This window comes from Streptomyces sp. NPDC052042, from assembly GCF_044548345.1.
Classification (GTDB): Bacteria; Actinomycetota; Actinomycetes; order Streptomycetales; family Streptomycetaceae; genus Streptomyces.
The window spans coordinates 1-115,343 of sequence record NZ_JBIUBU010000003.1 but is presented as its reverse complement, the minus strand read 5'-3'; the positions used below and the strand labels follow the sequence as shown (position 1 = coordinate 115,343).

At 71.8% G+C, this 115,343-nt stretch carries 92 protein-coding genes, 1 tRNA gene and 2 pseudogenes; 37 read left to right on the top strand and 58 right to left on the bottom strand.

What is annotated here, in order from left to right:
• Positions 1-168 precede the first annotated feature (168 nt).
• On the bottom strand, positions 169-561 hold the full coding sequence (locus tag ACIHCL_RS07945) for an SCO5389 family protein (protein ID WP_399858269.1): 393 nt from the start codon (positions 559-561) through the stop codon (positions 169-171).
• A gap of 292 nt (positions 562-853) precedes the next feature.
• Between ACIHCL_RS07945 and nucS the strand changes: the two genes are divergently transcribed.
• Complete coding sequence (gene nucS, locus ACIHCL_RS07940; RefSeq protein ID WP_399858268.1) at positions 854-1,525, top strand: endonuclease NucS; 672 nt, start codon at positions 854-856, stop codon at positions 1,523-1,525.
• 186 nt (positions 1,526-1,711) lie between these two features.
• Here nucS and ACIHCL_RS07935 read toward each other — a convergent pair whose 3' ends face one another.
• The 4 genes from ACIHCL_RS07935 to ACIHCL_RS07920 form a co-directional block, all read right to left on the bottom strand.
• The gene (locus ACIHCL_RS07935) at positions 1,712-4,339 is read right to left on the bottom strand and encodes an ATP-binding protein (RefSeq protein WP_399858265.1); all 2,628 of its coding nucleotides are present in this window, start codon (positions 4,337-4,339) and stop codon (positions 1,712-1,714) included.
• A gap of 348 nt (positions 4,340-4,687) precedes the next feature.
• Entirely contained in the window at positions 4,688-5,011 is a 324-nt protein-coding gene (locus ACIHCL_RS07930; protein WP_399858262.1) for an STAS domain-containing protein, read from the bottom strand.
• Between the two features lie 229 nt (positions 5,012-5,240).
• Entirely contained in the window at positions 5,241-6,089 is an 849-nt protein-coding gene (locus tag ACIHCL_RS07925; protein WP_399858260.1) for a 3-hydroxyacyl-CoA dehydrogenase family protein, read from the bottom strand.
• A 151-nt stretch (positions 6,090-6,240) separates the two neighbouring features.
• Positions 6,241-6,402: a hypothetical protein gene (locus ACIHCL_RS07920; protein ID WP_399858257.1), complete on the bottom strand. Its 162-nt coding sequence runs from the start codon at positions 6,400-6,402 to the stop codon at positions 6,241-6,243.
• 229 nt (positions 6,403-6,631) lie between these two features.
• Between ACIHCL_RS07920 and ACIHCL_RS07915 the strand changes: the two genes are divergently transcribed.
• Positions 6,632-7,204: a cob(I)yrinic acid a,c-diamide adenosyltransferase gene (locus tag ACIHCL_RS07915; protein ID WP_399858253.1), complete on the top strand. Its 573-nt coding sequence runs from the start codon at positions 6,632-6,634 to the stop codon at positions 7,202-7,204.
• A gap of 114 nt (positions 7,205-7,318) precedes the next feature.
• Here ACIHCL_RS07915 and ACIHCL_RS07910 read toward each other — a convergent pair whose 3' ends face one another.
• Positions 7,319-7,900, bottom strand: coding sequence for a hypothetical protein (locus tag ACIHCL_RS07910; RefSeq protein WP_399858252.1), 582 nt, complete (start codon positions 7,898-7,900; stop codon positions 7,319-7,321).
• Positions 7,901-8,049: 149 nt separating this feature from the next.
• Here ACIHCL_RS07910 and ACIHCL_RS07905 point away from each other — a divergent pair, with 149 nt between their 5' ends.
• From ACIHCL_RS07905 to ACIHCL_RS07895, 3 genes are all read left to right on the top strand, one after another.
• A complete protein-coding gene (locus ACIHCL_RS07905; RefSeq protein ID WP_399858948.1) occupies positions 8,050-9,246 on the top strand; it encodes a sensor histidine kinase in 1,197 nt (398 codons plus the stop codon).
• Positions 9,243-9,893: a response regulator gene (locus tag ACIHCL_RS07900; RefSeq protein ID WP_399858249.1), complete on the top strand. Its 651-nt coding sequence runs from the start codon at positions 9,243-9,245 to the stop codon at positions 9,891-9,893. The genes ACIHCL_RS07905 and ACIHCL_RS07900 overlap by 4 nt, the downstream gene beginning before the upstream one ends.
• A gap of 172 nt (positions 9,894-10,065) precedes the next feature.
• Positions 10,066-11,940, top strand: a complete 1,875-nt coding sequence (locus ACIHCL_RS07895; protein ID WP_399858247.1) for a glycosyl hydrolase family 18 protein — start codon at positions 10,066-10,068, stop codon at positions 11,938-11,940.
• Between the two features lie 475 nt (positions 11,941-12,415).
• Here ACIHCL_RS07895 and ACIHCL_RS07890 read toward each other — a convergent pair whose 3' ends face one another.
• From ACIHCL_RS07890 to ACIHCL_RS07770, 25 genes are all read right to left on the bottom strand, one after another.
• Positions 12,416-12,862 carry a DUF2550 domain-containing protein gene (locus tag ACIHCL_RS07890; RefSeq protein ID WP_399858946.1) on the bottom strand — a complete coding sequence of 149 codons (447 nt, stop codon included), beginning with the start codon at positions 12,860-12,862 and terminating at the stop codon, positions 12,416-12,418.
• Positions 12,863-13,002: 140 nt separating this feature from the next.
• The gene (locus ACIHCL_RS07885) at positions 13,003-13,377 is read right to left on the bottom strand and encodes a F0F1 ATP synthase subunit epsilon (protein ID WP_399858246.1); all 375 of its coding nucleotides are present in this window, start codon (positions 13,375-13,377) and stop codon (positions 13,003-13,005) included.
• A gap of 110 nt (positions 13,378-13,487) precedes the next feature.
• Positions 13,488-14,927, bottom strand: coding sequence for a F0F1 ATP synthase subunit beta (gene atpD / locus ACIHCL_RS07880; protein WP_399858243.1), 1,440 nt, complete (start codon positions 14,925-14,927; stop codon positions 13,488-13,490).
• Positions 14,927-15,844, bottom strand: a complete 918-nt coding sequence (locus ACIHCL_RS07875) for a F0F1 ATP synthase subunit gamma (protein ID WP_399858241.1) — start codon at positions 15,842-15,844, stop codon at positions 14,927-14,929. The genes atpD and ACIHCL_RS07875 overlap by 1 nt, the downstream gene beginning before the upstream one ends.
• Before the next feature lie 20 nt (positions 15,845-15,864).
• Entirely contained in the window at positions 15,865-17,460 is a 1,596-nt protein-coding gene (gene atpA / locus ACIHCL_RS07870; protein ID WP_399858239.1) for a F0F1 ATP synthase subunit alpha, read from the bottom strand.
• 138 nt (positions 17,461-17,598) lie between these two features.
• Positions 17,599-18,414, bottom strand: coding sequence for a F0F1 ATP synthase subunit delta (locus ACIHCL_RS07865; protein ID WP_399858237.1), 816 nt, complete (start codon positions 18,412-18,414; stop codon positions 17,599-17,601).
• Positions 18,411-18,959, bottom strand: coding sequence for a F0F1 ATP synthase subunit B (locus ACIHCL_RS07860; RefSeq protein ID WP_399858943.1), 549 nt, complete (start codon positions 18,957-18,959; stop codon positions 18,411-18,413). Before ACIHCL_RS07860 ends, ACIHCL_RS07865 begins: the two co-directional genes overlap by 4 nt.
• 46 nt (positions 18,960-19,005) lie before the next feature.
• Positions 19,006-19,239 carry an ATP synthase F0 subunit C gene (gene atpE / locus ACIHCL_RS07855; RefSeq protein ID WP_399858234.1) on the bottom strand — a complete coding sequence of 78 codons (234 nt, stop codon included), beginning with the start codon at positions 19,237-19,239 and terminating at the stop codon, positions 19,006-19,008.
• An 86-nt stretch (positions 19,240-19,325) separates the two neighbouring features.
• Positions 19,326-20,153, bottom strand: coding sequence for a F0F1 ATP synthase subunit A (gene atpB, locus ACIHCL_RS07850; protein WP_399858941.1), 828 nt, complete (start codon positions 20,151-20,153; stop codon positions 19,326-19,328).
• Between the two features lie 252 nt (positions 20,154-20,405).
• Positions 20,406-20,804 carry a hypothetical protein gene (locus ACIHCL_RS07845; protein ID WP_399858233.1) on the bottom strand — a complete coding sequence of 133 codons (399 nt, stop codon included), beginning with the start codon at positions 20,802-20,804 and terminating at the stop codon, positions 20,406-20,408.
• A 278-nt stretch (positions 20,805-21,082) separates the two neighbouring features.
• Complete coding sequence (locus ACIHCL_RS07840) at positions 21,083-22,471, bottom strand: MraY family glycosyltransferase (protein ID WP_399858230.1); 1,389 nt, start codon at positions 22,469-22,471, stop codon at positions 21,083-21,085.
• A 151-nt stretch (positions 22,472-22,622) separates the two neighbouring features.
• Positions 22,623-23,960, bottom strand: coding sequence for a serine hydroxymethyltransferase (gene glyA, locus ACIHCL_RS07835; RefSeq protein ID WP_399858227.1), 1,338 nt, complete (start codon positions 23,958-23,960; stop codon positions 22,623-22,625).
• Between the two features lie 433 nt (positions 23,961-24,393).
• Positions 24,394-25,035: a protein-tyrosine-phosphatase gene (locus ACIHCL_RS07830; RefSeq protein ID WP_399858224.1), complete on the bottom strand. Its 642-nt coding sequence runs from the start codon at positions 25,033-25,035 to the stop codon at positions 24,394-24,396.
• Complete coding sequence (locus tag ACIHCL_RS07825) at positions 25,032-25,679, bottom strand: L-threonylcarbamoyladenylate synthase (protein WP_399858221.1); 648 nt, start codon at positions 25,677-25,679, stop codon at positions 25,032-25,034. The genes ACIHCL_RS07830 and ACIHCL_RS07825 overlap by 4 nt, the downstream gene beginning before the upstream one ends.
• A 97-nt stretch (positions 25,680-25,776) precedes the next feature.
• Positions 25,777-26,622, bottom strand: a complete 846-nt coding sequence (gene prmC / locus ACIHCL_RS07820; RefSeq protein ID WP_399858219.1) for a peptide chain release factor N(5)-glutamine methyltransferase — start codon at positions 26,620-26,622, stop codon at positions 25,777-25,779.
• Between the two features lie 78 nt (positions 26,623-26,700).
• Positions 26,701-27,777, bottom strand: a complete 1,077-nt coding sequence (prfA, locus tag ACIHCL_RS07815; protein ID WP_399858217.1) for a peptide chain release factor 1 — start codon at positions 27,775-27,777, stop codon at positions 26,701-26,703.
• 150 nt (positions 27,778-27,927) lie between these two features.
• Positions 27,928-28,152 carry a 50S ribosomal protein L31 gene (rpmE, locus tag ACIHCL_RS07810; RefSeq protein ID WP_399858214.1) on the bottom strand — a complete coding sequence of 75 codons (225 nt, stop codon included), beginning with the start codon at positions 28,150-28,152 and terminating at the stop codon, positions 27,928-27,930.
• Positions 28,153-28,543: 391 nt separating this feature from the next.
• On the bottom strand, positions 28,544-29,647 hold the full coding sequence (locus ACIHCL_RS07805) for an LCP family protein (RefSeq protein ID WP_399858212.1): 1,104 nt from the start codon (positions 29,645-29,647) through the stop codon (positions 28,544-28,546).
• 568 nt (positions 29,648-30,215) lie between these two features.
• Entirely contained in the window at positions 30,216-32,204 is a 1,989-nt protein-coding gene (rho, locus tag ACIHCL_RS07800) for a transcription termination factor Rho (protein WP_399858209.1), read from the bottom strand.
• Between the two features lie 414 nt (positions 32,205-32,618).
• Positions 32,619-33,536 (bottom strand): homoserine kinase, encoded by a 918-nt coding sequence (gene thrB / locus ACIHCL_RS07795; RefSeq protein WP_399858206.1) that lies wholly within the window; start codon positions 33,534-33,536, stop codon positions 32,619-32,621.
• Positions 33,537-34,178: 642 nt separating this feature from the next.
• A complete protein-coding gene (gene thrC / locus ACIHCL_RS07790; RefSeq protein ID WP_399858203.1) occupies positions 34,179-35,255 on the bottom strand; it encodes a threonine synthase in 1,077 nt (358 codons plus the stop codon).
• A gap of 6 nt (positions 35,256-35,261) precedes the next feature.
• Entirely contained in the window at positions 35,262-36,593 is a 1,332-nt protein-coding gene (locus tag ACIHCL_RS07785; protein ID WP_399858201.1) for a homoserine dehydrogenase, read from the bottom strand.
• A 96-nt stretch (positions 36,594-36,689) separates the two neighbouring features.
• A complete protein-coding gene (lysA, locus tag ACIHCL_RS07780; RefSeq protein WP_399858199.1) occupies positions 36,690-38,081 on the bottom strand; it encodes a diaminopimelate decarboxylase in 1,392 nt (463 codons plus the stop codon).
• 27 nt (positions 38,082-38,108) lie between these two features.
• A complete protein-coding gene (gene nrtL / locus ACIHCL_RS07775) occupies positions 38,109-39,155 on the bottom strand; it encodes an ArgS-related anticodon-binding protein NrtL (protein WP_399858197.1) in 1,047 nt (348 codons plus the stop codon).
• Between the two features lie 54 nt (positions 39,156-39,209).
• Complete coding sequence (locus tag ACIHCL_RS07770) at positions 39,210-39,692, bottom strand: response regulator (RefSeq protein ID WP_399858194.1); 483 nt, start codon at positions 39,690-39,692, stop codon at positions 39,210-39,212.
• 168 nt (positions 39,693-39,860) lie between these two features.
• Here ACIHCL_RS07770 and ACIHCL_RS07765 point away from each other — a divergent pair.
• Positions 39,861-39,932, top strand: a tRNA-Arg gene (locus ACIHCL_RS07765).
• Between the two features lie 234 nt (positions 39,933-40,166).
• On the opposite strand, the gene ACIHCL_RS07760 is transcribed toward ACIHCL_RS07765, so the two are convergent.
• The 3 genes from ACIHCL_RS07760 to ACIHCL_RS07750 form a co-directional block, all read right to left on the bottom strand.
• The gene (locus tag ACIHCL_RS07760) at positions 40,167-41,834 is read right to left on the bottom strand and encodes an SWIM zinc finger domain-containing protein (RefSeq protein WP_399858192.1); all 1,668 of its coding nucleotides are present in this window, start codon (positions 41,832-41,834) and stop codon (positions 40,167-40,169) included.
• A 182-nt stretch (positions 41,835-42,016) separates the two neighbouring features.
• Positions 42,017-42,394, bottom strand: coding sequence for a hypothetical protein (locus ACIHCL_RS07755; protein ID WP_399858190.1), 378 nt, complete (start codon positions 42,392-42,394; stop codon positions 42,017-42,019).
• 271 nt (positions 42,395-42,665) lie between these two features.
• The gene (locus ACIHCL_RS07750; RefSeq protein WP_399858188.1) at positions 42,666-43,781 is read right to left on the bottom strand and encodes a Ku protein; all 1,116 of its coding nucleotides are present in this window, start codon (positions 43,779-43,781) and stop codon (positions 42,666-42,668) included.
• Between the two features lie 166 nt (positions 43,782-43,947).
• Here ACIHCL_RS07750 and ligD point away from each other — a divergent pair, with 166 nt between their 5' ends.
• The 9 genes from ligD (at position 43,948) to ACIHCL_RS07705 (ending at position 55,506) form a co-directional block, all read left to right on the top strand.
• Positions 43,948-44,865, top strand: a complete 918-nt coding sequence (gene ligD / locus ACIHCL_RS07745; protein ID WP_399858185.1) for a non-homologous end-joining DNA ligase — start codon at positions 43,948-43,950, stop codon at positions 44,863-44,865.
• A 351-nt stretch (positions 44,866-45,216) separates the two neighbouring features.
• Complete coding sequence (locus ACIHCL_RS07740) at positions 45,217-45,744, top strand: hypothetical protein (protein WP_399858183.1); 528 nt, start codon at positions 45,217-45,219, stop codon at positions 45,742-45,744.
• Between the two features lie 185 nt (positions 45,745-45,929).
• Positions 45,930-48,128 (top strand): PBS lyase, encoded by a 2,199-nt coding sequence (locus ACIHCL_RS07735; protein WP_399858181.1) that lies wholly within the window; start codon positions 45,930-45,932, stop codon positions 48,126-48,128.
• Positions 48,125-48,496, top strand: coding sequence for a zinc-ribbon domain-containing protein (locus ACIHCL_RS07730; protein ID WP_399858179.1), 372 nt, complete (start codon positions 48,125-48,127; stop codon positions 48,494-48,496). Before ACIHCL_RS07735 ends, ACIHCL_RS07730 begins: the two co-directional genes overlap by 4 nt.
• Positions 48,497-48,840: 344 nt before the next feature.
• A complete protein-coding gene (locus ACIHCL_RS07725; protein WP_399858176.1) occupies positions 48,841-49,638 on the top strand; it encodes a hypothetical protein in 798 nt (265 codons plus the stop codon).
• Positions 49,635-51,164, top strand: a complete 1,530-nt coding sequence (locus tag ACIHCL_RS07720) for an ATP-binding protein (RefSeq protein ID WP_399858173.1) — start codon at positions 49,635-49,637, stop codon at positions 51,162-51,164. The genes ACIHCL_RS07725 and ACIHCL_RS07720 overlap by 4 nt, the downstream gene beginning before the upstream one ends.
• A gap of 277 nt (positions 51,165-51,441) precedes the next feature.
• Entirely contained in the window at positions 51,442-52,842 is a 1,401-nt protein-coding gene (locus ACIHCL_RS07715; protein WP_399858170.1) for an FtsW/RodA/SpoVE family cell cycle protein, read from the top strand.
• Positions 52,839-54,305 (top strand): peptidoglycan D,D-transpeptidase FtsI family protein, encoded by a 1,467-nt coding sequence (locus tag ACIHCL_RS07710; RefSeq protein WP_399858167.1) that lies wholly within the window; start codon positions 52,839-52,841, stop codon positions 54,303-54,305. The genes ACIHCL_RS07715 and ACIHCL_RS07710 overlap by 4 nt, the downstream gene beginning before the upstream one ends.
• Before the next feature lie 85 nt (positions 54,306-54,390).
• Positions 54,391-55,506, top strand: coding sequence for an amidase (locus ACIHCL_RS07705; RefSeq protein WP_399858938.1), 1,116 nt, complete (start codon positions 54,391-54,393; stop codon positions 55,504-55,506).
• A gap of 88 nt (positions 55,507-55,594) precedes the next feature.
• Here ACIHCL_RS07705 and ACIHCL_RS07700 read toward each other — a convergent pair whose 3' ends face one another.
• The gene (locus tag ACIHCL_RS07700) at positions 55,595-56,713 is read right to left on the bottom strand and encodes a ferritin-like domain-containing protein (RefSeq protein WP_399858165.1); all 1,119 of its coding nucleotides are present in this window, start codon (positions 56,711-56,713) and stop codon (positions 55,595-55,597) included.
• A 347-nt stretch (positions 56,714-57,060) separates the two neighbouring features.
• Here ACIHCL_RS07700 and ACIHCL_RS07695 point away from each other — a divergent pair, with 347 nt between their 5' ends.
• The 5 genes from ACIHCL_RS07695 to ACIHCL_RS07675 all read left to right on the top strand — a co-directional run bounded on the left by ACIHCL_RS07695 (position 57,061) and on the right by ACIHCL_RS07675 (position 63,443).
• On the top strand, positions 57,061-57,996 hold the full coding sequence (locus ACIHCL_RS07695; protein WP_399858163.1) for a diiron oxygenase: 936 nt from the start codon (positions 57,061-57,063) through the stop codon (positions 57,994-57,996).
• Between the two features lie 74 nt (positions 57,997-58,070).
• A complete protein-coding gene (locus ACIHCL_RS07690) occupies positions 58,071-58,823 on the top strand; it encodes a TetR/AcrR family transcriptional regulator (protein WP_399858160.1) in 753 nt (250 codons plus the stop codon).
• 166 nt (positions 58,824-58,989) lie between these two features.
• The gene (locus ACIHCL_RS07685; RefSeq protein ID WP_399858157.1) at positions 58,990-59,256 is read left to right on the top strand and encodes a hypothetical protein; all 267 of its coding nucleotides are present in this window, start codon (positions 58,990-58,992) and stop codon (positions 59,254-59,256) included.
• Positions 59,257-59,337: 81 nt separating this feature from the next.
• On the top strand, positions 59,338-62,022 hold the full coding sequence (locus tag ACIHCL_RS07680) for a PQQ-binding-like beta-propeller repeat protein (protein ID WP_399858154.1): 2,685 nt from the start codon (positions 59,338-59,340) through the stop codon (positions 62,020-62,022).
• Between the two features lie 170 nt (positions 62,023-62,192).
• Entirely contained in the window at positions 62,193-63,443 is a 1,251-nt protein-coding gene (locus ACIHCL_RS07675) for a C40 family peptidase (protein ID WP_399858151.1), read from the top strand.
• Positions 63,444-63,553: 110 nt separating this feature from the next.
• On the opposite strand, the gene ACIHCL_RS07670 is transcribed toward ACIHCL_RS07675, so the two are convergent.
• The 5 genes from ACIHCL_RS07670 to ACIHCL_RS07650 form a co-directional block, all read right to left on the bottom strand.
• On the bottom strand, positions 63,554-64,801 hold the full coding sequence (locus ACIHCL_RS07670) for a styrene monooxygenase/indole monooxygenase family protein (protein ID WP_399858149.1): 1,248 nt from the start codon (positions 64,799-64,801) through the stop codon (positions 63,554-63,556).
• A gap of 66 nt (positions 64,802-64,867) precedes the next feature.
• The gene (locus ACIHCL_RS07665) at positions 64,868-65,515 is read right to left on the bottom strand and encodes a GTP-binding protein (RefSeq protein ID WP_399858146.1); all 648 of its coding nucleotides are present in this window, start codon (positions 65,513-65,515) and stop codon (positions 64,868-64,870) included.
• On the bottom strand, positions 65,496-65,906 hold the full coding sequence (locus ACIHCL_RS07660) for a DUF742 domain-containing protein (protein WP_399858143.1): 411 nt from the start codon (positions 65,904-65,906) through the stop codon (positions 65,496-65,498). Before ACIHCL_RS07660 ends, ACIHCL_RS07665 begins: the two co-directional genes overlap by 20 nt.
• Complete coding sequence (locus ACIHCL_RS07655; protein ID WP_399858141.1) at positions 65,903-66,382, bottom strand: roadblock/LC7 domain-containing protein; 480 nt, start codon at positions 66,380-66,382, stop codon at positions 65,903-65,905. The genes ACIHCL_RS07660 and ACIHCL_RS07655 overlap by 4 nt, the downstream gene beginning before the upstream one ends.
• Positions 66,379-69,501, bottom strand: a complete 3,123-nt coding sequence (locus ACIHCL_RS07650) for a nitrate- and nitrite sensing domain-containing protein (RefSeq protein ID WP_399858138.1) — start codon at positions 69,499-69,501, stop codon at positions 66,379-66,381. Before ACIHCL_RS07650 ends, ACIHCL_RS07655 begins: the two co-directional genes overlap by 4 nt.
• Before the next feature lie 365 nt (positions 69,502-69,866).
• Here ACIHCL_RS07650 and ACIHCL_RS07645 point away from each other — a divergent pair, with 365 nt between their 5' ends.
• On the top strand, positions 69,867-70,652 hold the full coding sequence (locus ACIHCL_RS07645) for a hypothetical protein (protein ID WP_399858135.1): 786 nt from the start codon (positions 69,867-69,869) through the stop codon (positions 70,650-70,652).
• 347 nt (positions 70,653-70,999) lie between these two features.
• On the opposite strand, the gene ACIHCL_RS07640 is transcribed toward ACIHCL_RS07645, so the two are convergent.
• A complete protein-coding gene (locus ACIHCL_RS07640; RefSeq protein ID WP_399858132.1) occupies positions 71,000-71,497 on the bottom strand; it encodes a MarR family winged helix-turn-helix transcriptional regulator in 498 nt (165 codons plus the stop codon).
• A 221-nt stretch (positions 71,498-71,718) separates the two neighbouring features.
• Between ACIHCL_RS07640 and ACIHCL_RS07635 the strand changes: the two genes are divergently transcribed.
• Both ACIHCL_RS07635 and ACIHCL_RS07630 read left to right on the top strand, forming a co-directional pair.
• Positions 71,719-72,567, top strand: coding sequence for a lysozyme (locus tag ACIHCL_RS07635; RefSeq protein WP_399858129.1), 849 nt, complete (start codon positions 71,719-71,721; stop codon positions 72,565-72,567).
• 287 nt (positions 72,568-72,854) lie between these two features.
• Positions 72,855-73,619, top strand: coding sequence for a polysaccharide deacetylase family protein (locus ACIHCL_RS07630; protein ID WP_399858127.1), 765 nt, complete (start codon positions 72,855-72,857; stop codon positions 73,617-73,619).
• A 336-nt stretch (positions 73,620-73,955) separates the two neighbouring features.
• Here ACIHCL_RS07630 and lon read toward each other — a convergent pair whose 3' ends face one another.
• Positions 73,956-76,415, bottom strand: coding sequence for an endopeptidase La (gene lon / locus ACIHCL_RS07625; protein ID WP_399858124.1), 2,460 nt, complete (start codon positions 76,413-76,415; stop codon positions 73,956-73,958).
• Positions 76,416-76,695: 280 nt separating this feature from the next.
• Between lon and ACIHCL_RS07620 the strand changes: the two genes are divergently transcribed.
• The 5 genes from ACIHCL_RS07620 (at position 76,696) to ACIHCL_RS07600 (ending at position 83,964) form a co-directional block, all read left to right on the top strand.
• Positions 76,696-76,887: a hypothetical protein gene (locus ACIHCL_RS07620; RefSeq protein WP_399858121.1), complete on the top strand. Its 192-nt coding sequence runs from the start codon at positions 76,696-76,698 to the stop codon at positions 76,885-76,887.
• A gap of 295 nt (positions 76,888-77,182) precedes the next feature.
• Complete coding sequence (locus ACIHCL_RS07615) at positions 77,183-77,875, top strand: spermidine synthase (protein ID WP_399858119.1); 693 nt, start codon at positions 77,183-77,185, stop codon at positions 77,873-77,875.
• A 218-nt stretch (positions 77,876-78,093) separates the two neighbouring features.
• Positions 78,094-78,831 (top strand): response regulator transcription factor, encoded by a 738-nt coding sequence (locus ACIHCL_RS07610; RefSeq protein ID WP_399858117.1) that lies wholly within the window; start codon positions 78,094-78,096, stop codon positions 78,829-78,831.
• Positions 78,828-79,922: a sensor histidine kinase gene (locus ACIHCL_RS07605; protein WP_399858115.1), complete on the top strand. Its 1,095-nt coding sequence runs from the start codon at positions 78,828-78,830 to the stop codon at positions 79,920-79,922. Before ACIHCL_RS07610 ends, ACIHCL_RS07605 begins: the two co-directional genes overlap by 4 nt.
• A 262-nt stretch (positions 79,923-80,184) precedes the next feature.
• Positions 80,185-83,964, top strand: coding sequence for a multifunctional oxoglutarate decarboxylase/oxoglutarate dehydrogenase thiamine pyrophosphate-binding subunit/dihydrolipoyllysine-residue succinyltransferase subunit (locus tag ACIHCL_RS07600; protein WP_399858112.1), 3,780 nt, complete (start codon positions 80,185-80,187; stop codon positions 83,962-83,964).
• A 143-nt stretch (positions 83,965-84,107) separates the two neighbouring features.
• On the opposite strand, the gene fxsT is transcribed toward ACIHCL_RS07600, so the two are convergent.
• The 8 genes from fxsT to ACIHCL_RS07560 form a co-directional block, all read right to left on the bottom strand.
• Positions 84,108-87,101 carry an FxSxx-COOH system tetratricopeptide repeat protein gene (gene fxsT / locus ACIHCL_RS07595; RefSeq protein WP_399858110.1) on the bottom strand — a complete coding sequence of 998 codons (2,994 nt, stop codon included), beginning with the start codon at positions 87,099-87,101 and terminating at the stop codon, positions 84,108-84,110.
• Positions 87,102-87,169: 68 nt separating this feature from the next.
• Complete coding sequence (locus tag ACIHCL_RS07590; RefSeq protein WP_399858107.1) at positions 87,170-88,585, bottom strand: aKG-HExxH-type peptide beta-hydroxylase; 1,416 nt, start codon at positions 88,583-88,585, stop codon at positions 87,170-87,172.
• Positions 88,582-89,826 carry an FxsB family cyclophane-forming radical SAM/SPASM peptide maturase gene (locus ACIHCL_RS07585; RefSeq protein ID WP_399858105.1) on the bottom strand — a complete coding sequence of 415 codons (1,245 nt, stop codon included), beginning with the start codon at positions 89,824-89,826 and terminating at the stop codon, positions 88,582-88,584. The genes ACIHCL_RS07590 and ACIHCL_RS07585 overlap by 4 nt, the downstream gene beginning before the upstream one ends.
• A 186-nt stretch (positions 89,827-90,012) precedes the next feature.
• Positions 90,013-90,294: an FxSxx-COOH cyclophane-containing RiPP peptide gene (gene fxsA / locus ACIHCL_RS07580; protein WP_399858103.1), complete on the bottom strand. Its 282-nt coding sequence runs from the start codon at positions 90,292-90,294 to the stop codon at positions 90,013-90,015.
• A gap of 394 nt (positions 90,295-90,688) precedes the next feature.
• On the bottom strand, positions 90,689-94,252 hold the full coding sequence (locus ACIHCL_RS07575) for an SAV_2336 N-terminal domain-related protein (protein ID WP_399858100.1): 3,564 nt from the start codon (positions 94,250-94,252) through the stop codon (positions 90,689-90,691).
• A 5-nt stretch (positions 94,253-94,257) separates the two neighbouring features.
• Positions 94,258-95,298: an AAA family ATPase gene (locus ACIHCL_RS07570; RefSeq protein ID WP_399858097.1), complete on the bottom strand. Its 1,041-nt coding sequence runs from the start codon at positions 95,296-95,298 to the stop codon at positions 94,258-94,260.
• A 170-nt stretch (positions 95,299-95,468) separates the two neighbouring features.
• Positions 95,469-97,616 (bottom strand): trypsin-like peptidase domain-containing protein, encoded by a 2,148-nt coding sequence (locus tag ACIHCL_RS07565; protein ID WP_399858937.1) that lies wholly within the window; start codon positions 97,614-97,616, stop codon positions 95,469-95,471.
• Positions 97,617-97,684: 68 nt separating this feature from the next.
• Positions 97,685-98,626, bottom strand: coding sequence for a CU044_2847 family protein (locus tag ACIHCL_RS07560; protein ID WP_399858094.1), 942 nt, complete (start codon positions 98,624-98,626; stop codon positions 97,685-97,687).
• Positions 98,627-98,811: 185 nt separating this feature from the next.
• Here ACIHCL_RS07560 and ACIHCL_RS07555 point away from each other — a divergent pair, with 185 nt between their 5' ends.
• From ACIHCL_RS07555 to ACIHCL_RS07545, 3 genes are all read left to right on the top strand, one after another.
• Complete coding sequence (locus tag ACIHCL_RS07555) at positions 98,812-98,991, top strand: DUF6104 family protein (protein WP_153482227.1); 180 nt, start codon at positions 98,812-98,814, stop codon at positions 98,989-98,991.
• Positions 98,992-100,227: 1,236 nt separating this feature from the next.
• Positions 100,228-101,148, top strand: coding sequence for a DUF4097 family beta strand repeat-containing protein (locus ACIHCL_RS07550; RefSeq protein ID WP_399858091.1), 921 nt, complete (start codon positions 100,228-100,230; stop codon positions 101,146-101,148).
• Position 101,149: 1 nt separating this feature from the next.
• Complete coding sequence (locus ACIHCL_RS07545; RefSeq protein WP_399858089.1) at positions 101,150-102,136, top strand: helix-turn-helix transcriptional regulator; 987 nt, start codon at positions 101,150-101,152, stop codon at positions 102,134-102,136.
• Positions 102,137-102,245: 109 nt separating this feature from the next.
• Here the strand turns inward: ACIHCL_RS07545 and ACIHCL_RS07540 are convergent, their stop codons facing one another.
• The 3 genes from ACIHCL_RS07540 to ACIHCL_RS07530 form a co-directional block, all read right to left on the bottom strand.
• Complete coding sequence (locus ACIHCL_RS07540; protein WP_399858934.1) at positions 102,246-103,619, bottom strand: cellulase family glycosylhydrolase; 1,374 nt, start codon at positions 103,617-103,619, stop codon at positions 102,246-102,248.
• A 163-nt stretch (positions 103,620-103,782) separates the two neighbouring features.
• Positions 103,783-104,748, bottom strand: coding sequence for a zinc-binding dehydrogenase (locus ACIHCL_RS07535; RefSeq protein ID WP_399858087.1), 966 nt, complete (start codon positions 104,746-104,748; stop codon positions 103,783-103,785).
• A 535-nt stretch (positions 104,749-105,283) separates the two neighbouring features.
• Positions 105,284-106,510, bottom strand: coding sequence for an NADP-dependent malic enzyme (locus ACIHCL_RS07530; protein WP_399858084.1), 1,227 nt, complete (start codon positions 106,508-106,510; stop codon positions 105,284-105,286).
• Between the two features lie 527 nt (positions 106,511-107,037).
• Between ACIHCL_RS07530 and ACIHCL_RS07525 the strand changes: the two genes are divergently transcribed.
• Genes ACIHCL_RS07525 through ACIHCL_RS07515 form a run of 3 tightly spaced genes read left to right on the top strand, consistent with a single transcriptional unit; the run spans position 107,038 to position 109,742 of the window.
• Entirely contained in the window at positions 107,038-108,000 is a 963-nt protein-coding gene (locus ACIHCL_RS07525; RefSeq protein WP_399858082.1) for an ABC transporter substrate-binding protein, read from the top strand.
• A 27-nt stretch (positions 108,001-108,027) separates the two neighbouring features.
• A complete protein-coding gene (locus tag ACIHCL_RS07520) occupies positions 108,028-108,978 on the top strand; it encodes an amino acid ABC transporter permease (RefSeq protein ID WP_399858080.1) in 951 nt (316 codons plus the stop codon).
• Entirely contained in the window at positions 108,975-109,742 is a 768-nt protein-coding gene (locus ACIHCL_RS07515; RefSeq protein WP_399858078.1) for an amino acid ABC transporter ATP-binding protein, read from the top strand. Before ACIHCL_RS07520 ends, ACIHCL_RS07515 begins: the two co-directional genes overlap by 4 nt.
• A gap of 191 nt (positions 109,743-109,933) precedes the next feature.
• Here ACIHCL_RS07515 and ACIHCL_RS07510 read toward each other — a convergent pair whose 3' ends face one another.
• Positions 109,934-110,707: a class I SAM-dependent methyltransferase gene (locus tag ACIHCL_RS07510; protein WP_399858075.1), complete on the bottom strand. Its 774-nt coding sequence runs from the start codon at positions 110,705-110,707 to the stop codon at positions 109,934-109,936.
• 74 nt (positions 110,708-110,781) lie between these two features.
• Here ACIHCL_RS07510 and ACIHCL_RS07505 point away from each other — a divergent pair, with 74 nt between their 5' ends.
• The gene (locus ACIHCL_RS07505; RefSeq protein ID WP_399858073.1) at positions 110,782-111,411 is read left to right on the top strand and encodes a CGNR zinc finger domain-containing protein; all 630 of its coding nucleotides are present in this window, start codon (positions 110,782-110,784) and stop codon (positions 111,409-111,411) included.
• On the opposite strand, the gene sodX is transcribed toward ACIHCL_RS07505, so the two are convergent.
• Positions 111,315-111,773 (bottom strand): nickel-type superoxide dismutase maturation protease, encoded by a 459-nt coding sequence (gene sodX, locus ACIHCL_RS07500; protein WP_399858072.1) that lies wholly within the window; start codon positions 111,771-111,773, stop codon positions 111,315-111,317. The two genes, ACIHCL_RS07505 and sodX, sit on opposite strands and share 97 nt — an antisense overlap.
• A 189-nt stretch (positions 111,774-111,962) precedes the next feature.
• Between sodX and sodN the strand changes: the two genes are divergently transcribed.
• On the top strand, positions 111,963-112,358 hold the full coding sequence (gene sodN, locus ACIHCL_RS07495) for a superoxide dismutase, Ni (protein WP_399858069.1): 396 nt from the start codon (positions 111,963-111,965) through the stop codon (positions 112,356-112,358).
• A 529-nt stretch (positions 112,359-112,887) separates the two neighbouring features.
• On the opposite strand, the gene ACIHCL_RS07490 is transcribed toward sodN, so the two are convergent.
• On the bottom strand, positions 112,888-113,958 hold the full coding sequence (locus ACIHCL_RS07490; protein ID WP_399858066.1) for a helix-turn-helix domain-containing protein: 1,071 nt from the start codon (positions 113,956-113,958) through the stop codon (positions 112,888-112,890).
• 112 nt (positions 113,959-114,070) lie between these two features.
• Here ACIHCL_RS07490 and ACIHCL_RS07485 point away from each other — a divergent pair, with 112 nt between their 5' ends.
• Positions 114,071-114,280 (top strand): hypothetical protein, encoded by a 210-nt coding sequence (locus ACIHCL_RS07485; protein ID WP_399859000.1) that lies wholly within the window; start codon positions 114,071-114,073, stop codon positions 114,278-114,280.
• Positions 114,281-114,535: 255 nt separating this feature from the next.
• Here ACIHCL_RS07485 and ACIHCL_RS07480 read toward each other — a convergent pair.
• Both ACIHCL_RS07480 and ACIHCL_RS07475 read right to left on the bottom strand, forming a co-directional pair.
• Positions 114,536-115,028, bottom strand: a pseudogene (locus ACIHCL_RS07480) (class I SAM-dependent methyltransferase); the annotation flags it as partial.
• Between the two features lie 118 nt (positions 115,029-115,146).
• Positions 115,147-115,343, bottom strand: a pseudogene (locus tag ACIHCL_RS07475) (IS630 family transposase); the annotation flags it as partial.

Genomic DNA, 115,343 nt, shown 5'->3' with positions numbered 1-115,343 from the left:
GCCGCCACTCCCGCCCGAACGGCAAGGTGCTGCCGTTCCGTGCCCGCGCCCTCAGGGGTACGGGCCGTCGCCCCGGTTCCGGCCACGCCTCCGGGGCCGGAACGGCGACGCGTGCTCAGGGCCTGCCCGACGGCTCATGGCCGGACAGGCCCTGCCGCCGAACGGGCTTCAGCAGTCCCGCAGTTCTGGCGACTGATTGAGCAACTGGCCCCTCACCGAGGTGAAGCGGGCCAGCCGCTCGTCGACCGAGGCGTCCAACGGGAACACCGCGACGCGGTGGCAGTTCTGGAATGCCAGCCGCACACCGAAGTGCCGTTCCAGAGCTCCGCGTATCGCATCACTCGCGAGCGCACGCAGCAGCTGACCACGGGCCTGCTCGTCCGGCGGGGGCGTCTGATTGTCGGCGAACTCCCCGCCGTCGGCCTCCAACCGGGCCGCCAACGAGCTGATCATCTCCCACGCGTAGGGCAGGGAGGTCCGGACGCAGTCGACGAAGTCCGCTTCATCGACCTCGCCCCGCTCGGCCTGTTCCAACAGCGCCGGTGAGACGTCGAGCGACATGGGTTCTCCTCTCGCGGCCCCGACGCCGGGCCGGGGCCTTACGGGCAGGGCAGGGAGGAACGCGACGCAGCGTGCACACACGGCGACCTCCTGCTAACACGGTAAGGGTGAGGTCCTGGCCGCACCAGGAGATTGGGAACACAACCGGCCAACAACGAAGGGGAGCAAAGAGGGGCAAGCCCGAAAGGGACCGGTCTGGTCATGTCCGCTCCAGTCGCGGGCGGACGGGTGCGCACGGGGCGGACGGGGGAGAATCGCGCGGGGCACCCGTCGTCGAGTAGCGTTGCCGACCATGCGTCTCGTCATCGCCCGCTGTTCCGTGGACTACGCCGGCCGGCTCACCGCCCACCTGCCCTCCGCCCCCCGTCTGATCCTCGTCAAGGCGGACGGGAGCGTGTCGATCCACGCGGACGACCGGGCGTACAAACCCCTCAACTGGATGTCGCCGCCCTGCACCCTGAAGGAAGGCACCCACGACGCCCCGGACGTCTGGACCGTGGTGAACAAAGCGGGCGAGAAACTGATCATCACGATGGAGGAGGTCCTCCACGACTCGTCCCACGAGCTGGGCGTCGACCCGGGCCTCATCAAGGACGGCGTCGAGGCGCACCTCCAGGAACTGCTCGCCGACCGGATCGAGACCCTCGGCGAGGGCTACACCCTGATCCGCCGCGAGTACTTCACCGCCATCGGCCCCGTCGACATCCTCTGCCGGGACGCCGACGGCGGGACCGTGGCCGTGGAGTTGAAGCGGCGCGGCGACATCGACGGAGTGGAGCAGCTGACCCGCTACCTGGAGCTGCTCAACCGCGACCCCCACCTCGCCCCGGTGAAGGGCGTCTTCGCGGCGCAGGAGATCAAGCCGCAGGCCCGGGTGCTGGCGACGGACCGCGGGATCGACTGCGTGGTCCTCGACTACGACGCGCTGCGCGGCATCGAGGACGACAAGCTGCGCTTGTTCTGACCCGCTTCCTCCCAGGCTCCCCCGCCGCCCCTCGACGCCGGACGCGGCTCGCGCGTCCGGCGTCGAGGCGTTTGCCGGCATCAGCGCTCAGGGCTTCGGCGCTTCCCGGCGCCCGGCGCCGGTTGCGGGTGCTTCCAGGCGTCCGGTGCCGGGGGTGACGCGCTTCCCGGCGCCCGCCGTCGCGGCTCAGACCACCGGTGACGCCCCGTCCGCGTCCTCGGACGACGGGGAGAGGGAGGGAGAGGTCGCTCCGCTCGCCGAGTCGGTGGTGCCCTCCGGCGGGGACGGCGAGGGCGGTTCCGTGGCCGGTTCGGTCGGCTCCGGGGGGTTGTCCTCCGTCTCGCTCGGGCTCGGGCTCGCCGGCGCCGTCGGCGTGGACGGCTTCGTGGGGACGGTGGGGCCGGTCGGGGTGCCCGGCGAGGAGCCGCCATCGGCCGGGGTGCCCGGCGCGGAGCTGCCGCTGGGCTCCATGGCGTCCGGGGACGGCGTCTCGCTCGCGCTCGGTTCGAGGCCGCTGTCGGACGGGCCGGGCGGCACCACGCCCTCCTCCGACATGTCGTCCCCGTACGGGGATCCGTCCGCCGGTCCGTCGTCCGACGCCCCGTTCTCACCGTCGTCCTGGCCCGGGGACTCCTCGGAGGTGATGCGGGGATCGCCCGGTTTCCCACCGTCGCCGGACGTCATGCCCAGCACCACGACCGTGCCGAGCGCGGCGGCGAGGAGCACGCCCGCCCCCGCCGCGACGAGGTTGCGCCGGGCGCCTCCCAGCAGGGCGAGGCGCCCCTTCCGTGCTCCCGGCGCGGTGGCGGGGGCGCTCTGCGGGAAGATCACCTCGGTGGCGGCCGTGTCGGACGGCCGCGCGGGCTTCTGCAGGGCCGCGGTCGCCGGCCCGGTGGGCAGCGGAGCCGTGTCGTCGTTCCGCGGGCCCGCCACCGGGCGGGCCACCGGCACGGGACCGCCGGGGACGGGGTTCTGGGGCGTCGGCCCACCGGGCACGGGAGCGCCGGGCGGCAGGGCGCCGGGGACAGGCCCCCCGGGCAGGGGCATGCCGACCCGGTCCGCGGCCAGGGCGAGTGCGCGCCTCCCGACCACCATGCCCGGCTTGTCGGCGAGCGCCCCGCGCATGCCGATCGACGTCTCCAGCTCCGTCCTGGCCCGCTCCGGATTCCCGGAGCAGAGCGCCAGCACACCCAACTCATGGTGGAAGTACGCCTCTTCGGCGACCTCACCGGCGATCCTGGCCGCCTCCTGACCGATCCGCAGGGCCTTCTCCCAGGCCCCCCAGTGCAGTCCCGCCGCGAAGGCCGGGGCCGCGCTGCGGGCCAGCAGCACGGCCGCGCTGATCCCTCCGGCCTCCTCGCCGGGGACGAGCCGTGCCATGGCGGCGATGACGGCGTCGGCCTCGGCGGCCGTCCGGGCCGGGGTGACCGAGGGGTGCCCGGCCCACCAGGCATAGTGCTGGGCCGCGCCGCGGGCCCGCTCGGCGCTGTCGTCGCCGTATCCGGCGGCCTCCAGCTGGGCGACCGCCCCCGCGGCCAGCCGGTAGCGGGAACCGGCCGGGGAGAGCAGCCCGCAGCCGGCCAGTTCGCCGAGCGCGGCGTCCGCGTGGGTGTCCCCGACCAGAGCCGGAAGGTGCGCCTGGTGTGGTATCTCGCCGCCGAGCGCGACCGCGAACCGCAGCGTGTGGCGGGCGGGTTCGCTGAGCCGTGAGGCGAGCAGCGCGGCGGGCGCCGCGGCCTCGCCGAGGCCGGGCAGCGGTATGTGGACGCCGTCGACGGCCTCGTCGTGCCCGAAGGGCGACCGCACGGACGGGCGGTCCACGCCGTCGTGCGGGGCGGGCACGTCGTGGGTCTCGGGGTCGGCGCGCATCCGGTCGCGTCGGCGCAGCAGGGCGGCCGCCTGGACGAAGCGCAGCGGCAGCCCCTCCGACTCGAACCAGAGGTCTCCCGCCCAGTTCTTCTCCTCGTCGGTGAGCGGGCGTTCGACGAGCCGCTCCAGCAGTTCGGTCGAGGAGCCCCGGCCGAGGCCGGGGAGGAAGACCTCTTCGAGGTACGAGTCCGCGGTGGGAGCGACGACGTCCGGGGTCGTCGCGAAGACGAAGGCGCACTCCGGTGTGGCGTCGAGCAGTTCTTCCAGGGCGGCCCCGCCGAACTCCAGGTCGTCGAGGACGACGACGGCGCCGATGCCCCGGACGTGGTCGAGGAGCACGGCGCGGTCCGGCCGGTGCAGCGGCGCCTTGTACACGGCCTCGAAGAGCGCGTACAGCAGGTCGGTCGCGGTCCTCTTGTGGCCGGAGAGCCGTACGACGCCGTCCGGAGCGACCTCGGCGCAGTCGGCGGCGACGGCGTTCAGCAGGGTGGTGCGGCCGGAGCCGGCCGGCCCGGTCAGCCGCACGGAACGACCGCGGGTCAGCAGCCGTACCAGCCGCTCGCGCTCCTCCGTGCGCTCCAGCAGGGGTGGTTGCGGGGCGGGCGGCCCCGGCGGCACGGGGGGCGCGGCGGCACGCTCGCGGTCGGCGCGGTCGGCCGCGGTGCGCCGCACCGGCGCCACGGGCCGCTCCCCCGGCGGGCACAGCTCGACCTCGCTGCCGTCGACGGGGTTGACGGTGAGGAGGTAGTCACCCGATATGAGCCGGACGACACGGGCCGGGTGCGGCGTCTGCTGACCGGCGTCCGGGGAGGCGGGAGCCCGGCCGCCGGCCCGGTGCGGGGCGCCCGGCGGCGGAGCGGAGGAGGACTGCCGTCCGTCGGCCGCCTCGCCGGGTCCGCCGCCGTCCCGGCCGTACTCCTCCGGCCCCTGGTGTGTCGGGTCCATCGCCAAAGCCCCCAGACGCGTCGCGCACGGTTGTCCCTCCCGGCCTCGTACGCCCTGCTGTGGCCTCCGGTCCGGAGTCCGCCCGGTGGGTTCCGTCAATCGGCGGACGGGCCGACCCTAGACCGTAGCGAGGTGTCCACGCACAGCCGGGGGTCCGGTCCGTCCGATGCGCACGCTCTCGTACGGAATGTGATGTTCCTGTGCACCGCATGGCCGCATCCGGACGCTTCGGGGCCCGGGGGCGGATACGCCCGGACGGGGCGGGGCTGTCGCCCGATGTCCGCGTACGAGCCGAACGGGCCGCTTCGGAGCGGGCCCGGCCCCCCGTACGCACGGTCCGGGCCGGTGCTATACGCGCGGCAGGGTGTCCGCGGCGATTCCACCCTCGATCGCCAGGATGCGGTGCAGCCGGGTCGCGACGAGCAGACGCTGCATCTGCGGCGGCACACCCCGCAGCACCAGCCGCCGGCCGGCCCGCCCGGCCCGTCGGTGGGCGCCCATGATGACGCCGAGCCCGGTGGCGTCCCAGGAGTCCAGCTCGGTCAGGTCGAGCACCAGGTCGCCGACTCCGTCGTCGAGGGCCGAGTGCAGGGCCGTACGGGCGTCCGCCGCGCTTCGGACGTCGAGGCGGCCCCCGACGACCAGTTCGACGTGATCGCCCCTGATGTGCATATGCGCTCCCGGTGCATCTCCGTTGTGGGTTTCGTCTGTCTGTTCTGTCTCTCACACAACTGACTGCGCCGGAGACAGGGAAGTTGCCGTCTGTAAGCGAACCAATGCCGATTTCACTCCGTGGGGTGACCGCGGTGCGACGCGGCCCCGGACGGGCCCGGATGTGCCGGCATGCGTCCCGGTCCCGCGGGCCCGGCCGACGGCGGACCGGGCCCGCAGGACGAGAGGATCAGTACGTGTAGAAGCCCTGCCCGCTCTTGCGGCCGATGTCACCGGCGTCCACCATCCGGCGCATCAGCTCCGGTGCGGCGAACTTCTCGTCCTGCGACTCGGTGTAGATGTTGTTCGTCGCGTGCAGAAGGATGTCGACGCCGGTCAGGTCGGCCGTGGCGAGCGGGCCCATGGCATGCCCGAAACCCAGCTTGCAGGCGATGTCGATGTCTTCGGCCGACGCGACGCCGGACTCGTACAGCTTGGCGGCCTCGACGATGAGCGCCGAGATCAGCCGGGTGGTGACGAAGCCGGCCACGTCCCGGTTGACGACGATGCAGGTCTTGCCGACCGACTCGGCGAACTCCCGTGCGGTGGCGAGGGTTTCGTCACTGGTCTTGTAGCCGCGGACGAGTTCGCACAGCTGCATCATCGGGACCGGGGAGAAGAAGTGCACACCGACGACGCGCTCGGGGCGCTCCGTCACGGCCGCGATCTTGGTGATCGGGATGGCGGACGTGTTGGAGGCGAGGACCGCGTCCTCCCGGACGATCTTGTCGAGGGACCGGAAGATCTCGTGCTTGATGTCGAGCTTCTCGAACACGGCCTCCACGACGATGTCCGCGTCGGCGACCGCGTCGAGATCGGTGGTCGGGGTGATGCGGGCGAGCGCGGCCTCGGCGTCCGCCGCCTCCAGCTTCCCCTTGGAGACGAACTTGTCGTACGAGGCCTTGATACCGTCCCGTCCGCGGGTCAGGGCCTCGTCGGTGACATCGCGCAGCACGACGTCCCAGCCCGCCTGGGCGGAGACCTGCGCGATGCCGGATCCCATGAGTCCGGCTCCGATGACGGCGAGCTTCCTGGCCACGTCTGCACCCCTCGGTTCGTGTTCGCCTCTGCGGCGGGTCCCCGCGCGTGATCCCTGCGCGGCCCGGTCATAACGGTTGTTCACATTGCTCTCCGGCGGAGAGTAGTACCCGTGAGAGGTCCTGTGGCCATGAAGAGATGCGCGTCACGTCTCACATGACGGACATCACACCGCCACCCGTCATCCGGCGGCGCTCGGGGCGCAGTTGACGGCCCGCGCGCTCCTCGTGCTCCGAGCCCTCCGCGCGTCCTGGTCCGCGCACTCCGCCCCGGTCCTCGACGAGCAGCGCCCCTCCGTTGTGGCGCAAAACCACCCGTCGCGGACGGTGCGCCCCGCCGGACCCGGCCCGAGGGCTGCCCCGTGATCCGCGGTGGACCGGCGGGCGCGGCGTCGGACGGGGCGCACCGCGAGGCGGAGGGACGCCCGCGGACCGGATGTACGCGGCGTGCCGATGTGCACGGGCGTCCGGGCGATGCGGCGAGGCGCCGCGGCGGTCGCCGTCGGCCCACCCGGGACGGCGGGGCAGCCCTTAGGCTGGCCGCATGGTCAACCTGACACGTATCTACACCCGCACCGGCGATCAGGGCACCACCCACCTCGGTGACATGTCCCGGACGTCCAAGACCGATCTGCGCATCGCCGCGTACGCCGACACGAACGAGGCCAACGCCGTCATCGGCACGGCGATCGCGCTCGGCCGGCTGCCCGAGGACGTCGTGAAGGTCCTCGTCCGCGTGCAGAACGACCTGTTCGACGTGGGCGCGGACCTGTCGACCCCGGTCGTCGAGAACCCGAAGCACCCGCCGCTGCGGGTGGAGCAGAGCTACGTGGACAAGCTGGAGGCGGACTGCGACCGCTTCCTGGAATCGCTGGAGAAGCTGCGCAGCTTCATCCTGCCCGGCGGTACGGCGGGGGCGGCGCTCCTGCACCAGGCGTGCACGGTGGTCCGACGCGCGGAGCGCTCCACCTGGGCGGCGCTGGAGGTGCACGGCGAGACGATGAACGCGCTGACGGCGACGTATCTCAACCGGCTCTCGGACCTGCTGTTCATCCTCGCGAGGACGGCGAACAAGGAGGTCGGGGACGTGCTGTGGGTGCCGGGCGGGGAGCGGTAGCCGCTCCGGCCCGCGCGGCCGCCGGACGGCGGTGCGGTGGCCGACGCCCTGCGCGGGCCGGCCGTGGGTCCTTGCGCGCCGTACGGGCACGGTCGTCGCGCCCGTACGGCCGGTTCACGGCTTCTCGGCCGGCTCGCGCTCCGCCGCCGGTCCCCGTGTCCCGGCCGGCTCCTGCTTCGGGAAGAGCGTGTAGCTCCCCGCGATGACGACGTTGATCCCGATCACGAACAGCATCCTCTGCTGCCACTGCTGGAGCGTCGAGGCATCGCCGTCCCCGCCCACGTACCAGATCGCCGCCTGGAGCAGCGCCATCGCCGTCACCGCGGCGACCGTCCAGCGCGCGGCGACCTTCCACTCGTGCACCGCGCGCGCCATGCCGTACTTCGGTGGCCGCACCGGCGGCGGTCCGCCGGCGAAGCGGTGGGCGACCCGGGCGTCGACCCAGCGGATCGTGGAGTGGCCGAGCCCCACCGTGAAGCCGATGTAGACCGCGGCCACCCCGTGCCGCAACCCCGGCTCCGCCCCGTTCTTCAGGTCGATCGCCGCCACCACCAGCAGCACGACCTCCAGCAGCGGCTCGCACAGCAGCACGGCCGCACCCAGGCGCGGCTTCTTCGCCAGGTACCGCAGCGCCAGTCCGGCGGCCAGCAGCACCCAGAAGCCGACCTCGCAGAGCACGATCAACGTGACGATCACCACGTCTCCTTCCCGTCCAACCCAGCTTCCCGGACGCGCCGCCCGGACGCCTCGTCGCCGGTGACGAACCTCGGCTGCATCCTTCGATGTACGCGCACATCACCCGCGGCACCGAGGCCCGCGGCCGGGCGGACGTGTTGGATGGGAGCGTGCTCTCCTTCCTCCGCCCGCACCGCCACGACGTACTCATCGCGGTCATCGGCCTGCTCGGCGGTCTGCTCCTGTGGGCGCTGGGGCTGCACACGCAGAGCGGCCGGGACCTCGTCGCCCCCTGGGTCTGTCTGCTGCCGCTCGCGGTCGTCTCGGCGCTCGAACTCGTCCGCAGGACGGCTCCGCAGACGGGGCTGGTCGTCGGCACGCTCGCGCTGGTCGCGGACCAGTTCACGATCGGGAACCTGGCGACCGTCGTGATGTTCACCGATCTCATGTACGCGGCGGTGCTGTACGGGACGCCGTCCGCCGCCCGCCGCATCCCGGTGACCACGTTCCTGATCACGGTCGCGGTCACGATCGGTTTCCTGGCATGGTTCCGCAACTCGCAGGCCCTGCTCATCGGGATCATCACCGGTGTGGTCTCGTTCGGGCCCGCGATCACCGGGGTCAGCGTCCGCAACCACCGCGACGCGGCCGAGGCGGCCCGGCTGCGGGCCGAACAGACCACGCTGCTGGCCGAGATGGACCGCGCCCAGGCGGTGATCGCGGAACGCGCCCGGATGGCCCGCGAGTTGCACGACCTGGTGGCGAACCACCTGTCGGCGATCGCGATCCACTCCACCGCCGCGCTCTCCCTCGACAACCCGGCCACCTCGCGCGAGGTGCTGGGGGTGATCCGCGAGAACAGCGTCGAGGGACTCGCCGAGATGCGCCGGCTGATCGGGCTGCTGCGCACCGGGGACGCGGACGCGGAGCCGAGCGCCTCGCCGACCCTGGACTCGCTGGACGCTCTGGTCGAGCAGGCCCGTACGAACGCCGGGGCGAGCGGACTGACCTGCACCTTCGAGGACACGCGCGAGGAGCGGGGACCGGTGCCCGCACCCGTCGAGCTGGCCACCTACCGGATCGTCCAGGAATCGCTGACGAACGCGCTCAAGCACGCGGCTCCCGGCCCGGTCTCGGTGCGGCTCGGGCGGGCCGGGTCGTCGCTCACGGTGGAGGTCGCCAGCGTGCTCGGAAGACGTTCCGGGCCGCGCGCACCGGGATCGGGGGCCGGCCTGGTGGGGATGCGGGAGCGGGTGGCCCTGCTGGGCGGCACGATCGAGGCGGGGCCGGTGAACGACCGTGCCGGGACGAGGATGTGGCGGGTGCGGGCCGAACTGCCCGCGACGGAAGGGAACGTGAGGGCATGACCATCCGGGTCGTGATCGCCGAGGACCAGTCGGCCGTGCGTGCGGGGCTGGCGCTCATCCTGCGCAGTGCGCCGGACATCGAGGTCGTCGGCGAGGCGGGGGACGGTGAGGAGGCGGTGCGGCTGGCCCGCGAGCTTCGGCCGGATCTGGTGCTGATGGATGTTCAGATGCCGCGTCTGGACGGGGTTTCGGCGACACGACAGGTGACGGCCGAGGGACTCGCGGACGTGCTGGTGCTGACGACGTTCGACCTGGACGAGTACGTCTTCGGCGCGCTGCGGGCGGGAGCGGCGGGTTTCCTGCTGAAGAACGCCGAGGCGCGCGAACTGCTCGAAGCGGTACGGGCGGTGGCGCGCGGCGAGGGACTGATCGCCCCGGCGGTCACCCGCCGCCTGATCGCGGAGTTCGCCGGTACGCGCCCCGCGCGGACGGCGGACGCCCCCGATCCGGCGGTGCTCGACTCCCTGACCCGGCGGGAGCGGGAGGTGCTGGGCTGCCTCGGCGAGGGGCTCTCGAATGCGGAGATCGCGGTGCGGCTCTCGATGGCCGAGGCGACGGTGAAGACACACGTCAGCAGGGTGCTGGGCAAGCTGGGGCTGCGCAGCCGACTGCAGGCCGCCGTGCTGGCACAGGAGTTGGGCGTGTGAGCCCGACACGCGATCTTTGGTCCAGACCTCTTGACGATTGGTCCAGACCTTCCTAATCTCACCGCACAGCACACTGCGGTGAGTGCGCCATGACAAGGCGTGCTCTGGGCGGCGCAGGGATTGCAGTCCACGGACCACCCCCGATTGTCCGGACCTCACCCGAGGAGCACCGTTGAGCACTGAGACCCCCCAACGCCGGACCCGATTCAGACTCGGGTCCGGCAGAGCCACCAAGTCCAGAGCGGTCGCGGGCGTAACCGCGCTGCTCCTTCCGCTCGCCGCCATGGTGGGCCTGGCCTCCCCCGCCGAGGCCGCCACCTCGGCGACCGCCACGTACCTCAAGAAGTCCGACTGGGGCGGCGGCTTCGAGGGCCAGTGGACGGTGAAGAACACCGGCACCACCGCCCTGTCCTCCTGGACCATCGAGTGGGACTACCCCTCGGGCACCGCGGTCGGCTCCGCCTGGGACGCCACCGTCACCGGCTCCAACAACCACTGGACCGCCAAGAACCTCAGCTGGAACGGCACGATCGCCCCGGGCGCCAGCGTCTCCTTCGGCTTCAACGGCACCGGCTCCGGTGCCCCCAGCGGCTGCAAGCTGAATGGCAACCCCTGCGACGGCGGCAGCGTCCCCGGCGACAACGCCCCCTCCGCGCCCGGCACCCCCACCGCCAGCAACATCACCGACACCTCGGTCAAGCTGAGCTGGGCCCCCGCGACCGACGACAAGGGCATCAAGAACTACGACGTGCTGCGCGACGGCGCGGTCGTCGCCACGGTCACCGGGACCACCCACACCGACACCGGCCTGACCAAGGGCACCGACTACTCGTACACCGTGCGGGCCCGCGACACCGCAGACCAGACCGGTCCGGTCAGCGGCTCGGTGAACGTCCGCACCACCGGTGGCGGCGGCGAGACCCCCGGCCCCAGTGACAAGATCAACCTCGGCTACTTCACCAACTGGGGCGTCTACCAGCGCAACTACCACGTCAAGAACCTGGTCACCTCCGGTTCCGCCGAGAAGATCACGCACATCAACTACGCCTTCGGCAACGTCCAGGGCGGCAAGTGCACGATCGGTGACTCCTACGCCGACTACGAGAAGGCGTACACCGCCCAGGAGTCGGTCGACGGCGTCGCGGACACCTGGGACCAGGACCTGCGCGGCAACTTCAACCAGCTGCGCAAGCTGAAGGCGAAGTACCCGCACATCAAGATCCTGTGGTCGTTCGGCGGCTGGACCTGGTCCGGCGGCTTCGGTGAGGCCTCGAAGAACCCGGCCGCGTTCGCCGAGTCCTGCTACAACCTGGTGGAGAACCCCCGCTGGGCCGATGTCTTCGACGGCATCGACATCGACTGGGAGTACCCCAACGCCTGCGGTCTGACCTGTGACACCAGCGGCCCGAACGCGCTGAAGGCCCTCTCCTCCGCGCTCCGCGCCAAGTTCGGCAGCAAGAACCTGGTCACGGCCGCCATCACGGCCGACGCCTCCGACGGTGGAAAGATCGACCTCACCGACTACGCGGGCGCCGCCCAGTCCATGGACTGGTACAACGTGATGACGTACGACTTCTTCGGCGCCTTCACGGCGAAGGGCCCGACGGCCCCGCACTCCCCGCTGACCTCGTACGACGGCATCCCGCAGGCCGGCTTCAACTCCGCCGACGCCATCGCCAAGCTGAAGGCCAAGGGCGTCCCCGCGTCCAAGCTGCTGCTCGGCATCGGCTTCTACGGCCGCGGCTGGACCGGCGTCACCCAGTCCGCCCCCGGCGGCAGCGCCACCGGCGCGGCCCCCGGCTCGTACGAGGCGGGCATGGAGGACTACAAGATCCTCAAGACCAGCTGCCCCGTCACCGGGACGATCGCCGGCACGGCGTACGCCCACTGCGGCAACAACTGGTGGAGCTACGACACCCCGTCCACCATCGCCGGGAAGATGAACTGGGCGAAGAACCAGAACCTCGGAGGCGCGTTCTTCTGGGAGTTCAGCGGCGACACGGCCAACGGTGAGCTGGTCAGCGCGATCAGCAACGGCCTGAAGTAACCCCCTCGCACGGCGCCGACCGGACGCCGTGCGACTCTCCGGAAGCCACCGGGGAGACAGGACCGCCCCCTGTCTCCCCGGTTTTCGCGTCTCCGCGTCCGCCGGCCCGCTCTCTCCGGGGGCGAGCCGCCTCGACACCGCCGCCCGGCCGGGCGGGAGATCCGCTCGGCGCGGCCCCGCCTCAGGCGGCTGCCGGCCGGCCCTCGGTACGGCCGCCGAACGCCTGGCCGGGCTCTCCGCGGCGGAGGTCCCCGCTCCGGGAAGACACCGGCCCCGGCCCTTGTCGGCCGGGGGTCTTCCCTCCGGAGCGGACCGGTCGGCCGCGCACGCGTAACGGAGCACCGAAAACACACGGTCACGGGCGCCCCCTTCGCGAAGGGGGCGCCCGTTCACCTCACTTCTGGTCCGGGGCGGGATCGGGTCCCCGGCGCCGCGCTCCCCGCTCCCCGCTCCCCGGGCGAACGGCGGCCAAGCACTAGGCCACGTTGACGCGCTGGCCGGGCGGAGCCGCCTCCAGCCAGGCCAGAAAGCCGGTCAGCGCGTCCTCGCTCATGGCCAGCTCCAGGCGCGTCCCCCGGTGGAGACAGCCGAGCACCACGGCATCGGACAGGAGCGCCAGCTCCTCCTCGCCCTCCGGCATCCGACGGGCGATCACCTCGATCGAGGCACGCTCCAGGATCCGCCGCGGACGGGGCGCGTACGAGAAGACGCGGAACCAGTCGACCTGATCACCGCTGTACCGGGCGACCCCGTACACCCAGCCCTTGCCCGAGGCGTCCGGCTCCTCCGGCACATTCCACCGCAGACTGCAGTCGAAGGTGCCGCCGGAGCGCTGGATCAGCCTGCGGCGCAGACCGAAGACGAAGAGTCCCACCAGGACCAGGACGATGACGGTCCCGCCCACCCACAGCGCGAGGAACATCTCCACCGACCTCCTCGCGTCGTCGAGTAACGGATACACCAGAACTACACAGGCATCTGCATCGCCTCAGCCGCGGCACGGTCCGGAGGGGTCTCCAGGCCGTGCCGCGGCTGAGGGTAAAACTACGTTGTCGCGGTGCGCTAGCGCACCGCCACCGCGCGCAGTCGTACTTCGGCGCGCCGCTCGGCGGAGGCATCCGTAGCCGCCTTCGCGCGCTCCAGCGCACGCTCGGCGCGCTGGGCGTCGATCTCGTCCGCCAGCTCCGCGATCTCCGCGAGCAGCGACAGCTTGTCGTCCGCGAACGAGATGAAACCGCCGTGCACAGCGGCGATCACCGTTCCGCCGTCGCTCGTACGGATCGTCACCGGGCCCGATTCCAGCACACCCAGAAGCGGCTGGTGACCGGGCATGACGCCGATGTCGCCGGACGTGGTGCGCGCGACGACCAAAGTGGCCTCGCCGGACCATACATTCCGGTCCGCTGCGACCAGCTCGACGTGCAGCTCAGCAGCCAAGGGTGGCTCCTCGGGTCACCACCCGACCGCGCCGGCCGGGTGTTGGGTCAATTCTACGGGGCGTGGTGAGGGGGGCGGGACGCACCCGCCCCCCTCGATGAACCGTCGGTTCAGGAAACGCCGAGCTTCTTGGCGTTGGCCTTGAGGTCCTCCAGGCCACCGCACATGAAGAACGCCTGCTCCGGGAAGTGGTCGAACTCACCGTCGCAGATCGCGTTGAACGCGGCGATCGACTCCTCGAGCGGGACGTCCGAACCGTCCACGCCGGTGAACTGCTTCGCCGCGTGGGTGTTCTGGGACAGGAAGCGCTCGACGCGGCGAGCACGCTGGACAACGAGCTTGTCCTCTTCGCTCAGCTCGTCGATACCGAGGATCGCGATGATGTCCTGGAGGTCCTTGTACTTCTGCAGGATCCCCTTGACGCGCATGGCGGCGTTGTAGTGGTCCTGCGCGATGTAGCGCGGGTCCAGGATCCGGGACGTGGAGTCCAGCGGGTCCACGGCCGGGTAGATGCCCTTCTCGGAGATCGGACGGGACAGAACCGTCGTCGCGTCGAGGTGGGCGAAGGTGGTCGCCGGCGCCGGGTCGGTGAGGTCGTCGGCGGGGACGTAGATCGCCTGCATCGAGGTGATCGAGTGACCACGGGTCGAGGTGATGCGCTCCTGGAGGAGACCCATCTCGTCGGCCAGGTTCGGCTGGTAGCCCACCGCGGAGGGCATACGGCCGAGCAGGGTCGACACCTCGGAACCGGCCTGGGTGAAGCGGAAGATGTTGTCGATGAAGAACAGCACGTCCTGCTTCTGCACATCGCGGAAGTACTCCGCCATGGTCAGACCGGCGAGGGCCACGCGCAGACGGGTGCCCGGGGGCTCGTCCATCTGGCCGAAGACCAGGGCGGTCTTGTCCAGAACGCCGGCCTCCTCCATCTCGACCATGAGGTCGTTGCCCTCACGGGTGCGCTCACCGACACCCGCGAAGACCGACACACCCTCGTGCAGCTTCGCCACACGCATGATCATTTCCTGGATCAGAACGGTCTTGCCGACACCGGCACCACCGAACAGACCGATCTTTCCACCCTTGACGTACGGGGTGAGGAGGTCGACGACCTTCAGGCCGGTCTCGAACATCTCGGTCTTGGACTCGAGCTGGTCGAAGGCCGGGGCCTTGCGGTGGATCGCCCAGCGCTCGGCGCTCGCGACCGTGGACGGGTCCTCGTTCAGGACCTCGCCCAGGGTGTTGAACACCTTGCCCTGGGTGACGTCGCCGACCGGGACCGTGATGGAGGCGCCCGTGTCGGTCACCGGGGCCTGGCGGACCAGACCGTCGGTGGGCTGCATGGAGATGGTGCGGACCATGCCGTCACCGAGGTGCTGTGCGACCTCGAGGGTCAGCGTCTTGGTGCCGTCGCCGGACGGGTCCGGCACATCGACGTGCAGCGCGTTGTAGATCTCCGGCATCGCGTCGACGGGGAACTCCACGTCGACGACCGGGCCGATGACCCGGGCGACGCGGCCCGTGGCGGCGGCCGTCTCAACAGTGGTCGTCATTACTTGTCACTCCCCGCGGTCGCGTCGGCCAAGGCTGCGGAGCCACCGACGATCTCGCTGATTTCCTGGGTGATTTCGGCCTGGCGGGCCGCGTTGGCAAGTCGGGTGAGGTTGGTGATGAGCTCACCCGCGTTGTCGGTCGCCGACTTCATCGCGCGCCTCGTGGCGGCGTGCTTCGAGGCCGAGGACTGGAGCAACGCGTTGTAGATCCGGCTCTCGACGTAGCGCGGCAGAAGGGCGTCCAGCACTTCCTCCGCCGACGGCTCGAAGTCGTACAGCGGACGGATCGCGCGCGTCTCGCCGGCCTCCTTCGCGATCTCGTCGAGGCTGAGGGGCAGCAGCCGGGCCTCGACCGCCGTCTGCGTCATCATCGAGACGAACTCGGTGTAGACGATGTGGAGTTCGTCCACACCGCCCTCGGCCGTGTCCTTCTCGATCGCCTGGATCAGCGGCTCGCCGATCGCCTTCGCGTCCGCGTACGTCGGCTCGTCCGTGAAGCCGGTCCATGTTTCGACCAGCTGGCGCTCACGGAAGTTGAAATGCGCGACGCCGCGGCGGCCGACGACGTAGACGTCGACCTCCTTGCCCTCGCCCTCCAGCTTCCGAATGAGCCGCTCCGCCCACTTGATGGCGTTGGAGTTGAAGGCGCCGGCCAGACCGCGGTCGCTCGTCAGGAGCAGGACCGCGGCACGGGTCGGGTTCTCCGCCTCGGTGGTGAGTGCGTGCTTGTCGCTGGCACCCACCGCCACCGCGGTCACCGCGCGGGTGAGTTCGGTGGCGTACGGCGTCGACGCGCGCACCTTGCGCTGCGCCTTGACGACGCGCGAGGCGGCGATCATCTCCATCGCCTTGGTGATCTTCTTCGTCGCGGTGACGGATTTGATGCGACGCTTGTAGACCCGGAGCTGCGCTCCCATGAGTCAGGTCCCTTCCGTCGTCACTTCGAGACGTTGACGGCGGAGACGTCCTCGCCGAGCAGCTTGCCGTCAGAGGTCTCGAACTGCTTCTTGAACTCCGCGATGGCGTCACCGACGGCCTGCAGCGTGTCGTCCGACATCTTGCCGCCCTCACGGATGGAGGCCAGGAGGCCCGAGTGGTTCTGGCGGAGGTACGCCAGCATCTCGGTCTCGAAGCGACGGATGTCGACGACCGGGACGTCGTCCATCTTGCCGCTGGTGCCGGCCCAGATGGAGACGACCTGGTTCTCCGTGGCCATCGGCTGGTACTGCGGCTGCTTCAGCAGCTCGACCATGCGCTGACCACGCTCCAGCTGAGCCTTCGACGCGGCGTCCAGGTCGGAACCGAAGGCGGCGAACGCCTCCAGCTCACGGAACTGGGCGAGGTCCACGCGGAGGCGGCCGGAGATCTGCCTCATCGCCTTGTGCTGGGCGGAGCCACCGACACGGGAGACGGAGATACCGACGTTCAGGGCCGGGCGCTGACCGGCGTTGAACAGGTCGGACTCCAGGAAGCACTGGCCGTCGGTGATGGAGATGACGTTGGTCGGAATGAACGCCGAGACGTCGTTGGCCTTGGTCTCGACGATCGGCAGACCGGTCATCGAGCCGGCACCCAGCTCGTCCGAGAGCTTGGCACAGCGCTCGAGCAGGCGGGAGTGCAGGTAGAAGACGTCACCCGGGTAGGCCTCACGGCCCGGCGGGCGGCGCAGCAGCAGCGACACGGCACGGTAGGCGTCAGCCTGCTTCGACAGGTCGTCGAAGATGATCAGGACGTGCTTGCCCTGGTACATCCAGTGCTGGCCGATGGCCGAACCGGTGTACGGGGCGAGGTACTTGAAGCCGGCCGGGTCGGACGCCGGGGCGGCGACGATCGTCGTGTACTCCAGTGCGCCGGCCTCTTCGAGGGCCGCGCGCACGGACGCGATGGTGGAGCCCTTCTGACCGACGGCGACGTAGATGCAGCGGACCTGCTTGTTGACGTCGCCCGAGCGCCAGTTGTCGCGCTGGTTGATGATCGTGTCGACGGCCAGGGCGGTCTTGCCGGTCTGGCGGTCACCAATGATCAGCTGACGCTGACCACGGCCGACCGGGGTCATGGCGTCAACGGCCTTGTATCCGGTCTCCATCGGCTCGTGCACCGACTTGCGCTGCATGACACCGGGCGCCTGCAGCTCAAGGGCACGGCGGCCTTCGGTCGCGATCTCGCCAAGGCCGTCGATCGGGTTGCCGAGGGGATCGACGACGCGGCCGAGGAAGCCCTCGCCGACGCCGACGGAGAGCACCTCGCCGGTGCGCTGCACCGTCTGGCCCTCCTCGATCCCGTCGAACTCGCCGAGGACGATCGCACCGATCTCCCGCTCCTCAAGGTTGAGGGCGAGGCCGAGGGTGCCGTCCTCGAACTTCAGCAGCTCGTTCGCCATGGCCGAGGGAAGTCCCTCGACCTTGGCGATGCCGTCGCCGGCAACGCTGACCGTACCGACCTCCTCGCGCGAGGCCGCGTCCGGCTTGTACGACTGGACGAAGTTCTCCAGTGCGTCCCGGATCTCCTCCGGCCGGATCGTGAGCTCCGCCATCTGGGTTCCCTGCTCTCCTTGTTGGGCCCGAAGTTTCTTAAGGGGGTCTGGGGGCCGACCCCCAGGAATCTTCTGCAGTTTCTGCACGGCCCAACCGGGCCGCTGGTCTTGCTCTACTTCTCTTGCCGCGTCGGCTCGTCAGCCACCCATGCGACGGTTCGCCTCGGCGAGGCGCTCCGCGATGGTGCCGTCGATGATCTCGTCACCGACCCGCACCGCGATCCCGCCGAGGACCTCGGGGTCCACGTCGAGATTCAGATGCATGGGCCGACCGTAGATCTTCGCCAGTACCGCACCGAGTCGCTGCTTCTGCTGGTCGCTCAGCGGCACCGCCGAGGTGACTACGGCGACCATGCGGTTGCGGCGCTCCGCGGCCAGCTTGGACAGGGACTCGAGTCCCGCTTCCAGGCTACGTCCGCGCGGCTGGATGACGAGGCGCGTGACCAGACGCTCGGTCGTCGGCCGGGTCCTGCCACCGAGCAGGCTGCGCAGCAGCTGGCTCTTGGCGGTGTCGGACGCGGACCGGTCGGTGAGCGCGGCACGCAGGTCCTTGTCGGAGGAGACGATCCGGCCGAACCGGAACAGCTCGTCCTCGACGTCATCGAGGTTCCCGGCCCGCTGGGCAGCGGTGAGATCCGCGATGTCCGCCAGCTCCTCGACGGAGTCGACCAGGTCGCGCGACTGCGACCAGCGCGAGCGGACCATGCCGGAGACCAGGTCGACGGTCTCGCCGCCCACCTGACCGCTCAGCAGTCGTCCGGCCAGCTCGGCCTTGGCCTCGCCGGCCTGCGACGGGTCGGTGAGGACCCGTCGCAGTGAGACCTCGCGCTGGAGCAGCGCCGTGACGGCGGCCAACTCGTCGGCGAGCTTCCCCGCGTCGACCGAGGTGCTGTCGGTCAGCGAGTCGAGGCGCTCACGCGCGGCAGCCAGTGCCTCGCGGCTCGCTCCGTTCATCGGACGGCCTCGGCCTTCGCATCGGCCTTGGCTTCGAGCTCGTCGAGGAAGCGGTCGACGGTGCCGCTCTGCCGGGCGTGGTCCTCAAGGGACTCCCCGACGAGCTTGCCGGCCAGTTCGACGGCGAGCGTGCCCACGTCCTGGCGCAGCGCGGTGGCCGCGGCCTTGCGGTCGGCCTCGATCTGGGCGTGACCGGCAGCGATGATCTCCTCACGCTGCCGCTGACCTTCCGCCTTCATCTCCTGGATGATGGCGGTGCCCTGCTCCTGCGCCTCCTGGCGCAGCCGGGCGGCCTCGTGACGGGCCTCGGCGAGCTGGGCCTTGTACTGCTCCAGTACGCTCTCGGCCTCGATCTTGGCCGCGTCGGCCTTCTCCATGCCGCCTTCGATGGCCTCGCGGCGCTCTTCCAGAACCTGGTTGATGTTCGGGAGGAGCTTCTTGGCCAGGACGAAGAAGACGATGCCAAAGCAGAGCAGGCCGATGACGAGTTCCGGCCAGACCGGGAAAAGCGGATTCTGCGGTGCCTCGGCTGCCATGAACATCATGGTCATGGTGGACCTTTCATCGGGTGCTTACGGCGTGGTGCGTCACTTAGAGGATGAACGGAACGACGAAGCCGATGAGGGCGAGCGCCTCGACAACCGCGAAGCCGAGCAGCATGTTCTGACGGATGAGGCCGGCGGCCTCGGGCTGGCGGGCGATGGCCTGCACACCGTTACCGAAGATGATGCCGATACCGATACCCGGGCCGATCGCGGCAAGGCCGTAACCGATGGTGCCGACGTTACCGTTGACGGCCGCGAGGGTTTCGAGAGCAGCAGACATGTCCGTGGTTCCTTATCTTGGTGGGCCGGTGGTCACTGGGTCCACCGGACGACTGGGGTGGGGCCGGCCGTGGGACGGCCAGGCTCTCAGTGCGCCTCTTCGAGCGCCTGGGAGAGGTACGTGGCGGTCAGCACCGTGAAGACGTATGCCTGAAGTGCCTGGATGAACATCTCGAACACCGTGAGCACCAGCGTCATCAGGAACGAGGCCCCTGCGTAGACGGTGCCCAGGAAGGTGCCCAGCATGTACCAGGTCGCGGTCGTGAAGATCAGGATCAGGATGTGACCGGCGAACATGTTGGCGAAGAGTCGGACGGCGAGCGTGAACGGCCGCACCAACACATTCGAGATGAACTCGAGCGGTGTCAGCACGACGTAGATCGGCTTGGGCAGACCGCTCGGCACGCACAGGTTCCGGATGCCACCGACCAGACCGTGGTTCTTGAAGGTCACGGTCATGTACGTGACCCAGACGATTCCGGCGAGCGCGATCGGATAGGCGATGACCGAGCTCACCGGGAACTGCGCCACCGGGATGATCGCCCAGAGGTTCAGCATCCAGACGAAGAAGAAGAGCGACACCAGCAGGGGGGCGAACGCCTCCCCCTTCTTGCCGATCACTTCGCGGAGGATGCCTCGGTGCACGAAGTCGTAAAGAGCCTCGGCGACCATCTGGAGCTTCCCGGGCACGACCTTCGGCTTGGCGAAGCCGGCCCAGAGGAAGCCGAGGATGGCGATGGACCCGATGACCGCCAGCAGCATCGGCTTGTTGACCTCGACCGACCCGACGGTGAAGAGCGGTTCGAAGATGAACGACCACGTGCTGGGGGCGGGGAAGCCGCATCCCTTGAAGAGATGGCAGTCAGTCTCGAAGGCGAGCAACTGGTCACCACTCACCGCGGGCTCCTTCGGTATGACGCATGGTTACGGCTACCTCGATATCTGCGTGGCGCGGGGCCACGTAGCGGTACGGGAATGTGTTTCCGGGGATACCGGAGCAAGATGGTCGCCGGACGCCTCCGGCGCAGGCACCGAACGGACGGACCTCTGCCCCGCTCGGCTCTCGGCTCATCAGCCAACCGACTCTCGCCGAGGGACGATAGCAGCCCGCAGCGAAGCCTTTTATGCCGCCCCTACCCGAGAGCTCGACGCCGTCACGTCCGAGCCTCATCCGCGGGGCTCCGGTTCGCCGGTGGCGGGCACCACATAGGGGGTACGGGATCGCACGTGCGTCCAAACCTGGCCGACGAGCCAGGCCAACACACAGGCCACCACCGCGATCCCGAAGGCGCGGCCGTTCATGAACGTGGCGTCCCTGAAACCCCGCAACAGCAGCACGAGCACCAGGATCTGGGTCATGTAGACCAGCAGCCCGGCGCCGAGGAACAGCTCGGGCCAACGCCTCCCCACCCGTTCGAGCAGAGCCAGGCCGATCCCGAAGAAAGCCACCGCCACCACGGTGCCCAATGCGCCGCCGAGCGCACCCTGGCCGCCGGCGACGATTCCGGCGATCAGTGTGGCCACAGCACCGGTCGCGGCCGTCACGCCGAGAACGGTGAGCAGCATTCGAGGGGCTTGGGAAGGCATGCTGGCGACTCCGCAGGGGTCATATGGGGTGTCGTCATGGACGAAACGTGAGCCCGGTCCGAGTCGATGCCTCGGGCCGTTGGACCGTGGTACTCAAGTCCTTCAACTCCGCCACCGGGCCTAGTGAACGGTATCACAAACTATTTGATGAGGTCTTTACCAAGATCTGTGCTTACTCTCACATGTGAGAGTGAATGTGCGCATGGGAGCAGAGCAACTCTACTTCTGACCTGATATTGCCCGTGATGACCGAATCGTCAGCGGGCGGTATCGGCCGCATCTCTGTCCGAAAGACGCGAACGAGCGCCGATGGCGGTCGCCCCGTTGACGCCGGACACTCCCACGGCCACCGTACCGGACCGCTCCTCCGACTCCGTAGCCTCCTGCCCCATCTTCCCTTCGGCAAGCGGCTGTTGAGCGTTCCAGGCCTCCACCGGAGACCCTTCCGGTACCCGCGTGCCGCGAGCGCGGCGGCGGTAGCGGGGCGGCAGGAAGCGCTCCGCCCAGTACGGCGCCCTGGGCATGAACCGCGGCATCAGCAGCAGCACCAGTCCCAGCGCGCTCAGTCCCATGATCACCAACACGATCCACAGGGACGTCGAATGCACGGAATAGCCGATCGCCCCGAACGCGATCAGGGCCGACCAGAAATACATGATCAGCACGGACCTGCTGTGCGAATGGCCGATCTCCAGCAACCGGTGATGCAGATGCCCGCGGTCCGCGGCGAACGGTGACTGCCCGTTCCAGGTGCGCCGCACGATCGCCAGCACCAGGTCCGCCGTCGGGATCGCGATGATGGTCAGCGGCAGCAGCAGCGGGATGAAGACCGGCAGCATCGCGTGCGTGGCCTCGCGCTCGCTGCCCGCGAAGAGCTTCATCGTGTCCGGATCGACCAGGCCGGTGACGGAGATCGTCCCGGCCGCCAGCACGAGACCGATCAGCATCGACCCCGAGTCGCCCATGAAGATCCGGGCCGGGTGCATGTTGTGCGGCAGGAAGCCCAGGCACATGCCCATCAGGATCGCCGTGAACAGCGTCGCCGGGGCCGCCGCCTCGATCATGTGCCCGTACCAGAGCCGGTACGTGTACAGGAAGAACGCGGCCGAGGCGATGCACACCATGCCCGCCGCGAGCCCGTCCAGGCCGTCGACGAAGTTGACCGCGTTGATGGTGACGACGACCAGGGCGACCGTGAGGAGCGTGCCCTGCCACTGGGTGAGCGCGACCGTGCCGATGCCGGGGATGGGCAGCCACAGGATCGTCAGGCCCTGGAGCACCATCACGGCGGCGGCGATCATCTGCCCGCCGAGCTTGATCAGCGCGTCGATCTCGAACTTGTCGTCCAGGACGCCGATCAGCCAGATCAGCGCGGCCCCGGAGAGCAGCGCCCGCGGCTCGTCGGAGTACTTGAAGACCCAGTCGAGGTTGTGCAGATGCGCCGCGACGATCAGACCCGCGCACAGCCCGCCGAACATGGCGATGCCGCCGAGCCGCGGTGTCGGCTCCCGGTGCACGTCGCGCGCGCGGATCGCGGGCATCGCCCCGGCCGCGATCGCGAACTTGCGCACCGGACCGGTCAGCAGATAGGTCACCGCAGCCGTGACGCAGAGCGTCAGCAGGTAATCACGCACGGGCTGCCCCACAGATTTCGCCGGCCATCTCAGCCCACACCATAGACCTTCCGGAGGAAGCGCCTCCTGGTCGAGGACACCGCGGGCTCATGACCGAAGACACCGTGGAAGGGCCCGGCGGTTCCACGTTCCGGCCCCGTCGGTGGGCCCGGTCCGGCACCGCTCAGGACGGATCGGCCGTGCCCCGGCCCGGACCGGCGCCGGGCGCCCCGGGCGCCCCGGGCGGGTACGGCGGATGCGCGCGGGCCAGTTCCCGGACCTCCGCACGCGTCCGGCCCGCCTCGGCATCCCCGCGCACCGCCGCCCCGAACAGCGCCGCCAGCCGGACCATGTCCGCGTCGTCCAGACCCTGCGTGGTCACCGCCGCCGTGCCGAGCCGGATGCCGCGGGCGTCCCCGTACGGGAGCGCGCAGACGTCCAGCACCAGGCCCACGGCCGCCAGCCGGTCCCGGGCGGCCCGCCCGTCGACACCCAGCGGGGCCGGGTCCGCGACGATCAGATGGGTGTCCGTGCCCCCCGTGGTGATCTCGAAGCCCTCCGCCTCCAGCCCGGCGGCCAGCGCCCGGGCGTGCTCGACCACCCCGCGGGCGTACGCGGCGAACGCCGGGGCGGACGCCTCCCCGAACGCGACGGCCTTCGCCGCGATCGTGTGCATCTGCGCACCGCCCTGGGTGAACGGGAACACCGCCCGGTCGATCCGCTCGGCCAGCTCCGCGCCGCACAGGATCATCCCGCCGCGCGGGCCGCGCAGCACCTTGTGCGTGGTGGCACAGACCACGTCGGCGTACGGGACCGGGCTCGGCGCCGCTCCCCCGGCGATCAGCCCCATCGGGTGCGCGGCGTCGGCGATGAGGTACGCGCCCACCTCGTCGGCGATGTCCCGGAACAGCGCGTAGTCCGGATGCCGGGGGTAGGCGATCGAGCCGCTGACGATCGCCTTCGGCCGGTGGGCGTGGGCCAGGGCGCGCACCTGCGCGTAGTCGATCAGGCCGCTCTCGGGGTCCACCCCGTACCCGACGAACTCGAACCAGCGGCCGGAGAAGTTGGCCGGCGAGCCGTGTGTGAGGTGGCCGCCGTACGGGAGCCCCATCGCCAGGACCGTGTCGCCGGGGCGCAGCAGGGCGGCGTACGCGGCCAGGACGGCGGAGGAGCCGGAGTGCGGCTGGACATTGGCGTGGTCGGCGCCGAAGAGGGCGGTGGCCCGGTGGCGGGCGAGGCGTTCGGCGGCGTCGGCGTTCTCGCAGCCGCCGTGGTAGCGGGCGTCGGGGTAGCCCTCGGCGTACTTGTTGGCGAGCGGGGAGCCGAGGGCCGCGAGGACCGCGGGCGAGGTGAAGTTCTCGGCGGCGATCAGCTGCAGGCTGCTCGACTGCCGTTCCAGCTCCGCGAGCAGCACGTCGGCGATCTCCGGGTCCTCCCGGAGCAGGGCGTCGAAGTCCTGGGGCAGAACCGCGCCGGCGGTGGAGGGGGGCGAGGGCTGGGCGGCGGGAGTGGTGACCGGCATCTGCGGCTCCGGGCCTGGAGTGGGTGCGCTGACGTCAGCTCCAATGTAGGCCCGGGGCGGGCCCGCTGCCCGTTGTGCGGCCCCGTCCCGCACCGGTGCGGCCCGCCCGGCGTCCGACCCCGCGCACGGCCGCGAGAGCGGCTTACAGCCGGCCGGCCGAACGCGCCCCGGCGCTCCGGTCGGCGCACGGCCCACGGCCCGTGGCCCATGCCGCACACCGGCCCGTGCCGCACGCTCGTTGCGGCGCCCGGCCGGGGTTCCCGCCCGTGCCGGCTCGTACGGGCGCTCCGGGCCGACGCCCTCCCGGGTGGTCCTGTGTGTGGTCCGGCCGGTCGCCCCGGCCGGCACCCGCCGGTAGGCCGGTCGGCACACGGCCGGCACGGAGGCGTTCCGCTCAGTGCACGCGGTGGCCGCGTGCACCGGGTCACTGCGGTCAGTGCATGGCCGGTACGCCGGTCAGCGCGGTGACGACCGGGTCCAGGGCCTGGTTGATCTCGTCGCCGATGGAACGGAAGAACGTGATCGGGGCGCCGTACGGGTCGTTCACCTCGTCCGCCTCGGCGTCGGGCGCCAGCAGCCAGCCGCGCAGCGCGGCGGCGGCGCGCACCAGTGCGCGGGCGCGCTCGACGACGCCCTCCTCACGCGGATCGGGCAGCGTGGCCGGGTCTATGGCGCGGACCAGGCGGGTGAACTCCTTGAGGGTGAAGGTCCGCAGCCCGGCCGAGTGCCCCATCGAGATGACCTGCGCCCGGTGGTCGCGGGTGGCCGTCAGCACCAGGTCGGCGCGGATCACGTGCTCGTCGAGGAGTTCGCGTCCGACGAAGCCCGTGGGGTCGGCGCCGAAGTCGGCGAGGACGACCTCGGCGTTGGCCTCCATGGGGGCGCCTTCGTGGCCCCAGGTGCCCGCGCTCTCCACGATCAGCCCGCCCAGCAGCGGATCGCCGAGGCGGTCCACCAGGGCATGCCGGGTCAGCCGCTCGGTGATCGGCGAGCGGCAGACATTGCCGGTGCTGACGTGGAGGATGCGGAAAGTGTCGGCCCGCCCCGCTATGCCACGCCCCTCAGGGGCGGTCAATTCGCCACCTCGAGGTCGGGTACGACCTTGCGGAGTTCTTCGGCGGAGACCGCGCCCGCGCGCAGCAGTACGGGGACCTTGCCGGTCACGTCGACGATGGACGACGGCACGATGCCGGGCGTCGGTCCGCCGTCGAGGTAGACGGAGACGGAGTCGCCGAGCATCTCCTGGGCGGCGTCGCAGTTCTCGGGGGCGGGGTGGCCGGTGAGGTTGGCGCTGGAGACGGCCATCGGGCCGAACTCGGTGAGCAGTTCGATGGCGACGGGGTGCAGCGGCATCCGGATGGCGACGGTGCCTCGGGTGTCCCCGAGGTCCCACTGCAACGACGGCTGCTGCCGGGCGATGAGGGTGAGGGCGCCCGGCCAGAAGGCGTCGACGAGCTCCCACGCGTGCTCGGAGAAGTCGGTCACCAGGCCGTGCAGCGTGTTCGGGGAGCCGATCAGGACGGGAGTGGGCATGGCGCGGCCACGGCCCTTGGCGGCGAGCAGATCGGCCACGGCCTCGGAGCTGAAGGCGTCCGCGCCGACGCCGTACACGGTGTCGGTGGGCAGCACGACCAGTTCGCCGCGGCGGACGGCCGAGACGGCCTCGCGCAGCCCCGTCGTACGGTCGGTCGCGTCGTTGCAGTCGTATCGCCGTGCCATCAGCCGGCCTCCTCAAGCGTGTACGGGTATGGCGGGTGCGGGGCGTGCGGACAGGTGCCGCCGGTCACTGCCGGGCCCCGGGTGCGGGTGCCGCCGGTCACGGGGTGGCCTTGCGGGCGGTGGCGAAGCGCGGACGGTTGTTGAGGTCGGGGTGGTCGGCCGCGTCGGTCCAGCCGCGTTCCTCGGCGAAGATCCACGGCACCTGACCGCCCTGGGTGTCGGCGTGCTCGACGACGACGAGGCCGCCGGGGCGCAGCAGGCGGTGTGCGGTGCGCTCGATGCCGCGGATGGTGTCGAGGCCGTCCTCGCCGGAGAACAGGGCCATCTCCGGGTCGTGGTCGCGTGCCTCGGGTGCCACGTACTCCCATTCGGTGAGCGGGATGTACGGCGGGTTGGAGATGACCAGGTCGACCTGGCCGTCGAGTTCGGGAAGGGCGGTGAGGGCGTCGCCGTGGTGGACGGTCACCCTGGACCCCTCGGCGTTCTTCCTGGTCCACTTGAGGGCGTCGTCGGAGAGCTCCACGGCGTGCACCCGGGAGCGCGGCACCTCCTGGGCGATGGCCAGGGCGATGGCGCCCGATCCGCTGCACAGGTCGACGACGGTCGGCTCGACGACGTCCATGGCGCGCACGGCGTCTATCGCCCAGCCGACGACCGACTCGGTCTCCGGGCGGGGGACGAAGACACCGGGCCCGACCTGGAGCTCCAGATAGCGGAAAAAGGCGCGGCCGGTGATGTGCTGGAGCGGTTCGCGGGCCTCCCGGCGGGCGATGGCCTCCCAGTAGCGGGCGTCGAAGTCCGCGTCCGGCACTCGGTGCAGCTCGCCCCGATGGACGCCGTGCACGAACGCGGCGAGTTCCTCCGCGTCGAATCGCGGTGAGGGCACACCGGCGTCGGCCAGCCGCTGGGTGGCCTGGGCCACCTCGGCGAGCAGCAGGTTCATCGCGGTACTCCGTACGGTTTCACGGGCGGGGCGGGCTGGGCTCGGAACGGCCGCACCCGTCGAGGCGTGCGGCCGTTCCTATGCTGCGGCGAGCTTCGCGGCGGAGTCGGCGTCGACACACGCCTGGATCACCGAATCCAGGTCGCCGTCGAGCACCTGGTCGAGGTTGTACGCCTTGAACCCCACGCGGTGGTCCGAGATCCGGTTCTCCGGGAAGTTGTACGTACGGATCTTCTCGGAGCGGTCCACGGTGCGGACCTGGCTGCGGCGGGCGTCGGCGGCCTCGGCCTCGGCCTTCTCCTGGGCGGCGGCGAGCAGCCGCGAGCGCAGGATGCGCATGGCCTGCTCCTTGTTCTGGAGCTGGCTCTTCTCGTTCTGGCAGGAGGCGACGACCCCGGTCGGCAGGTGGGTGATGCGGACGGCCGAGTCCGTGGTGTTGACGGACTGGCCGCCGGGGCCGGAGGAACGGTAGACGTCGATGCGGAGGTCGTTCTGGTGGATCTCGATGTCGACCTCCTCCGCCTCGGGGGTGACGAGCACACCGGCGGCGGAGGTGTGGATGCGGCCCTGGGACTCGGTGGACGGCACCCGCTGCACGCGGTGCACCCCGCCCTCGTACTTCAGCCGCGCCCAGACGCCCTGGCCGGGCTCGGTGGCGCCGTTGCCACCCTTGGTCTTCACCGCGACCTGGACGTCCTTGTATCCGCCGAGCTCCGACTCGGTGCAGTCGATGATCTCGGTCTTCCAGCCGACGCGCTCGGCGTAGCGCAGGTACATCCGCAGCAGGTCCCCGGCGAACAGGGCGGACTCGTCGCCGCCGGCACCCGCCTTGATCTCCAGGAGCACGTCCTTGTCGTCGCTGGGGTCGCGCGGGACCAGCAGGAGGCGGAGCTTCTCGGTGAGCTCTTCGCGCTGCTGCTCCAGTTCCTTGACCTCGGCGGCGAAGTCGGGGTCGTCGGCGGCGAGTTCACGGGCCGTTCCGATGTCGTCACCGGCCTGCCTCCAGGCGCGGTACGTGGCGACGATCGGGTTCAACTCGGCGTAGCGCTTGTTCAGCCTGCGCGCGTTGGCCTGATCGGCGTGGACCGCCGGGTCCGCGAGCTGCTTCTCCAGATCGGCCTGTTCACCGATCAGTTCCTCGACCGCCTCGAACATCTTCGGGCTCCTGGTTCCTTCACTCGGACGTGCCTGCTGGACGGCGGAGCGCCGTCCTGGCGGGGATGCGGGGACGTCCCGTACCCCGAGCCGGAAAAGCGCCGGTCCCGACGCCCCCGAGAGGGCGCCGAGAACCGGCGCAGTGGCTCGCTACTTGCTGGCGGAGCCGGCAGCCTTGCCGAAGCGGGCCTCGAAGCGGGCCACACGGCCACCGGTGTCGAGGATCTTCTGCTTGCCCGTGTAGAACGGGTGGCACTCGGAGCAGACGTCGGCGCGGATGGTGCCGCCTTCGATGGTGCTCCGGGTGGTGAACGACGCGCCGCAGGTGCAGCTGACCTGCGTCTCGACGTACGCGGGGTGGATGTCGCGCTTCAAGGGATACTCCTAGGTTCGGGAGGGCACCGGGTCGGACGCGCGGGGTGCGTGCCCGTGAACCGGGGCCGACGGTCCAGTTTGCCAGGACTGGCCGCATCTCCCAAAACCGGGGGCGGTCCGCACCTATTCCCGGCCCCTCGCCCGCGCCGCGGAAGGCCGCCGGACCCACCGGTCCGCCACCGAATGTCACGCCCCCTCACGAACCGTCATCTGCGGACGGTTCGCACGACCGGGGTCTCCACAGGCCGCCGACGGCCCGCACGGACGAGGATTCCCACGGACCGGGGCCCTCTGGGACCGGGCCTCCTGCGGACTGGGCTCCCACGTCGAGCGGCGGTCCTCACCGATCAGCGCCCGCCCCCATGGACCGGCGCCGGCGAAGCGGCCGGGGTCAGCGGACGATACCGCCCGCGACGCCCTTGTCACCGGCCGAATCCCGGGTGGCGGAGTCCGGGATCGGCCGGTCCCGCCTGAGCGCGTCCCACACCTGGCGGGCGGACTCCGCCATCGGTACGACCCGGTTCGGGTCGGCCGGGTCGTACTGGACGGGCAGGGTCACCATGTGGACGTTCTTCGGGCCGAGCCCCTTGAGGCCGTTCGCGAAGGCGGCCAGTTCCTTGACCGATCCCAGGTCGGAGTCGGTGGTCACGGCCTTGGTCGCGGCGTCCGCGAGGCCGAACAGGGACTTCGGGCTGGAGAACACCCCGACGCTCCTGACCTGTTCCATCAGCGCCTTGATGAACGCCTGTTGGAGCTGGATGCGGCCGAGGTCGCTGCCGTCGCCGACGCTCTTGCGGGTGCGGACGAGGCCCAGCGCCTGCTCACCGTCGAGGACGTGGGTGCCGGGGGCGAGGTCGAGATGGCTCTCGGGGTCGTCGATCGCCCGGGTGGTGGTGATCCTGACACCGCCCAGTTCGTCGATGAGCTTCTTGAAGCCGGTGAAGTCGATCTCCAGGTAGTGGTCCATGCGGATACCGGACATGGACTCGACCGTCTTGACCGCGCAGGCCGGCCCGCCGACCTCGTACGCCGTATTGAACATGGCGCGCCGCTGCCCCAAAACGACCTGCCCGGTGGTGTCGCTGACGCAGTCGGGGCGGGTGACGAGGGTGTCGCGCGGGATGGAGACGACGGACGCGGTCCGGTGGCCCTTGTCGATGTGCAGGACCATCGCGGTGTCGGAACGGGCCGTGCCCTCGTCGGTGCCGTAAGCGGCGTTCGCGCCGGAGCGGGAGTCGGAGCCGAGCACCAGGAGGTCCTGGGAGCCGTCGTCGACGTCGTCGGGGCGGTTCTTGCCGAGCGCCGCGTTGATGTCGACAGCCTTGAGGTTGCCGTTGAGCTGGAAGTAGGCGAAGGCCAGCCCGCCCCCGCCGACGGCCACGGCACCCGCCAGGGTCCAGGCGGCGACCACCGCCGCCCGCCGACGGCGGGAATGCTTCTTCCGGCGCCTTCCGGTGGGGCGTATTCGGACACCGCTCCCCTTCTGCCCGCTCATCCTTCTCCCTCTGTCCTCGGCTCCTCGCGGCCACCCCCGGCTGCGGTGCGTGCGCACTGTTTGATCGGCTTTGACGCGTTGTCGCCGCTTCTTTCGCTATCGCGGCACTTCGTACGACGTCGCGGCACGAAGAAGGGTTGCACAGCGATTCGCCATACCTGCGGGATGGACGAATCAGCTCAAAAGACTCTTCCGGCAGGAATGAACAGTCAGCGACCCGGCGCTCACCTGCGGTTTCTCGCCGAACACCGCCCTCTGGGCAACAAGGGGCGCCCGGTCCGCCATGTGGCGAAGGTCTCGGATCGGCCGAAAGTGCCGGTTCGAAGGAATCGACCGAAAGAACCGGGTCGAGGCACGGGATCGCGCGCGGGCGTGCGGAATCCGCGGCAGGCACACGGGGCCCGTGCGCGGGTGCGTGCTTCGTTGAAGCGGGCAGGGGTGATTCCCGGATCGAACGGGCTCGTGCGCGGGCGCGTGCTTCCCGGATCCGTGCGTGCGGACGCGAACAGGGCCGCCCCCGTCACCTCGATGGTGGCGGGGGCGGCCCTGTGAGCCTGCCGGTACGGCGTCAGTCGTTGCCGTTGCCCGGGGCGGGCGTCGTCTTCTGGATCTGGAGCAGGAACTCCGCGTTGGACTGGGTCTTCTTCATCCGGTCCAGCAGGAGCTCGATCGCCTGCTGCTGGTCGAGCGCGTGCAGCACTCGGCGCAGCTTCCAGACGATGGCCAACTCCTCGCCGCCGAGCAGGATTTCCTCCTTGCGGGTGCTGGACGCGTCGACGTCCACCGCGGGGAAGATGCGCTTGTCCGAGAGCTTCCGGTCGAGCTTGAGCTCCATGTTGCCGGTGCCCTTGAACTCCTCGAAGATCACCTCGTCCATGCGCGAGCCGGTCTCGACGAGCGCGGTGGCCAGGATCGTCAGCGAGCCGCCGTCCTCGATGTTGCGCGCGGCACCGAAGAAGCGCTTCGGCGGGTACAGCGCGGTCGAGTCGACACCACCGGACAGGATGCGTCCGGAAGCCGGGGCCGCGAGGTTGTACGCGCGGCCGAGGCGGGTGATGGAGTCCAGCAGCACGACCACGTCGTGACCCAGCTCGACGAGACGCTTGGCGCGCTCGATGGCCAGCTCGGCGACGGTGGTGTGGTCCTCGGCCGGACGGTCGAAGGTCGAGGAGATGACCTCGCCCTTCACCGACCGCTGCATGTCGGTGACCTCTTCCGGACGCTCGTCGACCAGGACGACCATCAGGTGGCACTCGGGGCTGTTGACCGTGATCGCGTTGGCGATCGCCTGCAGGATCATGGTCTTGCCGGTCTTCGGCGGGGCCACGATCAGCCCGCGCTGGCCCTTGCCGATCGGCGCGACCAGGTCGATGATCCGCGTCGTCAGGACGTTGGAGTCGGTCTCCAGCCGGAGCCGGTCCTGCGGGTAGAGCGGGGTCAGCTTCTGGAACTCCGGTCGGCCGCGGCCGGTTTCGGGCGCCATGCCGTTCACCGAGTCGAGGCGGACCAGGGCGTTGAACTTCTCGCGCCGCTCGCCGTCCTTGGGCTGCCGCACCGCGCCGGTGACGTGGTCGCCCTTGCGCAGGCCGTTCTTGCGGACCTGGGCCAGCGAGACGTACACGTCGTTCGGGCCGGGCAGGTAGCCGGAGGTCCGGATGAACGCGTAGTTGTCGAGGATGTCCAGGATGCCCGCGACGGGGATCAGGACGTCGTCCTCGGAGACCTGGACCTCGCTCCCGAAGTCGTCGCGCCCGCGACGGCCCCGGCGGTCGCGGTAGCGACCCCGGCGGCTGCGACGGCCGCTTGCGTCGTCGTCGAAACCGTCGTCCTGCGCGCTGCCCTGGCGCTGCTGGCGCTGGCCGCTCTGCTGCCCCTGGCTGCCCGGGCTCTGCTCCTCGCCCTTGCCGCGGCGGTCGCGCTGCCGGTCGCGGCGGTCCCCGCGCTCCTGGCGGTCGCCGCGCTGGCCGCGGTCCTGGCGGTCGCCGCGGCGGCCCTCGGCCGTCTCGGTGGCGGCCTCGGCGCGCTCCTCGCCCTTCGGCTCGGCGGCCTTGGTCTCGGCCGCGGCCTCGGCGGCCGGCTTGCTCTCCGCCTTCGGCTCCGGGCTGCCCGCCTGGGCGGTGGCACGGCGCCGGCGGCGCTCGACCGCGGGCTGCTCGTCGCTGGCCGGCTGGCCGGGGATGTCGATCTGCTGCTGGGCGGCGACGGCCTTCTCGGCGGGCGCGGCGGCCGCGGTGTCCTCGCCGGTGCGCGCCTTGGACGTGGTCCGGCGCTTCGGCTTGGTCTCGGCATCGGCGGCGGGCGCGGCGGCCTTGGGCGCGGCGTTGCCCGCCTGCGCCTCCTTGATGACCTCGATCAGCTGGCCCTTGCGCATCCGCGCGGTGCCCTTGATGCCGAGGCCGGACGCGACCTGCTGCAGCTCGGCCAGGACCATGCCCTCAAGGCCGGTGCCGGAGCGGCGGCGCCGTGTGGTGGTGCCAGTGGCAGCACCTTCGGCGGGCGCGGCGCTGTCGACGTTCTTGTCGGCAGTCACGCCCATCAGATCGGTGGTGTCGCTCACGAAGGGTCCTTCCCTGGAGCGGACGTCGGCCTTCTGGCTCGGCGACCGGTTGTGCTGTCCGGCTGCGGTCTTTCCTTCTTGCGGACCGTGCCGGGGCGGTGGTCCGCCGGGTACGGCGGAAGAGTCAAGGTGTGCGTAGGTCTGGCGCGGACATCCCTCTTGCTCGGCCCACTCCTGGATTGAGCGAGGGATGTGTCGTGCCGGTTCCGGAGCGTGCACGAAACTGCTCAGGCAGGCTGCTCAGGCAGTTTGGGGAGGCTCCCGGAGAAGTGGTGGTCCCGGAAAGGGACACGGAGCAACACGCCTCATGGACGTGGGTTGCAGACTTGAGGTTAACACTACCGGCTCCAACAAACATTCCCCCTCTCGCTCACCGGCAATCACGTCTCGGCCACCCGACCCTCAACCTCTCGGCTACGGGGCGAGCGGAAGCACACTTGCCCCGGGGGCGTCGAGGACGAGCCGATTGGCGGCCCAGCCCTCGCCCGCCAGCCGTGCGACCTTGTCGGCGGCACCGTCCTCGACCAGTGCGAGCACGGTCGGCCCGGCACCGGAGATGACCGCGGGCACACCGTCGGCGCGCAGCCGGTGCACGAGATCCGCGCTCTGCGGCATCGCCCGGGCGCGGTACTCCTGGTGCAGTCGGTCCTCGGTGGCGGTGAGCAGCAGTTCGGGGCGCCTGGTCAGGGCCTCGACGAGCAGTGCGGAACGGCCGGCGTTGAAGGCGGCGTCGACGTGCGGGACCGTGCGCGGCAGCAGTCCGCGGGCGGTCTCGGTCAGCAGCGGCTGGTCGGGGACGAAAACCACCGGAACGATGGAATCCGCAGGATCCATCCTGATCGCGTGGGCCGCCCCGCCGTCCGTCCACGCAAGGGTGAATCCGCCGAGCAGGCAGGCCGCGACGTTGTCCGGATGGCCCTCGATCTCGGTGGCGAGGTCCAGCAGCGCGGCGTCGTCGAGCCGGCTGTCTCCGCCGGTGGTCACCGCGCGGGCGGCGACGATGCCGGCGCAGATGGCCGCCGAGGAGGAGCCGAGGCCACGTCCGTGCGGGATGCGGTTGGCGCAGACGATCTCCAGGCCGCGAGGCTGCCCACCGAGCAGGTCGAAGGCCGTGCGCAGGGAGCGGACGAGGAGGTGTCCCTCGTCCCGCGGCAGGGTGTCGGCGCCCTCGCCCGCGATGTCGATGTGCAGTCCGGAGTCGGCCACGCGCACGACGACGTCGTCGTAAAGCCCCAGCGCGAGGCCGAAGGCGTCGAAACCCGGACCCAGGTTTGCGCTGGTCGCGGGGGTGCGCACCCGGACGGCGGCGGCTCGGAAAGCAGGACCGGCCATCGGTTGGACGTATCTCCTTGTGAGGCGGCGGGGGTGGTGAAGCGTTTTCTCAGTGTCGGCGGAGGTCGTGGCGGCGGGAAGTGGGTTCCGGAGAGTGATTCCGGGAGCCGACGGCCACGATCGCCCTTGCACCGCGGCATATGCGGCGGGAGGGTTGCTTACAGCTTATCGAAGGAAGGTTCTGTGGCGACATAGGGCGCACAGGAGGCGCACGATGCGTGTCGCCTGCCCCCCACGCGCTCTCGGTCCTCGGGAAGGGGCGGCCGATCCGGATTCTCGCCCGTCGGCGAACGGCCGTTGCACCGACGGCACCTCCGCGCCGATCCGTGCTCCCCCGATCCGGCCGCCGATCCGTGCTCCCCCGATGCGGCCGATGACGACCGAGAAGTGGCGGAGCCGACGAAAGCGACGGAACCGACGAGAACCGGCGGGAGGAGGACGGGCCGACGGCCGAGGGGACCGCCGGAAGCGACGGTCCGACGACCGAGCCCCGGCCGAAAACGACGGGAAACGACCGAAGGATGACAGGACCGGCGGAAGGGGGCGGGCCGGACGGAGTCCGGATGGAGTCGGCCGTCCCGTTCGCCGACCGGCTCCCGCTCCGGCTTCCGGCCCGCCCCTTCCCGGGGCCGTTCGACGGCTCTACGCGAGGCCCAGCCTCTCGGCTGCGGCGGCCGCGTCGACCGGGACCGTGACCGGCTGCGGGGCGCCCGCGACGGCCCAGTCGGGATCCTTGAGGCCGTTGCCGGTGACCGTGCAGACGATCTTCTGGCCCGGGTCGACCTTGCCCTGCTCCGCGGCCTTCAGCAGACCGGCGACCGAGGCGGCCGAGGCGGGCTCCACGAAGACGCCCTCCTGGGAGGCCAACAGCCGGTAGGCGGACAGAATCTGGCGGTCCGTCACCTCATCGATGAAACCGCCCGATTCGTCCCGGGCGTTCAGCGCGAACTGCCAGGAGGCCGGGTTGCCGATCCGGATCGCGGTGGCGACCGTCGACGGGTCCTTGACGACCTCGCCGCGGACGATGGGGGCCGAACCCGACGCCTGGAAGCCCCACATGCGCGGGGTGTGCGTGGCCAGGCCGTCCGCGGCGTACTCCTTGTACCCCTTCCAGTACGCGGTGATGTTGCCCGCGTTGCCGACCGGGAGGACATGGACGTCCGGGGCGTCGCCGAGGGCGTCGACGATCTCGAACGCGGCGGTCTTCTGGCCCTCGATGCGGACCGGGTTGACCGAATTGACCAGCGCCACCGGGTAGTTGTCCGAAAGCGCGCGGGCCAGCGTCAGGCAGTCGTCGAAATTGCCGTCCACCTGGAGGATCTTGGCGCCGTGCACCAGCGCCTGCCCCATCTTGCCGAGCGCGATCTTGCCCTGCGGCACCAGGACGGCGCAGACCATGCCGGCGCGTACCGCGTACGCGGCGGCGGAGGCGGAGGTGTTGCCGGTGGAGGCGCAGATGACGGCGCGCGCGCCCTCCTCCTTGGCGCGGGTGATCGCCATCGTCATCCCGCGGTCCTTGAAGGAACCGGTGGGGTTGGCGCCCTCGACCTTGAGGTGCACCTCGCAGCCCGTGCGCTCGGAGAGGACCTGGGCGGGGACGAGCGGCGTACCGCCTTCACGAAGCGTGACGATCGGCGTCGTGTCCGTGACCGGAAGCCGGTCCCGGTACTCCTCGATGATGCCGCGCCACTGGTGGGTGCCCTTGCTGGTGCTGGTCATGGGTCCTTACTCCCCTTCGACACGCATGATGCTGGCGACACCGCGCACGGTGTCGAGCTTGCGCAGCGCCTCGACGGTCGCCGAGAGGGCGGCGTCGGGCGCGCGGTGGGTGACGACGACGAGGGACGCCTCGCCGCCGTCCTGCGCGGCGGCGGCCGCGTCGACGCCGCTCGCGTTCCTGCCCTGCTGGCGGACGGTGTCGATCGACACGCCCTGCTCGGCGAAGACCGTCGCGACCTGGGCGAGTACGCCGGGCCGGTCGGCCACGTCGAGGCTGATGTGGTAGCGCGTGACGACATCGCCCATGGGGCTGACCGGCAGCCGCGTGTACGCGGACTCGCCGGGGCCGGTGGCTTCGTTGAGCTTGTTGCGGCAGACCGCGACCAGGTCGCCGAGGACCGCGGAAGCGGTCGGCGAGCCGCCCGCGCCGGGGCCGTAGAACATGAGCTGTCCGGCCGCCTCGGCCTCGACGAAGACGGCGTTGTACGCCTCGCGGACGGAGGCCAGCGGGTGGCTCAGCGGGATCATCGCGGGGTGCACCCGCGCGGTGACGGAGTTGCCGTCGGCGGCACGCTCGCAGATCGCGAGAAGCTTGACGGTGCAGCCCATCCGGCGGGCGGAGACCATGTCGGCGGCGGTGACCTCGGTGATGCCCTCGCGGTGCACGTCACCGATCCTGACCCGGGTGTGGAAGGCGATGCCGGCCAGGATCGCGGCCTTGGCGGCGGCGTCGAAGCCCTCCACGTCGGCGGTCGGGTCGGCCTCCGCGTAACCGAGCGCGGTGGCCTCGTCGAGCGCCTCGGAGTATCCGGCGCCGCTGGTGTCCATCCGGTCGAGGATGAAGTTGGTGGTGCCGTTGACGATGCCGAGCACCCGGTTGACCTTGTCGCCGGCGAGGGACTCGCGCAGCGGCCGTACCAACGGGATGGCCCCGGCGACCGCGGCCTCGTAGTAGAGGTCCCTGCCGTGCTTCTCGGCGGCGGCGTGCAGGGCCGCGCCGTCCTCGGCCAGCAGCGCCTTGTTCGCGGAGACGACGCTCGCCCCGTGCTCGAAGGCGGTGGTGATGAGCGCGCGGGCGGGCTCGATGCCGCCGATGACCTCGATGACGACGTCGATGTCGCCCCGTTTGACCAGGGCCGTCGCATCCGTGGTGATCAGTGCGGGATCGATGCCCTCACGCACCTTGGAGGGCCGGCGGACGGCGACGCCGGCGAGCTCGACCGGCGCGCCGATGCGCGCGGCGAGGTCGTCGGCGTGCGTCGTCATGAGGCGCGCCACCTCTGAGCCGACCACTCCACAGCCCAGCAGCGCCACCTTCAGCGGACGCGTACGCATCATCCGACCTCGATTCCTCATACCTCAGATATCTGGACCAGTCTCACTCAACGGACGGGAGTTTCTGCCATTCGTCCGGATCCTGAGACACATATTTCATCAGCCGACATCGAGACGCAGGAGATCTTCCTCCGTCTCACGCCTGACGATCACACGCGCTTCCCCATCGCGCACGGCGACGACGGGCGGGCGCAGGGCATGGTTGTAATTGCTCGCCATGGAACGGCAGTACGCGCCGGTGGCGGGCACGGCGATCAGGTCGCCGGGGGCGAGGTCGGACGGCAGGAAGGCGTCCTTGACCACGATGTCGCCGCTCTCGCAGTGCTTGCCGACGACCCGGACCAGCATCGGCTCGGCGTCGGAGGTGCGGGAGACGAGCGCGACGCTGTACTCGGCGTCGTACAGGGCGGTGCGGATGTTGTCCGACATGCCGCCGTCGACGCTGACGTACGTGCGCAGCCCCTTCAGGGGCTTGATCGTGCCGACCTCGTACAGCGTGAACGCGGAGGGGCCGACGACGGCACGCCCCGGTTCGACGGAGATCCGCGGGGCGGCGAGGCCGGCCGCCTCGCACTCGCGGGCGACGATGTCGCCGAGCGCCTTGGCGATCTCGTGCGGCTCGCGCGGGTCGTCTTCGGAGGTGTAGGCGATGCCCAGCCCGCCGCCCAGGTCGATCTCGGGCAGTTCGACGCCGTGCTCGTCACGCACCTCGGCGAGCAGCCCCACCACACGCCGGGCGGAGACCTCGAAGCCGGCCATGTCGAAGATCTGGGAACCGATGTGGGAGTGGATGCCGACGAGTTCCAGCCCGTCGAGGGCGAGCGCCCGGCGCACCGCCTCGGCGGCCTCTCCCTCGGCCAGGGCGATCCCGAACTTCTGGTCCTCGTGCGCGGTGGCGATGAACTCGTGCGTGTGCGCCTCGACACCGACGGTCACCCGGATCTGTACGCGCTGCCGCTTGCCGAGCCGCTGCGCGACGTGGGCGACCCGGGCGATTTCCTGGAACGAGTCGAGCACGATCCGTCCGACGCCGACCGTGATCGCCCGCTCGATCTCCGCGACGGTCTTGTTGTTGCCGTGGAAGGCGATGCGCTCGGCGGGCATCCCCGCGTCCAGTGCGCAGGTCAGCTCGCCGCCGGAGCAGACGTCGAGGTTGAGGCCCTCCTCCGTGAGCCAGCGCACGACGGCCCGCGACAGGAACGCCTTGCCCGCGTAGAACACGTCGGCGTCCGACCCGAAGGCGTGGGCCCAGGCACGGCAGCGGGCCCGGAAGTCGCTCTCGTCCAGGATGTAGGCGGGGGTGCCGAACTCCTCGGCCAGCCGTGCCACCTCGATCCCGCCGACGGTGACGGCACCGTCCGCGTTCCGGGCGACGGTACGGGACCAGACCTTGGCGTCCAGGGCGTTGAGGTCGGCGGGCGGGGCGGCGTAGTGGCCCTCCGGGAGGACGTCGGCGTGGCGGGGCCCGGCGGGGTGTGCGGATCGGCTCATGGTGCTTGCTCTGCTCTTTCGGGTCTCTCAGAGGACTTCGGGTGCACTGATGCCGAGCAGGGACAGGCCACCGGCCAGCACCGTCCCGGCGGCTTCGGCGAGGGCGAGCCGGGAGCGGTGGGCGGCCGAGGGTTTCTCGTCGCCGACGGGAAGCGGCGGGGCACCGTCGTGGAAGTCGAAGAACGCCCGCGCGACCGCTTCCAGCTGCCGGGCGACCCGGTCGGGTTCACGGTGCCGGGCGGCGGCGGCGAGCACCTCGGGGTGGTCGGCGAGCAGCGCGGCGAGCGCGGTCGCGGCGGCATCCACGCGGTCCGCGGACACGGTGCGGTCGCTGCCCCCGGGGCTCTCATACGCATCGTGCGCGGCGGTGAACCCGAGCTGCCGGGCGTTGCGGCTCAGGGCCCGGGTCCGCGCGTACGCGTACCGCACCCGGAACAGCGGATTGCTCTCCCGCTGGACGAGGAGCGCGCCGTTCCCGGTGTCGTGGGGCCGATCGTGCGGAGCGGCCCGCAGCAGCGCCCAGCGTGCGGCGTCGTTCCCGAGCCGCACGAAGAGATCGCGGTCGGCGGCGGGCACCGGCGTCACGTGCAACGCCTCTCCGCCTTCGGACCGCGCGTCGACCTCCGCGCCCTGGGCCCGGAGCAACCGCTCGACGACCTCGGTGACGACCTGGGCGCGCGGCTCGTCGACGGGCGCGAACGAGACGGACGTACCGGCGAGGGTGTCGCCGTACCCGTACTCCGTACCGCGCTCCCCGATGGCCCGGACGAGCGTGCCGAGGCGGTCCGCACCGTCCGGCAGGGTGAAGTTCAGGAAGCCGGGCCCCGTGACCTCGACGACGCCGATCCCCGGTACGCCCCGCACCCGCTCCCGGATGATCTCGGCGACGTCCCGGGCCGGCAGCACGGCGGTCCGGGCCAGCCGGAGGGCGACGGCGCAGGCGTAGTCCCCGCGCCCACCGGGCCTGGTCCGCTCCACCCGCACGTGCGCGGGCACGGGCGCGCGCAGGGCGTCCTCGTCGACCGCGCGGCGCACGGCGTGCAGCACGGCCCTGGAGAGATCGGCGGGGGTCACAGGGCAAGCGTATGGGAGGAACGGGGTCGCGCCGCGACCCGTTTCGCCATGCGGTCACCCGGCGGCGCTCTCCGCCCTCCCCGTCCCCTGCCTGCCGTCGGCCGCGGGCGGCTCCGCCCTGCCGGCCAACTCCCCCACGAGCCGAACCAGTTCGCTGGGTTCGAAGGGCTTCGCCAGGAACGCGTCCACCCCTGCGGCGACCCCGGTGTCCACCTCATGAGGAGTGCAGGCACTGATGATCGCCAGGGGCAGATGTTTGGTCCGCGGATCGGAGCGCAGTCTGGTGGCGGTCTGCAGACCGTCCAGCCGGGGCATGACGACGTCAAGGGTGATCACATCGGGGCTGACCCGATGCACCAGATCCAGACACTCGACACCATCGGACGCGGTCACGACCTCGAAGCCCTCAAGCTCGAGATTGACCCTGATCAACTGCCGGATGACCTTGTTGTCGTCGACAACAAGCACGCGGCCACACGCGCCTGACACACTCCGAGAGTAGGTGCGCCGTAGGGGCTGCGTCCGGGTTTTGCCCATTTCCGCCCCCGGACGGGTGGTCCAAGGGTGGCCGGATGTACGCCATCCCTCCGGCCCTCGCCCGCCCACCGACCCCTGGAGGCCGCCCGGCGGCACCGAAATAGCTGTTCACGGACACCCCTCGGAAGCTGGTAGTGTTTTCCCCGTCGCCGAGCAACACAGCGAGACGCCCCCGTAGCTCAGGGGATAGAGCAACGGCCTCCGGAGCCGTGTGCGCAGGTTCGAATCCTGCCGGGGGCACTTCGGTCGAAGTGCCTAAAGACCCCGTCACCAGCGGAAACGCTGAGGCCGGGGTCTTGTTGTTTGTGCGCGCGTACCGCGCCACGCGGTCGCCGTGGATTGCGCGCACTGGGAGCCGTACGGCCTCGCCGACGGCGCCCTTGTGGTTCTGCCAGGGTGGACGGTACGTGGCCCGTTCGGGGACTTGAACGGGCTCAGCGACCGTGGTCGTTCGCCGGAGGCCGTGTCCGTTCGTCAGAGTCCGTGCTCGTCCATCAGCCGCATCAGGTTCCGCTTGCGCTTCTGGGCGGTGCGCAGGGCGGTGGTGTACGCGGTGAACGCGTCCGGGGTGCCCAGGCTGCGGTGGCAGTCACGCATGCTCAGCAGCAGGCTGACGAGCCGTTCGTAGATCGCGTTGCCCGTCTGCCGGGTGAGCGGCTCGGCCAGGCGCTGGTAGACGTCGAGCGCGTCGGAGGCGCGGTCGGGGCGGATGTGATCGGCAAGGGTGAGCCACTGGCCGTCGTGGGCTCCGAGCTCGGTGGCGGCCTGCCAGGCGGCGTCGGTGTCCTTGTCGTCGAGCAGGGCGTCGACGAGGACGACGCCGCTGTACCGGCGCCGCTGCCGTCCGGCGTCGGCGCGCAGCAGGGCCAGGGCCCGCTCACGCTCGTCCGGCCAGCGGTCGGCGGTCCGGGCGGCGGCGCGCAGGTGCTGGTAGGTCGACAGGGTGGGGTGGGCGCCGAAGTGGTCGCGGCGCAGGGCGACGGCGTCGGGGAGCCGGTCCGCCCGTGTGTAGCGGTCGGCGAGGTAGTCGACGAGGGCGGCGTCCAGATCGGCGGCGTCCTCGGTGTCCCGGATGCCGCGTTCGGCCCATTCCAGGGCCTCGGCGGGCCGTTTGGCGGTGTCCAGTTCCCGGGCGATGACCAGATGGGTGGAGCCGTCCGGAGCGATGTCGGCCGCGTGGACGGCGATCACCTCGTCGATGTCTCCTGCCGCCCTGGCCAGGCGTTCCATCAGGTACTGCTCGGCCCAGCCGGTGCGGTTGGCCCGCCATGCCGCGACCGCGTGCTTCCGCAGGGCCGTCAGGCCCTGCTCACCGAGGACGTCCTCGTAGTCGAGCGGATCGATGTCCGTGAACGCGTCGTCGTGGAGCGTGTGGCCGACCAGCCACCGGGCGAGTTCCTCCGGGTCGGGGCGGGCCGCGCGGCATGCCTCGTGATGGGCGTCGGCGAGGCCCTCGCCGACCTGGCCGAGCCATCCGTCGGAGTCGTCGACGCTCTCCGCCGCCTCGGCCAGCAGCCGGATCGCCTCCCGGGCCAGGCCGATCGCGTCGGCGGCCCGGCCCGAACCGATCAGCTCCCTGATCGCGGAGGGTGCCTGACCGGCCTGTTCGGCGTAGGAGCGGGCGGCGGCGTAGTCGACGTACTCGTACTGTGCGAACGGGCCGGTGTCGAGCAGTTCGCGGACCCGGGCCCGGACTTCGGCCAGGTCTCCCCGGACGGTGGCGACCCGCAGTTCCAGGTGGCGCCGGAACCGCCGGTCCTCGGCGATCCGCTCCCGAACGAGTTCGATCAGCTCTTCCCTGGACAGGTCGGACAGCCAGGCGTCGAGGGTCTGCGCCCGCTGACGAGCCGCTGCCCGCTGCCGCGGCAGACCGGTCGACCGGGCGAGCAGACTCAGACCGAGGGCGACCAGATGTTTGCAGAAGTTGCCCTCCTGGCCGTACGGGCAGTCGCACATGCCGTCCAGGTCGTCGGACCCGTCCAGCGCCAGTTCCACCTCGTACCGATCCGTGCCGTGGACGGTCGCGGTGGCCCAGGCGTCACCGATCTCGATCCCGGACACCGCGTCGAGGTACCGGGTCCCGCGTTCGAAGGAGCGGGCGCCGGCCAGCGCCCGGAGGTTCGCCTCGGTAAGCCCCTGCACGACTCTTCCCACTTCCGCCCGGTCCCACTGCTCGTGATGAATGTCAGCCTGCGAACGGCAGGGGCGCGGGACAGGCCCTCTCCGTCATACGTGCTCCCCCGCCGCCGTTCGTCCCGCCATGATCCCCGCCACGCCGCGCACAGCATCGGTTTCCGGCCCGGTCTGCCGACCGTGGCCAGTGGTCAGGCGTCCGTGCCCTCCGGGCCGCCGGAGCCGAGCTGTTCCGCCCGCAGCGCCAGGTCCTGGAGGACATCGGCGGAGGACACGTCCGTCTGGCCGGAGTCGTGCACCTGGGCGAGCATCGCGAAGGCCAGGGTGAACGCGCCGACCAGCTGCTCCACCGCGCCACCGACCTCACGGCCGACGAGGGCCGCGACCTCTTCGATGGAGGCGTCCTCGGGGATCGTGATCCGGGGCATCGTCTCGTTCAGGAGCGCGGTCACCACGGTCGAATCGGCTTCCACGTCGTCGCGGTCCCCGCTCTCTTCGAGCAGCCGACGGATCTCGCCCGCCTCCGTGAGAATGCCCACCACGCGCTTCACCACTTCGCTCTGCTCCATGCCGTGAGCATAGGCGCGGGGGCACGCTGTGCGGGGGCGGTCGCCCGTATGCCGTGCGGGAAGTCGGGGACATGGCACCGTCCACGACCGCGTTCGGCGTACCGTCCCCGACGAGCGGTCGGCGTGTCAGGTGCGGCCCCCGCCTGGCGGGAGGGCCTGGGTCCTGGCCCGGTCCTGCACCGGACCCGCCTCGGATTCCCGGTCCTACACCGGACCCGCCCCGGATTCCCGGCCCTGCACCGGGCCCGCCCCGGATTCCCCTTCCCGGTCCTCAGGCCGAGGTGCGTTTGCGTGAAGTCGTGCTCTTGGACGCCGACTTGGCGCCGGACTTCGCGGTGGTCTTCTTCGCCGCCGACTTGGTGGCGGCCGGCTTCTTCGCGGTCGAGGTCGAGCGGGACGCGGCCTTCTTGGCAGGTGCCCGGCCCGTCGCGGCCCCCGGCTTCTTCGCGGCCGCCTTCTTGGGGGGTGCCGCGGCCTTCTTCCTCGCCCCGGTGCCGCCCGACTTCTTGCGGTCGGCGAGCGAGGTGACCTCGGCCATGGGGCTCTTCTCCGCCTCCGGTGCCCCGGGCTCCCCACCCGCTTCCGCTCTCCCGTTCGCGGTCGCCTCGCCGCGGGCTTCCTTGGCCTCCCGGACGCTCTTCTCCAGTGCGGCGACCAGGTCGATGACCTTGCCCCGGCCGGCGTCCGCCGGCTGCTCGGGCTCCAGGGTCCGGCCCTCGGCCTTCGCCGCGACGAGTTCCTCGACGGCCTCCCGGTAGTCGTCGTGGAGCGAGTCCATGTCGACCTCGCCGAGGGTGTCCATCAGGGCATCGGCCAGGTCGAGTTCGGCGTCGCGCACCGTGACATCGACCTTTGAGGCGGCGCCCTCCGGGCTGCGGATCTCGTCCGGCCACAGCAGGCCGTGCATGGCGATCACATCGTCGACCACCCGCAGCATGCCCAGCCGCTCCCGACCGCGCAGCGCGTACTTGGCCACGGCGACCTTCCGGCTCCGTTTCAGCGCCTCCCGGAGCAGGGTGTACGGCTTGGCCGCCGGGACGCCGTTGGCGGAGAGGTAGTAGGCCGCGTCCATCTGGAGCGGGTCGATCGAGGTCGCGGGGACGAAAGCGACGATTTCGATCGTCTTGGCGGTGGGCAGCGGGAGCGAGCCGAGCTCCTCGTCGCTGATCGGGATCAGCGAACCGTCGGCATCCTCGTACGCCTTGCCGATCTCCGCCGCGGTGAGCTCCTCCCCGTCGATCTCGCAGACCTTCCGGTACCGGATCCGACCGCCGTCGGCGAGGTGGACCTGACGGAACGAGATCGAGTGGTTCTCGGTCGCGTTGACCAGCTTGATCGGAATGCTGACCAGCCCGAAGGAGATGGCGCCGTTCCATATGGATCTCACAATTCGCCCCTTGTGTTCGCATAGGTGCGGCTGGACACGGATGGACACGGATAGGAACAGACGTGCGGATGGAAGCGCATGGATATGGACGAGTCCGATGGGCGCCTGCGTGACAGACAGGTCCGGTTGGCGCCTGTATGCACGGACATCATGTGACTCTTATCGTATGACGCAGATCACAGAGGTGGAGGGGCGACGGCTGGCGCTGAGCAATCTCGACAAGGTGCTGTATCCGGCCACCGGAACCACCAAGGGAGAGGTGCTCCACTACTACGCGACCGCGGTCACCGTGCCCCTGCTGGCTCATCTGCGCGACCGGCCCGTCTCCTTCCTGCGCTATCCCGACGGGCCGGACGGGCCGTGCTTCTTCACCAAGAACCCGCCACCCGGTACGCCGTCCTGGGTACGGACCACTCCGGTGCCGCACCGCGAGGACGAGGAGGCCGACCAGGTGGTCGTGGACGGCCTGGCCTCGCTGATGTGGGCGGCAAACCTGGTGGTGGAGTTCCACACCCCGCAGTGGCACGCCGGGGCGCCCGGAATCGCCGACCGGATGGTGTTCGACCTGGACCCGGGTGCGCCCGCGACCATGGTGGAGTGCTGCGCGGTGGCGCAGTGGCTGCGCGAGCGGCTGGCGGCGGACGGGCTCCTCGCCTGTGGGAAGACCTCCGGGTCGAAGGGACTGCATCTGCTCGTACCGGTGGAACCGACCCCTGCCGATCAGGTGTCGGCGTACGCGAGGAGCCTGGCCGTGGAGGCGGCGCAGGCCCTTCCGGACCTGGTGGTGCACCGGATGAGCCGGGCGTTGCGGCCGGGGAAGGTGTTCGTCGACTTCAGCCAGAACGCGGCGGCGAAGACGACCGCCACGCCCTACACCCTGCGCGCCCGCCCCGAGCCGACGGTCTCCGCGCCCGTCGCCTGGGAGGAGATCGAGGAGTGCCGGGCGCCCGGGGAACTGGTCTTCCGGGCCGGTGACATGGCGGCCAGGCTGGCGAGCCACGGCGATCTGCTCGGGCCGCTCACCGATCCGGGACGGGCTCGGCCGCTGCCGACGGGTCGTCGTCCTGACCCTGGTGTGCTCTGAGCCGTCGTGGTGCTGGACCGTGCGTCGGCCCACGTACCAGCCCACGTCCCCAGGCGGCGCGACGGCTGCGCGGACCCGGCCGGGATGCTTCCCCGTGGCTGTGGTTCCCTTGACCAGCCGTGATCGGGCCCGTGCGTCGGCGCCGGGACGGGGCTCCGCGGTGGCGGACGCGAACACGACCGGTCCGTCCCGGCGCCGGCCGCACCGACCGTTGAAGACGACCCTGGGGGCCAGGAAATGATCAGGCGTGTGCGGACTTCCGGTTCGTTCCCGAGCGAACCTCATCCGCGCCCCCGGCCGCCGGGCCTGCGTCGCCCCCGCCTCCGGCTCCCGGGTGCCCGCCTCCTGGGCGTGTTGCTCACCGGGAGCCTCGGCCTCGCCCTGGCCGGTTGCTCGACGGACGACGGGACGGCCTACCAGAGCGACTACACGACCCACCAGCCGCTGCGCGTCGTCGGCTACCCCTCCACGGGCAGTCTGGACGTGGTGCAGAAGGCCGTATGGCGCCTGGCGGACGGTGACGCGGCCGGCCTGGCCGCACTCGCCGCGCAGGGGGGCCGGGCCGATGTGACGGCCCGTAACTGGGTCAGGGCGTTCGGTGTCGCGGCCCGGTCCGAGGTGACGGCGGACTTCTACGACGAAGGCTCCACCCGCCAGGTCGTGGTGCTCTACTTCGCCGGAAGCGACACGGAAAGAAAACCAGCCAAGCAGGCGGAGCAGATCAAGGAGATCGAGGTCCGGCTCGACGGCGACAGATGGTGCATCACCCTCGACGAGCCGACCCGGTCCGAAGCCGCCGCGAAACCCTCCTGGGCCCCCGCCGAGCCCGGTGGTTCCGGGTCCAGGACGGTGGAGGAGCGACGGTCGGCGAGCGGCTAGGCGGACGGATAGCGTCCGGTGGGCGTCGGCCACTGGGCGCGGACGTGCTGTCCGGCCGCCCGGCACCGCTTGACGAGAACTTTGTCATGTCCGTCAGGAAAAGACCGCGTGTAGCGGGCACAGGGTCGGACCGTGGTGCACACTCTGGCAGACACCGCTCATGAATCGCGTGGGGAGGCGATGGCGTGTTCGCAGGGATCGACGAGGTCGACTGGGCCTCGATGGAGCATGCCTACGGGCCTGCCGATGATGTACCGGCGATGCTGCGGGGGCTCGCGTCCGACGATCCGGTGGTGCGCGAGGCGGCGCTGGACGGCATGTACGGGACCGTGCACCACCAGGGTGAGGTGTACGCCTGCACGCTGGCCTGCATCCCCTTCCTCTTCGAACTGGTCGTGGACCCGGGCATCCAGGACCGGGGCAGCGTCGTGGAGCTGCTGACCAGCATCGGTGGCATCGATCTGGGCGAGGACGACGAGGACGAGATCGCCGAGGAGGAGATCGAGGGCGCGGCGAACTACGCGATGGCGGCGACCGCCGTCACCGCGGGGTCCGGGGTGTTCTGCGAGCTGATGGCCGACGAGGACCCGGGGGTACGTCTCGCCGCGCCGATGGCGCTCGCCGGGCTCCACAGTCACCCGCTGCGGGTGCTCGCGCTGCTGCGGGAGCGGCTTCCGGTGGAGCCGTCCGAGGAGGTGCGGCTCGCGCTGATCGAGGCGGCCGGACGGGTCGCGCTGCGGCATCGCGCGCTGGCCGGGCAGGCCGCCGGGTGGCTGACCCGGCTGACCGGTGAGGGCTTCCCGCCCGGGCTGCGGCTCGCCGCACTGGCCCAGGTGGCCCGGTGCGCGCCGGACGCGCTGCCGGGGGACGTCGTACGGGTGGTGTCGGGCCTGCTGCGGCAACTGCGCCGGACGCCCGCCCGCCGCTCCGCCCCGGCCTCGTACGGCACGGGCGAGGCCCGGCCCGGCCCGGCGGCCGATGTGATCGCGGCCGTCGACGCGCATGGCGAGACGGCCGGGGCCGGGGAGCCGTCGGCGGAGGAACGCGCCGCGTCCACGACCCGGCCGGGCCAGGGCAGGGCCCTGTCCGACGAGGAGCTTCCGGCCCGCGCCGCCCCCTGGACGGCGGATCTGCTGCGCACGCTGCACATCGGCCTCGATGACCGGGTCGCCGAGCGGACGGCGTTGCTGGCCGACCAGCTGCGCAGCCCCGATCACCAGCAGCGGATCGACGCGCTCCGGATGAGCAGCGCGCTGGTCCGGGTCTGGCGGGGTTCCTACGAGGAGCTGGTCCGGCTGGTCGGCGAGCAACTCGCCACGCCCGAGCCGCGGCTGGCCGATGTCGCGGCGCAGGTGCTGGAGGACCTCTTCGGGCTGGCCGCGCCCGCCGCCGACGCGCTGGCGGCGCGGGTCGCGGCGGATCCCGCTTCCTGGGTGCGGGACTGGCCGAGCGGCCCTCCGGCGCTCGGCAGCGCGGTGAAGGCGCTGGCCCGGCTGGGCGACCCCCGTGCCGTACCGGCGCTGGCCACCGCGCTGGAGCGGCGCGAGATACCCCATGACGTGGGGTTCACCATCGGCTTCCTGGGGGCGGCGGCGGCTCCGCTGACGGAGGTGCTGCGTCGCAGGCTCGGCGAGGTCCGGCTGGACGAGGCGGCGTACGACCGGGCGAGCCCGCTGCTCATGGCCCTGACGGCGATACCGGCGGACGAGGCAGTGCCGGAGGTGCTGAGGATGCTGCGCGGCGCCCCCGCGTACCGGGGTGAGTGGCTGCGCACGGCGGCGCTGCGGGCGCTTGGCTCGTGCGGGCCCGGGGCGCACGGCGCCGTACCGGAGCTGCGCGCGCTGCTGCGCGATCCGGGGGCCGTCTCGGCGGTGGAGGCGGTCGAGGCGGCTCGGGCCCTGTGGCTGGTGAGCGGGGATGCCGACGCGGTGCTGCCGGTGCTGACCGAGGGGCTGCGGGCCGGGCGGGTCCACGAGGTGCGCGCCGCCGTGAACGCCGTGGCGGGGCTCGGGACGCGGGCGGCGGCGGCCGCGCCCCGGCTGCGCGCTCTGCTGCACCATGAGGAGCTGTGGCTGCGGGTGGACGCGGCGGCCGCGTTGTGGGAGGTCTCGGGGCGGGCCGGGGAATCCGTTCCGGTGCTGCTGTCGGCCTGGGAGCGCAACCGTCAGGCCCGGGTCCGGGTGGCGGAATGTCTGGCGCGGATGGGGGCCGCCGACGCGGGGCCGGACGCGGCAGAAGCGTTGCGCGCCGAGCTCGCCTCCGCGCGGCGTCACAACGCGATGGACGGCGCCTTCGGCAGCCATGACACATACGAGGACGAACGGCTGCTGGAGTTCTGTCGACGGGCGCTCCGGGGCGACACGGGGAAGGGGCCGATGAAGTGATCATCTTCGGTACGCGGGGATATCTGTACCAATTGGCCGTGCTGACGCTGGTCTGCGGCTGGTGCGGCAATCCGGCCGCGCACACGCTGCGCAAGCGGGTCACCAAGTTCACGTTGTTCTTCGTGCCGCTGTTCCCGTTCTCGACGAAGTTCGCGACGCAGTGCACGTTCTGCGGCGGGGAGCAGCTGATAGCGAAGGAGCAGGCCGATCAGTTGCTGGCACAGCACGCGGCCGCGCAGCAGGGCAACCCCTTCGGACAGCCGCCGGGACGGGCCCAGGCGCAGGGTCGGGGACAGTCCGGGTACGCGCCGGGCGGGTACCCGGGGCAGGCTCCGGGCGGTCAGGGGCAGAACCCGTACCTGAACTGAGGCGTCGGCCGGAACCACCCGTGCGGGCCGATGCACGGCCCGTACTCAATGCCGCACAGCCAGTACTAAAGAGGGATAAACGACTTTCTTCCGCTTAAGGTCTAGTGCTGTGACCGGAAAGCCGTGCCGGGAAGCCCGCGCCATCCGGTGCGGTGCATCGCACGGCGGAGCATCACCCGTGTACCGGGCGTACTCGGGTGATGCGACCAACCACGCGGTGAGAAACCGGCTCTCCCCTGTGCTCGAACGAAGTCGAGCGCTCGGGAAAGCGCCGGACGCCGCGAGCCGGTGAATCCCCTCCGGTCACAGTGCCAAGGGCATGGGCCAAGGGAAGGGAGCGTGGGATGCGTCCGCGTCGCCGGGTTCGGTGCCGTACGGTGTCGGCCCTCGGGGCCGTCGCCGGAGCCGTGCTGCTGTCCGGCTGCGGTGCGGGCGGAGGGCTGCGGAGCGCGGGGCCGGCCCCGTACGCCATAGGCCCGGCCCGGCTCTGGCCCGAACTGCCGTCCGCCTCCGCCGCCCCGTACGACTACGGCGAGGGTGAGACGGCGCGCATTCCGGGGATCGAGGTGCCGGACGGCGACGTCCACCGGCTGGACCCGGTCGCGGTGGTGCAGGCCGGGCTGACGGTGCGGTCCGACCGGCACAGCAAGGCCACGGAGCTCCCCGCCGAAACCGTCCGCCGCATCACCGAATGCCGCAGTGTGCCGGGGTCCTGCCCGGTGCTGCGCCCCTACTTCCGTGATCTGACCGGGGACGGCAAGGACGAGATGGTGCTCGGCATCCAGTTGCCCGGCCGGCAGATCTCCGTGCGCGTCTACAAGTCGGAGGCGGGCGGTCTGACCCGGATCCTGGCCACCTCGGACGCCGTGATCAGCATCGAACTGGCCGGACGGGATCTGATCACGCGAGTGCCGTCGGTCATCCGGGGATACGAGTACCGCACCGCCTGGTCGTGGGACGGGCGGCAGCGCGCCATGCTGCCCAGGCGGGACGAGATCCTGCGGATGCCCTCGCCCCGCCCCCCGCGGTCCCCCGGCGGCACCGACCGGCCGATCCCCGCCCCGGGCACCGCCCCGCCGGGCTCCCCGGCGACCACCCCGGGCGCCACCGCCTCCGCCGGTGTCCTCGCGGAGCGGCGATGAGGCGGTACGGCCTGTGGCGGGGCGCGGCGGCCGGACGCCGCGGGCCCGGCGGGCGGTCCGGTACGGGGCCGCGGCGGCTGCGGCTGCCCGCCTGGACGGCGACGCTCACCTGGAAGTCGGCCGTCTTCATCACGGTGATGTGCTGTGTCCTCGCCGCTCTGCTCAGTGTGCTGGTCCACGGGGAGGTGAGCCGCCGGACCGTCGCCGAGGCCCGCGAGAAGGCGCTGTTCCGACTGTCGGAGGTCACCACCGCCTACGAGGCCGGCGAGGCGCTGCCGCCCGGCTCCGGTGTCGATCCGCCGGGGCTGCCCACCGCGCTGCGCACCCTGGCCGCCCGGGGTGAAAGCGGCACGCTCGTCGCCGACCGGAACGGGCGTCCCGCCATGTGGGCGGCGGCCCCGGCCGACGGCGGGGCGCTGGCCACGGCGGTCGACTACAGCCAGAGCGCCCGCACGATCAACGCACTCGACCGGGCGATCGTCGGCTCCTCGCTGCTGGCCACCGGGGCCACCCTGCTGGTCGGCGCGTTCGCCGTCACCCGGGTCACCCGGCGGCTGCACCAGACGGCCCAGGTGGCCCGCCGGATCACCGCGGGCGACCTCGACGCCCGGGTCGGCGACCCGCGTACGGCCCATCCCTCGCGTCCGCAGGACGAGGTGGCGATCGTCGCGGGAGCGCTGGACACGATGGCGTCCACGCTCCAGCGCAAGCTGCTGGCCGAGCAGCGTTTCACCGCCGATGTGGCGCACGAGCTCCGTACCCCGCTCACCGGTCTGACGGCCGCCGCCGAACTGCTGCCGCCGGGGCGGCCCTCCGAGCTGGTGCGCGACCGGGTCGGTGCGATGCGGGCGCTGACGGAGGACCTGCTGGAGATCTCCCGGCTCGACGCCCGCACGGAACAGGTCGATCTCGACGTGTTCGAACTCGCCCCGCTCATCGAGCGCGTGGTGCGCGCCTGCGGCGCGGAGACCGAGGTGCGCTACGGGAAGACCGCCACGGGGGCGGGCACGGGCACCTCGGCGATCGCGGCCGCCCGGCGGCGGGACCAGGCGTCCGCGCGGCTGCCCGCGCCGGTACGGGTCGAGACGGACAAACGGCGGGTCGAGCGGGTGCTGGGCAATCTGATCGCCAACGCGCACAGGCACGGACGGCCCCCGGTGCTGCTGACGATGGACGGACCGACGGTGACCGTGCGCGACCACGGACCGGGCTTCCCGGAGTATCTGCTGGTCGGCGGCCCGCAGCGGTTCCGTACCGAGAGCGGCGGCAAGGGGCACGGCCTGGGACTGACCATCGCCGTCGGGCAGGCCGGGGTGATCGGCGCGGAGCTGGCCTTCTCCAACGCGCCGGACGGCGGGGCGGTGGCCCGCCTGACGCTCCCGGAGTACCTGCGGCCGGACGACGGGACGGCATGCGCGCGGCCACCGGAGGGCGGCGGGCCGGTCGGTGTACGGCTCCCCGACGGCGAGACGCGCGCACAGCCGCGCGACGGCGGGGCCGCACGGGACGGGTACCGCCCCGGCTGACGCCCCCGCGCACGGATGCCACCACCCCGGCCCGCGCGGGCGGCCTGACCACCGGCGCTCCGCCGGACCGGCACCGCCCCCGCCGACGCCCCGCCCGCGCGCACGACCGGACACCACGCCGGCTGCCACCACGGCAGCGCCACGGCCGGCAAGCGCCGCCGCGCACCCGCCCCGACCGGCCTGCCCGCCGGGTCCGGCTGACGTCCCCGCTGTGACAGCTGACATCCCCGCTATGACATAAGGGAAATAGCCCCCGCCTCTTGCTACGTTGCGTGGCATGACCGTAACGACGGCGGACACACCCCCGCCCGCTCTGCGTCTGCCCAAGCGGCGCGGGGTCGAGTTGCTGCTCCTCATCGGTGCCGTCCTCGTCCCGGTCTACGGCTACGCCGCCGTCGGGCTGGCCAGGAACGGCGCGGTCCCGCCCGATGTGGCCGGGTACGGCGGCGGGCTGGGGCTGCTCGCGCTCCTCGCCCATCTCGCGGTCCGCTTCCGCGCCCCGTACGCCGATCCGCTGCTGCTGCCCATCGCCGTACTGCTCAACGGGCTCGGGCTGGTGCTGATCTACCGGCTCGATCTGGAGACCCCGAGGGACCAGGCCGCACCCACCCAGCTGGTCTGGTCGACGCTCGGCGTGGCGCTCTTCATCGGTGTGGTCGTGTTCCTGCGCGACCACCGGGTGCTCCAGCGCTATGCCTATCTGTCGGTCGCCACCGCCCTGGTGCTGCTGATCGTGCCGATCTTCTTCCCCGCGGTGAACGGCGCCAAGATCTGGATCCGGATCGGCGGCTTCTCCTTCCAGCCCGGCGAGTTCGCCAAGATCATGCTCGCCGTCTTCTTCGCCGCGTACCTGGCCGCGAACCGCAACGCCCTCGTTTTCACCGGTCGCAGGATCTGGAAGCTCCAGTTCCCCACCGGCCGGGTGCTGGGGCCGATCGTGGCGATCTGGCTGCTCAGCGTCGGTGTGCTGGTCCTGGAGCGCGACCTGGGCACCTCGCTGCTCTTCTTCGGCCTCTTCGTGATCATGCTGTACGTGGCGACCGGCCGGACCGGCTGGATCGCGGTGGGTCTGCTGCTGGCCGCGGTGGGCGCGTTCGTCGTCGGCTCCCTCGAACCGCATGTGCACAGCCGGGTCCAGGACTGGCTCGACCCGTTCGCCACCATCGCCGCCGGCCGGGGGCCCAGCCAACTGGCCCAGTCGTTGTTCGCGTTCGCCGCGGGCGGGATGCTCGGCACCGGGCTCGGGCTCGGCCACTCCGTCCTGATCGGCTTCGCCACCAAGTCCGACTTCATCCTGGCGACCGCCGGCGAGGAGCTGGGGCTGACCGGACTGACCGCCGTCTTCCTGCTGTACGCGCTGCTCGTGGCCCGCGGCTACCGCACCGGGCTCGCCCTGCGCGACCCGTTCGGGCGGCTGCTGTCGATCGGCCTCGCCTCGATCCTGGCCCTCCAGGTGTTCGTGATCGCGGGAGGGGTGATGGGGCTGATCCCGCTGACCGGCATGGCGATGCCGTTCCTCGCGCAGGGCGGATCGTCCGTCGTCACCAACTGGATGATCGTGGCACTGCTGATCCGGCTCAGCGACCGGGCCCGTCGGCCGGACCCCGACCCGGTGGAGACCGGGATGATCGCGCCGGAGCCGAAGAGCGAGGCGCCGAAGACGAAGGACGCGCCGTGATCCGCTGCATCCGCCGGGCCGCCGCGCTCTGTCTGCTGCTGCTCGTGGCCCTGCTGCTGAACGCGGCCCGCGTCCAGGTCTTCGAAGCCGACAGCCTGGACACCAACCCCGCCAACCGCCGTCTCACGATCGCCCGTTACGGCCAGCCGCGCGGCGACATCCTGGTCGGCGGGGTGTCCGTCACCGGGTCCCGGAACACCGGCGAGCAGCTCGCGTACGAGCGCACGTACCGCGACGGCCCGCTGTACGCGCCGGTGACCGGATACGCCTCCCAGACGTACGGCACCACCCTGATCGAGAACGCCGAGGACGGCATCCTGTCCGGCACCGACTCGGCGCTCGCCCCGTTCCCGCTGTGGAACGAGGTCACCCGGAGCCAGCAGCCCGGCGGCGATGTGGTCACCACGATCGACGCCTCGGTGCAGCGCGCCGCCTACGAGGGGCTGGCCGGCCGGCGGGGCGCGGTCGCCGCCGTCGAACCCTCGACCGGCAGGATCCTGGCCCTGGTCTCGACCCCTTCGTACGACCCCGGGCTGCTCTCCGGCACCGGTCCGTCCGTCACCGACACCTGGCGGCGACTGAACGCGGACCGGAGCCTGCCGATGCTCAACCGGGCGATCCGGCAGACCTATCCGCCGGGCTCCGCCTTCAAGATCGTGACCGCGGCGGCGGCGCTCGACGCGGGCGTGGTCACCGACCCCGACGCCGGAACCGACACCCCGTCGCCGTATGTGCTGCCCGGTACGCGGACCACGCTCCCCAACGAGGCGGAGGGCTGCGAGGACGCCTCCCTGGCCGAGGCGATCCGGGTCTCCTGCAACACCGTGATGGCGGAACTGGGGGTGCGGGTCGGGCTGAAGGGCATGGTCGACGCGGCACGGAGGTTCGGCTTCGACGACTCCGGCCTGCGCATCCCGTCCGGGGTGGCGAAGAGCAACTTCGACACCGAGATGAGCGACGACCAGCTGGCGCTGTCGTCGATCGGCCAGTTCGACACGACGGCGACCCCGCTGCAGATGGCGATGGTCGCCTCGGCCGTGGCGAACGGCGGCGACCTCAAGTACCCGTATCTGGTGGACCGTACGACCACGAAGAGCGGCGCGGTCGTACACCGCTACGGACCGCGCACCTACCAGCGGGCCATGGGGCCGCGCACGGCGTCGCTGCTGCGGGAGATGATGGTCGACGTCGTGGAGCGGGGCACCGGCTCCAACGCCGCGATCGACGGCGCGACCGTCGGCGGCAAGACCGGCACCGCCCAGCACGGCGTCGACAACTCGGGCCTGCCGTATGCCTGGTTCATCTCCTGGGCCCAGGCACCGGACGCGGCGCGGCCGGCCGTCGCGGTCGCCGTGGTCGTGGAGGACGCAGCCGCCCACCGGGCCGACATCAGCGGCGGCGGCAGCGCCGCCCCGATCGCACGTGCCGTGATGGAGACCGCCCTGCGCACCCTGCCAGACTGACCGCGAGGCGGACACGGGAGGGGGCCACGTGACGAACACCCACGTGACGCACACGGACGGTACCGGCGCGGGCGATACGGGCGCGGTGGTCGCGGCGCTGGAACGGATCGGGCGGGACGACCCGCGTCTGTCCGCGTTCATCGAGGTGTGGCCCGAACGTGCGGTCGCGGACGCGGAAGGCGCCGCCCGGCTCCCGCTGGGCGCCCTGCCGTTCGCCGTCAAGGGCCGGTCCGGGATCCGCTCGTACGCGGCCCGACGGCTGATCGCGGCCGGTGCGGTGCCGGTCGGCGCCACCTCGGTGCCCGGACCCGGCACGCCCTGGCAGACGTGGGGGCAGGGCGCCCACGGCCGTACGGTCAACCCGTGGCGGGCCGACCGCACCCCGGGCGGTTCCTCGGCGGGCTCGGCGGTGGCGGTCGCGGCGGACATGGTGCCGCTGGCCACCGGGAGCGACGGGGCGGGATCGGTACGGATCCCGGCGGCCTGGTGCGGGGTGTTCGGCCTGAAGACGACGAACGGTCTGCTGCCCTCGCCCGACCGGACCGGACTCGCCTCCGCCGGGGTGCTGACGCGGTCGGCCGCCGGGGCCCTGACGTATCTGCGCTGCGTACGGGACACGTACCCGGGCCATGGCCCGGACGACCTGCCGACTGTCCCGGACGGGCACCGCCGCCTCGCTCCCGACGCGGGGCCGGTGGCGCCCGCCCTCCCGGTCCCGGCCGTCTTCAGCCCGGATCTGGGGTACGCGGACGTCGATCCGGAGGTCGGGGCGGTGGTCCGGCGCGCGGTGGAACGCCTGGTGGCGGCCGGTGTGGTGCGGCTGGTGGACCGCAGGTGCGAGCTGCTCGACCCCCTGGAGGCGTGGATGGCGGTCCGGGCCGGGGAGCCGTCCCCGGCCACCCGGGAGCTCCGGCGGGAGAACGACCGCAGGCTCGACGCGTTCTTCGCCCGTGTGCCCCTGCTGCTCACCCCGACCACCCCGAACCGGCCGCACGGCCACGACGGTCCCGGCGAGCTCTACTCGACCGCGTTGACCTGGGCCTTCAACCTCAGCGGGCATCCCGCCGCCTCCGTACCGGTCGGCTTCACGGCGGACGGCTGCCCGGTGGGTCTGCAGTTGGTGACGGAGCACGGGACGGACGTCTCACTGGTCGAAACCGCCTGCGCGGTGGAGGGAGCGCTGATCAGCGTGCGGCCCTGACACCCGGCGACGGCGGCTTCGGCGACGGCGGCCCCGCCCGCCGGCCGGCATTCCGCAGACCCCGCCCCACTCCCCGGCGCGTGCCGTCTCACTCCTCCCGCGTACTCGCAGCGCCCTGCGCCACCGTCTCCTCGACCTCGGCGACCCGGGCGCGTTCCTCCGTCGCGAAGCGCTCCCGGTCCAGTTGCTCGGCCACTTCCTCGTCCTGGCTCATCAGCCGGTCCAGATCGGTGTCGCCGAGTTCGAGCACGCCCATGTCCACGTACGCCCGCTGGAGCCGGTCGCCCCACAGCCCGATGTCCTTGACGCACGGCACGATCCGGCTGAACAGCAGCTTGCGGAAGAGCTGGAGGAACGGCGACCGTTCGGACAGTTCGTGCGCCTCCCCCTTGCCGATGCCGAAGTTCTCCAGCACCTCGACACCCCGGAGCCGGTCCCGCATCAGATAGCAGCCCTCGATGACGAACTCCTCCCGCTCGCGACGTTCGGCATCGCTCAGCTGCTTGTAGTAGTCGCGCAGCGCCATCCGTCCGAAGGCGACGTGGCGGGCCTCGTCCTGCATGACGTACGTGAGGATCTGCTTGGGCAGCGGCTTGTCCGTCGTGTCGCGGATCATGCCGAACGCGGCCAGGGCGAGGCCCTCGATGAGGACCTGCATACCGAGGTAGGGCATGTCCCAGCGGGAGTCGCGCAGGGTGTCGCCCAGCAGTGCCTGGAGGCTGTCGTTGACCGGGTAGAGCATCCCGATCTTCTCGTGCAGGAACCGGCCGTACACCTCCGCGTGCCGGGCCTCGTCCATGGTCTGGGTCGCGGAGTAGAACTTCGCGTCCAGGTCGGGCACGGACTCCACGATCCTGGCCGCGCAGACCATGGCGCCCTGCTCACCGTGGAGGAACTGGCTGAACTGCCAGGAGGCGTAGTGCTTGCGCAGTTCGCCCCGGTCCTTCTCGGTCAACTTCGCCCAGTGCGGGGTGTCGTACAGCGTGAGGGCGTCGTCGGGGGTGCCGAGCGGGTCGGAGGGATCGACCTCCAGGGACCAGTCGATGCGCTTGTTGCCGTCCCACTGCTTGTCCTTGCCCTTCTGGTAGAGGGCGAGCAGGCGTTCACGGCCGTCGTCGTAGTCCCAGCTGAAGCGGGCGGCGCCGGTGGCGGGCACCTGCCACAGCGGTGCGTCGGGGGCGGTGGTGTACAGGTCGAGTGTCGACATGGACGGCTCCTCACGCCTCGCGTACCTAATCCGTCACGTTCCTTGTCTGTCACATCGGTTGGCAGGTTCACACGCTGATAGACGCTGGGTCAACAAGTTGCGCACAAGGGATTGACGGCTTTACTGACAAGCAGTCTCATAAGGAGTGACCCCTGGTAACCCCACCGGTCGCCTCCACCGATCCCGCTCGCCCACCCCGCTCGACTCCCCTACTCCCCCACTCCCCTCTCCCGCCACGCCCCTTCGCCCTTCGCCGCCCTTTCCACACCTCTTCCGCGCCCTTTTCCATATTCACCTTGCTTATCGCTCTTGTCGTCCTTGTCATCCTTGTGTGAGGTGCCCCAGCCATGACGCCAGTGACCGAACGCGACGTGTTCCTGCTCCGCGATGCGCTCGGCCCGCTCCGGGACCGTGAGCAGATCGCCGCGCGCCTGCTCGACTCCTCGGCCAAGCATTCCTTCGACCCGGACAAGGAGCTCGACTGGGACTCTCCGCCCGAGGACGGCAAGTGGCACTGGCCGCCCGAGCTCGTCTCGCTCTACGACACCCCGCTGTGGCGACGGATGTCCGAGGAGCAGCGCCTCGACCTGGCCCGGCACGAGGCGGCGTCCCTGGCCTCGCTCGGCATCTGGTTCGAGATCATCCTGATGCAGTTGCTGGTCCGGCACATCTACGACCGGCCGGTGACCAGCGACCACGTCCGCTACGCGCTCACCGAGATAGCCGACGAGTGCCGGCACTCGATGATGTTCGGCCGCATGATCAAGTGGAGCGGGGCACCCGACTATCCCGTTCCGCGCGTCTACCACAACCTCGCACGGGTGCTGAAGACCGTCTCCACCACGCCCGGTTCGTTCGCGGCGACCTTGCTGGGCGAGGAGATCCTCGACTGGATGCAGCGCCTCACGTTCCCGGACGAGCGCATCCAGCCGCTGGTGCGCGGCGTGACCCGTATCCATGTGGTCGAGGAGGCGCGGCACGTCCGGTACGCACGCGAGGAACTGCGCCGCCAGATGGTGACCGCCCCGCGCTGGGAACGCGAACTGACCCGGCTCAGCTGCGGAGAGGCGGCCCGCGTCTTCTCCGTCTGCTTCATCAACCCACGGGTGTACGAGAACGTCGGCCTGGACCGCCGCGAGGCCGTCGCCCAGGTGAAGGCGAGCCGTCACCGGGCGGAGATCATGCAGAGCGGCGCGAAGCGGCTGACGGACTTCTTCGACGACATCGGCGTGCTGAACGGGGTGGGACGCAGGCTCTGGAAGAGCTCGGGCCTGCTGGCATGAGCCGGAGCCGGAACCGGCATGGCGGGGCCCGTTCGGGACGCCCCCGTGCGACGGGCCTCGCTTAGGCTTCCCGTATGACCTCTGCCGCCGCCCCGCCGAACCGCGCGTACCGAAGGCTCAGTGTGGAGGAGCGCCGCAGCCAGCTTCTCGCCGCGGCGCTCACCCTGTTCGCCCACCGGGCGCCCGACGAGGTGTCGCTCGACGAGGTGGCGGCGGTCGCCGGGGTCTCCCGCCCGCTGGTGTACCGCTACTTCCCGGGCGGGCGGCAGCAGTTGTACGAGGCGGCGCTGCGGTCCGCCTCCGAGAAGCTGATCCTGTGCTTCAACGAGCCGCCCGTGGGCCCGCCCACCGAGCGGGTGCTGCGGGTGCTCGACCGCTATCTGGCCTTCGTGGACGAACACGACACCGGGTTCAGCGCGCTACTGCGGGGCGGCAGCGTCGTCGAGACCTCTCGCACGACGGCGATCGTCGACGAGGTCCGGCGAGCCGCGGCCGACCAGATCCTGCTGCATCTGGGCCGGGTGGACGAGGGGGCCGGGCCGGGCCCCCGCTTGCGGATGATGGTGCGCACCTGGATCGCGGCCGTCGAGGCGGCGTCGCTGATCTGGCTGGACGAGGGCAAGCAGCCCGCCGCGGCCGAGCTGCGCGACTGGCTGGTCGACCAGTTGGTCGGACTGCTGGCGGCGACGGCGGCGACGGACCCGGAGACCGCGGCGGCGGTGGCGGCGCTCCTGCCGTTGGAGAGCGCGGCGGGACCGGCCGGCCGACTCGCGCGGCGACTGGTCCCGGTGGTCGGCGGCGCGGCCCATCTGCTGCCCGAGCACTGACCGGCCGTTCCCGGAGGCCCCGAGGCCCCGAGGCCGCGGGGCACGCGTCCGGCGGCGGCCCCCGGCATCACGAGCCACCTACCGGTCGGCCGCTCCCGGGGCCTGCGCGCCTCCCGGGGCGGCTCGTCGGCTCCCGGAGCCCCGGCCGGTGGGTGAGACTGGGGTGGTGCGAAGCGAGAACACACCGTTCACCGGCGGCCCGCTGGACGGGCGGGTCCTGCCCGTCCTGGTCGGCCCGACCGGCCATCCCCCCAAGTGGTACGAGGTCCCGGTGCCGAACGCCGACGGCGGTCCCGCCACCGTGCACGCGTACCGAAGGGTGCCCGCCGGTCACACCAAACGCCTGGGGCTCCCCCGCGGCTGGGTGTACGAGTACGTGCCCGAGGGCCGGGTGCGGCACACCCCCAAGTGGCCCTGGTCGAAGCCGAACTGAAGGGACGGGCCCGGTCCGTACCGGGTCGGCCGTCTAAGATCGACGCTCTGATGCCGGGCACGGTCAGCGAGGGGGTGCGCCATGGAGGCGCTGCGTCAGGACGATCCACACCGCATCGGACCGTACGCCGTGCTGGCGCGGCTCCGGGAGAGCGCGAGCGCCGTGCAGTACCTCGCGCACGAGACGCACCCCGACGCTTCCGGCACGGACGCCGACCCGGCCGAACCGGCCGGCGTGCACCCCGACCCGGTGGTGGTCACCACCGCACGTCCCGAACTCGCCGCGCTGCCCGCCTTCCGGCGACGATTCCAGGCGGAGGCCCGGACGGCCGGTCTGCTGGCCGGGGACCGGGACCGGCCTCGGTCCGCCACCCCCGACGACGGCGCGGACGCCGAACCGCCGTGGACGGCCGACACCTACGTACCCGCCCTGACCCTCGCCGAAGCGATCGAGATCGCGGGACCGCTCCCCGAACGCGCCGTGCGGGTCCTGGGGGCGGGCCTCGCCGAAGCCCTCTCCCAAGTCCACGCCACCGGGGCCGTGTTCCAGGGGCTGTCTCCCAGGACGGTGCTGCTGGCCGAGAACGGCCCCCGGCTCACCGCGTTCGGCCCGCTGGGCGCCGCGGCCGCCGCGGAGGCCCGGCCCGGCGGGCAGTTGTCGGTCCGGCTCGGCTATCTCACCCCGGAGCAGGTCCAGGGCAAGGAGCCCGGACCCGCCTCCGATCTCTTCGTGCTCGGCCTGCTGCTGGCGTACGCGGCGACCGGCACGACCCCGCTCGCCGACGGCCCGGCCGCCGAGGGTGCCGACCGCATCGCCCGTACGGATCCCGAACTCGGCGCGGTCCCCGAGCAGTTGCGCGGTCTGGTCGCCCGCTGTCTGGCGAAGGACCCGGCCGACCGCCCCGACGCGGGAGCGGTGGCCGCCGAACTGGCCCCGGAGAAGGCGGTGGAGCCGGCCGAGGACGGCTGGCTGCCGGAACCCCTGTCGGCCGCTATTTCGGAACAGGGCCTGCGTGTGAGGGAGTTGACGGATTCCTGTCGCCCGCCGGGTGCGCCGACGGACCCGCCGACCGGAGGAGCCGCTCCCGCCGCCGACACGGGCCCCTCAGACTCCGTTCCCGCAGGTGCTCTCCCCACGGACGCCGGTACCGCGGACGCCGTCCCCGCGGACGCCCGCCCCGTGGACACCGGCACCGCGCAGCTCGGAAACATCGCGCGGCGTATACCGACGACCGACCGGCCCACGACCCAGCTCGCCGTGCCGCAGCAGCTGTCCGGCGCTCCCGGAGCCTGCGGAACCCCGGCAGCCGCGAGCGCACCGCCCGTCCCGTCAGCACCGCTGCCGCTGCCGTCCCAGGCGTCGCCCCTCGCCCCCTCCGTCTCACCCATGCCCCCCGCCTCCCCCACGCCCTCCGCTTCACCCGCCTCGTCCGCCACGCGCGTGCGAGGCGGGGTCGACCGGCGCAGCCTGTTCATCGGGCTGGCGGCCGGTGTCGCGGGGCTGGCGATCGGCGGCGGCGGGGGCTTCGCGCTGGCCTCCGGCGACGCGGCCAAGGACGCCCCCGCGCCCGCGCCGAGCCGGAGCGTGCCCACCGTGGCCGGACTGCCGCCCCGGCCGGGCTGGGTGTACCGGCACCCGGCGGACGAGCCGTCCCCGGCGACCGCTGCCCTCTGGAACGACCGCCTGCTGGTGCTGACCGGCGAGAGCGGCGCAAGCGGAATCGACCTGCGCACCGGGCGCCGGGTCTGGACGAGCCCGGAGGCCGCCAAGGGATACGCCGCGCTGCCGGCCGACGAGGACCTCTGCTTCGTCGCCGCTCCGACGGAGTTCTTGTGGCTGTCGGCGAAGAACGGGAAGGTCGTGCACCGGGAGGAGCATGCGGAGCGGCTCCCCGGGGCCGCCGACCTCGCGATCACGGAGATCGTCGGGTCGTCCGGGACCGTGGTCTGGTTCACCGGCTCGCACAAGGCCACGGTCAAGGCGCCGCCCCCGAAGAAGGGCAAGAAGCGCGGTAAGGACCAGCAGGTCGTCAGGTCGTACCTCTTCGCCCACGACGTCGCACGCCGCACCGAGCTGTGGCGTGTCCCGGTACCGACCGGGCGCGGCCCCGCCGCCCCCGCGTACCGGATGATCGCGGTCCAAGAAAACGAGGTGATCATGCGACAGACCCCGGCCACGCTCACCCCCGCCGACCTCAAGGCGGCCAAGGGGAAGGCCCTCTTCCGGAGCTTCGACCGGAAGACCGGCAAGCAGCTGTGGGCCAGGGCGATCGGCTCGGTCGCACCGGCCGGCGCGGCCACGGGCGACGAGCAGGGGCTGCTGTACGCGGCGGTGGGCGACGCCCTCCAGGCGTTCGAGACCCCCGCGGGCAAGCCGAGGTGGACGCTGAACGGCGCCGACGGCGCCCCGTACGGGGCCCCCGTCGTCAGCGGCACGCTGCTGCACATCACCGCGCTCAACCAGGAGGTGGGCGCGGTCGAGCGGGCGACGGGCCGGCTCCGCTGGCGGCGCTCGACGGAGGCGGTCCCCGGCACCGCCGCGCCCGCGGTGACCCTCAGCACGACCGGCAGGACGCTGCTGGCCTCGGACATGTCGCAGGTCACCGCCTTCGCGGCGCAGGACGGCCGGCGACTGTGGAAGTTCCAGGACATCGGGGCCCAGGACCCCGAGGGCCCGACCGTCACCGCCCCGTACCGGGTGCTGACCACCGGTCGCACCGCGATCGTCCAACGCGGCCGGGTCTTCTACGCGTTCCCCGTGGCCTGAGGGCCGGCCTCCGGGAGGCCGGTGTCCGCCCCACCGCCTTCCGGGCGAACCGGTGTGCCGCCACACCGCGTGGGTCCTTGCATCCGGCGGACGACGAGCGAGCGTATTGATCCGTCACGCCCGTGTGATCGGGCATTGCCATGATTCACCCCACGACCGGAGGTGACGTCGTGTCAGGCGGCTTCCTGCGTGCACTGTGCACAGCGGCCCTTTCCACACTCGTCGTGGTCCAGCCCTCGGGCCCGGCCCACGCGGCTCCCGGCCTCGCGGCGCGCGCCGCGGAGAAGCCGCCTGCCGCCCCCGTGGTCCCGGCGCCCATCTCCACGCCTGCGTCCGGGGCCGCTTTCTCCCGGTCCGTCTTCTCCGGATCCGCCTCCTCCGCGTCCGGCCAGGGTGCCGAGGAGCTCCTGACCGGGCTTCAGCAGCTCTACCAGCAGGCGGAGGAGGCGACCGAGGCGTACAACGGGACCGCCGCCGAACTGAGGAAGCGCGCGGCGCGGGCGAAGAGGCTGGACGCCTCCCTCGCCGCCGCACGGGCCGCCCTGGCCGAGAGCCACGACGAGGCGGGGCGGCTGGCCCGCGAGCAGTACCAGGGGGTCTCCGGCTTCTCCCCGTACGTAGGGTTGCTGCTGGCCCGCGACCCCGAGCACTTCCTGGACCAGGAGCACCTGGTCCGGCGCATGGCGGCCGGACGGGCGGCGACGATGCGGCGGCTCTCGGCGGCCGAGAAGCGGGCCGACGCGCTCGCGGTCGAGTCCCGCAAGGTGCTGGAACGGCAGAGGCGCCTGACCGCGCGGCGGAAGACGCAGCGGGATGTCGTGCGCTCGCGCCTCAAGGCCGTCGAGTCCAGACTGGCCGCGCTCTCCGGCACTCAGCTCGCCGAACTGTCCCGGCTGGAGCGGCGGAACATGGCGAGGGCGCAGAGCGCCCTGGCCGCCTCGGGCGTGCTGTCCTCGACCGGGCGGCCGTCCTCGGCGGGCGTCGAAGCGGTGCGGTACGCGATCGAGCAGATCGGCAAGCCCTACGTGTGGGGCGCGGAGGGGCCGGACTCGTTCGACTGCTCCGGTCTCACCTCGCGGGCGTGGACGAAGGCGGGCCGGATCATCCCGCGCACCTCGCAGGAGCAGTGGCGGCAACTGCGCAAGGTGCCGCTGAGCGCGCTGCGCCCCGGCGACCTGGTGATCTACTTCCCGAAGGCCACCCATGTGGCGCTGTACATCGGCGACGGCCTGGTGGTGCAGGCGCCCCGCCCCGGCGCGCGGGTGAAGGTGTCCCCGATGGCGTCCAATCCGCTGCTGGGCGCCGTGCGGCCGGACCCGCAAAGCGCCCCGCTGGCCACGTACACACCGCCGCGCCTCCCCCGGGGAGCGAGCGCGGGCTCGGACACCGGCTACGGCTCGTCCTCCGCGCCTGCGGAATAGACCGGACGGAACGGCCCGGCCCCCGGCCCTGCGGCCGGGCCCCACCGGTTCAACGACCGGGCCAGCCCCGCCGGTGATCCGACGGGGCACCCGGTCCGGGCCCGTCGCCGTCAGACGGCCTGTGCCGCCCCGGTGACCTCGGCCAGGTAGGCGTTGGTCTTCTCCGGGTCGAAGAAGAAGTTCTCGAAGTCCGCCGGGTCGTTGAAGCCGTTGGCGAAGCGGTTGGCGATCGCCTGGAACTGCCCGCCCGCGCCGATCAGGTTCAGCACGTGCTCCGGCGGCACGCCGAGCATCGCGTTCGTCCACTTCACGACGTGCTGCGCGGTCTGCCAGTAGCGGTCGAACGTGGCCTGCATCCATGCCTCGTCGAACTCGCGGTCGCCATGCTCGATGATCGCGTCCAGGTACGTGTTGGCGCACTTGGAGGCCGAGTTGGAGCCCTGGCCGGTGACCGGGTCGTTGGCGACGACGACGTCCGCCACACCGAGCACCAGGCCGCCGCTGGGCAGCCGGCCGATCGGGTTGCGGACGGTCGGGGCGTAACGGCCGGCCAGCGTGCCGTTGGCATCGGTCAGCTCGACCTTGGTGGCACGGGCGTACTCCCAGGGCAGGTAACGCTCCAGAAGCTCCAGCGTCGTGGCGAGGTGCTCGGAGGGGTCCTTGATGCCCTGGAACACGTCGAGCGGGCCGCCGGGGATGCCCTCCCAGAAGAGGATGTCGGCGCGGCCGGAGATGGTCAGGGTCGGCATGACGAAGAGCTCGCCGACGCCGGGGACCAGGTTGCAGCGGACCGCGTCGAACTCGGGGTGCTCGGGGCGCGGGCCCATGCCGTGGACGTAGGCCACGGACAGGGCGCGCTGCGGGGCGTCGAACGGCGAACGCGACGCGTCGCGGGCGAACATGGAGACCAGCTCGCCCTTGCCCGCCGAGACCAGCACCAGGTCGTAGGTGCGGGAGAAGTAGTCGAGGTCGGAGACGGCCGCGCCGTGGATGACGAGTTGGCCACCGCGCTGTGCGAACGTCTCCATCCAGCCGGCCATCTTCACGCGCTGGTCGACGGACTGGGCGAAGCCGTCGAGCTTGCCGACCCAGTCGACGGCGCGCGAGGAATCGGGGGCGGCGACCGAGACGCCGAGGCCCTCGATGCGCGGGGCCTGCGACTCCCAGAAGTTGAGCTGGTAGTCGCGCTCGTACTGGAGCGCCTGGTGGAACATGCACTGCGTCGACATGACCCTGCCGGAGCGGATCTCGTCGGCGGTGCGGTTGGACATCAGGGTGACTTCGTACCCCTTGGACTGGAGTCCGAGGGCGAGCTGGAGGCCGGACTGCCCGGCCCCCACTATGAGTATTCTCCGCATCGCGGTTCTCCGATGTTCTGCGTGTCTGTACACGGAGGGACCGGCCGGTGCGGCCGGCCCGTCCCGTCAGGGGGTGGCGTCCAGGGCGTGACCGACGAGGGCGAGCAGCGACTCGACGACGGTGATCCTGTTACGCGCGTCCATGATCACAACAGGCACGTGCGGAGGGATGGTCAGGGCCTCCCGGACGTCCTCCGGCTCGAACTCCGTTGTTCCCTCGAAGTGGTTGACGGCAACGATGTACGGCAGGCCGCAGCTCTCGAAGTAGTCGAGCGCGGGGAAGCAGTCGGCGAGGCGGCGGGTGTCGGCGAGCACGATCGCGCCGATCGCACCGCGCACCAGGTCGTCCCACATGAACCAGAAGCGCTGCTGGCCCGGGGTACCGAAGATGTAGAGCACGAGGTCGTCGGCGAGCGTGATGCGGCCGAAGTCCATCGCGACGGTCGTGGTGAGCTTGTCGGGCGTCGCGGTGAGGTCGTCGGTCTCCTCACTGGCCTGGGTCATCATCGCTTCGGTTTTCAGCGGGGTGATCTCGGAGACCGACCCGACGAAGGTCGTCTTGCCCACGCCGAAACCGCCCGCGACCACGATCTTGGTGGCGATCGGGGCCCGGGTGTGGTCCAGCTGCCAGGACTGCAGCGATTCCTCGGCCTGGTCCACGGCGCCCGGCTGACGCGGGGCGAAGAGCGGCGGCTCAGAGACGACGGAGTCCATCGAGCACCCTTTCGAGCAGTGCGCGGTCGGGCTGGTCGGCGCCGCGGCCGGTCCCGTACACGCGGATCTTTCCCTGGTCGGCCAGATCGCTGAGCAGCACCCGGACCACACCGAGCGGCATCTTCAGCAGGGCGGAGATCTCCGCGACCGTACGCATCCGGCGGCAGAGCTCGACGATGGCCTGCACCTCCGGCATCAGACGGGCCCGCTTGCCGTTGGTCAGCTCCCGGCGCTCCTCGGGGGCTTCGAGCGCGGCCACGAACGTCTCGACGAGCAGGACGTGTCCGAAGCGGGTGCGACCACCGGTGAGCGAGTACGGGCGGACCCGCGCGGGCCTTCGGTCTGCCCCGCGGACCGGGAGCCTGCGGGCGGGTTCAGCAGCGGACGTCACTGGGCGCTCTCCATCGATTTGCGCAGTTCACTGCGGAGTTCGGGGGTGAGTACGTGTCCGGCCCGGCCGACGAAGAGCGCCATGTGGTACGCGATGACGCTCATGTCGCAGTCCGGGGTGGCGTGCACGCCGAGCAGCGAGCCGTCGCTGATCGACATGACGAAGACGCTGCCCTCGTCCATCGCGACCATGGTCTGCTTGACGCTGCCTCCGTCCATGAGCTTCGCGGCACCCTGGGTGAGACTGCCGATGCCGGAGACGATGGTGGCCAGATCGGCGCTGGATCCCCTGGGCCCGTCCTGCTGGGCGGCGGCCTGGGCGTTCAGGTGGTCGGGGTCGGAGGAGAGCAGCATCAGTCCGTCGGACGACACGACGGTGACCGAAAGGACCCCTGGCACCTCCTCCACCAGATTGCTCAGCAACCAGTGAAGGTTCCGGGCCTCGGTACTCAGCCCGAATGTGCTGGGCGCAGTCAACTGCGTGCCTCCTCGACTGTGTCCCCCGTCTCATCGGTTCGGCCAGTGGTTCGGTCGGCCGCTTCACTGTGGTCGGTCTGCGTGGCGTGCCCGGCTGGTGCGCCGGCCCCGGGGAACGGTTGACCCACCGTGGTCGCGGCGAGTTCCGCTTCGATATCGCGGCGGCCGTCCTTCGCCCCCTGGTGGAAGCCGCCCAGCCGGCGGCGCAGCGCCTCCTTGTCCAGGCCGCCCTTGCGTTCGGCGGTGGACGTCGTGCCGGGCTTGACGATCCGGGGGGTGCGCTTGGGCAGCCCCTTGCCGGTGACGGCCTCGTGGCCCGGCCTGGGCTGCGGCACGGTCTGTTCCGGCTGCCGGGGGGCCGGCACGGTCTCGGCGGCGGACGCCGGAGCCGGGGCGGCGTGCGGCTCGGGAGCGGGGGTCGGGGCGGGTGCCGGCTCGTACGGCTCCGGCGTCTCGTCGGCGGTGCGCTCGTGCCGGTCGGGCCCGATGGCGTACGCGTTCGGGTCGGCGGTTTCCGGGGCGGGGACGGACGCGGTACCGGCCGCGTGCGGGGCGGCGTGGACGCCGTACGGGTCGGTCTCGGTGGTGTACGCGGCGGGCGCCGTGGTGTCCGGTGCGGCCACGGCCTCCGGGGCCGCCGGAAGCCGGACCTGCATCGTGACCTCGGCCTCGGTCTCGACCTCCGCGGTGGCCCCGGTGGCGACCGGGGCGGGCGCGGGGGCCACCGGGCCGGGGGCCGTGGTGTGGTCCGCGACCCGGTCCGAGGAGTGTGCCGAGGAGTGGTCCGTGCCGCGTTCCGTGAAGTGGTCCGTGGAGTGGTCGGGACCGGGCGCGGCGTCGGCTCCGGACGCGCGGATCGCCCGCTCGGCGGCGGCGATCAGCGGGTCGCCGGACTGCGGGGCCGAGGTACGTCCGGACAGCGCGTTGGAGTTGGCCTCGGCGACCGATCCGGGCAGGTTGAGTCCCGGGCCTTCCCCGGCGACCTTCACCGAAGGCGGCGTGGCGGCGGGCGGTGTCTTCGGCAGCAGTGCCGTGGGCAGGACGACGACCGCGGTGACCCCGCTGCCCGTGTGCTCGCGCAGCTGGACCCGCACGCCGTGGCGCGCGGCCAGCAGGGAGGTGACCTGGAGGCCGAGCCCCGCGTCGGACACCCCCTTGTCGTCCCGTCCCGGCGTGTCGAACAGGGCGGGGTCCGCGAGCCGGGCGTTGAGTTCGGCCATCCGCTCGGCCGACATCCCGATGCCCCCGTCCTGGACGGAGAGCATCACCTCGCCGGTCTCCAGCAGCCAGCCGGAGAGCTGGACCTGGGAGTCCGGGGGCGAGAACGAGGTCGCGTTCTCCAGGAGTTCGGCGACGAGATGACTGAGGTCGTCGGCGGCGAATCCGGCGATCTGGGCGTGCGGCGGCAGGGACTGGATGGTGACCCGCTCGTACCGCTCGATCTCGGAGACGGCCGCGCGCGCCACGTCGACCAACGGGATCGGGCCCGCGTGCCCGTGCCCGTGTTCGGCGCCGGCGAGAACGAGCATGTTCTCGCTGTGCCGGCGCATGACCGTGGCCATGTGGTCGAGCTTGAAGAGGGTGGACAGCTGCTCCGGGTCCTGCTCCCGCTCCTCCAGGCTCTCGATGACACCGAGCTGGCGCTCGACGAGACCGAGCGTGCGCAGCGAGAGGTTGACGAAGGTGTGGTCGACCGTGTTCCTCAGCCGCTCCAGTTGGGCGGTGAGATCGGCGGCGAGCGTCTGGAGTTCGGCACGCTGCGCCATGAGCGCCTCGCGGCCGCTGATCAGCCGGGCCCGCTCGGTCTGAAGGCTCTCGACCCGGCCGTTGTGCTCGCCGAGCAGGTTCTGGAGCTTGCCGTGGAGCGCGTTGACGGACCCCACGGCCTGGGCGAACTCGTCGTTGCGACCGGTGTAGCGGATGGGTTCGGCGGTGGCGGGCTCGGCGGCGAGGCGGGCGGCGCCGAGCCGCAGGGCGGCCAACGGCTGGGTGAGGGTGCGGGCCACGGCGGTCGAGACACCGACCGCGATCAGCAGGCAGCCGCCGAGCAGCGCGATCCGCAGTTCGAGCGCGGTGACATCGTCGTCGCGGAGCTGTTCGAAACGCTGGATCTGTTCGGTGGCGAGGGCGGACTCGACGCCGCGCATCCGGTCGATCCGGGCGGAGAGCGCCGCCTCGACCTTCTTGTGGCTGGTCCGCTGTGCGGACTCGGACAACTCGGGCCGGCCGGTGAGGGAGTCGAGGTACTTCTCCGCGGTGGAGACCTCGGGCCCGGTGACGGTGGTGGCCAGCTTCTCGCGGGCGGCGGAGCCCGCGCCGCGGTCGAAGTCGTCGAGCGAGGCGAGTTCGGCGACCCGGGCCCGCTGGGCGGCGGCGCTCAGCTCGTCGCGGGTGCGGCCGTCCTTGCCGCCCCCGTCCTGGACCTGGACGGGCAGGCCGGTGACGGGGTCGATCTGCGGGATGGTGGTCGCCGAGGGTACGGAGAGCGCGGCGACCAGCAGCCCGCGGGTGGCGGACGCCTGCTCGGTGGCCCGGCCGAGGGCGGACGGGACACGGGTGGCCCCGTCGGCGCGTGGCGGGGTCTTCCGCGCGAGTTCGGTGGCCACGCCGTGCAGTTCGGCGATGAGTTCGGAGTAGGCCCGATGGATTTCCAGGGCCGTGCCCTTGCCGCTCGCGTCACGGCGCAGGGACGGGATGGCGGCGAGGTCGCGGCGCAGCGCGGCGGGGGCGGCGGCCGTGATCTCGTCCACCTGCCGGTCGACACGGGCGCCCGGACCACCGGAACCGCCCTTCCCGCCGGACCCGCCGTCGCGGCCGGCCGCGATGTCCGCGGTGAGCTCGTCCCGCTCGTCCGCGAGGGCGTGGGCAAGCGCGATCGCCTGCTGGTTCAGCTCGGCGAGGGTGACCAGCCGCTGCGACTCGTTCAGATCCGCGGAGGCGCCCAGGATCGCCGGGGCACCCGCGGCGACGACGGTGACACCGACGACCGCGACACCGGCGACCAGCCGACTGCGTACGCGCACGGCCCGTCGGGTGCTCGCACTCTCGGTGGGCGCCGGAGGCGTCACCCCGGAACCGCTCTGCTTGCCGCCCTTGCTCCGAGGCCGCTTCTTCTGCACCGGTGCTCGCAATCTTGACTCGTCCGCCTTGAAGCAGAGGTGACGCGCGGTCACGTGTGAGCGAGCGCCCCGACCCCTGGTACGGCTTCCGACCATTCCAGCGCTTTTGAGAAGGGGGCGCGCATCAACCGCTCCGCCACCCGAACGAGTGAACATCACTCCAGAGTTGACGAACAAGTCTCCCCCGGGGGCGTCCCGGCCACACCCGCCCCGTCGGCTGGAACTTCGGTCCAGGCTTTGGCAGGATGCCCGCCCGCACACGGGACGGAGCCTCCGCTTCCGCCGGTCGCATGCCTCTGACCTGCTGGTATAGGCCAATTTCGGCCATGTGCGGGGCCCGTGAAGACGTCGTGCAGACTGGCCGCATGCGCATCGAACTCGCCACCGCCGCCGGGGCCGCCGACCGCCCGAACGAGGACTGGGTCGCCACCGCCCTGACCGCTTCCGGCCAGGGCGGAACGCTGATCCTGCTCGACGGGGTGACCCCGCCGAGCGGTGACGACGGTTGCGTTCACTCCGTCCCCTGGTTCACCGCACGCCTGGGCGGTTCGCTGCTCGAACTGTCCGGTTCACGACGAGATCTGAGTCTCCAGGAGATCCTGGCCGGGGCCATACGGCGCACCGCCGACGCCCACGGCCCCCTGTGTGACCTTTCTCACGTACGAACGCCACAGGCGACGGTCGTCATGGCGCGTTGGGGCGAACACGAGATCGAGCACTTGGTGCTCTCCGATTCCGTACTGCTGTTCGGCATGTCCGACGGGACCGTACGCCCCCTGGTCGACGACCGACTGGACCGGTTGCCGCCGGGTTCGCTGGCCGACGGGGCGACCGTGGACGCGCGGCTCCGGAACAAGGAGGGCGGTTTCTTCACCGCCGCGGCCGACCCCTCCGTGGCGGCCCGCGCGGTGACCGGGCGCACCCCGCTCGCCGACGTGCGGACGGTGGCGGCGCTGACCGACGGCGCGTCCCGCTGGACCGAGATGTTCCGCGAGGGCGACTGGGCGGCCTGCCTCGCGGTGCTCCGCGAGGCAGGCCCCCAGGCGCTGATCGACCAGGTCAGGGCGCTGGAGGACGCCGACACGGAACGCGTCCGCCTGGGCCGCGGCAAGAGGCACGATGACGCCACGGCGATCTGCGTGACGCCGTGAGGGCGCGGCGATCTGCGTGAGGGCGCGGTGGGCGAGGCCGGGGGCGGGACGCGCCGGAGCGTGCGCCCCGAATCGGGCGCCCGCACTTCACGCACCACATGTCACACCGTCGGCCGTGCCGTCCCACGGGCGCCGTCCGGCCGGGGGCCGACAGCGTGATGGCTCGGCCCGACACGCCCCGGCACCCGACCGGGCACGGAATCGCCCGTCGCCGCGCGCGGAGGGCGTTCACCACCCTGCGCGGGAGGGGTTCATCGCTCCGGACGGGCCGGCATCGGCCCTCGCGCGCGCCGCACGAAGGGGCTCGCGCCCGAAGCGGGAGCATCCGGCGCTCCACGCGGAGGCGGTCAGCCCTCGGCCCGCGCGTTCAAGTGGTGCAGCAACCGGGCCAGTTCGGCGACCTCGCCCCGGTCCCAGTCGGCGAGCTTGCGCACATAGCGCTCGCGGCGGGCATCGCGGACGCTGCGGTAGCGGGCCAGCCCCTCGGGGGTGAGGTGGACGAGGGTGGCCCGTCCGTCGGCCGGGTCGGGCTCGCGTGTCACCAGGCCGAGGCCCTCCAGGGCCCGCAGTTGACGGCTCATGGTCGCCTTGCCGACACCGAAGTAGGCGGCCAGCTCGGTGACCCGCTGACGCCCGGCCGCTTCCAGCCGTACGAGCAGTCCGTAGGCGGCGGGCTCCAGTTCGGGGTGGACCTCGCGCGCCATCTCACCGGAGTTGGCGCGCGCCCGGCGCAGAAAGACCGCCAACTCCCGCTCCAGTGCAAGGAACGCGTGGTCCACACCATTTTCACCGGTCGCGCCGCGTTCACCACCGCTTTCGCTCCCGTGCACGTCAACACCCCTCATGAGCTTTCCCGCTTCTGAAAGTTTCTTCCGCCGCTGGTCATCGCCGCAGCTCGGCCAGTATTTCGCAGGCATAGACCAACGACGACGGCGCGCCCCTCTTCCCCCGCACTTTCTACGTGCGTAGAGTCCTTCTGGCATGTCCACACCATGACATGCCACAGGGGGCGCCGGTTCCCCCTGGATCAGCACGTCCCCCCACCCAACGCTTCGGAGGCAGTCACATGCCCGTGCTCAGATCTGGTTCCGGAAAGTCCCGCCGCTCGCGCTTCGCCGCCGCCGGGACCCTGCTCGCAGCCGTCTCCCTCCTCCTCACCCTGCCCGGCGCGGCGAGTGCCGCGGACCCCGAAGCCGCGGCCCGCAAGCCCGCCCGGGGCACGGCCACCATGGGCATGGGCGTCGTCGCCCATGACGGCCAGGGCGGACTGCCCCGCGACACCCGCGCCGTGCAGACCGAAGGCGTGGACGTCAGCGGCCACCAGGGCAACGTCAACTGGGGCACGCTCTGGAACAGCGGCGTGAAGTGGGCCTACGTCAAGGCCACCGAGGGCACGTACTACAAGAACGAGTACTTCGCGCAGCAGTACATCGGCTCGTACAACATCGGCATGATCCGGGGCTCGTACCACTTCGCCACCCCGAACACCACGAGCGGGGCCGCCCAGGCCAACTACTTCGTGGACAACGGGGGCGGCTGGTCGCGGGACGGCAAGACGCTGCCCGGCGTGCTCGACATCGAGTGGAACCCGTACGGCGACCAGTGCTACGGCAAGAGCCAGGCGGCCATGGTGTCCTGGATCCGCGACTTCGTGAACACGTACAAGGCGCGCACCGGCCGCGACGCGGTCATTTACACCGCGACCAGCTGGTGGAAGACCTGCACCGGCAACAACGCGAGCTTCGGCGCCACCAACCCGCTGTGGGTGGCCCGCTACAACACCACGGTCGGTGAACTCCCGGCCGGCTGGGGCTTCTACACGATGTGGCAGTACACCTCGTCCGGCCCGTACGTGGGTGACCACGACCGCTTCAACGGCGCCTACGACCGCCTGCAGGCCCTCGCCAACGGCTGATCCGGCCCGTCGCGAGCCTGCCCCGCGAGCCGCCGGACCGTCGCACCGCGCACCCCACGGAGCCGCTGGGCCGCATCCGACACACCGGCACGACGCGCTCGCGCGCACCATCGAATCCGCTCGGCCAAGCCCCTGGTGACCACCCGTCACCAGGGGCTCAGCCCTGTCCGGAGGCTTTTGCCCACTCCTTCCGGGACCCCATATACACGCGATGTATACACCCCACGTATAGTCCTTTCCGCCGCGCATCGCCTGCCCGGTTCGTTCAGCGACGGAGGAGTGACCCCTTGTTCTTGAAGACGAAGCCGACCGGTGCGGGGTTGGCCGCCGCCCTTGTGACGGCACTCACCCTGACGCTGACCGGCTGTTCCTCGGACACCACCGCACCCGCGGACGTGCGCGCCGACGCGGGCTCCGACGCCAAGGGCGCCTTCGGCCCGGTGGACTGTCGCAAGGCGAAGTGCATAGCTCTGACCTTCGACGCGGGGCCGGGCGAGGACACCCCGCATCTGCTGGACGTCCTCAAGGAGAAGAAGGTCCACGCGACCTTCTTCCTGCTGGGCAAGAACCACGTCAAGAAGTACCCGGAGACCGTCCGCAGGCTCGCCGCCGAGGGACACGAGGTGGGCAACCACACCTGGACGCACAAGATCCTCACGGATCACGAACCGGCGGAGATACGAACCGAGCTGGAGAGGACCCAGAACGCGATAGCGAGGATCACCGGCAAGAAACCGCGTCTGATGCGCCCGCCGCAGGGCCGCACCGACGACACCGTCTCCGAGGTCAGCAAGGAGCTGGGACTGGCCCAGGTGCTGTGGAGCGCCACCGCCAAGGACTACTCGACGACGGACTCGAAGCTGATCGAGAAGCGCATCCTGGACCAGGCGGGCAAGGACGGCATCATCCTGTTGCACGACATCTACGAGGGAACGGTGCCCGCCGTGCCGGGCATCATCGACGCGCTGAAGAAGCAGGGCTACACCTTCGTCACCGTCCCCCAGCTCATGGCACCCGCCGAACCGGTTCCGGGGACGATCTACCGCCCCTGAGGCGATGCGCCGCCCTGGTCCGGGGCGCGGCTCCCGGGACGGACGCGCCGTGATTCTCGGTTCTCCCGCGTCACCCGCCCTCTCCCTGCGGCGTTCCCCGCCCCTCCCGCGCCGCTCGCCTCCTCCCGCGTCGTGAAGGCACCTCTTCCCCACGCCACGAAGGCACTTCGTCCCCGCCTCACCGGAGGTCTCTTCCCTGCGTGACGGGCTCGGGGCCGCGCCCCGCGGACTCGTGTCCGGCGGGCACCACGCGGAACGGCCCGCCCACCCGTCACCGGGAAGGCGGGCCGTCCGACCGGTCGCGTGCGCGCCGCCGCGGCCGTCACCCCGTGGCGCCTACGCCGCGACCGGGGTCCTCTCCCCCGGCACGGCGGCGGAGGCCGGCGCGAGGGCGATGTCCAGCACCTGGCGGACGTCGGTCACCGGGTGGACCTCCAGCTTGTCCAGGACCTCGGCCGGGACGTCGTCCAGGTCGGCCTCGTTCCGCTTGGGGATCACCACGGTGGTGATCCCGGCCCGGTGCGCGGCCAGCAGCTTCTGCTTCACGCCACCGATCGGCAGCACCCGCCCGGTCAGCGACACCTCGCCGGTCATCGCCACATCGGTGCGGACCAGCCGCCCGGAGAGCAGCGAGGCCAGGGCCGTCGTCATCGTGATGCCGGCGCTCGGGCCGTCCTTGGGGACCGCGCCCGCCGGGAAGTGGATGTGCACGCCGCGGTCCTTCAGATCGCCGACCGGCAACTCCAGCTCCGCGCCGTGCGACCGCAGGAAGCTCAGCGCGATCTGCGCGGACTCCTTCATCACGTCGCCGAGCTGACCGGTGAGGGTCAGTCCGGACGCCCCGGTCTCCGGGTCGGCCAGCGACGCCTCCACGAACAGCACGTCCCCGCCGGCCCCGGTCACCGCCAGCCCGGTGGCCACGCCCGGCACCGCGGTGCGGCGCTCGGCCGGGTCCTGGGCGGACTCGGGCACATGGTGCGGGCGTCCGATCAGGCCGCGCAGATCGGCTTCGGTGATCGTGAACGGCAGCTCGCGGTCGCCCAGTTCGTGCTGGGCGGCGACCTTGCGCAGCAGCCGGGCGACGGCGCGTTCCAGGTTCCGTACGCCCGCCTCGCGGGTGTACTCACCGGCCAGCTTGCGCAGCGCGGATTCGTCGAGCGTCACCTCGTCCGCCTCCAGCCCGGCCCGCTCCAGCTGGCGCGGCAGCAGGTGGTCGCGGGCGATGACGACCTTCTCGTCCTCGGTGTAGCCGTCGAGCCTGACCAGCTCCATGCGGTCGAGCAGGGCCTCCGGTACGGCTTCGAGGACATTGGCCGTGGCGAGGAAGACGACGTCGCTGAGGTCGAGCTCCACCTCCAGGTAGTGGTCGCGGAAAGTGTGGTTCTGCGCGGGGTCGAGGACTTCGAGGAGGGCGGCGGCCGGGTCGCCCCGGAAGTCGGAGCCGACCTTGTCGATCTCGTCGAGCAGGACGACCGGGTTCATCGAACCGGCTTCCTTGACGGCCCGGACGATACGGCCCGGCAGCGCGCCGACGTAGGTGCGCCGGTGGCCGCGGATCTCCGCCTCGTCCCGCACACCGCCGAGCGCGACGCGGACGAACTTGCGGCCCATGGCGTGCGCGACCGACTCCCCGAGCGAGGTCTTGCCCACGCCCGGAGGCCCCACCAGCGCGAGCACGGCACCGCCGCGCCGCCCGCCGACGACGCCGAGGCCGCGGTCCGCCCGGCGCTTGCGGACCGCCAGGTACTCGGTGATCCGCTCCTTCACGTCCTGAAGGCCCGCGTGCTCCGCGTCCAGGACCTCCTGGGCGCCCCGGATGTCGTAGGCGTCCTCGGTCCGTTCGTTCCACGGCAGTTCGAGGACGGTGTCGAGCCAGGTCCGGATCCAGGATCCCTCGGGGCTCTGGTCCGAGGCGCGCTCCAGCTTGTCGACCTCCTTGAGCGCCGCCTCGCGGACGTGCTCGGGGAGGTCCGCGGCCTCGACGCGCGCCCGGTAGTCGTCGGACTCGCCCTCCGGGTCTCCGTTGAGCTCGGCGAGTTCCTTGCGCACGGCGTCGAGCTGGCGCCGCAGCAGGAATTCGCGCTGCTGCTTGTCGACGCCCTCCTGGACGTCCTTGGCGATGGAATCGGCGACGTCCTGCTCGGCGAGGTGTTCACGGAGCCACTGGATGGCGAGCTTCAGCCGGGCGACGGGGTCCAGGGTCTCCAGGAGCCGCACCTTCTGGCCGGTGGTGAGGAAGGGCGAGTAGCCGGAGTTGTCGGCGAGCGCGGAGATGTCCTCGATCTGCTGGATCCGGTCCACCACCTGCCAGGCGCCGCGCTTCTTCAGCCAGCTCGTGGCGAGCGCCTTGTACTCCTTGACCAGTTCGGCGGCGGCCCCGGGAACGGTGCCTCCCCGGCCGAGCTTGTTCGAGGCCGCGGAAGGGTCGGGGGCGGCCTCGTCGACCCGGGTCCCCTCGACCCAGAGCGCGGCGCCCGGCCCGCTGGTCCCGGCCCCGATCCGTACCCGGCCCCGGCCGCGGACGAGCGCGCCCGGATCCCCGTCCGACAGCCGCCCCACCTGCTCGACCGTGCCGATGACGCCGGTGCCGGTGTACGTCCCGTCGATCCGCGGCACGAGCAGCACCTCGGGCTTGCCGCCGCCCTCGCGGGCCGCGGCCTGGGCGGCCTCCACGGCGGCACGCACATCGGGGTCGGACAGCTCCAGAGGCACCACCATCCCGGGCAGCACCACCTCGTCGTCGAGCGGCAGCACGGGCAGGGCGAGCGGAGTGACCGCGTTGGACTCTGTAGCCATGATCTCCCCTTCAGCAGTCAAGTTGAGCTATGCAGGCTCAATGCTTCTGAGCCGAGCATTGTTCCCCTGATCGTGTTCGCTGTGAGCGATCAGTCGAAAACCGTCCGGAACGGCTGCGGCGTGCGAGACCGCCCTCGCCCGCGCGCGAGGCCGATGACAGGGGCCGGCTCGCAGCAGCACCGCGACCGCGCGATCCGGACTTCACGCCGACGCGCCCCTTGGCGGGCGGCCGCCACGACCTGAGAAGATCCCGGGACCATACGGATACTCAGGGGGAGGCATGGCCGTTCTGATCCTGTTCGTGGTCCTGGCGCTCGTCGTCGGCGGGTGCGTGTGCGTCGTATGGGCGGAACGCGGCGGGCCACGATGGGCACGCGTCGTGGCGCGCATGACGCTCGCCGTGGGCGAACTGGTGCGGCGCTCCCAGAAGCGTCGGAGCCTGGGCCGGGGCGGCGGCGACGACGGCGACTGAGCGGCAGAGGACCGGGCGGAACAGACCGGGCGACCGGGCGTAAGAAGGGGACGGCCGAGCGGGGAGGAAGGGCCACGGGACCGGGCCCCGCCACCGCCCCCTCGCCACCCGGACCGCGCCCATGCCCGGCCCACAGGCGTCCGGGGCCCGTCACTCCGGACGGCCCGGCCGCACACGCTTTTCTCGGACGGGCACGACCACAACTCGGGCGGCAACGGAAGCCGGTTGGCCGCGGGCGGCGTCGACGGGACAGGATGGCGGGGACCCCATCCGCCCTCCCTCGGAGATCCGCACCATGCCCGACAGTCTCGGACCCGACGTCAACGCGCCCGTCACACTCGACCGCCGTGAAGGCCCGTACGGCGAGGTGGTGTTGCGGGGGCGGGGGAAGGACTTCGAGATCATCGCCAACGGGTGCTTCCTCATGGACACCTCGGACGGGCGCTCCGAACGGCTGCTGATCGACGCGGCGCTGGCCGCGCTGCCGGCCGACCGCCCGGATCCGGCGGTGCTCATCGGCGGGCTCGGCGTCGGCTTCTCGCTCGTCCGGGCCGCCTCCGAACCCCGGTGGGGGCGGATCACCGTCGTCGAACGCGAGCAGGCGATCGTGGACTGGCACCTGGAGGGCCCGCTGGCGCAGATCTCCGGCGCGGCGCTCGCCGACCCCCGGACCGGGATCCTGACCAGGGACCTCGTCGCATACCTGCGGACGACTACGGACCGTTATGACGCACTGTGTCTGGACATCGACAACGGGCCGGACTGGACGGTCACCGAGGACAACACGAACCTGTACTCCCCCGCCGGCCTGGCGGACTGCCGGGAGCGCCTGACACCGGGCGGGGTTCTCGCGGTGTGGTCCGCCCAGCCCTCCGCCGACTTCGAACAGGCCCTACGGAATGCCGGATTCATCGGGGTACGTACGGAAGAGGTGCGCGTTGCCCGAGGTGTGCCCGACGTGGTGCATCTCGCGGTCCGGGCGGACTGAGGGACCCGGCGGCCCGCTCGCCCCCGGGCAGCCGGGGGACAAGCGCCACAAGGCCGACCTTCCGCCACTCCGCCGCGCTGGCCGTTACACCCTGCGTAGCCGAGAGTGGCCTGCTGCCTTTACGCTGCTGACCGGTGACGGGATCACCCATGAAATCCACAAGCGAAGACCGCGCGTCCCGGGGAACGGACCCCGTGAGGACGGGCAGGGGCGGGGCGATGGAACAGACACACACCACCCACAACAGCGTCGCGGCCACCCCGGGCGCTCAGCGCCGGGTGCTGGTGGTGGAGGACGACGCCACGATCGTCGAAGCCATCTCCGCCCGGCTGCGGGCCGAGGGCTTTCTGGTGCAGACGGCACTCGACGGGCCCGCGGCCGTGGACGCGGCCGAGGCGTGGCAGCCCGATCTGATGGTGCTCGACATCATGCTTCCCGGCTTCGACGGGCTGGAGGTCTGCCGCCGTGTACAGGCCCAGCGGCCGGTGCCGGTGCTGATGCTGACCGCCAGGGACGACGAGACCGACATGCTGGTCGGGCTCGGCGTCGGCGCCGACGACTACATGACCAAACCGTTCTCGATGCGTGAGCTCGCGGCCCGGGTGCACGTCCTGCTGCGCCGGGTCGAGCGGGCGGCGCTGGCCGCGGTCACGCCGCGCAGCGGCATCCTGCGCCTGGGCGAGCTGGAGATCGACCACGCCCAGCGCCGGGTCCGGGTGCGCTCCGAGGACGTCCATCTCACGCCGACCGAGTTCGACCTGCTGGTCTGCCTGGCCAACACGCCGCGCGCGGTGCTCTCCCGGGAGCAGTTGCTGGCGGAGGTCTGGGACTGGGCGGACGCCTCCGGCACGCGTACCGTCGACAGCCACATCAAGGCGCTGCGCCGGAAGATCGGCGCGGAGCGCATCCGTACCGTGCACGGCGTCGGCTACGCGCTGGAGACCCCCGCGCCATGACCCGGCCCGGTTCGCCCCGGCCCGGCTCCGGACTGCGCCCCTTCTCGATCAAGGCCAAGCTGGGCACGCTCGTGGTGGTCTCGGTGTTCATCACCACCGGGCTGCTGATGGTGGCCCTGCGGACCAGGACCGAGCTGCGGTTCATCACGGTGTTCTCGGTGATCGCGACCCTGCTGATCACCCAGTTCGTGGCACACGGCCTCACGGCGCCGCTGGACGAGATGACGACCGTGGCCCGGTCGATCTCGCACGGCGACTACACGAGGCGGGTGAGCGGCGCCGGGCGGCGCGACGAGCTCGGCGACCTGGCCCAGACGATCAACCTCATGGCGGACGATCTGGAGGCCGTGGACCGGCACCGCAAGGAGCTGGTGGCGAACGTCTCGCACGAGCTGCGGACTCCGATCGCGGCCTTGCGGGCGGTGCTGGAGAACGTCGTGGACGGGGTGTCCACGGCCGATCCGGAGACGATGCGTACGGCGCTGAAGCAGACCGAGCGGCTCGGCCGGCTGGTGGAGACGCTGCTGGACCTGTCCCGGCTGGACAACGGGGTGGTCACGCTCAAGGCGAGCCGCTTCGAGGTGTGGCCGTATCTGTCGGGGGTGCTGAAGGAGGCGAACAGCTTCGCCGCCGCGCACCGCCGGCTGTCCTCCGGTTCCGGCCACCACACCCGCAAGGACGTCCATCTGCATCTGGACGTGTCACCGCCCGAACTGACCGCGTACGCGGACACGGAGCGGCTGCACCAGGTGGTGGCCAACCTCATCGACAACGCCGTCAAGCACAGCCCGCCGCACGGCCGGGTCCAGGTGCTGGCCCGGCGCGGCGAGGGGCCGGGGTCCCTGCACCTGGAGGTGCTGGACGAGGGGCCTGGCATCCCGGAGTCGGAGCGGCACCGCGTCTTCGAGCGTTTCAACCGCGGCAAGGAGTCCTTTCCGCACGGCCCCGGCAGCGACGGCGGCACGGGGCTCGGCCTGGCGATCGCCCGCTGGGCGGTTGACCTGCACGGCGGACGCATCGGGGTGGCCGAATCCACCCGCGGCTGTCGCATCCGCGTGACGCTTCCGGGGGTACCACAACCGCGAGGTTGACGTAGGGTTCGAACCGGAAGGGCGCGTTCTCCGTGCGCGCTTTCAGGGGTACGGTCCAGGGGGGTCGTAGCCAGCCTCGACCCCGCGTACCCGTAGTGCAGCGGAACCAGGCTTGTTTCCCGCCAATCCCTGCGCCGAAACCTGCCTTTCGATGTGACTTGCGCGACGAAGGGCGGTCCGGACTGCAGGGAACGGGCCGGGGGGCGTAGCCTTGATTTCCGCTGTCCATCACCTTGTGAAGCGGAAGAGGGCGGTTGCCGCCGTGTCGTCTCAGTCCCCCAGTAACTCGAGCATCTCGACCGATCAAGCCGGTCCGGGTACCGACCCGGCCGCCGCTTTCGGCCCCAACGAGTGGCTCGTCGACGAGATCTACCAGCAGTACCTCCAGGACCCGAATTCGGTCGACCGCGCCTGGTGGGACTTCTTCGCCGACTACAAGCCGGGCGCGTCCGGCACGGCGGACAAGCCCGTTCCCGGCACCCCGGCCGCCGCCGCACCGGCCGCCGCACCCCAGGCCGCTCCTGCCCCGGCTCCCGCCGCGAAGGCTCCTGCGGCACCGACACCCGCAGCCCCGGCACCCGCAGCCCCGGCACCCGTGAAGGCCGCCCCGGCCGCGACGAGCGCCCCCGCGAAGACCGCACCGGCGGCGAAGGCCGCGGCCCCGGCCACCGAAGGACCGGAGTACGTGACGCTGCGCGGCCCGTCGGCGGCCGTCGCGAAGAACATGAACGCCTCGCTGGAGCTGCCGACGGCCACGTCCGTGCGCGCCGTCCCGGTGAAGCTGCTCTTCGACAACCGCATCGTCATCAACAACCACCTCAAGCGCGCCCGGGGCGGGAAGATCTCCTTCACCCACCTCATCGGGTACGCGATGGTGCAGGCCCTCAAGGCCATGCCGTCGATGAACCACTCCTTCACGACGAAGGACGGCAAGCCGACCCTGGTCAAGCCGGAGCACGTCAACCTCGGCCTGGCCATCGACCTGGTCAAGCCGAACGGCGACCGCCAGCTCGTCGTCGCGGCCATCAAGAAGGCCGAGACGCTCAACTTCTTCGAGTTCTGGCAGGCCTACGAGGACATCGTCCGCCGTGCCCGCAGCGGCAAGCTCGGCATGGACGACTTCACCGGCGTCACCGCCTCGCTGACCAACCCCGGCGGCATCGGCACCGTCCACTCGGTGCCCCGCCTGATGCCCGGACAGGGCCTCATCATGGGCGTCGGCGCCATGGAGTACCCGGCCGAGTTCCAGGGCACCTCCCAGGACACCCTGAACAAGCTGGGCATCTCCAAGGTCATGACGCTGACCTCGACGTACGACCACCGCGTCATCCAGGGCGCCGCCTCCGGCGAGTTCCTGCGGATCGTCTCCCAGCTCCTGCTCGGCGAGAACGACTTCTACGACGAGATCTTCAAGTCGCTGCGCATCCCCTACGAGCCGGTCCGCTGGCTCAAGGACATCGACGCCTCGCACGACAACGACGTGACCAAGGCGGCGCGGGTCTTCGAGCTGATCCACTCCTACCGGGTCCGCGGCCACGTCATGGCCGACACCGACCCGCTGGAGTACCGCCAGCGCAAGCACCCCGACCTGGACATCACCGAGCACGGCCTCACCCTGTGGGACCTGGAGCGGGACTTCGCGGTCGGCGGTTTCGCCGGCAAGTCGCTGATGAAGCTCCGCGACATCCTCGGTGTGCTGCGCGAGTCGTACTGCCGCACCACCGGCATCGAGTTCATGCACATCCAGGATCCGAAGCAGCGCAAGTGGATCCAGGACCGGGTGGAGCGCACGACCACCCCGCAGCCGGAGCGCGAGGAGCAGCTGCGCATCCTGCGCCGGCTGAACGCCGCCGAGGCGTTCGAGACGTTCCTGCAGACCAAGTACGTCGGCCAGAAGCGCTTCTCGCTGGAGGGCGGCGAGTCCGTCATCCCGCTGCTCGACGCGGTCATCGACTCCGCCGCCGAGGCCCGCCTCGACGAGGTCGTCATCGGTATGGCCCACCGCGGCCGGCTGAACGTGCTGGCGAACATCGTCGGCAAGTCGTACGCGCAGATCTTCCGCGAGTTCGAGGGCAACCTCGACCCCCGGTCGATGCACGGCTCCGGCGATGTGAAGTACCACCTGGGCGCCGAGGGCACCTTCACCGGTCTGGACGGCGACCAGATCAAGGTCTCGCTGGCCGCCAACCCCTCGCACCTGGAGGCGGTGGACCCGGTCCTGGAGGGCATCGCCCGCGCCAAGCAGGACGTCATCAACAAGGGCGGCACGGACTTCACGGTCCTGCCCGTCGCGCTCCACGGCGACGCGGCCTTCGCGGGCCAGGGCGTCGTCGCCGAGACGCTCAACATGTCGCAGCTGCGCGGCTACCGCACCGGCGGCACCGTGCACGTGGTGATCAACAACCAGGTCGGCTTCACCGCCGCCCCGGAGTCCTCGCGCTCCTCGATGTACGCCACGGACGTGGCGCGCATGATCGAGGCGCCGATCTTCCACGTCAACGGCGACGACCCCGAGGCCGTCGTCCGGGTCGCCCGGCTGGCCTTCGAGTTCCGGCAGGCGTTCAACAAGGACGTCGTGATCGACCTCATCTGCTACCGCCGCCGCGGTCACAACGAGGGCGACAACCCGGAGTTCACCAACCCGCAGATGTACACCCTGATCGACAAGAAGCGCTCGGTGCGCAAGCTCTACACCGAGTCGCTCATCGGTCGCGGCGACATCACCCTGGAAGAGGCCGAGCAGGCGCTCCAGGACTTCCAGGGGCAGTTGGAGAAGGTCTTCGCGGAGGTCCGCGAGGCCACCTCGCTGCCGGCCCCGGAGCACGCCCCCGAGGTCCAGCCCGAGTTCCCGGTCGCCGTGAACACCGCGGTCTCCTCGGAGGCCGTCAAGGTCATCGCGGCGTCCCAGGTCAACGTCCCCGAGCGGATCACCGTCCACCCGCGTCTGATCCCGCAGATGCAGCGCCGCGCCGCCTCGGTGGAGAACGGCACGATCGACTGGGGCATGGGCGAGACCCTGGCCATCGGTTCGCTGCTGATGGAGGGCGTCCCGGTCCGGCTCGCCGGCCAGGACTCCCGCCGCGGCACCTTCGGCCAGCGTCACGCGGTCCTCGTCGACCAGGTGACCGGCGAGGACTACACCCCGCTGCTCTACCTCTCCGACGACCAGGCCCGCTACAACGTCTACGACTCGCTGCTCAGCGAGTACGCGGCGATGGGCTTCGAGTACGGCTACTCGCTGACCCGTCCGGAGTCGCTGGTCATCTGGGAGGCCCAGTTCGGCGACTTCGCCAACGGCGCCCAGACCGTCGTCGACGAGTTCATCTCCTCGGCCGAGCAGAAGTGGGGCCAGACCTCCGGCGTCACGCTGCTGCTGCCGCACGGCTACGAGGGCCAGGGTCCGGACCACTCGTCCGCCCGCCCGGAGCGCTTCCTCCAGCTCTGCGCGCAGAACAACATGACGGTCGCCATGCCGACCCTGCCGTCGAACTACTTCCACCTCCTGCGGTGGCAGGTGCACAACCCGCACCACAAGCCGCTGGTCGTCTTCACCCCGAAGTCGATGCTCCGTCTCAAGGCGGCCGCGTCGAAGGCGGAGGAGTTCACCACCGGCGGCTTCCGCCCGGTGATCGGCGACGACACGGTGAAGCCGGAGGACGTCCGCAAGGTCGTCTTCTGCGCCGGCAAGGTCTACTACGACCTGGAGGCCGAGCGCGCGAAGCGCGGCGTCACGGACACCGCGATCATCCGGCTGGAGCGCCTGTACCCGCTGCCGGGTGCCGAGCTCCAGGCGGAGATCGCCAAGTACCCGAACGCCGAGAAGTACCTCTGGGCGCAGGAGGAGCCGGCCAACCAGGGTGCCTGGCCGTTCATCGCCCTGAACCTGATCGACCACCTGGACCTGGCCGTCGGCGCCGACGTCCCGCACGACGAGCGCCTGCGCCGCATCTCGCGGCCGCGCAGCTCGTCCCCGGCGGTGGGTTCGGCCAAGCGCCACCAGGCCGAGCAGGCGCAGCTGATCGGCGAGGTCTTCGAGGCCTGACCGGCTGCTGCACGGAGGAGGCCCGGTCCCGCGAGCCGATCGCGGGGCCGGGCCTCCGGCGTGTCCGCGGCCGGGCCCGGTCGGAATGTACGCGGCCGGGCCACCCGGGTCAGGCCGCAGCCGCCCTTCCCGGCCGGGACGATTCAGATCATCTGCGGTTCGAAGTCCCAGTACGGGCGGTTGCGGGAGCGGGCCGAGACGGTGTGGACGTGCTGGGCGCCCAGGGTCGTCTCCAGGTCTCCCAGCGCCTCCGTCTCGATCTTGTCGGCCCGCTGCCGTTCCCGCAGCCCGCGCAGGTCCGCGGCGTGCGCGATCCGGGCGGACAGGGTCAGCGGATGGGTCCTGCCGAGGATCTCGACGGACCGGGTGACGACCGACTCCGTGAGGGCGGCGGCGGATTCCGGGTCGCCCACCAGGTTGCGCAGCGCCGAGGCGTTGATCGCGCAGCCCAGCGTCCAGGGGTGGTTCTCCCCCACGGCCCGGGTCATGTCGGCGAGCGCCTCCTCCAGGAGGGCGTGCGCGTGGTCCCGCTCCCCCACGTTGCGCAGGATCAGCGCGTGGTTGGCGCGGGTCCCCGCCACATAGGGGTGCTGTTCGCCGAGCATGGCCGTGTATCCGGCGACGACGCGTTCGCTTATGGCCCTGGCCTGGTCGATGTCGGCGTGTTCGCGGGCGAAGAAGCTCTGGCCGGTCGCGAACATCATCGTCAGCGGGTCGTTCTCGCCCAGCACGCGCTCGGCCCGTTCCAGCACGCGGGTGAAGAGTTCGCCGGCCCTGCCGCGGTCTCCCGAACGGTACTGGCAGAGCGCGAGGTTGTGTTCGGCGCGCAGGGTCTGCGGATTGTCGGGGCCCATGACCAGCCGGTGCACCCGGACGCTCTGGTTCTGGAGCGACAGGGCCTCGCCGTACCGGCCGAGCAGCCGCAGATCGGTGGCGTAGTTGATCTCGGAGTAGAGCGTCCAGCTGTGGCGCGGGCGCAGCAGCCGGCGCCGGGCCTCCAGGGTGGCCCGGTTGAGTTCCAACGACTCCTCGTACCGGCCGAGCAGGCGCAGCGAGACGGCGAGGTTGTTCTGCGCGTTGAGGGTGCGTGAGTCCTGGTCGCCCAGGAGCCCATGGTAGGCGGCGAGGATCCAGCCGGAGATCTCCCTGGCCTCGTCGTACCGTCCCAGTCCGCGCAGGTCGGCGGCGAGGCCGCCGGCGGCGCGCAGGTGTTCCAGGTCCTGGGGGCCGCGCTCGGCGCGCAGGTGCTCGACGGCGGCCCGTTCGATGGCCTCCGTCTCCGCGTACTCGCCGACGGCCCGCAGCAGGTTGGCGTAGTGGTAGCGGAGGTCCCAGAGCCGGGGGAAGACCTCGCCGAAGAGTTCCCGCCAGGTGTCCAGGGCGCGTGCGCCGAGCTTGATGCCGGCCTGGTACTCCCCGGAGAGGTACAGGTAGCGCAGGCAGTTGAGCACCAGGGTCTGCACCGCCGGCTCGGTGCTCGTGAGCACGTCGGCCCACTTCAGGTGCGGGGTGAGCTCGGCGTAGGCGGGCCACAGCCGGGTGTCGGTCGGGCGGCCGGGGTCGGCCGCGGCGAGGGCCCGGCGGACCACGTCGATGAACTCCCGGCGGTCCCGCTCCGGCATGTCCTTGCCGATGATCTGGTGGACCATGCGGTGCATGTAGAGGGTTTCGCCGGCCGACGCCTCCTCCCCGGCCGTCTCGTGGGATTCCAGCCGGACCACGGAGTACTGGCGGAGCTGGGCAATCGCCCTGTTCCACAGCAGTGGGTCGTTCATCAGTCCGGAGAGCTGTTCCGGCAGTTCGCCGGGCGGCATCTCCCTCAGCAGACGCACGGGGATGGAGCCCGGCGCGAAGAAGCTGCACAGGCGCAGCAGATCGACGGATTCCGGGACGGTCTCCCTGAGCTTGTTCAGCAGTATCGACCAGGCGGTCTGGAAGGCGAGCGGGAAGTCCGCGGAGATCTTGACGACGTCCTGGTCGATGCCGCCTTCGAGGAGTCCGATGTAGCCCTCCACCGACATGTCGGAGTCGTTGAGCCAGCCCGCGGTCTGGTCGAGGAGCAGCGGCAGGTCCTCCAGGGCCTCGGCGAGCCGGTCGGCCTCGGCCGGGGTCAGGCGCGGGGCGCGGCGGCGGATGAACGCGACCGACTCGTCACGGGCGTAGACGGGGACCTCGACCAGGTGACTGTTGTGCTCCCGCCACTCCGGGTTGCGGGAGGTGACCAGGACGTGGCCGGGGCCGGTGGGCACCAGGTCCCAGATCTGTTCGGGTTCGTCGGCGCCGTCCAGCACGAGGAGCCAGTGGGAGTGCGGTTCGCCGCGGCGCAGGGCGTCCCGTACCGCGCGCAGCCGCTCTCCGTACTCGGCGCCCGTGGACAGGCCCAGTTCGGGGGCGAGTTCGGCGAGTTTCTGGCGGTAGAGGGCGCGGCGGTCGGCGGGCACCCACCAGACCGCGTCGTACTCGGAGCTGAAGCGGTAGACGTACTCCGCCGCCAGTTGGGTCTTGCCGACGCCGGGCATGCCGTGCAGGGTGACGACCCCGGCGCCGGGCCCGGCGTCCTGGAGGGTCCGGTACGTCGTGCTGAGGAGTTCGTCCCGCCCGGTGAAGCGGGTGTTGCGCCGCGGCACCCCGCCCCACACCTCCGGGGTGTCCGCCGGGTACCGGGGCCCCGGCCTGGCCTCGACCGCTTCGGGCAGCGGGCCGGTGGGCAGGCCCAGGCGTACCAGGAGCCGCCGTTCGGCCTCCTCGGCACCGACGTTGGTCAGATCGGCCGCGCCGAAGACCGAGGTGGCACCGGGCAGCGCCGACGTGGTCACGCGCACGGCGGCGAAGCGCTCGGGGTCCGGGGCGACGACCTCGCGCAGGGCCCTGTTCCACTCCGCGGTGGTGCGGGGGCCGAGCTGGACGTACCAGTCGCTGAGGATCAGCAGGACGTCGCCGCGGGACAGTGTCAGGTCCCGCAGTGCCTCCTCCAGCACCGCCTCCACCGGTGGGTCCCAGCGCTGCTGGACGACGGTGACGCCACGACGCTCCAGGCGGTCCGCGATCCACGCCGCCCAGGCGCGGTTGAAACCGGCGAAACTGATGGTGACGGTGTGCGTCCCGATCGCCCCAACTCCATTACCCGTTGCGGGCATTCGACCATCTCCCTGCCTTGGTACAGGACCTGTCAACATACACCGGGGCGCGAAGGCTCCGGTCGGAATCACGGGGACTCCCGCGGATGACGCGGGCCGTTCCTCTGCTGCCATATCACCTTGGCGGTGGCCACGTACGCCTGAGCGCGCGCCGCATGACCCGCGGGAGGCGGACAATCGTCCAGTCGGTGGTAGAGCGAGATCATCTCGTCGACGAGCACGCGACCCTCGCGGGTCAGCGCCGCCGATCCGGCCAGCACCGGCAGTACGGCTCCGACCTGTTCGTGGCAGCGGGCGTGCTCGGTCCAGGCGAGGTCCCGGTGGACGACGCGGCGGGCGCCGAGCGCCAGCCGCTGCCAGTGGCCGGCGAGCGCGATGTGCGAGTAGGCGCCCTGGAGGAGCCCGTCGAAGGGCCTGGGGTCCGGTCGCCAGGGCGCGAAGTGGCGTGGTGCCGGGTCCTCGTGGTGCAGCGGCACCCGTGCGGCGAGCGCGGACAGTTTGGTGTGCTGGATCTCGTGGACGAGGGTGGCGGCGAAGAAGGCGGGGGTGGCCGGCCTGCTGCTGAGAACGGCGCCGAACGCTTCACGCCGGGTGGCGCTGCAATGGGCCGTGCCCCCGCCCGCGGGCCCCGAGCCCGGCGGGCTGCCGAGTGGCACCAGGCAGCGCAGCAGGACGGCCGTTTCGGTCAGGCGGTGTTCGCCGCCCGTGCGGAGCAGGGACGGCACGCGCGACCAGGATCCGGCCCACGCCTTGCGTTCGTGGTCGTCGAGGTGGGGGGCGGCGCGCAGCCCGTGGTTTCGCAGTCCGCCGCCGTCGGTGCGGTACGGATCGACGTCGTCCAGGGGGACGGGGGCGGCGCCGGGCCGTACGGGGGGCAGGACGAGGACCGGGAGCCAGCGCGGGTCGGCCGCGCCGGTCGTGGCGTCGTGGTGCACATGCACGGTGAGCGGCGCCCCCTCGGAGGTATGGCGTAATGCCAGCCTCCCCTCGGTGAAGTGGAGCTCGACCGTTCCGGGTGCCGTCCGCAGGGCGCCCAGGGTGGGCAGCGCCAGCAGTGCGCCGTGCGCGGTGAGCCGGGTCGTGAACGCGAGTCCGGAGCGGATCGCGGCCGCGGCGGCCAGGGCGCTCAAGTGGTCGAGTTCAAAACGGAGTTCGCGGGCCGTGGCGCAGGAGGGGCCGGGGGTGGAGAGGGCGTGCAGGCAGCGCTGGGCCCAGGGGCCGGTGAGGGGGTGGAGCAGAACGGTGCGCACGGCGGTCCGGTCGGCACGTTCCGCCTCCTCCAGCAGCGCCCAGTCCTGTCGCAGCCGGGTGAGGGCCGGGGGCGGCACGAGGGCGGCGGGGGCGTCCTCGGCCGCGTCGAGCAGGGCGCGGACGAGGAGCAGCCGTCGGGTGTCCTGGTCGCGTGCGAGGGCGTGGAGGGTGTCGGGGTCGCCCTCCGTGCGGCCGAGCCGGCGTAGTGCGTGGTCCGGGAGTGGGGGGCTCATCGGTGTGCTCCTGCGGTCGCTTCGGACAGCCGGCGGGCTATGTGGCGCACCAGTCGTTCGAGATCGGCACAGTAGACGGACGGGTTGGCGAAGCCGTTGTCCGCGCGGTAGCGGTGTGCGTAGTGGCCGCCGCCGCAGACGGCCAGCAGCGGGCAGGCACGGCAGGCGGGGGCGAGCGCCTCGGCGCCCGCCTGGCGGGCGGCGACGCCGGGGTGGCGCAGGGCGTCGTCGAAGGTGTGGCGGAAGACATCGAGACCGGTGGCGGCGGCGGTGTCGTAGGCGGACTTGAGGGAGTCGACCTGTTCGATCGTCCCGTCGGTCTCGACCACGATGGCCTCGACGGGGCCGAGGCCGAGGGATTCGGTGGCGGCGGGCAGGCCCAGCAGCAGGGCCATGCATTCCTCGAACAGCCGGATCCCGGTCTCCCGCCGCCCGGCCCGCCACCAGCGGTCGAAGACGGTGGTGAGCCAGTCGCCGTACGGGGTCGGCTCCGGTCCGGGGCGGACGCCGATGACAGGTCCGGGGGCGGTGCGCGGGCCGGTACGGGCCGTTCTCCCGCCGGGCAGACCGGGGGGCGGGTTCGTCCAGTTGCCGTGCGGCAGCAGCAGGTCCAGGGCCGGCGGGCGCAGGGCGAGCAGCGACTCGTACATCTCGACCGGGTCGGTGCGGAGGTCGACCACGGTGAGGATGCCCGCGTACGCGTCGGGGTGGCGGTCGGCGAGGAGCCTGGCGCCGCGTGACGCGGCGGGCCAGGAGGGGCGCCCGGCACGGTCGGTGCGCCGGATGTTGTGGGCGGCCAGCCCGCCGTCGAGGCTGATGCCGATGTCGATGCCGTGCCGGGCGAGCACGGTGACGCGGGCGTCGGTGAGGAGCGTGGCGTTGGTCTGCACGGTGGCGCGCACGGCGCAGTCCGCCGGGGTGAGCTCACGGACCCGGTCGGTGAAGGCGGCGAGGCGGTCGGCTCCGGCGAGGAGGGGTTCGCCGCCGTGCAGGACGAGGGCGATGGCGCGCAGTCCGTGGGCTGCCGCGTGCTCGGCGATCCGGTCGGCGGTGCGCTCCAGGACGGCGGGCGCGGCGGCGGCCGGGCGGGTGCGCCAGGTCCGGTCGGGGCCCTCGTAGAGATAGCAGTAGCGGCAGGCCAGGTTGCACCGGCCGTGCACCTTGACGATGAACTGCCGGAAGGGGAAGGGGCCTCGGGCCGCGGTGGTGGTGCCCGCGCACCGGCCGGGACACCGCGTCATCCGTCGAGACACTCCGGCACCCCCGTGCTGCGTATCGGGACGCTCCCCGTCACCGGCCCGGAACCGTTCTGCCCGGCCGGTCGCACGCACAGACCAGGTCCCGGCCACGATGTCCTGTTCGGCCGGGCCCCGGGCCGAAACCGTGCGGCCCGGGGCGCGTCCGACGGGGCCGTGCGCGCGCCGGTCTCAGAAGGAGCTGGTGAAACCCCACAGCGTTTCCCTCGGCTGCCCGGCCCGGCCGCGCAGCTCCTCGACCACCTCGCGGAGCACCGGATGGTCCAGCGTCCGCAGCGCCGCCAGGTCGAGCTCCAGCAGGTCGGGCAGCGGTCCCGGACCACCGGGCACCACGTCGGCGTCCCGGTCGGATGTGTCGTCCGATGCCCCGCCGGTCATCGTGCCCGCCGTCGCGCCGGACATCGTGTCGGGCGCCCCGGCGACCGGCGTCCCGCGTCCCGTCGGCTCGTTCATGCTGCCTCCCCGTGTGCCCGTGATCCCCGCGGGGCCGTGTCCCCGCGGTTCCGTGATCCCCGAGTGTCCGTCGCGCGTGCTCCCGCGTCGGGTCCGCGATGTTCCGCCCTCGCCAACCGCGCTCCGCCGGGGGCCGTGTCCCGGCGTGTGTCCGCGGGCCCGCCTCGCGAGGTGTCCGTCCGCCGCGGATGCGCCGGGGCGACCGCCCCTCGCCGCCGCGCCTCGTTCGTGCCGTCGGCATCCGTGCGGTCGACGCACTCCCCGCACGGGCCGCTTCTGTACCGATGCCCCGCACGGCCCCGCCTACGCCTTCGCGGGCAGGCCGGTGACCGGCGTCCGTCGTACACCGGGCGCAGACGGCGCACGAAAGGGCGATCGGCGGGCGGCCGCCGGTTCAGCGCTCCAGCTCCGCCAGCCGCGCCGCCGTCTCCTCGCCCGCCGCGCCGCCGCCGTCCGGCAGCCTGCGCCATTCCCGGAGGGCCGACCGGTGGGCCTCGCGGGCGGCCCGGGGGCGGCCCGCCCGTTCGTAGGTCGTGCCCCGCCAGTGATGGGCCGTCGCGCACAATTCGACCGCCCGCCCGCGCTGTTGCGGGTGGGCCGCCGTCTCCTCCGCCGCGCGGGCCGCCTCGGCCGCGCCCCGGAACGCCTCGGCCGCCTCGTCGAGCCGGGTGGGGCGCCGCAGCACCCGGGCGGCGTCGAGGTGGGTCAGGCCCAGTTCCAGCCGGCAGTCCGCCTCGGTCAGCGGCTCGGTCGCCTCCCGGGCGGCGAGCCCGAAGAGGTACTCGGCCTCCCGCAGGTCCACCCGGTCCTCGGTGGCCCGGTGCCGCAGCATCAGCGCCCGGCCCAGCATCAGCAGCCGTTCGGCCTGGCGCGCGTCCCCCGCCGCCGTCTCCGTACGGCAGTCGCGCAGCACCTTCACCGCCGAGCCGATGTGCTCCCGCCCGTCCGGCTGCCCGGCCCGGCGCAGCAAGGTGCCGCCCCATTCGGCGAGCAGATCGGCGTGGGCCTGCGAGTCGCGCGGCACGCCGCGGGCGGCGCGGGCGAACCAGTCGGCCGCCTCGACGAGTTCGTCCGGGTTCCCGGTGTGCTCGTAGCGGGCGACGCGGACCCGGGCGGCCCGGATGAGGAGCGAGGCGCGCAGGCGCTGCTCCCGCACGGTCTCCAGGGCCTGCTCGACCAGTGCGGCCGCCTCGTCCGGCTCGGCTCCGGAACCGAGCAGGGCGTCCACGAGGTCCAGCACGACGCGCCCCTCGGTGCCCAGGGTGTGCCGGCCGCCGCCCTGTCCGAAGGCCGTGCGCAGGGAGTGGGCGGCCTGGGCGGCGTACGCCCGGGACTGTTCGGTGTCGGCGGTGGCCCCGGAGAGCCTGAGCAGGGTGCGGCCGTGCGCCAGCGGCAGGGCGGCGGGCCGGTTCTCCTGCTCGGGCCAGGCGTCGGCGAACGCCTCCAGCATGCCGCACGCGGACTGGAGCGACGAGGTGTCCCCGTCGAGCCGCCACTGCGCCTCCAGGGCCCGGACCCGTTCCAGGGTAAGCCGGAGGGCCTCGGCCGGGTCCAGTCCGGGGGCCGAGCAGGCAGCCGTGTACTCCCGGTCGGCCCGGCGCAGCAGTTCCAGGGCGCCGCGCCGGTCGCCGCGCGACCGGCGGTCGTCGGCCGCGGCGTGCAGCACCCGGGCCAGGGCGGCCCGTTCGTGCAGGGCGGCGGGGTGCGCGACGGCCCGCTCGGCGGCGTACTCGGCCTCGCGGAGCAGTTCGGCGCCGCCCTGGACCTCCCACAGGCGCAGCACGCAACGCGAGTACTCCGCCCACAGGACGGGGTCGGCGCCCGGCCGGTTCTCGCGCTCGGTGGCGCCGCGCAGCAGCTGCACGGCGTCGATCAGGTACTGGACCATGCCGTCCGACTCGAAGTGGCGCAGCAGCAGTCGGGCGCTCTCCACGGCGGCGTCGGGCGTCCGGGGTTCGTCGTCGGTGTCCGGCCGGTGCCGTCCGGTGTCGACGACGAACCGCTCGGGCAGCGGCATGAAACGCTCCAGTACGCGGACCGCGACCTCGGCGAAGGGGCGCGGGACGCGTGGCCCACCGTTCTCCTCCGCCTCCTCGGTCCCGTCCTCCTCCTCCGTTCCAGCCCGGTGTCCTGAGCCGGCCCCGTCCGGTGACGGTTCGGTGGTACGGGTGAGCCCTGCCGCCCCAGGTCTGCCCTCGCCGAGCTGGGCGAAGGCCAGGGCGGGGAAGTTCGGCCCGCCCTTGCCGAACCGCTGTTCGATGTACTGCGAGCAGTGCTTGAGCACGAGCAACGCCTCGTCCCGGCCGAGCGGGCCGAGCAGTGCTTCCCGGACACCGGGCGCGAACTCGTACCACTGGCCGGCGGTCTCCTCCTCCGCCTCGGTGCCGTCCTCGTCCCGCGCCCGTGACAGCAGGCCGCTCAGCAGCACCTCGGCGAGTTCCGAGGGGCCGGAGTTCGGCAGCATGGTGCGCTGCACCAGTTGCATCACCGGCAGGTACAACGGGGCCGCCGCGAGGTACACGGCCAGCTGTCCGGCGGCCGGGGAGGCCGTCGAGCGGAAGCGGCTGACCAGTTGGAGCGAGGACAGGCCGTCGCCGGGGCGCTGCGCCGCCGCCGCGGGCTGGTCGGCCCGCACCCAGCCGACGGCGCCGGACACCTGTCCCGCGCCGGTGCCGGAGAGCAGCTTCGCCCAGGCGGCCAACGCCCCTTTGACCGGCGGCAGTACGGGGACGGGGAGGGCGCCCGGGTGCACGGCGGGGCCGGCGCCGGCGTGCTCCGTGACCTTGAGCACGGTGGCTCCGCCCACTCCGTCGCCCCGGGCCACGGAGCCGTAGGTCACCGGCAGCCGGGTCCGGTTCCACATCCGTTGCGGCAGGGGCTGGAGCACCGCCGTCGGGGCCTGCCCGGCGAGGTGGTGCAGCAGCCGGTGGGCCCGCCCGCTGTGCCAGAGCGGGCCTGCGCAGTCGCTGACCAGCAGGGTGACACGACGACCGGTCGGGTCGCTGAGCCGGTCCGCGGAGCTGAGCGGCGCGGCGGCCGGGTCGGAGCTGCGGCTCACCGCGGCGGCGCCGTCCGGCCCCTGGTGCAGATAGCACGTCCAGATGTCCCGGAAGGCACCCAACCGGCCGAATATCTGCTGGAGTTCATCGAAAAGCCGGTCCCACACCAGCATCGACGACGAGGCGTCCATGACGCACTGCAGCAACGACTCGCCCCGGGACGCGCCGCGGAAGACCGGGATGACCAACCCGCCCGCCCGGGCGCTGCGTTCGGCGGTCTCCGTCTCGTCGAGGGTGTGGCGCATCGGTGGCGCGGCAGGGCGGTAGCGCTGCAAGGGGCGTAACGCCCGCTGGAGTTCGAGCGGGGCGGGAAGGACGGGAGCGGCGGGCACTCCGAAGGTGAGCGTGCTCGTCCGGCCGGCCGGGACGGGACCGGGCCCGCGTCCGTGCGGGCCGCCGCTGCGTGGGGGCCCGGTGCGGGCCCGGACGGGGGGCACGGGGTGGAGCGGGACCCGCCGGTCGGCGTCCTCGGGATGGTGCCGTTCCACGGGTCCGTCGTCGTCCGGTGCGGGCCCCTCGGCTTCCCGGCGTCCCGGCACGGGCGGGGCGGGGCGCCCTTCCCGCCGGTCCTCCCGGACGGTGGGCGGTGGCGGTGCGGTCCGGTCGCCCTCGTCGTCGTCCTCGTCGGGAGCGTCGGGGTGGCGGGTCCAGCGGGCCAGCCAGAGGGCGTCGCAGATCTGCTCGGCGTCGGGATCGAGTCCGGCCCCGCGCAGCCGGGCGACGAACGCGGGCAGCAGCCCGCCGTCGCCCGGCCCCGGTCCGCCGTACGACCGTGACGCGTCCCCTACCGCCGCGTCCCGCACCGATGCCGCGTCCTCGGCACCCTTCCCCGGGTCCCGGGGCGCTTCGCCGGGGCTCTGCCCGGCGTCCCGCGGTCCGTGTCGCCCCCCACCGGACATCGGCATCACCTCGGTCGGTCGAGTCGCTGGATCAGCAGGTCGGCGAGGCGGTCCCGGCCCGCGGGCGCCGCCGCGTCGGTGAGGTAGATCGCGTTCAACAGCTGGTCCGTGGCCAGCAGTTCACTGCGGGAGCGCTCCAGGAAGTGGGCGATGAGATCGTCCCCGGAGCGCGCCGCCTCGTCACCGAGGTGCGCGCGCACAAAGGTGGCGAGGCGCTGGTGGTCGGGGCGGCCCAGCTCCAGGTGGACGCAGCGGCGCATCAGCGGCGCCGGGAAGTCCCGCTCGCCGTTGCTGGTGAGGACCACGAACGGGAAGGCCCGGCACTGGACCCGGCCGCCCCGCACCTTCACCTTGTTGCCGTCGTCGTCGAGGACCTCCGCCTCGCCGTCGGGCAGCCGGTCCACGATCCGTTCCAGCTCGGGGATGGCGAACTCGCCCTCCTCCAACACGTTGAGCAGGTCGTTCGGCAGATCGATGTCGCTCTTGTCGAGCTCGTCGATGAGCACGACGCGCGGCCGGTCCGAGGGCATCAGCGCGGTACCGAGCGGGCCGAGCCGGATGTAGCTGCCGACGCTCTCCGCGGATCCGGCACCGGTCGCCCCCGGCCCGGCGCCGTGTGCGGCGATCTGCACGTCCTGGAGCCGGGCGATCGCGTCGTAGCGGTACAGCCCGTCCTGGAGCGTCGAGCGGCTGACGATCGGCCAGCGCAGGACCCGGCCCAGCCCGAGCTCGTGGGCGACGGAGTGGGCGAGGGTGCTCTTCCCGGCGCCCGGACCCCCGGTCACCAGCAGCGGACGCCGCAGATAGAGCGCCGCGTTGATCAGCTCCAGCTCCTCGGCGCCCGGACGGTGGAGTTCGGCGATGTGCCGGTAGGCGCCCAGCCGGCGGTCGGCCGACCCGTCCCCGTCCTGCCCGTCCCGCCCGTCGGCGGCCGGGGCGTCACGGCCCGCGAAGTCCCGCCAGGGCGGCGGGGGCGGCAGGCGGTCGATGCCGCCGTGCGGTTCGCCGGCCCCTCGGTAGATGAGCCACTCGCTGGATTCACTCATAGCGTGTCCTCGTCGTCACTCGTCCGCCAGGGGCAGCTGTCGAACGTGCTTCACGGTAGCGATCCGGCGCACACCCCGTAAGGGGCCGGGCGGCCCGCACCGCGCCCTCGACGCGCTCCCCCCGGCGGGCCGGCCGTTCGCCGTACCGCCCCCCGAAGGCCGCACGGGCGTCACGGCGCCTCCAAGTAGTGTTCGGATACGAGCAGTTGGTGGCGCGGATCGTCGTAGAGCAGAGCGACCCCGTCCGACCAGTACGTCTCGGTGCGCCCCGCATGCACCCCTGCTCTCAACTCTTGGATCTTCTTGGGTAGTTGATCGGCCATACGGGCCTCGGCGACCGCGTCGGAGGCACGCCGGTGGAAGTCGGCGCAGACCGGGGTCCGTTCCGTCTCCCGGCGCCGCCGCCACAGGGCCAGCCCGTATCCCGCGTCGAGCACCCGCCCCAGACCCGCCGCGCTCTGAGGGCCGGGCCGGTCGCCGTACCGGCACAGCACGGGGACGGTCTCGTACGCCAGTCGGCGCATCTCCTCCACCGCCGGTACGGCTTTCCGCACCCCGTCCTCGCAGTCGACGACGGCGGCCCGCACCGCGGCGGTCGCGGCGCGGTTCCAGCGCGCCTCGCGTTCGGCCGGTCCGCCGTCGGCTGCGACCGTGCCACGGTCGAGGGGGCGGACGACCACCGGGCGGAGCACTCCGAGCGGCCGGCCGTCGGGCCGCATCGGCCACTCGTCGACCTCCAGCCCCATCAGCGCCGGGTCCGTCACGACCTGGAGGACCGCGGGGTCGTCCGGCGCGTCGCACCGTCGGAACGCCTCGGCGAGCGGGCCCGCGAGCCGGTCGGGCAGGGCGTGCAGCGCGGTGCCCCGGCTGTCCTCGGCGACGGGCCGGAAGTCCCCGGCCCGGGGCACGACCGCGACCCGCCAGTCATAGAGGTCCGGCTCCCAGTGGCGCGGCTCCAGCCGCAGCAGGACGAACGGCGCGTCGCGGGGCGCGGCCTGTCCGGGCACCTGCGCGGGGGTGCGCGGATGCTCGCGGCCGGGGGCCGACCGGTCGGCGTACCCGTCCGCGTGCCTGCCCGTGTGCTCGTCGGCGTACCCGTCGGCGCGCGTGTCCGTGTGGGGGGCGAGGTGTCCGGCGTCGCGACGGACGGTGCCGCGGCCGTGGTGGCGGAGCCCGAGGAGCTCATGACGGAACTTGCGGGAGAGCCGGTCGTCCGCCAGCCGCTTCACCCAGCGCCACAGGTCCGCCTCGGCTTCCGGGGTGGACGGCAGGACGTAGGGGCGTTCGGCGGAGAGGGCGCTCATGCAGTACCGCAGGATCAGCTCCAGCGCGCCGTCGCCACCCGGGGCGTCGTACAGCGTGCCGAGTCCGTCGCGCCAGCCGCGCGGCGCCGCGTGGTGCTCGCGCGGGTGGATGTCCGGCAGTTCGTCCAGGAGGTCGAGGAGGCCGCGGGTACTGGGCGGGGGCGGGAGTTCGGCGAGCCGTCCGAGCAGGTCGACGCGCTGTTGGGGGCTGAGGGCGAGCCCCGCGCCGGCGCCCAGTTCCCACTGGAGGTCGGCCCAGGTCCGCTCGGTACCGACCGGGCTGGTGTGCCGGTCGGCGTGGTAGCGGTCGTGGGCGTGGAACAACGCCTGGTACGGATCCTCGGACTCGGCGGACACCGCCCCCGCCGGCACGGGCAGCGTGCGCAGCCGTTCGACGCCGATCGAGGTGCCGCCCGTGGTGCCGTCGGAACGGGACTTGAGTACGCCGACGACCTCGCCGCGCGCCAGGTCCACCACGGGGCCGCCGGACAGGCCGGGGTACATCCGGTCGCCGTCGAGCCGCATCTGCTCGTCGTCCTCGGCCCAGTCCCCGAACGTGCCCATCACCCGGCACCGTCCGCTGAACCGGGTCAGCTGCCCGGATCCGCCGTCGGTCCAGCCGGTGTAGAGGACCGAGCCGCCGCCGAACATGCCCGCCGGGCGTTCGGTCACATACACGCACGGGTGCTCGACGGGACGCAGCAGCCGGATCAGCGCGAGGTCGGGGGCGGGCCAGCCGCCCGACGGGGCGATGCGCGCCCCGACGGGGCGCGGGCCTGCGTGCCGGGTCTCGGGCATGGCGGCGACCACGGCGCCCTCGACCACCGTCTCGGCGGCGCCGGGGTCCGGCTTGAACACCACGCTCACCTGACGCCCCTCCCCGGCCATCGCCACGTGTGCGCACGTGAGGACCCAGCTCGGGGCGACGAAGAAGCCGCTCCCCAGAAAGCCCCGGTCGGATCCGTCAGGGGCATACCCGGGCTCCGGCCGGTGGATGCGCACGGTCGCCGCCATCACGAGGCCCGCCAGTGCACGGTACGTACTCTCCGAACCGCCCCCTGCGCCCCTGCCCGGCGGCTGGGTCATGAGCGGCCCCCGCCGTCCGGCCCGGCCGCGTCCGGATGCGCCGGTGTGCCGGTGGATGCGCGGGGTGCCACCCCTGCGCCCCGGTTCCCGGCCGGCGCGCCCGGATGCGCACCGTCGCCGGCGGCGTCGGGGCGGGCCGCGCCGGGACCGCTCACCCCATGTCGGGTGACATCGTCACTGGTCGTTCCGTCACGGATCGCACTTTCGCCGGTCCGGCCGTCCGGCGCTCCACCATCGTGGCGCGTGCCCCCGCGGGCGACGCCGTCGCGGGTCGGCCCGTCCGGCGCTCGGCCCTCGTCCGGGTTCCCGGTTTCCGGGCTCGCGCCATGGCGTGCCCCGGCTCCGGGGGTCGGGCCGTCCGGGTTCCGGGCGCCGGGGCTCGTTCCGGGGGTGCCGCCGGGGAGCGGCGGGGCGGGCACGGGCGGGGGGCCGGGCGGCATGGGCGGGGCAGGGATCGGCGGGTTCCGCGGGGGCGTCTGCGCCGCCGGTACGGGTCCGGGGGACGCCCCGGCACCCGGTCCGTGGGGTGCGCCTCCCGCCCCCTGGGCGTCGCCCTGCGCGGGGCTCGGCGGATCGGCGGGCGGGCCCCCGCCGTGCCAGGTCAGGGTGACCGTGATGCCGCCCTTGGCCTCGCCGTCCGCGAGGAGACCGACGACCTTGCCCGCCTTCGCGGTGAGTTCGATGCCGAACTCCACGCTCACCTCGTCGGGCCGCACCGCGCGCAGCGGCCCGGCCAGCGAACGTGCGACGCTGGTCACGACGGCGTTCAGGCTCTCGACCCGGGCCTGCACCTGGTCGGCGAAGTCCGCGTAACCGATGTCCGTGAACGCCGGCCCGCGATCCGGCCGTGCCAGCTCCTCCGCTCCCGAGACGCGCGCCCAGACCGGAGTACCGTCCGGCATCTCGATCCGCGTGATGCGAGCACCGTTCTCGCCCATGAAACCCCCCGATTCCCAACTACCCGCAGGCTAACGGCAGTACGCGACCCGCGCGAGGTCCGCGGACCAGGACGCCGGAGCGCCGCGCGCCGGTTCCGCAGGGGCGCGCGCCCGGTGGCGCGGACGCCGCCGACGACGCGCTCCCGGCCTCCGCGGGGGCTGCCACCAGGCATTAGGCTTGCCGCATGTACTTCACGGACCGCGGTATCGAGGAACTGGAGAAGCGCCGGGGCGAGGAAGAGGTCACGTTCGAGTGGCTCGCCGAGCAGCTTCGTGCGTTCGTCGACCTCAATCCCGACTTCGAGGTGCCGGTCGAGCGCCTCGCCACCTGGCTGGCCCGTCTCGACGACGAGGACGACGAGTAGCTTCCCCAAAGTCGGCGAGCGGGCCGCGGACAGGCGCCCGGACGGCGCGCGCGACGGGGTGAGGGCGGCCGGACCGGGCCGTGTCGGCCGAGCCGTCAACGGGCAGCGGACCGTCGGCCGTCTGCCGTCTGCCGTCTGCCGACTGCGGTCTGCCGACTGCCGTCTGCGTCTGCGTCTGCGTCTGCCGACCGAGTGGACCGGAGGCAGGTGGTGGACCGGCCGCAGGTGACCGGACCGCCCCGCCCTCGGCGTCCTCCAGTTCTCCGAGCCCCCGCCGCGCGGACCGGACCCGCCGGTCCCCCCGCCGCACCGGCCCTGCGCGAGGCCAAGTGCCCCGTCCGCCATCGACCGAACCCCGGCGAAGGCCCGGCCGCCGCTGCGACACCCGGCGGCCCACAGGGCGAGCGGCGACCCCACCCGCTCTCCGGATGCCACCCTCCGGACCCCGCCCGGCGCGCGTACGCCCAGGGGCGGAGGAGGCCGCTCCGGATCGCATCGCGCCCCGGCCCGCACCGCTTTCCCCCTCCGCTTTCCGCTTCCTGATTCCTGCTCCCTGCTTCCCGCTTCCTGCTTCCCGCTTCCTGCTTCCCGCTTCCCGCTTCCCGCTTCCCGCTTCCCGCCGACCGTCCCCGGTCCGCCGGTGCCATCCCGAGCGGGCCGCCGGCCACCGGCCGGGACGGTCCGCGGACGCACCCGGCCCCGGCCCCGGGCGGCGGGTCCGGCCCGACAAGAGTGGTGAGGACGGCGAGTACCCGGAGCAGCCGGTTGCGGGCATCGGCACCCGGGGCGGGGTGAGTCGGCCCGGCGAGCGCCCGGGCGTCCAGGGCGGGATCCGGCCCCCGGACCCTCGGCGAACATGCGCTTGGCCTCGCCCTCGCCGACCGGTGCAGTGTCCGCGAGCCGGAGACGGCCGAGCGGTCGGCGGAACCCTGACGCGAGGACATGCCCCGCGCGGTCGCCGTCCCACCACACGCCGAGGGCCGGCCGGGAGGAACCCACCACGCGGGCGGCGGGCGGGCCCGTCACGACCCGGTCCACCGGTTCCACATCCGTTCCGTCCGTCCGGCCCGTACCGGCCGCTCCGGTCGTAGCCCGCGAGACGCCCGCCCGTCCTCGGCGCCCTTTCCGACCTCCCCTCGGTCTCCTGTTTCCCTTGACTTCCCGGATCCGCGATATATCGTGATGGCAAGAGACGCGATATGTTGCGTCATCCTCCATTCCCGGAAGGCCAGATCCATGCCTGTGTCGACATGGGCCATCGCCGAGCCCCAGAAACTGACCTTCGACGCCCCTGTGACCTCGCTCGCCGTACGCATCGTCGGGGGCGCCGTCAACGTCGTCGGTACCGACGAACCGACCGCCCGACTGGAAATCTCCGAGATCGAGGGACCGCCGCTGATCGTGACCCAGGAGGACGGCGCCCTGACGGTCGCGTACGAGGGCCTGCCGTGGAACGACTTCCTCCGGTCGATGGACTTCCCGAAGCTGTTCGACCGCGCCGGATGGAACCGCAGCGCGGTCGTGTCCCTCGCGGTACCCGCCGGGGCGGCCGTGACGCTCGGTGTGGTCGGCGCCGCGGCGGTGGTCTCCGGGATCCACGGGCGCACGGAGATACGCGGCGTCAGCGGCGACACCACGCTCGTCGGGCTCGCCGGACCGGTACGGGCCGAGACGGTGTCCGGCGGTGTGGAGGCCCAGGGAGGCACCGGCGAACTGCGCTTCCGGACCGTCTCGGGCGATCTGACGGTCGTCGAGGGCGCCGGGGCGTCGGTCCGGGCGGACTCGGTCAACGGCGACATGGTGCTGGACCTGGACCCGTCGGATCGGCCCACGGATGTCCGGCTGACCACCGTGTCCGGCGAGATCGCGATCCGGCTGCCGCACCCGGCGAACGCGACGGTCGAGGCGAACACCGCGAGCGGCGCCGTCTCCAACGGCTTCGAGGACCTGAGGGTCAGCGGCGGATGGGGCACGAAGAAGATCACCGGCACCCTCGGCGCCGGGACCGGGAACCTGCGGGCGACGACCGTCTCGGGATCGATCGCCCTGCTGCGCCGCCCGGCGGCCGAGGGCGACCCGCACGGCACCGGCCCGGCCACGACGGAGCCCGGCCCCGCCGCGCCGACCATCGACGAGCCGACCGGAAAGGTGCTCTGACATGCCGCCCGTATTCGCCCACGGCCGCCTACGCCTCTATCTGCTGAAGCTGCTCGACGAGGCCCCGCGCCACGGCTACGAGGTGATCCGCCTCCTGGAGGAGCGCTTCCAGGGCCTGTACGCACCGTCGGCGGGCACGGTCTACCCGAGGCTCGCCAAGCTGGAGGCCGAGGGGCTCGTCACCCATGCCACGGAAGGCGGTCGCAAGGTCTACTCGATCACCGACGCGGGCCGTGCCGAGCTGGCGGGACGCGCCGGTGAACTGGCCGACCTGGAAGTGGAGATCAGGGACTCCGTCTCCGAACTCGCCGCCGAGATACGGGACGACGTACGCGGCGCGGCCGGCAAGCTGCGCAGCGAAATGCGGGCCGCGGCGCACGAGACCAGGCAGAGCCAGGTCGGCTCCGGTGGCCGCAAGGGCGAACGCGACTTCTCGTTCGGCGAGTTCGCGGACCTCGGCGACACGGAGGCGTGGCGGGCCGCGAAGGAGGAACTGCGCAAGGCCAAGCAGGAGTGGAAGGACCAGGCCCGCCGGGCCAAGGACGAGTCACGCCGGGCGCGCGAGGAGGCCCAGCAGGCCCGCCGCCAGGCCAAGGAGGCGCAGGAAAGGGCGCGCGAGCAGATGCAGAACGCCGCCCGCCAGGTCCAGGAGCACTTCGCACGCGGTGACTGGCCCGCCGGTGTACGGGAAGGGCTGACCGAGATCACCGGCCAGCTGGGCGCCTTCGCCAGGACGGGAAGCTGGCCCCCCTACGTCAAGCCGGAGCCCGCGGACACCGATCCGGAGTGGGGACGGGACGCCGTGGGCACGGGCGACCCGGCCCGGGATCTGGAACGGCTGCTGGACCGCTTCCGCGATGACGTCCGCGACACCGCCCGCGACCACGGTGTCACCGAGCAGCAGTTGACGGAGGTCCGCCGCCATCTGTCGACGGCCGCGGCGCACATCGAGGCACTGTTGCGGAAGGACGACGGCAAGGAGAGGTGAACCTCGGGGGTGGCAGGCCGAGTTCGCCCTCCGGCCGACGACCGGCCGCCGGGGAGTCGACAGGACCCCCGCGTCAGTCACGGTTGACGCGGGGGTGGGTGGGGCCGTCTCAGCCGCGCCCCGCCGGGGTCACCGTGACCGCGACGCGGGAGCCCGGCCGCGCCCGGACCAGGACGTCTCCCCCGTCCCTGCGGGCCTTGGCTCCGCCGGTCGCCGAGATCCGCCATGCCCCGGTCGCCGACGGCAGGGAGATCTCCGTGACACCGCGACGGCCCGCCGTGTAGGTGAGCCGGTAGACGCCGGTGGTGTCGTCATACGTATCGGAGTGGACGGTTCCGGCGACGGCGGGCGCGTAGGGCGTGGCGGTGCGCTCCTTGTTCTTCGCGAAGGTGCCGGAGGCGTCCAGGGCGCAGTATCCGCCGCCGTAGCACCACACGTACCCGGCCCAGCCCGAGCTGTAGCGGCTCAGCGAGGACATCGCGTCCCGGTAGAAACGGCCCATGTTCGGGAGCGTGTTGTTGAGCGGGCCCCACTCGCCGACGACGATCGGGACGCGGTACCGCGCCGGGTATTCGGTGACGGCGGCCTCGTACGCCTCGACCCATCCGGCCGACGGGTCGTAGTCGTCGCCCGCCTCCATCGCGGTGTTGTAGAAGTGCGGCGAGTACACGGTCCGGCGGTCCTCGACGGCCCCCAGCCCGGTCGGCACGCCCTCGCCGACGATGGGGGTGGGCTCGACGAACAGCCAGGTGGAGCGGTCGACCGAACGGATCGCGCGGGCCAGCCTGTTGTACATCGGGGTGAGCTGCCGGGCCTCGATGCGGCGTGCCGCCTCCGCCAGGTCCTCCCCCTCCCGTACCTCCCCCATCGGCTCGTTGATGAGGTCGTAGCCCAGAACGGCGGGGTGGTGCGCGTAGCGGGCGGCGAGCACCTGCCACATGTCCGCCTGGGCGCGCTGGAGGTCGGGGTCCTCGTAGAGATGGGTGAAGGCGCGCTGCACGGCGGGCTCGAAGTACTCGGCGAACCAGTCGTCGGGGTGCGGGGTGAAGGGCAGCCCGTCGGTGCGGGTCGCCCAGGCAGGGATGCCCCGATGCCCGAACGCCGGGCCGAAGACGTCCTGATGGGCGTCGATGAGCACCTGGATGTCGTGCTTCCGCGCCCAGTCGAGGATCCGGTCGATGCGGCGCAGATACGCGGTGCTGTACTGCCCCCGGCGCGGCTCCAGGTCGTCCCAGAAGATGAGCAGGCGGGCGAAGCGGAAGCCCTTGGCCCGCAGGTCGCGGAAGTGCTTCTCGGTGATGGCGGTCAGCGCCCGGTCACCGCTGTTCGCCTTGTCCTCGACGTTCCAGCCGCGCATCGTGAGGACGCGCCCCTGGTCGTCGGTGAGGCGGGGAACGGCGCCGGCGTGACGGGAAGCCGCGGAACGGTCCGCCGCCCCGGGGTGCGCGCCTACGGCGGGCGCCGCCGCCCCCGCCGCCAGCACGAACGAGGTCACGAGCGAGGCGAGGACACGCCCCGTCCGCGCCCACGCCCTCCTCCGCTCCCCCGCCGGGTCCCGCACCCGACCCCGTCCACGCACCCACCCAGGTGTTACCGCAGGTATCAGTTTTGACATGCCCAGATAAGAGCAGGTCGCCCCGCACAGCTCAAGAGCAAGTGAGCACGATCTTTCCGAACAGATCGCCCGACGCCAGCCGTTCGAATCCCTCGCGGGCCCGGTCCAGCGGCAGCACCTCGTCGATGACGGGCCGCACACCGGTCGCCGCACAGAACGCCAGGAGGTCCTCCAGCTCGTCCTTGGACCCCATGGTCGAGCCGACGACCTTCAGCTCCAGGAAGAAGATCCGGGTCAGCTCGGCGTGCGAGGGCCGGTCGCCGCTGGTCGCGCCCGAGATGACCAGTGTGCCGCCGGGGCGCAGCGACTTCACGGAGTGGGACCAGGTGGCGGCACCGACGGTCTCGATGACGGCGTCGACGCGCTCCGGCAGACGTGCGCCGGGCTCGTACGCCTCGATCGCGCCGAGTCCGACGGCGCGCTCGCGCTTGGCGGCGTCGCGGCTGGTGGCGTACATCCGCAGGCCGGCCGCCCGGCCGAGCACGATCGCGGCGGTGGCGACACCGCCGCCCGAGCCCTGGACGAGCACCGAATCGCCGGGGCGCACCCCGGCGTTGGTGAAGAGCATCCGGTAGGCGGTGAGCCAGGCGGTCGGCAGGCAGGCGGCCTCCTCGAAGGAGAGCTCCTTCGGTTTGGGCAGCACGTTCCAGCTCGGCACGGAGACCTGCTCGGCGAAAGTGCCCTGGTAGCGCTCGGTGAGGATGGAGCGGGGCTCCTTCGGGCCGACGCCGTGCCCGGTCTGGCCGATGACGGAATGCAGGACGACCTCGTTGCCGTCCTCGTCGGTCCCGGCGGTGTCGCAGCCGAGGATCATCGGCAGCCTGTCCTCGGCGAGGCCGACGCCGCGCAGGGACCAGAGGTCGTGGTGGTTGAGCGAGGCGGCCTTCACCTTGACGGTGGTCCAGCCGGGGCGCTCCTCGGGGGCGGGACGTTCCCCCAGTTCCAGGCCGTCGAGGGGGTGGTCGCGGTCGATGCGGGAAGCGTAGGCGGCGAACATGGCCCCGACGATAGGCCGGGGCGCGGGCCCGCGTAACCGGCCGCCGGTGTGACGCGCACCGCCCCACCCGACGGAACCGCGGAAACCCGGAGGAAGCGGGGGAAACGGCGCGACCGACCGCGGAAGACCGGACGACTGGCCGTCAGGACGGGTCGGGAACTGTCCGGAACGGGCGGCGGACCACCGGTGGCGAAACGCGGGAAACGGGACGGGCGGCAGGCCCGCCCCGGGCGCACCCCGCATCCGGGCACCCGCACCGCTCCGCATCGGCCCTCGGCACCGGCACCGGCCCCGGTCCCGGTCCCGTGGCTCGGAGCCCCGGCCTCCTGCGCCGGGCCCTCGGTTCAGAGCCCTGGGCCCGGCCCGCTCGATCCGGAGCCCGGACCTCAGCCCCGGAACCCTGGTCGGACCCCGGGTTCGGGCCCCGGACCCGAAACCGGCCCCTCGACGCCCGGTTCGGGCCCCGGGTCCTGCCAGGCCCTCCAGGGGCACGCCCCGGGAGCCCGGACCTCAGCCCCGGCACCGGCAGCGGCGCTCAGCGCCGGGCCACGCCCTCCGCGCGCGCAGCGGCGGCCACCGCGGCCGTCACCGCGGGCGCCACGCGCTCGTCGAACGGCGACGGAATCACGTAGTCCGGGGCGAGCTCGTCGCCCACCACGTCCGCCAGCGCGTTCGCCGCGGCGATCTTCATGCCCTCGGTGATCCGGGAGGCCCGCACCTGGAGGGCGCCCGCGAAGATGCCCGGGAAGGCCAGCACGTTGTTGATCTGGTTCGGGTAGTCCGAACGGCCGGTCGCCACGACGGACGCGTACTTGTGCGCGATGTCGGGGTGGACCTCCGGGGTCGGGTTGGCCATGGCGAAGACGAAAGCACCGGGCGCCATCGACGCGACGGCCGCCTCGGGCACCGTGCCGCCGGAGACCCCGATGAACACGTCCGCACCGGCCAGCGCGTTCTCCAGCGTCCCGGTGATCCCGGCCCGGTTGGTGACCTCGGCCAGCTCGCGCTTGACGTCGGTCAGGTCCTCGCGGTCCTGGCTGACGACACCCTTGCGGTCGGTCACGGCGACGTCGCCGAGCCCCGCCGCCAGCAGGAACTTCGCGATGGCGGCGCCGGCCGCTCCCGCGCCGGAGATGACGGCGCGCAGGTCACCGAGGCTGCGGCCGGCCAGCTTGGCCGCGTTGCGCAGGGCCGCGAGGGTGACCACGGCGGTGCCGTGCTGGTCGTCGTGGAAGACGGGGATGTCGAGCCGCTCCTGGAGCCTGCGCTCGATCTCGAAGCAGCGCGGCGCCGAGATGTCCTCCAGGTTCACGCCCCCGAAGGACGGCGCGAGCCGGACGACGGTCTCGACGATCTCGTCCACGTCGGTGGTCGCGAGCGCGATCGGCACCGCGTCGACGCCGCCGAACTGCTTGAAGAGGATCGCCTTGCCCTCCATCACGGGCAGGGACGCCTCGGGCCCGATGTCGCCGAGGCCCAGGACCGCGGTCCCGTCCGTCACGACGGCCACGACCTGTGACTTCCAGGTGTAGTCGTGAACCAGCTCCGGGTTCTCCTTGATGGCGCTGCACACCTTGGCGACGCCCGGCGTGTACGCGAGGGAGAGGTCGTCCTTGTCACGGACGGGAACGGTCGCCTGCACGGCCATCTTGCCGCCGCGGTGGAGGGCGAAGGCCGGATCGAACGGCTCGTCGGTGGTGCTTTTGTCGCTATTGCTGTCGGTGGTGCTGTCGCTGCGAGGATTGACGATCTCCGCTGCCATGGTGTTGACCCCTTAAGTCTTTCATTGTTTGAGGGTGGCCACTCCTGGTTGAGGAGGGGTGAGCGGGCACCGCGTACGCGCCCTGCGCCCGGCGGTTGGCCCGCCCCGGCAGGGGGGAGATACATACGCGCGGGGCGCGCCGCACACGCGCCCTGAGCCCCGGATGAGGGGTGTAAAGGTCTTTCTTACCGGACGGACCGCATTACGGACGAGTCCATGACCACGCGGTGATGCGACTCATAGTCGGAAATCAGGACAAAGCAAGTCGATCGACACGCTATATCCACTGGCCCGGATACGCCGGAGATTCTCCGGCGCGCGAGGCAGAAACTCGCGGACTGTCCGGCCCCGACAGTCCGGCGCCATGAGATCCGGGGATCACCCGTTATCTGATTTTGACATGCTCGGCCCGCTAAAAGCACTGGTCAGAGTGGCAGGATGCCCTCACTATTCAGAGCGACGACACCCGAGGCCAGGTCTCGTTCATCGCTCGGCAACGCCCCTTCATCCGCTGGAGGATTCCGATCATGACCGCAAGCACCATGGGCCGTACGGCCCCCAAGACCCGTATGGCGGCGATCGGCACCATCGCACTCGCCGGAGCAATGCTGCTGACCGCCTGCGGCGACCAGACCAAGAGCGGATCCAACCAATCCGGCTCGACGAGGCCCGGCGCCTCGGACTCCGCGGCCGCGGCGCTCCTTCCGCCGGAGATCAAGGCCAAGGGCATCATCAGAGTCGGTTCGGACATCGCGTACCCGCCGGTCGAGTTCAAGGACAAGTCGGGCAACACCGTCGGCATCGATCCCGATATCGCCGCCGCGCTCGGCAAGGAGCTCGGCGTGACGTTCCAGTTCGAGAACGGCACCTTCGACACACTGATCACGGGTCTGCGCTCCAAGCGCTACGACGTGGCGATGTCGTCGATGACCGACACCAAGGACCGCCAGAACGGCGTCGACCCCGAGACCGGGAAGAAGGTCGGCGAAGGCGTCGACTTCGTCGACTACTTCACCGCCGGGGTCTCGATCTACACCCGGAAGGGCGACGACCGGCCCATCAACACCTGGGCGGACCTGTGCGGCAAGAAGATCGTCGTGCAGCGCGGCACCGTCTCGCACGACCTCGCCAAGGCCGAGTCGAAGAAGTGCCCGGACGGAAAGACGATCGCGATGGAGACCTTCGACAACGACCTGGAGGCCCAGACCCGGCTGCGCAGCGGCGGTGCCGACGCCGGCTCGTCCGACTTCCCGGTGGCCGCGTACGCGGTGAAGACCTCGGGCGGCGGCAAGGACTTCCAGATCGTCGGCGAGCAGGTCGAGGCGGCGCCGTACGGCATAGCCGTCGCCAAGGGCAACGACCAGCTGACCAAGGCCCTCCAGGCGGCCCTGGACGCGGTCATCGAGAGCGGCGAGTACGGCCGGATCCTGACCAAGTGGGGCGTGGAGGCCGGTGCGGTGACCAAGGCCGAGGTGAACGGCGGATCCTGACCGGTTCGGCGCTGAAAGGTTTCTTCCGTGACTGACATCAAGAAGACGGATCCGGCCGGCCGGCCACCCGCACCGTCCACCCCATCGGCCCCGCCGCAGGTCATCCGGGCCATTCCGGTCCGGCACTACGGCCGGTACGTCTCCGCCGTCGTCGCCATCGCGGCACTCGTCGCGATCGTCTACGCCTTCAGCCAGGGCAAGATCAACTGGGGCGCGGTGCCGGAGTACTTCTTCGACAACCGCATCATGACGGGCGTCGGCAAGACCCTGCTGCTGACCGCCCTGTCGATGGTGATCGGCATCGTCGGCGGTGTCCTGCTGGCCGTCATGCGGCTGTCGGGGAACCCGGTGACCTCGTCGATCGCCTGGTTCTACATCTGGTTCTTCCGCGGCACCCCGGTCCTGGTCCAGCTGTTCGTCTGGTTCAACCTGGGCCTGGTCTTCCAGTACATCAACCTCGGGCCGATCTACAAGGACTACTGGTCGAGCTTCATGACGCCGCTGCTGACGGCGCTGCTCGGTCTGGGGCTCAACGAGGCCGCCTACATGGCGGAGATCTGCCGGGCGGGTCTGCTCTCGGTCGACGAGGGCCAGACGGAGGCGGCGCACGCGCTGGGCATGAGCCACGGCAGGACCCTGTGGCGGGTCGTCATCCCGCAGGCGATGCGGGTGATCGTGCCGCCGACGGGCAACGAGGTCATCAACATGCTCAAGACGACGTCACTGGTGGCCCCCGTCCAGTTCTACGAGTTGTTCAAGTTCGCCCAGGACATCGGGCAGTCGTCCGGCGCCCCGGTCGAGATGTACTTCCTGGCCGCGGCCTGGTACCTGATCATGACGTCGGTGCTGAGCATCGGCCAGTTCTATCTGGAGCGGTACTACGCCCGCGGCTCGACCCGCAGCCTGCCGCCGACCCCGCTCCAGAGGATCAGGACCAATCTGCTGTCCCTGGGCCGCCCGAAGGGAGCCGTGGCATGACCGCCACCGCCATGGTGAAGGCCGAGGGCGTCCACAAGTCCTTCGGCACCGCGCACATCCTCAAGGGCATCGATCTGGAGGTCGCCCCGCGCGAGGTCTTCTGTCTGATCGGCCCGTCCGGTTCCGGCAAGTCGACCTTTCTGCGGTGCATCAACCACCTGGAGCAGATCAACGCCGGCCGGCTGTACGTGGACGGCGAACTGGTCGGCTACCGCCAGAAGGGCGACAAGCTCTACGAGCTGAGGGACAGCGAGGTCGCCCTGAAGCGCCGGGACATCGGGATGGTCTTCCAGCGTTTCAACCTCTTCCCGCACATGACGGCGATCGAGAACGTCATGGAGGCCCCGGTCCAGGTCAAGCGCGAGTCGAAGGCCGTGGCGCGGGCCCGCGCCCAGCGGCTGCTGGACCGGGTGGGCCTGGCCGACAAGGCGTGGAACTACCCCTCTCAGCTCTCCGGCGGCCAGCAGCAGCGGGTGGCCATCGCCCGCGCCCTGGCCATGGAGCCGAAGCTGATGCTCTTCGACGAGCCGACGTCGGCGCTCGACCCGGAGCTGGTGGGCGACGTCCTCGACGTCATGCGCTCCCTCGCGGAGGACGGCATGACGATGGTCGTCGTCACCCATGAGATGGGCTTCGCCCGCGAGGTGGGCGACGCGCTGGTCTTCATGGACGACGGCGTGGTGGTCGAGTCGGGTCACCCGCGCGAGGTCCTGACCAGCCCGCGGCACGAGCGGACGAAGTCGTTCCTGTCGAAGGTGCTCTGACCGGTCGTCCCCACTCGGGTCGCTCCGGGAAAGCGGAGGGAGGGGGTACGGGCCGACGGCCCGTACCCCCTCCGCCACGTCATCGGGGGCGACGCCGTCCCACCGCGGGCGCCGCACACCCGCGCCGGACTCCCCCTCATGGCCCGCCCGCCCCTCGCGGGGCGACGCGCCGACGGCGGCCTCCGCCCGTCTCACTTCACGGCGAGCACCAGGGTGTCCGACGGCGAGGCCCAGACAGCCCGCGCCTCGGCGAACCCCGCCTCGCGCAGGGCGTCCGCGTGCCACCGCGCGGACGGCATGTCCCCGTCCGCGTGCTCGCCGTAGATGCTGAACCGCTCGGCGGTCGGCTCGGCGAGCACCGGGTCCTTGGCCGCGAGAGCCCACCAGTCCGCCCAGTCGAGGGCGCCTCCCGCCTTGGCGCGGTCCATGCCGGCGTGCCGGTGGGCGCGCTCGGCCGCGTTGATCCGGGGAGTGTCGGTGTCGATCATGTGGTCGGCGTTCATGAACACCCCGCCGTCCCTGACGAGCCCGCCGATCCGCCGGTAGAGCCCGGCCAGCGGTTCGGCGTGCAGCCAGTGCAGGGCGGTGGCGGTGAGGACGGCGTCGTACGAGTCGTGCGGCAGGCGCTCGGCCCAGTCGGGATCCTTGAGGTCGGCGGTGACGAACGTGACGCGCTCGTCGCCGTCGAAGGAGCCGCGGGCGATGGCGAGCAACGCCGGGTCGAGGTCGACGCCCGTACTGGTCGCCTCCGGGAACCGCTTGAGCAGCCGGGCCGTAATACTTCCCGTACCGCACGCGAGATCGAGGACGCGCGGCCGGGGCCCCACGAAGGCCTCGACCATGTCCAGCATCACGCGGAACCGTTCCTCACGGTCGGGCATGTACCACTCCTGCTGCCGGTCCCAGCTCTCCTGCCAGGCCGCCCAGTCGGCGTGTGCGCGCGTCTCCGTCACAAGAACCTCCATGTAATACCCTGGTACCGATAAAGCCTGTTACATCAATCGGCAACGACTTTAGACCGACTCCGTAAGGACTACAAGTGGAACTGGCCTATTACTCGGACTACGCCGTGAAACTGGTCAACACCGAGGAGCCGGCCCGCAGCAAGGACTCGCTCACCTCCGTCGAGGCGGTGCGCGAACTGTTCGGCGCCAACCAGCAGGCGGCCCGGCGCACCACCGACGCGGACGTGACCCGCTTCCGGTCCGTACGGGCACGCCTGCGCTCGGTCTTCGAGGCGGCCGACGGCGGTGACGAGACGCTCGCCGTCGACCTGTTGAACTCCTTGCTGCTGGAATTCCCGGTCAGCCCGCAGATCTCCGGGCACGACTTCCGCGACGAGGACGGCAAGCCGGACTGGCACATGCACCTGGCGGACCATCCGTCGAACGCCACGGCGGGGTACGCGGCCATCGCGGCGATGGGGCTCGCGTTCCACCTCACCTCGTACGGTGTGGACCGGCTCGGACTGTGCCAGTCGGCACCGTGCCGCAACGCCTACCTCGACACCTCCACCAACCGGTCCCGCCGCTACTGCTCGGACCGCTGCGCGACCCGTGCCAACGTGGCCGCCTACCGGGCCCGCAAACGCCTGGAGACGCAGCGCGCCGCCGAGACGGGGCGGACCGCGGAGACCGCCCAGGCGAGCACCCCGCGCAGCGAACGCTGATCCTCCTTCAGCGGCCGGTACCTCACCCGGGCCCTGGCCAGCACGAACTCGTCCGGCACCATCCCGTAGTCCGTGCTGTCGCCCCCCGCGAACGAGTTGTCGGCCAGCACCCACCAGCCGCCCCGGCGGCGTTCGGCGGCCCGTTTGACGATCAGCAGGTCCTGCTGGAACGGGTGGCGCAGAATCACCACGTCCCCGGGGCGCACCGCCGCGCCGTAGTGCACGAGCAGCCAGTCCCCGTGATGCAGCGTCGGCACCATCGACGGTCCCGTCACCTCCACCACCTGGAACGGCAGGCGCCCCTTCGGTCCCCGCCCGGCCTCCTCCCACGTCGGCTCAGGCACGTCCGGCACCTCCCTCATCTCTCCGGCCCCTCCCCGCTGTGTCCGGTTCTTTCCAGTACACCGTCTCCCACAGCGTTCCGTACATTCGGCCGCCGGGGCCGCCCTCGACCCGGACTTTTGGCCTAAGCCCCCGGGGCCAGCCACGAAATCCGGTCTCCCACGGAGTAATGTCGCACCTGAGAAGACGATCACGAGGAGGACCGCTCCATGCTTTCCCGCCTGTTCGCCCCCAAGGTGAAGGTCAGCGCCCACTGCGACCTGCCCTGCGGCGTGTACGACCCGGCCCAGGCCCGCATCGAGGCGGAGTCCGTCAAGGCCGTCCAGGAAAAGTTCCAGGCCAACGAGGACCCGCACTTCCGGGCCCGCGCCGTGGTCATCAAGGAGCAGCGCGCCGAGCTGGCCAAGCACCACATCTCAGTGCTGTGGAGCGACTACTTCAAGCCCCCGCACTTCGAGAAGTACCCGCAGCTGCACCAGCTGGTCAACGACGCCCTGAAGGCCCTGTCGGCCGCGAAGGCGTCCACGGACCCGGCGACGGGCCAGAAGGCGCTGGACTACATCGCCGAGATCGACAAGATCTTCTGGGAGACCAAGAAGGCTTGATCGTCCAGCCGTTCGGTTACCGACTGGGCGGCAGGTCAGAGCGGCAATGAAAGAGGCCCGACCCCTTCGAGCGGTCGGGCCTCTTCCTGCTGTCAAGATCATTGGGGAGAGGTTGGGAGACGAGGTCAGGAAGAGCGCCTCTCCCGCCGCTCTGCCGCCTCTCCCGCCACTCTGCCGCCTGGCCCGCCTCGTCCGTCAGCGACTTCGCCCACGCCTTCTGTAGGCCCCGCGCGATGCCGAGCTCCATCTCTGGCGACGTGTGTGAGCAGGTACCCTCCACGCCCTGGAGCTTGTGCCCCATCCGCTCCTCGACCGCGACCCGCGGGTGCCCCTGCCCGTCCGGCCAGACCTTGTGTCCGTGACGCAGTCCGTGCGGCGCCATCTCGGCGATGCCGTCCACGGCGGGAAGTGCCGCCTGAGCGCGGCGCCCCCGTCTGGACGATGGTCCCCGCGCATGCAGGGTTTCGCCCCTTCCCGCACCGCGCGGGGAGGGGCGGTTTCGTCGTCTACGGCGCTACCCTGCCGTCCCTCAACATGCCGCCGCCACGTCCCGCGCGGTGGCCACGAGCCACGGCGGGGCGTCGCGCTCGATGCCCCGGAGCGTCTGCGTCAGCCGTGCGCGGCTGCGGGTTGACGCCACGACGTCGAGCAGCGGCGCCAGGTCGACGAGGAGCGTGTCACAGTCCCGCCAGGCGCCGGCCGACACCAGAGCCGTCAGCTCCGCCACGCTGTAGTAGAGCGCACCTCGTCCCACCGGGGGGACGAGTTCCCGAGCACGCTGAAGGTACGGCACGGCAGCCGTGTCCTTGCCGAGCGACATCAGCACCTCGCCATGGTGACCCGAGACCTCCGCGTCAGTGACCCACCACGTCCACGCAGGATCCCGCCCGGCGATGCTCTCCTGAAGCGCACCACGAGCCCGGTCCATCTCGGCCAGGCTCCGGGCGCGGTCCCCTGCCAGCGCCAGCGCCCGCGCACGGCGGACTCGGGTGATCAGAGCGACGCGGGGAGGAAGGTCGGAGACCGAGAGCAGTTCGTCAGAGATCCGAAGTGCTGCCCCTGGCTGCTCTATCTGGACGTCAAGCATGGCGAGCAGGTCCAGCGCGAACCACCCGCGCGGGCGGTCGCCGGATTGACGGGCGAGCATCTGGGACTCGATCAGTGCGCGCCTGGCCTCGTCCATCCGGCCCGCGTCGTGGAGGAGCCATCCGGCTATCTGAGCTATCTCGCTGACGGCCGACACTCGCCACGCCCCGGGATCGACGAGGCTGCCGAGATTCCGTTGCTCCGCCTGCCATACCTGGACCGCGGCGTCGGCCACGTGGGTACCGCCGTATGTGCGGTCGTGCTCCAGGAAGTGCCATGTGGCGGCCCGGACGTAGGCGTCGGCGTCCCCGACGGGTGAGGGGGCACGTGGCTCGACGTCGATCAGCGCGCGCAACGCAGTCATCAGATGTGGCGACGGCTCCTGTTTCCCCGCCAGGACCCGCGAGAGGTAGGCGTGGTCGTAGCTCACCTCGCGCGCGGCAGCTCGAATTGACATTCCGCGGCTGCGTAACGCCTCGCGGACGCCCGCAATGACGCCGTCCTCGTCCCACATAGCGCCAGGGTAAGGGCAGTCACCAATCAGTCACCACGAAGTCACCACGCTGGATTGCCCCTCGGGTGGATCCTCTTCCCACGGCCCCCACGACGGAGAGAGGTGCGCAGCGATGACGCCTGGCAACCCGCGCGAAGTACACCTGGTGGAGCCCGTCGCTCCGCGCCCGTATCCCGGGTGCGACGTCTGCATAGCGCTGACCCGAGAGTGGATCGCGGTCACCGACCCAGCGTCGGTCTCGTACAGCCTGACGACCGCATACCGCCTCGTCGACGAGATCGCGGCCCACCGCGACCAGGACGAGACCCGTGCGCCGGTCTGACCCCATGATCGCCCCGCCCTCCGACTGCGGACAGAGGGCGGGGTCCTTCATATGAGTGAGTGAGGAACGGAGCAACCCCCGCACCGTCGGCCGCGTACCACGCTGATCGCACACGCCGAGAGGAGACCCTCGTGGTACGTCAGTCACCGCCCTGCCCCCACTGCTCGGACCATCGGCCACTGTGGCGGGACACCAGCCACACCACGCCGACTCGACCCGAAGCATGGCTCTGGTATTGCACCGGGTGCCGGCATAGGTGGGAGCCCAGCCCAGGCGCATGCGGGGGTCGTGGAACTCCTGGGTCGCAGTGAGCCAGAAACCCGCCTGGCTGAGGTGCTTCTCCCACCGGTCCGTGGAGAACTCCCAGCGGGCGATGGGAAGTCGGGTGCAGTCGGGGAGGATGACGTGTAGTCACGGCGGGGACGGTCGTCACCGGAGGGACTACGGCCGCCACGCAGCGGGTGCGGGACGGAGAAGGCGAGCACCCGGCCGGACGTGAGGCGCTGGGCGATGATGGGCAGCAGGAGCTCGGGGGCGACGAGGCCACAGCGCCGAATACGGAGTAGATCGCGTCGAACTGCTTGTCGGAGGCGTGCAGGTAGTGCAGTGCGTGGCCGGCGACGAAGGTGAGGTTGTTCAGCCGTCCGTAGTGGGAGCGGGCCCGGCGGACCTGCAGGCCGACCAGGTCGACCCCGATGACGTGGGCGTCGTGGCGGGTGGCGAGGTGGGCGGCTGATCGGCCGGGTCCGGGCAGAGGAATACCACAACAGTCAACCTCAACGGCGGATCCACAGTTTGGATACCTGCTCCTCACAGCCGATGCGGGTTCAACCGCAAACCAACTATTGATCAGAAACTCATTGGGTTCACTCGTCGAGGATGTATCGGACGTGCGGGGCTTTGAAGTAGCCGGTGACGATGTGGGGCTGGCGCTGTCGGCGGTGGAAGAACCTGCGGGTTTCAGTGGCGAGTTCGGCCCGGTTTCTGGCCCGCTGGGTGTGGGGCAGGCTGCGTTTGAGGTCGGCGTTGACCAGCTCGTCCGGGTTCAGCTCGGGTGAGTACG

What these genes read in the sequence shown, in the direction of transcription:
- prmC (WP_399858219.1), bottom strand. Translation starts at nt 26,622, where the DNA reads ATGAACCTGCTGCTCGCCGAGGTGGCCCAGGCCACCCAGCGGCTGGCC.
- ACIHCL_RS07645 (WP_399858135.1), top strand. Translation starts at nt 69,867, where the DNA reads ATGCGCATCGAACTCGCCACCGCCGCCGGGGCCGCCGACCGCCCGAAC.
- ACIHCL_RS07825 (WP_399858221.1), bottom strand. Translation starts at nt 25,679, where the DNA reads ATGGCACGGCGATACGACTGCAACGACGCGACCGACCGTACGACGGGG.
- ACIHCL_RS07890 (WP_399858946.1), bottom strand. Translation starts at nt 12,862, where the DNA reads ATGTTCCTCGCGCTGTGGGTGGGCGGGACCGTCATCGTCCTGGTCCTG.
- ACIHCL_RS07515 (WP_399858078.1), top strand. Translation starts at nt 108,975, where the DNA reads ATGACCGCCACCGCCATGGTGAAGGCCGAGGGCGTCCACAAGTCCTTC.
- ACIHCL_RS07715 (WP_399858170.1), top strand. Translation starts at nt 51,442, where the DNA reads ATGACCGTAACGACGGCGGACACACCCCCGCCCGCTCTGCGTCTGCCC.
- ACIHCL_RS07545 (WP_399858089.1), top strand. Translation starts at nt 101,150, where the DNA reads ATGCCGCCCGTATTCGCCCACGGCCGCCTACGCCTCTATCTGCTGAAG.
- ACIHCL_RS07555 (WP_153482227.1), top strand. Translation starts at nt 98,812, where the DNA reads ATGTACTTCACGGACCGCGGTATCGAGGAACTGGAGAAGCGCCGGGGC.
- ACIHCL_RS07550 (WP_399858091.1), top strand. Translation starts at nt 100,228, where the DNA reads ATGCCTGTGTCGACATGGGCCATCGCCGAGCCCCAGAAACTGACCTTC.
- ACIHCL_RS07865 (WP_399858237.1), bottom strand. Translation starts at nt 18,414, where the DNA reads ATGAACGGAGCGAGCCGCGAGGCACTGGCTGCCGCGCGTGAGCGCCTC.
- ACIHCL_RS07945 (WP_399858269.1), bottom strand. Translation starts at nt 561, where the DNA reads ATGTCGCTCGACGTCTCACCGGCGCTGTTGGAACAGGCCGAGCGGGGC.
- atpA (WP_399858239.1), bottom strand. Translation starts at nt 17,460, where the DNA reads ATGGCGGAGCTCACGATCCGGCCGGAGGAGATCCGGGACGCACTGGAG.
- nucS (WP_399858268.1), top strand. Translation starts at nt 854, where the DNA reads ATGCGTCTCGTCATCGCCCGCTGTTCCGTGGACTACGCCGGCCGGCTC.
- ACIHCL_RS07605 (WP_399858115.1), top strand. Translation starts at nt 78,828, where the DNA reads ATGACCCGGCCCGGTTCGCCCCGGCCCGGCTCCGGACTGCGCCCCTTC.
- ACIHCL_RS07785 (WP_399858201.1), bottom strand. Translation starts at nt 36,593, where the DNA reads ATGATGCGTACGCGTCCGCTGAAGGTGGCGCTGCTGGGCTGTGGAGTG.
- ACIHCL_RS07665 (WP_399858146.1), bottom strand. Translation starts at nt 65,515, where the DNA reads ATGGACTCCGTCGTCTCTGAGCCGCCGCTCTTCGCCCCGCGTCAGCCG.
- ACIHCL_RS07585 (WP_399858105.1), bottom strand. Translation starts at nt 89,826, where the DNA reads ATGACGCGGTGTCCCGGCCGGTGCGCGGGCACCACCACCGCGGCCCGA.
- ACIHCL_RS07915 (WP_399858253.1), top strand. Translation starts at nt 6,632, where the DNA reads ATGGTCAACCTGACACGTATCTACACCCGCACCGGCGATCAGGGCACC.
- ACIHCL_RS07575 (WP_399858100.1), bottom strand. Translation starts at nt 94,252, where the DNA reads ATGTCCGGTGGGGGGCGACACGGACCGCGGGACGCCGGGCAGAGCCCC.
- ACIHCL_RS07635 (WP_399858129.1), top strand. Translation starts at nt 71,719, where the DNA reads ATGCCCGTGCTCAGATCTGGTTCCGGAAAGTCCCGCCGCTCGCGCTTC.
- ACIHCL_RS07570 (WP_399858097.1), bottom strand. Translation starts at nt 95,298, where the DNA reads ATGAGTGAATCCAGCGAGTGGCTCATCTACCGAGGGGCCGGCGAACCG.
- ACIHCL_RS07900 (WP_399858249.1), top strand. Translation starts at nt 9,243, where the DNA reads ATGACCATCCGGGTCGTGATCGCCGAGGACCAGTCGGCCGTGCGTGCG.
- sodN (WP_399858069.1), top strand. Translation starts at nt 111,963, where the DNA reads ATGCTTTCCCGCCTGTTCGCCCCCAAGGTGAAGGTCAGCGCCCACTGC.
- ACIHCL_RS07620 (WP_399858121.1), top strand. Translation starts at nt 76,696, where the DNA reads ATGGCCGTTCTGATCCTGTTCGTGGTCCTGGCGCTCGTCGTCGGCGGG.
- ACIHCL_RS07720 (WP_399858173.1), top strand. Translation starts at nt 49,635, where the DNA reads ATGAGGCGGTACGGCCTGTGGCGGGGCGCGGCGGCCGGACGCCGCGGG.
- prfA (WP_399858217.1), bottom strand. Translation starts at nt 27,777, where the DNA reads ATGTTCGAGGCGGTCGAGGAACTGATCGGTGAACAGGCCGATCTGGAG.
- ACIHCL_RS07690 (WP_399858160.1), top strand. Translation starts at nt 58,071, where the DNA reads ATGACCTCTGCCGCCGCCCCGCCGAACCGCGCGTACCGAAGGCTCAGT.
- thrB (WP_399858206.1), bottom strand. Translation starts at nt 33,536, where the DNA reads ATGGCCGGTCCTGCTTTCCGAGCCGCCGCCGTCCGGGTGCGCACCCCC.
- lysA (WP_399858199.1), bottom strand. Translation starts at nt 38,081, where the DNA reads ATGAGCCGATCCGCACACCCCGCCGGGCCCCGCCACGCCGACGTCCTC.
- ACIHCL_RS07805 (WP_399858212.1), bottom strand. Translation starts at nt 29,647, where the DNA reads ATGAGCGGGCAGAAGGGGAGCGGTGTCCGAATACGCCCCACCGGAAGG.
- ACIHCL_RS07510 (WP_399858075.1), bottom strand. Translation starts at nt 110,707, where the DNA reads ATGGAGGTTCTTGTGACGGAGACGCGCGCACACGCCGACTGGGCGGCC.
- ACIHCL_RS07610 (WP_399858117.1), top strand. Translation starts at nt 78,094, where the DNA reads ATGGAACAGACACACACCACCCACAACAGCGTCGCGGCCACCCCGGGC.
- ACIHCL_RS07700 (WP_399858165.1), bottom strand. Translation starts at nt 56,713, where the DNA reads ATGTCGACACTCGACCTGTACACCACCGCCCCCGACGCACCGCTGTGG.
- fxsT (WP_399858110.1), bottom strand. Translation starts at nt 87,101, where the DNA reads ATGCCCGCAACGGGTAATGGAGTTGGGGCGATCGGGACGCACACCGTC.
- ACIHCL_RS07770 (WP_399858194.1), bottom strand. Translation starts at nt 39,692, where the DNA reads ATGGGCAAAACCCGGACGCAGCCCCTACGGCGCACCTACTCTCGGAGT.
- ACIHCL_RS07590 (WP_399858107.1), bottom strand. Translation starts at nt 88,585, where the DNA reads ATGAGCCCCCCACTCCCGGACCACGCACTACGCCGGCTCGGCCGCACG.
- ACIHCL_RS07535 (WP_399858087.1), bottom strand. Translation starts at nt 104,748, where the DNA reads ATGTTCGCCGCCTACGCTTCCCGCATCGACCGCGACCACCCCCTCGAC.
- ACIHCL_RS07680 (WP_399858154.1), top strand. Translation starts at nt 59,338, where the DNA reads ATGGAGGCGCTGCGTCAGGACGATCCACACCGCATCGGACCGTACGCC.
- sodX (WP_399858072.1), bottom strand. Translation starts at nt 111,773, where the DNA reads ATGAGGGAGGTGCCGGACGTGCCTGAGCCGACGTGGGAGGAGGCCGGG.
- ACIHCL_RS07845 (WP_399858233.1), bottom strand. Translation starts at nt 20,804, where the DNA reads ATGCTGCTCACCGTTCTCGGCGTGACGGCCGCGACCGGTGCTGTGGCC.
- thrC (WP_399858203.1), bottom strand. Translation starts at nt 35,255, where the DNA reads ATGACCAGCACCAGCAAGGGCACCCACCAGTGGCGCGGCATCATCGAG.
- ACIHCL_RS07875 (WP_399858241.1), bottom strand. Translation starts at nt 15,844, where the DNA reads ATGGGAGCGCAGCTCCGGGTCTACAAGCGTCGCATCAAATCCGTCACC.
- ACIHCL_RS07930 (WP_399858262.1), bottom strand. Translation starts at nt 5,011, where the DNA reads ATGCACATCAGGGGCGATCACGTCGAACTGGTCGTCGGGGGCCGCCTC.
- ligD (WP_399858185.1), top strand. Translation starts at nt 43,948, where the DNA reads ATGACGCAGATCACAGAGGTGGAGGGGCGACGGCTGGCGCTGAGCAAT.
- ACIHCL_RS07640 (WP_399858132.1), bottom strand. Translation starts at nt 71,497, where the DNA reads ATGAGGGGTGTTGACGTGCACGGGAGCGAAAGCGGTGGTGAACGCGGC.
- ACIHCL_RS07935 (WP_399858265.1), bottom strand. Translation starts at nt 4,339, where the DNA reads ATGGACCCGACACACCAGGGGCCGGAGGAGTACGGCCGGGACGGCGGC.
- ACIHCL_RS07565 (WP_399858937.1), bottom strand. Translation starts at nt 97,616, where the DNA reads ATGGCGGCGACCGTGCGCATCCACCGGCCGGAGCCCGGGTATGCCCCT.
- ACIHCL_RS07530 (WP_399858084.1), bottom strand. Translation starts at nt 106,510, where the DNA reads ATGGCAGCGGAGATCGTCAATCCTCGCAGCGACAGCACCACCGACAGC.
- ACIHCL_RS07485 (WP_399859000.1), top strand. Translation starts at nt 114,071, where the DNA reads ATGACGCCTGGCAACCCGCGCGAAGTACACCTGGTGGAGCCCGTCGCT.
- ACIHCL_RS07525 (WP_399858082.1), top strand. Translation starts at nt 107,038, where the DNA reads ATGACCGCAAGCACCATGGGCCGTACGGCCCCCAAGACCCGTATGGCG.
- lon (WP_399858124.1), bottom strand. Translation starts at nt 76,415, where the DNA reads ATGGCTACAGAGTCCAACGCGGTCACTCCGCTCGCCCTGCCCGTGCTG.
- ACIHCL_RS07670 (WP_399858149.1), bottom strand. Translation starts at nt 64,801, where the DNA reads ATGCGGAGAATACTCATAGTGGGGGCCGGGCAGTCCGGCCTCCAGCTC.
- ACIHCL_RS07695 (WP_399858163.1), top strand. Translation starts at nt 57,061, where the DNA reads ATGACGCCAGTGACCGAACGCGACGTGTTCCTGCTCCGCGATGCGCTC.
- ACIHCL_RS07755 (WP_399858190.1), bottom strand. Translation starts at nt 42,394, where the DNA reads ATGGAGCAGAGCGAAGTGGTGAAGCGCGTGGTGGGCATTCTCACGGAG.
- ACIHCL_RS07560 (WP_399858094.1), bottom strand. Translation starts at nt 98,626, where the DNA reads ATGGGCGAGAACGGTGCTCGCATCACGCGGATCGAGATGCCGGACGGT.
- fxsA (WP_399858103.1), bottom strand. Translation starts at nt 90,294, where the DNA reads ATGAACGAGCCGACGGGACGCGGGACGCCGGTCGCCGGGGCGCCCGAC.
- ACIHCL_RS07860 (WP_399858943.1), bottom strand. Translation starts at nt 18,959, where the DNA reads ATGATGTTCATGGCAGCCGAGGCACCGCAGAATCCGCTTTTCCCGGTC.
- atpD (WP_399858243.1), bottom strand. Translation starts at nt 14,927, where the DNA reads ATGACGACCACTGTTGAGACGGCCGCCGCCACGGGCCGCGTCGCCCGG.
- atpE (WP_399858234.1), bottom strand. Translation starts at nt 19,239, where the DNA reads ATGTCTGCTGCTCTCGAAACCCTCGCGGCCGTCAACGGTAACGTCGGC.
- ACIHCL_RS07615 (WP_399858119.1), top strand. Translation starts at nt 77,183, where the DNA reads ATGCCCGACAGTCTCGGACCCGACGTCAACGCGCCCGTCACACTCGAC.
- ACIHCL_RS07490 (WP_399858066.1), bottom strand. Translation starts at nt 113,958, where the DNA reads ATGTGGGACGAGGACGGCGTCATTGCGGGCGTCCGCGAGGCGTTACGC.
- glyA (WP_399858227.1), bottom strand. Translation starts at nt 23,960, where the DNA reads ATGCCGGTCACCACTCCCGCCGCCCAGCCCTCGCCCCCCTCCACCGCC.
- ACIHCL_RS07725 (WP_399858176.1), top strand. Translation starts at nt 48,841, where the DNA reads ATGCGTCCGCGTCGCCGGGTTCGGTGCCGTACGGTGTCGGCCCTCGGG.